This window comes from Embleya sp. NPDC055664 (assembly GCF_053618075.1).
The window spans coordinates 1-85,763 of sequence record NZ_JBSHGZ010000005.1; the positions used below are offsets into that span (position 1 = coordinate 1).

Sequence of the window (85,763 nt, forward strand, 5' to 3'; positions counted from 1 at the left end):
TTGCTACGCGTCCACTGTGTGGTTCCCGAACCGCAATCGGTTTCGGGGAACCCGTTTGATAATTGAATCACCGCATGTGATTTCTGGTTCACCGAGTAACCCTGTTTTGTGGGTTCGATGGTTTTCCGGTGGTCTTGGCGGAGAGGAAACGCCCGGTCTCATTCCGAACCCGGAAGCTAAGCTCTCCAGCGCCGATGGTACTGCACTCGAAGGGGTGTGGGAGAGTAGGACGCCGCCGGAATCTACGTGTGAAAGGCCCATCCCGAAAGGGATGGGCCTTTTGCGTTTTCCGGGGTGCGGTATGGTCTGCGCATGCCTGACAACGAGATGGATCCTGCAGCCAGTACTCAGATGTTCCGGGCTTTCGTCGCCGAGGACCGCCCCGCGGCTCCCGGCGAACCGGCCCGGCGCGGCACCCCGCCGGTGCTACTGATCGCCGGAGTCGTGATCGCGATCATCGTGGTCGCGGCGGTCGTGCTCATTGCCGTCACCTGACCCACCCATCGGTCGATATACCGACCGCCGTACCAACGGGCCGACATACCGCGGGCGGGACCCCATCCCTCCGGGCCCCGCCCGCGATATACATTCCGCGAATACTTCGGTATCCGGTATCCGGTATTCGCGGTTCGTCGCTCGATACCTCCGGTCAGGTCGACGGCCACAGCGCGACGACGCAGCCGTCCTCCTCGCGCAGCCGCAGGCCCTCGTCCACATCACGCAGGTAGTCGAACAGGGATGGCGGGGTCCGCCAATCCCCGGCCAGGCGCGGAGCGAGACCGGCGGTCGGCTGGCCGAGTGCCTCGGCGAAGCCGCCGGTCATCATCACCAGTACGTCGGTGGGCCGCCACGTGGTCCGGCAGATGCGGAGCTGGTCGTCGCCGGCCTGGTCGGGAATCGCCGCCGGCGCGGCCTCCAGCGAGGTGTCCCGGATGCCCAGCGGCGCGCGCCAGCCGCCCTGGGCCAGGCGGAGCACGGTGCTGTCGCCGAGTACGGCCATGTCGACCCGGTCGTCCTCCAGCGGATCGGCGGCGGTGACCAATATCGCCAGGCGGGTGGCGGGTTCGGAGCGGCCCAGCTCGTGCGCGCGGTCGGCGGTGCCGGTCAGGCGGGAGCGCAGGTCCTCCTCGACCTCCGTCTGAACACCGGCCCAGTCCCAGTTCTCGTGCCGTTCGCGCGCGACCATCCGCGCGACGGTGCGGTAGGCGCTGCGGACCGCGATCTGGGCGGCGAGTTCGGAGGCGTGCGCGTTGTCGACGCCGTCGCAGATGATGGCGATCGTCCAGCGGGCGCTCGGGTCCGGGCCGACCGCGAAGCAGTTCTGTCTGGGCAGGCCCTGTTGCTGGTGCAGTTCGCCCCGGACTCCGGCGGCGCGCACGTTCAACCGGCCCAGCCGGCCGCCGTCGACGACCATGCCGCCGCCGTCGGCGAGGGCGGGAGGTGGGAGCATGCGCAACATCCTTCGCGGGACCTCGTCGGCCGGGTTGTCCGCGGGCGCGGAGCGGTGGGGCGTGCGCTGGGCCGGGGGCGCCTTGAGGAACGTGGTGCCCGGCTCGCCGGCGTCGTCCGGGGCGGGTTCGCCGCCGACGTCGCGCCGTCGTTCCGTCGGATCGTCGCCGAACCCGGGGCTCGCGTCGATCGACGAGTAGCTGTCCGACTCCACGGCCGGTGCGGGCCGGTGCTTGGGGATCGGCGGGTAGTTCGGACGACGCTCGGCGGACGGGCTCGGGCCGGGGTCGAGCGGGTCGACCGGATCCATCGGATCGGCGGGCTCGATGTCGTCGTCGGCCTCCGGCCGCCACTGCTGCGGATCCTCGCGCCGTCCCGGGCGGGCGGCGCCGCGCGACGGCGGCAACACGCCCTGCGCGTCGCGGTGCAGCCGATCGGGCGGCATCGTGTCGCCGGGGATGCTGTCCGACATCGGCGTGCCCGGAGGCGGCGACGAGCCGAGCATCACGTCCTCCCAGTGCGAGGAGCCGGTGCGCCGCCGATTGCGGCCCGACGCGGGCGGCGCCGGATCGTAGTCGGCGTCGTACTCCTGGCCCTGGTCGCGTCCGTAGTCGTACACCCCGGCGTCGGCCTCGTACGGATCGCGGCGGCCGAAGCCGGGCCGGCGGTCGTACTGATCCGGTTCGTCCTCCTCGGCCGGCGCGCCGAACCCGAACCAGTTGGCCACCCGGCGGGCCCGCCCGGAGCGGCGCCCGCCCTGGTCCGGCGGCGCCGAGTCGGGAAAGCCCGGCGGTCCGGAGGGCGCCTCGACCTCGCGGTCGTACAGCGGATCCGGCCGATGGTCGTAGTCCGGGTCCGCCCGACGGTCGTAGTCGGGGTCGGGCCGACGATCCCAGTCGGGTTCGGGGCGTTCACGATCGCCCGGACCGGAGCGCCGGGGACCCTGGGCTCGCGGGACGGGCCGGCCCGGCGAACCATCGCCGGGGGTGTGGCGCTTGCTGGTACCGTCCGGCACGGCTTCCTCCTTCGCGTCGGGCCGGCCGGCGAGCCGGTCCCTTCGGGTCGCCGGTGAGTGGACGTCCTCCCACCCGTGCGACCGGTATCAACAGGTATAGCGTGCACGGCCCGTGCCCGTGGGCGCACGCGCGCGCGTTGGTCCCCACTTTGCCCCGGGTCCGCCCGATGACCGGGCGGATGGCGGCGTTCTACCCGGAATCCCGTCGCTCGGTACCTATTTGACGGCGTATCAGGGAAACTCCCGAACCGGGTGCCGGCGTTCCCCGTCGAGGGGGCGGATGTGGCGACTGGGCGCTTTCGCCGGCGTGTTCGGTGGGCTTCGTGTGGAAGTGGCCTGCGGATGCGGCGGATTCGGGCCGCGAAGGGACGGCGTCGGGTGGTCGGTCCGCCCGGTGATCGGCGGATCCGGGCAACCGGTTCGTACGGTGACCCATCGCACCATCCATCCATACGGCACCGTCTGGAGTCGGCGCCCGGTCGTCACTACAGTGTGTCCGTCGCTCGGCAGCGACGACCGGTTGTTTTCCCAGGTCGTTCCCGGGCGATCATGAACACTTCCTCCTCGGGAGCACAACCGCATGCGCATACGCACCACCCGCCTCGCGACCTTCGCCGTCACGGCGGCGCTCACGCTCGGCGGCACCGTCGCGGTCGCCTCGTCCCCGGCCTCGGCCGCCACAGGCAACGGCGACTCCGGCGTCTCGGCCCGCGCCGGTCTCGGCTCGGTCACCGGGGCCTCGGCCACGGTCGGCCCGGACGGCACGTACACGATCACCTGGACCGATCGTTGGCCCGGCCCGATGCGCGTGTACGCGTCCACCGACGCGGACCGCTTCACCCGGCTCGTCGGCACGACCAAGGGCACTTCGCTGACCGTGTCCGGCCTGGACCCGGCCAAGCGCTGGTACTTCGCCATCACTCCGGCCGGCCCGAACGGCGGCGTGGTCACCGCCCCGCGCTCGCTCGGCCTGCAGGGCGCGCCCAACGCCCGGGACCTGGGCGGCCACCGCGCGGACTCGGGCCGGACCGTCAAGTACGGCCAGGTCTTCCGCGCCGACGCGCTCGGCAAGCTCACCGACGCCGACGTGGCCCGCCTGGGCGGTCTGGGCCTGGACGTGTCCGCCGACTTCCGTACCGACATCGAGATCGCCGGCAACGGCGTCAACCGGCTTCCCGCCGGCACCCCGGTCGAGAACCTGCCGATCGCCGACGGCAACCTCACCGCCATCACCAACGCCGCGGTGGGCAGCCGGGATCCGATCCGGCAGAAGGAGCTGCTCGGCGACGGCAAGGCCGCCGCCGCGCTGGAGAACGTCTACCGGGGCTTCGTGGACGACCCGGCTCAGCGCGCGCAGTTCGCCACCGTGTTGCGCGACCTCGCGGATGGCAAGACGGTGATCTACAACTGCACGGCGGGCAAGGACCGCACCGGCTGGATGAGCGCGATCGTGCTCAAGGCGCTGGGCGTCGACGACGCTACCGTGCAGGCCGACTTCCTGGCCAGCAACGACAACCTGCGGGCACGCAACGAGGCCACGAAGGCGGGCCTGAAGGCCGCCGGGCTGATGCAGGACCCGAGCCTGATGGACCCGCTGCTCTACGTGCAGAAGTCGTACCTGGACACGGCGTTCGCCCAGGTGCAGAGCAAGTACGGCTCGTTCGACGCGTACCTGCGCAAGGGTTTGAACATCGACCCGATCACCGAACTGCGGCTCCGGGCCCGGCTGCTCGCCAACTGAGCCGCCGCCCGAACCCCGGCACGCCGGGCGCGGGTGGTCTCGGTCGTCCGCCCGGTGAGGCCCCTGATGATCCGTCAGGGGCCTCACCGGACAGCGGTCGAGGCCGCGCGCACCGCGGCCGGGCCGCGCTCGCTCAGGCGGACAGGTCGGCGCGCAGCCGCGCCAACGCGCGGGCGAGCAGGCGCGAGACGTGCATCTGGGAGATGCCGAGGCGCTCGCCGATCTGAGACTGCGTCATGTTGCCGAAGAAGCGCAGCATGATGATCTGCCGGTCGCGGGGGCTCATCCGGGCCAGCAGCGGCCGCAGCGCCTCGCGATACTCGACCCCGTCGAGCGCCTCGTCCTCTTGGCCGAGACGGGCGATCAGCGCGTTGTCGCGATCGTCGTCGAGGTCGTGCGCGTCCAGCGACGCGGGCGAGTAGGCGTTGGCCGCCTCCATGCCCTCGAGGATCTCCTCGACCGTCAGGTTCAGGTGCTTGGCGAGTTCGACCACGGTCGGTGCCCGGTCGTACTTGTGGTTGAACTGCTCGGTGGCCTCGGCGAGCGCGAGCCGCAACTCCTGGAGCCGGCGGGGCACCCGCACGCTCCACGAGGTGTCCCGGAAGAACCGCTTGATCTCGCCGATGATCGTCGGTACGGCGTAGGTCGGGAATTCGACGCCGCGATGCGGGTCGAAGCGGTCGATCGCCTTGATCAGCCCGATCGTGCCCACCTGGAGCACGTCCTCGTACTGGTCGGTGCGGCTGCGGAAGCGGTTCGCGGCGAAGCGCACCAGGGGCAGGTTCAGCTCGACCAGGGTGCTGCGCACGTAGGCGTGCTCGGCCGATCCCTCGACGACGTCGGTGAGGCGGAGCAGGAGGGTTCGGGACAGCGTGCGCGTGTCCTGGGGGGTGTCGGTGCCGGAACCCCGGAGCGCGCGGGCGCGGGGGATGCCGGTACGGGGAAGGCGCGCGGGCGCGGCGCGGTCGGCGGTCGAGCCGGCTGTGCCCTCGTGGGAAGCATCTCGCAGCAGCACTGGAGAGCCCACCTCCTCGTCGGTCCTGGAGCGGAACCTGTCCGCTGCCGGCCATGGTGGAACGGCAGCCCGTCGTTCGGTACCCCCTTACCGGCGCGGGTCACCGCCCCAAACCCCTTGCGACATCCCCGATTTGTCAGGTGATGCGGGTGTATCTAGCGGCATGTCGACAGTACGAAAGCCGCGAATCACCGCAAAGAAAATTCGAGGTTTTACCAGCCGTTTCGCATTACTCGTCGGTCTTTGACGATCAGTCGACATTCGGGCCGAACAGTTGATCGCATACCTTCAGGTAGACGGCGTCGGGTCGAGGGACGAACTCGACCTCCCTGAGCGGTTGATCCTGCCCCGCGGACTCCATCACGAACGTCCCGTGCCCGAGCAATCTGCCGCCCGGGCTGCGTCGGTAGCTCATGTCGGTCACCTGGGTCAGCGGCAGCATGTTGACCCGCCGCCCGATCAGCCCGGTGGCCAGGATGATGCGCTTGTCGGTGACGATGAAGTAGTCGTTGCGCCAGGTCAGTATGTGACCCGAGCACCACAGCAGCAGGCCCGTGCCGACCGGCCATACGCCGTACTTCACCATCAGGTTCGCGGACGTGAAATACCACAGCAGCAGCGCCAGGAAGGCGATCCCGAACACGGTGATCGCCAGCGGGCCGATGATGATCGCCCAGTGCCGGCGTACGGCTATCGCGCAGGTCTCGCTGGGCAGCAGGTAGCGGCGTATCGCGTGGGTCTCGGTGGTGGAGCGGTCGACCGGTGCCGGCTCCGGCCCCGACGCCGCGCTCGCCGCTCGGCGCACGACCTCAGCCCGTGAGCCTGCTGATCTGGTCCCCGCACCACTTGGCGGCGGAGGACATCGCCTGGAACCACTGCGCGACCAGGTCGGAGGCCTTTTCGGGCGTGGCGATGATCGTGTAGATGACAAAAACGATCAGGAGCAGCGTCAGGATCCGTTTGGTCTGCCCCGCCATATCCCCCGCCTCCCCTATGAGGTGTCGGGGAGAAACAATAGGGGAGAGGGAGCGGCCGCGGGGGGACCGGCCACTCCCTCTCCCCTGTGGGACCCCCGCCGGAGCAAAGGTGGGTCGTACCTTCGCAGCATCGGCAAACAGTCCCGCGGTGCCTGCGGGGCTCCTGCCCAGCCCCGGGCACATCTCCAGCATGCGCCGAGGCGTGGCCGTGCGCATCCGGCGTTCGGCCTGTCGGGGCAGGGCCTTGGTCCCGCGCGGGACACGGGCCGCGGGATCGGCCTCGAACGGCCGTACGCGGTGCGTGGGTCGGTTCGGGGTCTGCTCGGGTCGCGGCCCGGGTCAGCCCGCGGTGCCGTACAGCCGGTCGCCGGCGTCGCCGAGGCCCGGGACGATGTAGCCGTGCTCGTTGAGCCGCTCGTCGATCGAGGCGGTGACCACGGTGACGTTGGCCTCGGTGTCCGCGAACGCCTCCTGCATCACCTTGACCCCCTCGGGGGCGGCGAGCAGGCAGATCGCGGTCACATCCAGCGCGCCGCGCTCCAGGAGCAGCTTGGTGGCCGCGATCAGGGTGCCGCCGGTGGCGAGCATCGGGTCGAGCACGTACGCCTGCCGGCCGCCGAGGTCGTCGGGCATGCGGGTGGCGTAGGTCGACGGCTCGAGGGTGTCCTCGTTGCGGATCATGCCGAGGAAGCCGACCTCGGCCGTCGGCAGCAGGCGCACCATGCCGTCCAGCATGCCCAGACCGGCGCGCAGGATCGGCACCACCAGCGGCCGGGGGTAGGAGAGCTTGACGCCCGTGGTCTCGCTGACCGGGGTGCTGATCGCGACCGGGTCGACGCGCACCCCCCGGGTCGCCTCGTAGGCGAGCAGCGTGACGAGTTCGTCGGCGAGCCTCCGGAAGGTGGGCGAGTCGGTGCGCCGGTCGCGCAGCGTGGAGAGTTTGTGGGCCACCAGAGGATGGTCGACGACGTGAATCCGCATGGAGCGACAGTAGCCCGCCGGCCCCTCCCGCGACCCTGCGGGGTTGTCGGTTTCGGGGTGTGTTCGGTGGCATTCGTCGGCCGTGCGCGGGTCCGGCGGGCGGTCCGGGCCGGGCGGTTATGGGAATCCCGGGTAAATTGGAGTGATTGAACCGGTTTGTGAACGCACATCCGGCCCGGTCCGGCGGTGCGATGACTGAGCCGGCGTGTCCCGGGAACTACTGCCACGTCGGTTTCGGTGGATTTTCGAGTCCAGGGGCGTGGTGATGGAGAGTCGGGAACCTCGAACGACGGCGGCCGAGCGCCGCGAGGCGGAGGCCGCTCGCCGTCGCCGGCGCACCCTCTTCCTGCGCGAACTCGCCGAGGCGCGCGAGTTGCGGGCCCGCATCCAACCGCGGCGCGCACGCAATGAGCGGCTACGACAGATGATGCGGATGCGTACGTTCCGTTACTGAAAACGGTCCGCGTGCGATCGTCGCGGCGACCTTGTTCGTCAACGTGCGCCAATTCCCGTCGTGGTGGTCCGGTATCTGCCACGATGCGAGAGACAACGCCGAAGCGAACGATCTTGGAGAGTCCCGTGGCGTACTTCGCCGCAGTGCTCGTACGTACAGACGAGCAGTGGGAGGCCCGTGAAGCCGACCTCGACGATGTCGAGGACTCGGCGGGGATGACCGCCCTGGCACGGTCGGCGGCGGTGGACGACGAACCGGTACTGCTGTTCGTCGAACAGGAGGACACCTGGTTCGCGGTCGTCCGGGTGGACGGTGAGGAGGATCCGCGCATCTACGTCTCCGACGTGGCCGCGGTGTCCCGCAGCGCCTACGCGGACGCGTTGCTGACGGCCGATGTGCTCGACGGCCTGGAGGAGGACGACGAGGCCGTGCTGCCGACCGGTCCGGCCGGCGACGAGACCGTCCTGGTGGACCTGGGGGTGTCGGCCCAACTGCTGGCCGACCTCGCGGGCGAGGCGGGGCTGCCCGCGGACGCCATCGCGGTGATAGCGGAACGGCTGGGCTGCGCGGACGAGTTGGAGACGGTCCGCTGAGCACGATGCCCCCACCGGTGCCCGAGCCCCGATTCGATCCCGCGCTGCGGCGGTACGAGCCGGCCATGCGGCTGGCCCTGGCCGAGGCGGCGCTCGCGGTGGACACGGGAGACGTGCCGGTGGGGTGCGTGGTGCTCGGCCCGGACGGCGCGGTGCTCGGCCGCGGCCGCAACGAACGCGAGGCGCACGGCGACCCGACGGCGCACGCCGAGATCGTGGCGCTGCGCGAGGCCGCCAAGGCCGTCGGGGAGTGGCGCCTGTCCGGGTGCACGCTGGTGGTCACCCTGGAGCCGTGCACGATGTGTGCGGGCGCGATCGTCCTGGCCCGGGTCGACCGCGTGGTCTTTGGCGCCTGGGACCCCAAGGCCGGCGCCGCCGGCTCCCTGTGGGACGTACTCCGCGACCGCGGCCTCAACCACCGCCCGGAGGTCGTCGCCGGCGTCGCGGCGGCGGAGTGCACCACGATCCTGCGCGACTTCTTCACCCTCAACCGCACCGACGAATCCGGTTACGAACCACACCCCGGCATCCGGTAAGCTCTCTCTCGGTAGCGTGTCCGAGTGGCCTAAGGAGCACGCCTCGAAAGCGTGTGATGGTGCAAGCTATCCGTGGGTTCAAATCCCACCGCTACCGCTCTTGCAAGTCGAAGGCGCCATCCGGATTCCGGGTGGCGCCTTCGGCGTTCTCGGGGGTCTGGCGGGGGCTGCCGCCCCTTTGGAGTGGGGCGGCAGCGGGGCTTCGGGTCAGCAGCCGGGGGTGTGGCTGGGCGGGGGCGGGGGTGGCGGGGACAGGATGGCCGCGGCGGCCTCCGGGGTGGCCAGGTCGGTCCACGCGTCGCCGATGGCCAGGTCCACCGAGCCGTCGGTGCGCTGGTCCTCCTTGTCGGTGGAGCCCGCGACCTGGGCGGCGACCACCTTCGCGGGGGTGGCGCCGGGGAAGCCGTGGCGGATCTCGGCGGTGGCCGCGATCGGCGCGTTCAGCGGGTCGTTGGTGACCTTGCCGATGGTGAATCCGCGCGTCTTGAGCGCTTCGGCGACGGTCTTGGCCAGGCCGGTGCGCTTGGTGGCGTTGTAGACGTTCACCGTGATCGTCTTGGGCTCGGGCAGGGGCGCGGCCTGGGTGGGCGGCGGGGCCGAGGCGGTGGGCGAGGGGCAGGCCGCGGCGGTGCCGCCGTCGTCGGACGTGAAGTGGTACACACCCCAGCCGGCGGTCGCCAGGACCACCAGGCCGACCACGATCGCGATCACCACGGGCATGCGTCGCCTGCGCCGCGTCATCCGCGGATACAGCTTGCCAGTGATCTTGTACTGGCCTCCCATGCCGCGGGGAGTGAGCATGCTCATCGGTGTGCCCCCGTCCTCCTCCTGCACGGCATGGCCGTGGTCCCGGTCGCCATGGAGTCGAGGTTAGCGCCGACCTGGCACCTTGCGTATCCGGGCACGGCCGTACTCGTGACGACCACCTGATCGGGCCGCCGAGGTTGCGTGCTCAGCCGAGTTCGAGCACGCGCGCGTGCAGCACCTGGCGTTGTTGGAGGGCGGCTCGGACCGCGCGATGCAGGCCGTCCTCCAGATACAGGTCGCCCTGCCATTTCACGACGTGCGCGAAGAGGTCGCCGTAGAAGGTCGAGTCCTCGGCGAGCAGCGTGTCGAGGTCGAGTTGCCGCTTCGTCGTGATGAGTTGGTCCAGACGCACGGGCCGCGGGGCGATGTCGGCCCATTGCCGGGCACCCGACCTCCCGTGGTCCGGGTACGGTTTGCCGTCACCGATCCGCTTGAAGATCACAGGCTCAGCCTACCGGGATCGTGGTCCTCGAACCCCCACCCTGTGCCGAAGCGAGGGAGCGGCGTCGCGGATCGGGTCGGCTCGGATGGCCGATCCGCCGGGGCAATCGGGATATTTCTTGCGCTATCGGTGTATTCGCTTCCCGGATCCCGGGTGAGCGGAGGAGCGCATGACCGATCAGGACGACACCATCGCGACCATCACAGCCGGGTACGCCTTCACCGGACCCGCGGTGGAGTTGGGCGCCGCCGTCGTCGCGGGCATTGCGCACCCGGGGGCGCGGGTGCGTGTCCCGCTCGGGGTGCTCAACCGGCACGGGCTGGTCGCGGGCGCGACCGGCACCGGCAAGACCAAGACGCTGCAACTGATCGCGGAGCAACTGTCCGCGCAGGGCGTCCCGGTCTTCCTCGCCGACGTCAAAGGCGACCTCTCCGGCATCTTTGCGCCGGGGGAGCCCGGGGAGCGGGTCGCCGCGCGGGCGGCCGAGGTCGGGCAGGACTGGCAACCGGGCGGATGCCCGGCCGAGTTCTACGCGCTCGGCGGGATCGGAACCGGGGTGCCGATCCGGGCCACGATCACCGACTTCGGGCCGACGCTGCTCGCGAAGGTGCTGGATCTGAACGAGACGCAGGAGTCCTCGCTCGGGCTGATCTTCCACTTCGCCGATCAACGCGGCCTGGAACTGGTGGATCTGAAGGACCTGCGCGCGGTGATCCAGTTCCTGACGGACGATCAGGGCAAGGCGGAGCTCAAGCGGATCGGCGGTCTGTCCGCCGCCACCGCCGGGGTGATCCTGCGTGCGCTGATCACGTTGGAGAACAACGGCGGGGCGGCGTTCTTCGGCGAACCCGCCTTCGACACCGCCGACCTGCTGCGCATCACCTCCGACGGGCAGGGCGTGGTCTCGCTGCTCGAACTCGCGGCGGTACAGGACAAGCCGCAGTTGTTCTCCACCTTCCTGATGTGGCTGCTCGCCGACCTGTTCCACGATCTGCCCGAAGTCGGCGACCCGGATCGGCCGCGCCTGGTGTTCTTCTTCGACGAGGCGCATCTGCTGTTCACGGGTGCGTCGAAGGCGTTTTTGACCGCGATCACCCAGACCGTGCGGCTGATCCGGTCGAAGGGGGTCGGGATTTTCTTTGTCACGCAGACGCCGCGTGACGTGCCCGCCGATGTGCTTTCCCAGTTGGGCAATCGGGTCCAGCACGCGCTGCGCGCCTTCACCCCGGAGGACGCGAAGGCGCTCAAGGCCACCGTGTCCACCTTCCCGCGCTCGTCCTACGACCTGGACCAGGTGCTCACCCAGGCCGGCACCGGCGAGGCGGTGGTGACCGTGCTCGGCGAGAAGGGCGCGCCGACGCCGGTGGCCTGGACCCGGCTGCGGGCGCCGCGGTCGCTGATGGCGCCGATCCCGGAGGAGGCGATGCGGACGTTCGTGGCGAACTCGCCGCTGTTCCCCACGTACGGCACCGCCGTCGACCGCGAGTCGGCGTTCGAGAAGCTGACGGCGGCTCAGGCCCAGGCCCAGGCCCAGGCACCCGCGGAACCCGCGGAGACGCCCGCGCCCGACGAATCCGCGCGCGGGCGGGCTCGGGAGGAGAAGCCGAAGCCCGGGATGGTCGAGCAGATGATGGGCAACTCCGCGGTGAAGTCGATGTTGCGCTCGATGGGCACCCAGATCGGCCGGGAGATCACCCGCAGCCTGTTCGGCACCGCCCGCCGCAAACGCTGACGGGCGGGCCGACGAGGGGCCGGGTTCAGCGGCGCGGCATCTTCGCGAACGCCTCGATCCAGAAGCGCTGTTTGTCCACCGACTGGCCGACCAGATAGCTGGAGCGCAGCTTGGGCGGCAGGCCGGCGAGCAACTGCGCGACGGTGTCCATGTGTTCGCGCAGCTGGGACAACTCGGCGTTGGCCAGCACCTGGTGCACGATGTCGGTGTCGTCGGTGCCCTCGCCGGACTCCTCGTTGGCCGCGTCGAGTCGGCGCACCCATTCGTCGAGGTTGGCCGAGATGTCGCCGAGGCCGGTGGCCGGGTTCTCCGCGAACCTGGCTTCCAGGGCGTTCAGCGGCACGGGCGCGTATTCGCCGTCGCCGAGGTAGACCTTGGCCATCTCCAGCGGCAGCTCGCGCTGGTGCAGCTTGATCAGCCGCTCCAGGGTGCGCTTGGTGATCCAGTCGCGGCCCTCGTCGTCGATGTCGTTCTTCCACCACTCCAGCACCGTCTCGGCGACCGGGCCGTAGGTGGCGATCAGCCACTCGTTGGCCGGGATGTCCTCGGGACGAATGGTCAGCGACGCGGTGAAGCGGGTGGCCTGGGCGATGTTGTTGCGCGAGACGAGCATCTTGCGGCCGAGGTGGTACGGCGGGTTCTGCAGCGCTATCTGGGCGCGCAGGCCGGGGATCGGGCGGCCCGCGATGGACCACTCCTGGGTGACCTCCATCAGCTTGGCGAAGGTGGACTTGTCCTTGGGCCGGTTGTATTCGTCCCAGACGATCACCTTGGCGCCGGGATCGGTGAACTTGGCGGCCAGCAGGTTCTCCAGCGAACCGTCGGGGGTGGGCACGGGCGCGCACAGGTCCTCGACGTTGGTCACCGGCAGCGAGAAGTAGAGCGGGTCGTGGCCGAGTTCGGCGCGCACCACCTCGCGCACCACCTCGGTCTTGCCGCAGCCGGGCGGACCCTGGACCAGCACCGACCAGCGGCGGTGGATCGCCTCGCGGACGATCCGGCGCACCGCGTCGGGGGTCTGGTCGGGGTTGCGTACGCCCAGGCCGGAGGCGATCCGGTCGAGCACCTCGTCGGTGCGGTCCGGGCCGGGGGAGCCGTCCTTCTTGGTCTCGGTGAGCGCCAGCCGCTCGCCGTTGACCAACGGCAGCCCCCACACCAGCGGGAAGCCGGCCAGCGCGCAGTCGATCACGTGCTCCAGCGTGCGCGGGGACATCAGTTGACGCAGCGCCGGGGACAGGCTGGTCCACACCTGGAAAACCTGGGTCAGGTCGGTGCCGGCGAAGCGCTCGGCGAGCTTGTAGCGCCACGCGGTGTCGGTCGCGGTGATCTTGACCGTGACCATGCGGTCCAGGATGGCCAGGTCGGTACGCCGGGTCGCGGTCTCGGCCAACGACTCGTTGTCGGTGAGGAAGACGCCCACGCAGCCGAGTTCGCGCAGGTCGTGTTCGCCGAGCGTCCAGTTGCAGGCGATCTGCATGAGTTGGGACTGGATCGTCTCGCCCGCCTGCAACGCGTCGTCGATCAACAGCACGAAGCGTTTCCCGGGCCGAAGTTGACGCATGATCAGCTGACGCAGCACCAGTTCGCCGGTGCGCGCGTCCCGGACCGGCGCGTTGATCAGCAGGTCGTCGGGGGTCAGGTTGGCGGCCGGGACGAAGACCAGGACCGTGTCCTCGTGTCGGTCGGGGATGTGGCTGAAGAACGTGGCGGTCTTGCCGATGCCGTGTTCGCCGAAGATCTGCCCGGTCTGGCCGAGGTCGATCATCGCGTCGATGAACTCCTCGAGCTTGGACACGCCCTTCCAGCCCTTGGGGCGCTCGGGAAAGGTGGCGGTGACCTTCCACTTGGGCTCGGACGCGGGTCGGCCGGCGCGCGTGGTGTCAGCGGTGATCGTCATGGTTCCTTCCGGGGGCGGGCGCACGGCGTGCTGTCGCGGAGGGCTCTTCGGCCGGGGGCGTCGGTCGGCGCGGGCATCGGTCGGCGAGGTGTGTCGGCATCGGCGGCCCCGATCAGTGGTCGCCGGTGACGACGCGGTGACAGTCCATGGGCGGGTCGTGCCGCTCGGGCCAGTCGTCGCCGCCCTCGGTGATCAGCCAGATCCACTTGTCGGGGTCGGCGGGGGTGATCGGCGGCGCGTAGCCGTCGGTGAGCATCACCACCGCGTCCACCGATTCCTCGAACCGGCCCGATCCCTCGATCGCCAGCCGGCCCTCGACGTAGTCGGCGACGTTTTGAAAGTTCGTCCCGCCGCCGCCGAGCACCCGCTCGCCCGGCTTGAACGGCGTCACCGTGCCGTCGAAGCTGAGCCAGTGCGTCTCCACGCCCTCGGCCTTGCCGACCAGTTCGGTCAACCAGCCCACCACGTGGTCGGGCATCGAGCCCGAGGTGTCGTAGGCGATCACCACGACCTTGGTGCGCTCCAGGCCGCGTCGGGCGAGCATCGGGTCGTGGCCCAGCGCCGCGAGCAGCGCGCCGCGCTTTTTCGGATAGACCAGCCGCTCGCCCTCGCGCAGCTTGGAGGCCAGTACGTCGACCAGCCACTGCTGCCACCACTCGACCCGACGGGTGCGCTGGGTCTCGCCGCGCAGGAAGCCGGCCCCCAGATCGCCCCAGAGCTTGGAGGTGCGGTCGGTGGCGCCGTCGGTGCGGGAGAGCAGGTCGAGCAGCTCCCGCCGGGCCAGCCGCTCGCCCCGCCGCGCCGCAAGGAGCACGCTGCGCAACACCTCCGAGGCCACCCGGTCGACCGTCTCGCCGTCCATGCCGTCGTGGAGCCCGGTGCCCTCGCCCAGGATCACGTGCACGCACAGCGGGGGCGGGACCGGCGGGTGCTTCATGCGCTTGAGCTCGGCGTAGACCGTCGCGTCGGTGTCCACGAAGTCGTCGTAGGGCAGCGACTCCAGGCCCTGGTCCTGCAGGTCCTTGACGTAGGCGCGGTGGATCTCGCGCGGGTCGATGCCGGTCGGTTCGCCGATCTGCGCGCCGGTGTCCGGGTCGATCCGCCGCACGATCGGCAGCGACGTGCGGCCGAGGCGGGTCATCGCGACGTGGTTGATGGTCACCTCGGCGGCGAGCGTGAACACCGGGTCGGCGCGCAGGTCGGCCTCGGCGAACAGGTGCCGCTGGATCAGGTGTCGGGCCTCGTGGAAGAGCACGAACTTGACGCCGTCCAGACCCAGATCGCAGAAGAACCGGGGGTTGTAGAGCAGCAGGCAGGTGCCGTCGCCGGAGGCCATCACGGCGGCCGTGTCGATCGCGGTGGTCGGGATGTGGTGGTGGCACTTGGTGTACAACCACGAGGCGATGACCGACAGTTCCATGCCGAAGTCGAGCAGCGCCTCTTCCTTGAGCTTGCGGGCCCGCGCGATCACCTCGTCGTCGGCCGGTCGCCAGGCCTCCAGCGCCCGACGGTCGGTCAGGCTCACGATCGGTGCCTGCGGGGCACGTTCGCCGTACGCCACGTCCGTCACCTCCCCTCGGTGTCCCTCGATGATCCCAGTGCCGACCGACACCCGCTCGGGTGGTTCGGACACCGCCGTCGGTTCCACATTGTGGGCCGCACCGGGGGCGAGGGTCAGGGGGTTTTCCCGCGTTCGCGCCTCACCCGGCGGCGATGAACTCGCGGACCCTCGCGACGAACTCGTCCTGCTTCTCGAACATCACCACGTGTCCGGAGTCGATCTCGACGTACGAGCTGCCGGCGATCGCGTCGTGCAGGGCCCGGCTGTGCTCCACCGGGATGGTGGCGTCCTGCGCGCAGCCGACGACCAGCGTCCGGGTCCGGATCCGCGGCAGCAGCGGGCGGATGTCGAGGGCCACGTCGTAGTCCACGTGCCGCAGCGTGCCCGGGGTCGGTGTCATGTTCCGCGTCATCGCCTCGACCGCGTCGCGACCGATCGAGTTCAAAAAGCCCCGGCCGAAGCCGGTCATCGTCACGAACCGGGAGAACGACTCGGCGTCGGTGTCCCCGAGCCGCCGCCACAGCGCGAAGGTGTTGCGCAGGTATTCCTCGCCCTCGGTGTACGCCCACCCGGCGACCAGGATCAGCCGGTGCACCAGGTCCGGCCGCAGCGCGGCGACCGCGGCGACCACGGTCGCGCCCATCGAGAAGCCGAGCAGGTCCACGGGGCCGAGGTCGGCGTCCTCGATCACCGCGATCACCTGGTCGGTCAGGATCTCGACGGTCAGCTCGCCGCCGTCGTCGACGGTGGCGTCGGTCCCGGACAGGTCCGGGGCGATGACCACCCGGTCCCCGTCGAGGAGGGGGATGGTCGAGCCCCAGGTCACCGGCGCCCCCACGGACCCGGTCCCGTGCACGAGCAGCAGCGCGGGGCCGGCGCCGGAACCGGAGACGGCGTAGTGGACCTGGGCGTCGGCGACCTTGACGACGGGCATGGCGAACTCCTTCACGAAACGGGGGGTGTCGAACGACGAACGGCCGGTGTCGAACGACGTCGGGCATCGGCTCCGACACCCGTAACCCTGCCGCCGGGGCCTGCGGCCCGGGAGAGCATCGCCGACCCTGGGATCGGCGGTCCCAGTCTGGCGATGCGGCGATGCGCGACGATGGGCGCATGAAGATTGTTCGGGACCAGCTCGCCGACTTCCTGCGGCGCTCGCGAGAGCGGGTCTCGCCCCAGGAGGCGGGGCTGCCCGCCGGGCCTCGGCGGCGTACGCCCGGTCTGCGCCGGGAGGAGGTGGCGCAGCTCGCCGGGATGTCGGCCGACTACTACATCCGCCTGGAGCAGGCCCGCGGGCCGCAGCCGTCCACGCAGATGCTCGGCGCGCTGGCCCGGGCGTTGCGGTTGAGCGACGACGAGCGGGATCACCTGTACCTGCTGGCCGGGCATCGCCCGCCCGCGGCGCGGACCGCCGGCGACGAGGTGGCGCCGGCGCTGCTGCATCTGCTGGAGCAGCTGGACGCCACGCCGGCGCAGGTGCTCGACGACCTCGGTGACGTGTTGGCCCAGAACGCGATGGCGCAGGCCCTGCTCGGCGGGGTGTGTACGGTCTCGGAGCACGGCCGCAACGTGGTGTGGCGGTGGTTCGGCGACGCCCGGCAGCGGGCCGCGTATCCGGCCGAGGAGCACGAGTACTACAGCCGGCTGCACGTGGCCGACCTGCGGGCCGCCGCCGCGCACCGGCCGGACGACGCGGCGGTGACGCGGCTGGTGACCCGGTTGCGCGAGGCCAGCGACGAGTTCGCCGAGTTGTGGGATCGGCACGAGGTGGCGGTGCGCCGGCACAGCCGGATGCGGGTGTTGCACCCGGTGCTCGGTCTGGTGGAGGTGGACTGCCAGGTCCTGATCACCCCCGAGGACAACCGCCGGGTGGTGCTGTACACCCCGGCCCCGGGCGGTGACCTGGCCGATCGGCTGGCCCTGCTGCGCCGACCGGCGGGCGGCGACACCCTGGCGTTCGGCTGAGTCGGCGGCGGCCGGCCGTAGTGGGCCGGGCCGCCGCCGAAGGTCGGGTCAGCGGGCGAGCAGCGCGTTCAGGTCGCCGTACGGGATCGCGTCGGCGAGGCCGGTGTAGGTGCCGCTGTCGTACAGCTCCCGCGCCGCGCGGCGGACCACCGCGTAGGCGGCCTCGGCGACGGCGGAGCCCAGGCTGACCCGGGCCACGCCGAGCCGGCCGAGTTCGGCGACGTCGGGGGCGCCGGGGCCGACCAGGATGTTGAGCGGGGCGGTCAGGGACGCGGTGAGCGCGGCGATGGTGGGCGGGTCGACCACGCCGGGGACGAAGATGCCGTCGGCGCCGGCGGCGAGGTAGGCGCTCGCCCGGTCGAGCGTCTCGCGCAGGCGATCGGCGGGCTCGCCGGTGCCTCGGAGGTAGGTGTCCACCCGGGCGTTGAGATAGAGCGGGACGTCGGCGGCGTCGGCGGCGGCCCGTGCGGCGGCGATGCGCGCGGCCTGGTCGGCGATCGGGCGCAGCGGTGTCGGGCCGCCGTGCGAGGAGTCCTCCAGGTTGATGCCGACGGCGCCGGCGGCGAGCACGCCGCGCACGGTCTCGGCGACGCCGTCCGGGTCGACGCCGAAGCCGCTTTCGATGTCCGCGGTGACCGGTACCTCGACCGCGGCCACCACGCGGGCGATCAGTTCGAGGGCCCGGTCGCGGCCGAGGAGGTCGCCGTCGGCGGCGCCCAGGCCCCAGGCGACGCCCGCGCTGGTGGTGGCCACCGCACGGGCGCCGGCCTCGACGACCAGGCGGGCGCCGGCGGCGTCCCAGACGTTGGCCAGGGCGAGGGGCGCGGCACTCGTGTGCAGGGCGCGGAAGGTCAGGGCGGTGTCACGCGGGCTCGTCATGGCCCCACTCCATCAGCCCGACCGGGCCGCGGCCGGCGGTTTTCCGCCGGCATCCCCCTGGGCGGTGGGTTGCCTATCGGGCCACGCGGGCGCAGATGTCGTCGGTGCGGCCGTGCAGCATGGTCAGGGTCTTGGTGCGGTCGGCGGTGATGTCCAGGATGTACACGCCGTCGATGGTGTAGACGCCGCGCGGCACGTTGCCGCCGTTCGTGCGGAACGTGGTGAGTACGGGGCCGAGCGCCAGCCAGCGCTGGGAGCCGTCGAGGCGATATTCGACGACGGCGCTGCCACCGGCGTCGGCGTCGAAGTGGGCGCCGGTGTCGGTGTTGGTCACCCGCATGACCAGGGGGCCCTTGTACGCGACCCGTTTCGGGCTGCCGTCGGGGTGGGTTTCGAGGACACGTTGCACCACCTCGTCGAGGATCGCCTCCGCGTGTACGGGGAAGTCGCAGCGGGCACCGGCCGGGTAGTCGAACGGCGGCGTGGGCGGCGCGGGTTCCCAGGCGGAGGGGGCCTCGGTCATGGTCTCGGCTGCGGTCGGGGTGGGGTCGGCGGCCGACGCGGGTGCTGTTGCGGCGGCGCCGAGGAGGGCGGCAAGTACCGTCAGGGTGACGAAGGTTCGGCGCATGGGGTTCCTTTGCGAGGTGGGGTGGGGTGGCGGTCGGGCCGCCCGATGCGGGGGGCATCGCCCAGCCTCCGCCCGCGCGCTGACCGGATTCTCACCACGCGGGTCCGGTGGAGGTGGTCATGGAGTTTCGGTTGCTCGGTGCCTTCGAGGCGTGCCACGAGGGGCGGAGCGTGCTGGTGGGCACCCGACGTCAGGAACGGTGTCTGCTGGCCCTGCTGCTCCTCGAAGCCGGGCGCGTGGTCACCACGGAGCGGTTGATCGACCTGATGTGGCAGGGGAGTTCGCCTGCCTCGGCGCGCGGCACGGTGCACACCTACATCGGTCGGTTGCGGGCCCGGCTCGCGCCGTACGGGCTGCGGGTGCGGACCCGGCACGGTGGTTACACGGTGGACGCCGACGCGCATGCCGTGGATGTACGGGAGTTCCTGGAGCTGGTCGGGCGGTCGGGCGGCGCCGCGGATCCGGCGGAGCGGATGCGGTGTCAGGATCGGGCGCTGGCGTTGTGGCGGGGTCCGCTGCTCGCGGATGTGATCGACGATCGGCTGCGCGGTCGGCTGGCCGGGCGGCTGGACGAACTGCGTGTGTCCGCGCTGGAACAGCGTGCCGAGGCTCGGCTCGCGATGGGGTTGCACGATCGGGTCCTGGCCGATCTGGCGCCGGTGGCGGACGAGTTCCCGGCTCGGGAGCGGCTGGTGGCGGCCCGGATGACCGCGCTGAGTCGCGCCGGTCGGCGGGCCGAGGCGTTGGAGGCGTACCGGCGTACCCACAAGGTGCTGGTGAGCGAACTGGGCATCGAGCCGGGAGCGGCGCTGACCACGTTGCACGAGCGCATCCTGTGCGGTGACCCGATCCTGGATCGGCCCTCGGCGCCGGTGTACGCGGTGCGGGTCGGGGAGGAGTGGCTGCCCTGGAACACGAGCGGGCATCCGGCGCTGGAGTTCTGCAACACGTACGCGGGCTGGGGCGGCCCCGAGCGCCCCGGTGCGGACTGGTTGCGCGGCTACGCCACCCTCGCGGTGTGGACGGGGCATCTGGACCTGGCCGACGAGCGGCTGGTCGCGTGGCTGCGTCGGCGGGCCGAGGAGCGGCCCGACGAGGCCGCCGCCGCACTGGCGCGGGCGCGGGAGTTTCGGGCCGATCTGTACGCCTGCCTGACCGATTCGCAGGACGTGCGCGCGTTCAACGCGGTGGCCGAGACGGCTCGGGAGGCGGCCGGGGCGGCGGTGTTCCGGCGCGGCGAGGACGGGCTGGGGCGGTGGCGGTTGTCGCCGGCGGCGGGGTTGGCGCTGCCGGTGTACGCGGTGGCTCGCAGCGCGGCCGAACTCTTGGCGGATCCGCGCCGGTTCCTCGTCCGCAGGTGTCCGGACGAGGCGTGCGGCTGGCTGTTCCTGGATGCGAGTGGGCGGCGGCGCTGGTGCAGCCTGGCGATCTGCGGCAACCGCTGTCGGGGCGCGCAGTGATCGCCGGCGGCCTGAGCCCGGCAGGGCGTGCGTGTGCCGGCGGCGTTTCGGCTGGTGGGAGTGCGGTGTTGGAGTGCTTTGGTGTAGTGATTCGTGCGTGTGATCGGGTCGGGCGGTTCGCCCCTGAATTGCGCATCGCCGGGCGCGGCGGGACGCTGGACGGGTAAGCCCTGCGGCGTTCGGCGAGTCCTGCAGGCCCGGCGGCGCCGGGGGATCGGCGCATGATTGCTTCCCGAGGGCCGGTCGGCGCGCGACCGGGCGGGTTCGCGGTCCGCGTCCCGGCAGGGAGATGGTCATGGACGGCAAAACTCTCGAAGACATGCGCACCGCGCTGCGCGGGCCGGTGATCGGGCCGCACGACGCGGAGTACGACGCGGCGCGCAGGATCTACAACGCGATGATCGATCGGCGTCCGGCGGCCGTCGTGCGGTGCACGGACGCGGCGGACGTGATGGCCGCGGTGGACTTCATCCGCGACCACGACCTAGAACTCGCGGTGCGCGGCGGCGGCCACAGCGGTGGCGGGCTGTGTGTGGCCGACGACGCGGTGACCGTGGATCTGCGGCCGATGCGCTGGGTACGGGTCGATCCCACCGCCCGCACCGCCCGGGTCGGCGGCGGCACCCTGCTCGGCGATCTCGACCACGCCACGCACGCGTTCGGCCTGGGCACCCCCACCGGAATCATGTCGACGACGGGTGTCGGCGGGCTCACCCTGGGCGGCGGACACGGATATCTGACCCGCCGGTACGGGCTGACCGTGGACAACCTGGTGGCCGCGGACGTGGTGCTCGCCGACGGCGGCTTCGTGACCGCGAGTGAGAGCGAACACCCGGACCTGTTCTGGGCGTTGCGCGGAGGCGGGGGCAACTTCGGAGTCGTTACCTCGTTCCGCTTCCGGCTGCACGCGGTGAATATGGTGACCGGCGGCGTCACCGTGTGGCCGGCCGAGCGCACACGGGAAGTGCTGCGCTGGTACCGCGAGTTCCTGCCGCAGGCGCCCGAGGAACTGTACGGCTTCTTCGCGCTGCTGACGGTGCCGCCCGGGCCGCCGTTCCCCGAGGAGATCCACGGGCGCGCGATGTGCGGCGTGGTGTGGTGCTGGAGTGGCGATCCGGACGCGGCCGAGCGGGTACTCGCCGTGGTGCGCGAACCCGGCGCGCCGGCCTTCCACTTCGCCGCGCCGATGCCGTACCCGGCGTTCCAGTCGATGTTCGACGACCTGATCCCCGCCGGCCTCCAGTGGTACTGGCGCGGGGACTTCTTCGATCGCATCACGGACGACGCGATCGAGGTGCACGCCGCGTACGCGGAGAACCTGCCGACGGCGCTGTCCACGATGCACCTGTATCCGATCGACGGGGCCGCGCATCGGGTGGATCGCGACGACACCGCGTGGGACTACCGGGACGCGGTCTGGTCCGGGGTCATCGGCGGTGTCGATCCGGACCCGGCCAACGCGGGGACGATTCGGCAGTGGTGCGTGGACTACTGGCGGGACCTGCATCCGCACTCGATGGGTGGCGCGTACGTCAACTTCATCGGTGAGGGAGAGGGCCACGATCGGGTCGAGGCGACGTATCGCGGGCACTACGACCGGCTGGCCGAGATCAAGCGGAAGTACGACCCGGGGAACCTCTTCCACGCGAATCAGAACATCGTGCCCGCGCGATAGGGCCGGCCTTCGCGGGTTCGGGCCGACGGGGGGCGTCTGGGGGTGTGCCCTACCCCCGGGGCCCGGAATACCCGCTGGGCGCGGTCGTTTGCGGCGGCGAGGATGTGGTCATGACCCAGACGACCACATCATCCCCGGCGACGGCCGCGCCGCGTGAACTCGCACAGGACGCAGGGGCGTTTCGGCTCTTTCTGCGCCGACTCGGGTTTGTGCTGGGCGGGTTGCCGCTGGGTGTCGCCGCCTTCGTGGTCGGGCTCGGCGGATTCGCGATCGGCGTGGTGGGCTCGGTCCTGGTGTTCGGGATCCCGGTCCTGGTCGGGGTGTTGGCCGCGGCCGGGTGGTTCGCCTCGGTGGAGCGGCGGCGGGTGGAGGCGGTGACCGGTCGGGCTCTGCCGCCGCACGGCTACCGGGCGTCGATGGGGACGGGCTTCAAGGCGTGGCTGCGCGCGCTGCGCGACCCGCAGTCCTGGCGCGATCTGACGCACGCGGTGGTGTCCTTCCCGCTGCGGGTGGTGGGCTGTTGCCTCGCGCTGACCTGGACCGTGGGCGGGCTGGGGGAGGTGCTGTATGTGGCGTGGTCGTGGCCGATCCCGCGCGACGAGGGCAAGCAGGGTCTGCTCGACCTGATGTTCGGCGTCTCGTCGCGGGCCGCCGACATCGCGTTCAACACCGGGATCGGTGTGGTGGTGCTCGCCACGGCGGCGCCGATGATGCGGGCGCTGGTGGCGATCCAGGCCGGGCTGGCCCGGGTGTTGCTGACCAACGAGACGGCGGCGTTGCAGCTGCGTACCGAGCAGCTCGCCCAGGGTCGGCGCAGCGCGGTGGCGGCCGAGGCGAACACGCTGCGCCGGCTCGAACGGGACCTGCACGACGGGCCGCAGCAGCGGCTGGTGCGGCTCACCATGGACCTGGAGACGGTGGCCCGTCGGCTCGACGACGACCCCGAGCGGGCCCGGCCGCTGGTCGCCGACATGATCTCGCAGAGCCACGAGGCGTTGACCGAACTGCGGGCGTTGTCCCGGGGGATCGCGCCGCCGATCCTGGCCGACCGGGGCCTGGTGCCGGCGCTGACCGCGGCGGCGGCGCGGTGTCCGGTCCCGGTGACGCTGGCGGCCGAGTTGCCGGAGGGGCGGCGGTTCGCCCCGGCGGTGGAGAATACGGCGTACTTCGTGGTGACCGAGGCGCTGACGAACGTCGCCAAGCACGCCGGGGCCGAGCGGTGTCGGGTGCGGGTGTGGGTGAACGAGCAGGCGTTGTCGGTGGAGGTTCGCGACGACGGGCGCGGCGGGGCGCATCCCGGCAAGGGACACGGCCTGGCCGGGCTGGTCGACCGGTTGGCCGCGGTGGAGGGTCGGCTCGACGTGGTGAGCCCGGTCGGTGGGCCGACCACGCTGACCGCGGAGATTCCGTTGAGCGGGGTGGGAGAGCGTTGATGCGGGTGGTGCTGGCGGAGGATTCGCTGCTGCTGCGGGAGGGCCTGGTCCGCCTCCTCGAGGAGACCGGCGCGGAGGTGGTCGCGGCGGTCGGCGACGGCCCGTCCCTGGTGGAGGCGGTGACCGCGCATCGGCCGGACGTGGCGGTGGTCGACGTCCGGATGCCGCCGACCTTCACCGACGAGGGCCTGCGGGCGGCCCTGCGGATCCGTCGCGAGGTGCCGGGGACGGCGATCCTGGTGCTGTCCCAGTACGTCGAGGAGAGCTACGCCGGCGATTTGCTGGCCGACGGCGGCGGCGTCGGCTATCTGCTCAAGGACCGCGTCTCCCGCCTGGACGAACTCTCCGACGCGCTCACCCGCGTCGCGGCCGGCGGCACCGTCCTGGACTCGGAGGTCGTCTCCGCCCTGTTCACCCGCCGCCGCGACGACCCGCTGGCCGCCCTCACCCCCCGCGAACGCGAAGTCCTCGCCCTGATGGCCGAGGGCCGCCGCAACACCGCCATCGGCCGCACCCTGTCCCTCACCCAGGGCACCATCGAAAAACACATCTCCGCCATCTTCGACAAACTCGCCCTCCCCCCATCCGACGACGACCACCGCCGAGTCCTCGCAGTCCTCACCTGGCTCCGCACCAACCCCTGACCGGGATGGACGGGCCGCGCACAGCGCACGACTCGGGCGGCAATCACTCGGGTTGGGCGTACACGACGACCATCAAGTGACGCGCGGCGGCGTTTGTGAAGTGGGAATCAGTCATTCCGGTACCCGTGGGGTGGCAACGGGCAACCCTCGCGGAACCAGGCTTTTGCGCCGTGTCGCATGCCAGACTCTTCGTCGGAGCTGGGGACGCGCTCCGATCCCCTGATTTCCGATCTTCCGGTGCGCGACGGCCCAAAGGGTGGAGTTCTGCATGGGTACGCCTCTGAGTTTCGGTTCCGAGCTACGTCGTCTTCGGCACCGGGCGGGTCTCTCGCTCGGCGCCTTCGCTCAGCTGGCGAACTACGACAAGGGCTATCTCAGCAAGGTCGAACGCGGGGTTCGACGGCCGTCGTTCGACCTGGCACAACGGTGTGACGCGCTACTGGACGCCGGTGGTCGGCTGAGGCGCCTGGTCGAACCGCAGGGGCCGTCGGACGACTCGGACGACGAGCCCCGCCGGTTCGTGCAGAGGCGGGACCTGCTCGTTACGGGCACCGGGTCGTTGCTCGGCGTGATATTGACCCGGAACGATGGCGATCCTGCGCTGGCGAACCTGCCGATCGAGGCCTCCTTTCGGACGCAGTTCGACCAGATCCGGCAACTTGGCCAAGGTGCCGATCCGAAGGTGCTGCTTCCGCTGCTGGAGTCCCAGACGCGCATGCTGGTGCAGTCGGCGGCCCGAAGCGATGCTCGCGAACGAGCTCGGTTCCTGGTGCTGGCCGCCCGCTTCGCTGAATACGCCGGGTGGATGGCCCAGGAAAGTGGGGACGACCGCAATGCCATCGATCTGACGGCGCAGGCCGTCGAGATGGCCCAGGCGGGGGGAGACGCCGACCTTTCCTCATACGCGCTCGTTCGACGCGCGCTGATCGCGTTCTACAAGTCCGACGCGGAGCAGACGATCGGGCTCGCCGATCAAGCACAGGACAGCGCGCTGCCACCCCGGATCCGAGGTCTGGCGGCTCAGCGCGAGGCCCAAGGACATGCTCTTGCGGGGGACGAACGGGCCTGCCTGAAGAGTCTCGACCGAGCCCGCGACCTGCTCGGCTCCGCAGACGCCCAGACATCCGAAGCACCCGTGATCGGCAGCACGAATCTGGCTGATTCGGTAAGCATGGTGAATGGCTGGTGTCTGCACGATCTCGGACGACCGCGTGCCGCCGTCGAAGTTCTCGATCGCGAGTACCTTCGCATCGCGCCGCGAGCGCATCGCACCAGGATGAGGTACGGCATGCGCCGGGCACTGGCCCACGCTGCCGCAGGTGAGGTGGAGCATTCCTGCGAGATCGCCAAAGAACTGCTCGACGTCGCTTCGATCGTGCCTTCCGCCACAGTCAGGACCGATATACGGCGCCTTGCCAGGGAGTTGCAACGCTTCCAGGCCAATCGGACCGTTCGAGACCTGCAGCCCGCACTTGCGTTGGCGCTCGATCAGACGCGGTAGTGACCTGCGTCGGGGCCGGCACAGCCGGTTGATACAGGCCATTTCGTTTCGTTCGCACTCCGAGGTTCGGGCACGGTGCGCCCTTTTCGTTCGACTTCGGAATTTCGTTCCTTCTCGGAAAAGAGAGAGGCATGCCCGACATCTTCGTCAATTATAGAACCGGAGACGAGGAGGCCACTGCTGCGCTCGTGGATCACGAACTCTCGCGCCGCTTCGGCAGCGAACGGGTGTTCCGCGCCGGCAAATCGATCGAACCTGGCCGGCGCTTTCCCCAGGCGTTGATCACCGCGCTCCGACGCAGTAGCGTCCTGCTGGCCGTCATCGGGTCTGGGTGGATGGAGGCACGAGCCGCGCAGGGCGGACGTGCGCTGGACGATCCCGAGGATTGGACCCGTCGAGAAATCATCGAGGCGCTGGAGAGCGGATCCCTGGTGATCCCGGTGCTGGTCGGTAGGGCCGTCAGACTCGAGCGTGAGTTGCTTCCGCCGGCTCTCGCGGACCTGGCGGACCACCAATATCGAAGGCTGGATCATCGGAACATCGAGGTCGGTTTGGCGCAGCTTGGGAACAATCTCGCCGAACTTGTTCCGCAGTTGGCTGCGGCGGACCGCGATCGTTGCCGCGATGGCGAGGCTCGAGGCGATACCGACATGGCCGTCGAAAAGGAGTATTTCCGGGGCGTGCAGACCCGGGCACACGACGTTCGGCACACCCAGCGAGGTGGTATCGGAAATCTCGTGGGAGATCTGTCGGGCACCTTCATCAGCGAGCCCCAGGCGCCGGTGCATACCGGCACCGGAGACCAGTACAACGCCCCGCGATTCTCCGGGGACAATACGGGGCTGAATTATACCGCCGGTGATAGTTCGGGCACGATACGCCAGAGGTTCGACGGTCGGCACGGAGGCTCGGACAAAAGCCGATGACAACCGACGCCGGCGCCTGGATCCATGAGCCTCGTGGTTCCGTTCACAGCGGATCCGGCACCCAGATAAACTTCAATGTCGCCGGGGATGAGTGGTTCGAGCGAACGTTTCGGGTGCGCGCGGATCCACTCCAGGTCGCCCGCGAGCACAGGATACAGCTCAGCAGACGCTTCATTCCTCCACCGCACTACGGCCGGGCCAGGGACCGACTGGCGACTCCCGGGACAGTGATCCTGCTGGATGGGTCACCGGGGATCGGCAGACGTACCGCGGCGACCATGTTGCTGCACCAACTCGACGTTTCGGAGGAGGGTCGATTCGAAGAGTTGTCGGTGGAGCGGGACGAGGCCATTCTCGACGCCGGTCCTCAGGATCGGTTTCTCCTCGACCTGTCCGATACGGACGACGATGGGTTTCTCCGCTGCCGGCGAACCCTGGCGGCATACCGTGCGGCAATCGGAGTTTGCGGCGCGCGACTGGTCACGATCCTTCCGGCCGGGCGCGAGTATTTGCTCGAGCCCGAGTTCGCTCCGTTGGTCGTTCATTTGGGTCGTCCGCGTGGGACGGCGGTGCTCAGTCGCCATCTTCGCGTGGACGGCGTGGATTTCACGCCTGAGCAGTTGGCTGAAGCGGAGTTGGTTCGGTTGTCGGCGGCTTCGCCGATGCGGGAGATCGCACGTTTCGCCGGGTTGGTCCGAAGGGCTCGGGACAGCGGTCGGTACGGGGGCGACTTCGCTTCCTGGTGCGCCGAGGCGATGGCGGCGGTCACCGACCGCACGGGGGAGGCGGCGGCGCAGGTGAACGCGCATCGCAGCGTTCCGGAGCGAGCGTTATTGCTGGCCGCCGCCATGCTCAATGGTGCCACCGGAGATGCCGTTTTCCACGGTTCCCGACTGCTGCTGAGGAATCTCGATCACCGTGAGGACGAGACGCCTCGGTTGGCGCAGAAGGACTTCGGAGAAGAGTTGAAGTGCCTTCGGATCCAGCGTGACGACGAGGGCCGGGTGGGGTTCGAGCGCCTTGCCTACGACGGAGCGATCCGGACTCACTTCTGGGTCAACTTTCCCGACCTCCGGGAGGGAATGCGTGACTGGGTCGCTCAGTGCGTTGCGATGCCCGCTCTCACGGCGGACGATCGGGGAAGATTGGTTTCCCGCGTGGTCGAGCAGGTGTTGGGCGTCGATCGGCCGGACGACGTTCGGATCCTCGTCGAATCGTGGACGCGCCCGACGGCGTCGCGGCCGTTTCGTGTCGAGGCGGCGGCTGCGCTCGAGACCGGATTGGGCCACGAGCGCTACGGAGCGACGTTTCGTGAGCAGGCCTACACGTGGGCCATCAGTCCCGCCTTGCCGACGAACCTCGTGCACGTCTTGGCCCGTGTCTGCCATCAGGTGATCGCCCGGACTCATCCCAACCAGGCGCTGGTCAGATTGCACCACCTGGCGCTGCATCCGGGTCGGGAAGAGGCCGAGGCGGCGCGTGAGGCCCTGTTCGAACTGGCGGTGTCCAGCGGGCGGTTGTATCGGAGGTTGATCGATCGTCTGCTCCATAGGCAACGTGGTCGGCCCGAACTCAACCTGGCGCTGCTCGTGCGCTTGCTCGAACCGGATGTCCTGCCGTTTCGTAGGTTCTGGCCGGACCTGATCCGCGCGTGGCGCACGGTTATGGCGGAGCGGCCCCCACAGGAATGGGAGGCGACGGTTCGGCGCTGGCTCTCGACCGTTCGGCAGGACAGTGGTTGGGACCCGATGCTCGACGTCTTGACGAGCGCCGCCGCGGATCGACCCGACGCGCTCAACCGGTTGTACGTGATCGCCGGCTCATGGGCCCGAAATGATCCGCCGCCGTTGTCGGATGGCATCCGGAGCCGTGAAATGGTCGCCGACCGGCTCCGGCACAAGATCGACGTCGCACAGGGTTTCGACCCCATGGAAGACGGACCTGACGTATCGGACTCGGGAGAGGCCCAGTGAGTACCAGGAGCAAGAACCTTTTCATCATTCTCGTCTCCGGTCTGGTTCCCGCCGTCCTCGGTGCCATCCTCCGGTTGCCCCTGTGGGCGTGGGTTTCTGTCACGGTCGTCGTCGTCGGATGTGTGGCGTTGTTGCGGGCAGCCGCCAATTCCACGACCGGCCATCCTGCGGGTACGTCGCGGCACAACCCCCCTGCTGCGCCCACAGTGCCGCCCTACCAGCAGACACGCGTGGAGCGCGTGGCGCTTCCCAGCTGCGTGTCCGACTACGACTTCATGTTCTCCGCGACCGTGATGTGGCGGCCCGTTCGGGACGTCTCCGCCGACTCACACATCAGCCCGGCGAGCCTGGCCGTTTCGGCTCTGTTGGGACGGGCCCGCGCGATCGTCGGCCGGGAGCACCCCGAGCACTGCGATTTCGCCGGTCACCTGCTTCGGGGCGCCCTCGGTGAGGTGCAGCAGGATCCTTCCGGAGCAGTGATCGTGCTGGCGATCGATGTGACCTTGACGCTGGATGCGGCGGACGTGGCGAGGTTGCGGGACCTGTCCACGCTCCGCAAGTCGGAGGAGGCATGGGAGTACCAACGCCAGTACGAGCGGAACCAACAGGCATACCTTCGCGACGAGGTCCTCAAGAGCACGGGAAGTGCCGTGGTTTGGTGGCTGGCACGACACGAAGAGGAGGTCGAGAAAGCGGTCGCACTCATCGGGCCACTGGCCCGGATCTCCGCTGCCGCGAATGACGCGGAAGTGTCGGAGCTATACCGACACCTGGTTGCCGCATCCGTCGATGTGGGTGAGGCCGGCGGATCTCAAGGGCTCGGTGATTGGGTGGGCGGGAGGCCCGACGTGGACGCGGTAGACGGTTTTTCCGCCGACTCCGGCGCGTCCTCGTCCGAGGACACCGTGATCGGTCCTTTGGTAACCCTGCTGGCCGGCTTGGGGCTGTCCGGAGAATCCGACCAACGGACAGTGTTCGTGGATCGGATTGCCCGGTCGATGGAGGCCGCCGGAAGGTTTGCCGAAGCTGAGCGGATTCGCCGGAGGTTCGATATCCACAAGGGCGACGACGATGCTCGCCGCTCGTCCGCCGACGAAACCCCCTCCGGCCATCCGCACGCACCCACGGGCGATCCGGAATCGCCGAGGGCCCCGCGATCCGAGCGAACCTCCGACTCTGTCCGTGACAGGCCGACGGACGGTACCGAGGAGCCACCCTTCCCCGGCACGGGCCTTTGGCAGGCGAATCCGACCTCATCCGCACAGGAAGGATCTCCGGAGTACCGGAACGGTCGATACGACGAAACAACTCACTGAGGGGCTGGTCCGATTCCGTGTCGGGAGGTTCCGTTTCGGGTCCCGGTAGGGGTCGGGGTCGAGCGGTGGCGCGGCGGTGAATGGCCGGACGCGGGTGCCCCGATCGCATCGTGATCGGGGCACCCGTTCCTTCCGAATCCACTGTTGTCGTGAAGACTACGGAATGATGAACTATCGGGCGTAAAGCGGTTCCTGACACTTTCCAGCGCGTGATCGGGATGCGGGTGCTTGTGGGGTCTTGTCGGCTTCCCGTTGTCGGATCCGTCGCCGTTGCGGTGGCGGTCGACCCCTGGGTGCCGGGCCGGGTTCGAGATTCGGCCTCCGCGTTGTACTTCAAGCGCTCGACTATGGTGCACGCCCTGAGCCGAACCGTCCGTGACACGGCGTTCTTCGACCCTTCCGCCTATGCCAGCGAACCACCGCAACGGCGACGCCTCCTGGTTGCAATTCGAGGTGCCGGCCCGGTGGATCGGTTCTAGGCACGACCTGACGGGCTTCTTCGACGCCTGGGCACACGGCACGACGGCCCTTGCGGACAAGTACCTCTACCCGGGCACCCTCGGCCCCTTGAAGCCGAACCGGCCCTGAATCGAAGGGCCTTCGGACGAGCCGAGGTAGGCCAGGACGGCGAGGACGCGGCGGTTGGTGTCGTCGTCGGGCGGGAGGCCGAGCTTGGTGAGGATGTTGCGGACGTGCTTGCCGACGGCCGGTTCGGAGATCTCCAGGGCGCGCATGATCGCGGCGTTGGAGCGGCCTTCGGCGATCAACGCGAGGACTTGGCGTTCGCGCGGGGAGAGTGCGGCGACGGGTTCGGCGCGGCGGCGCAGGAGGCGGGTGACGACCTGGGGATCGACGGCGGTGCCGCCCGCGGCGACGCGGCGCAGGGTGGTGGCGAACTCCTCGACGTCGACGATGCGGTCCTTGAGGAGGTAGCCGATCGCGCGTCCGCCGCCACCGGCGAGCAGTTCGGCGGCGCCGTCGGGCTCGATGTACTGGCTGAGGACGACGATCGGCAGGGCCGGGAACGTGGCGCGCAGCGCGAGTGCGGCGCGCAGGCCCTCGTCGGCATACGCCGGGGGCATGCGGACGTCGGTCAGTACGAGATCGGGAACCCGCTCGTGGACGGCGGCGGTCAGCGCCGCGCCGTCCGCGACGGCGGTCACCTCGAAGCCGAGGCGCTCGAGCAGCCCGGTGAGGCTTGCCCGGAGCAGGACGGTGTCCTCGGCCAGGATCAGGCGCAGCGGGTTCACCGGTCGTCCTCCTGTGGATGGGGCGGGCACGGGATCGTCACCCGCACGAGGGTCGGCCCGCCCGGTGGGCTGGATACCCGGATCGTGCCGTCGACGACCGCGACCCGGTCGGCGAGCCCGGTCAGTCCCGTGCCGTCGGCGAGGCGGGCGCCGCCGCGTCCGTCGTCCTCGACGTCGACGGTCAGCCGGCCGTGCCGCACGCGGGCGGTGAGCCGGATGGTGTCGGCGGCGCTGTGCCGGAGCGCGTTGGCCAGCGCCTCGGCGGCGGCGAAGTACGCGGCGGTCTCGACCGCTTGCGGTGGACGGTGCGGCAGGTCGATGTCCGTGCCGACGGGCAGCGGGCAGAACTCGGCGAGTTCGTACAGGGCCGCGCCCAGCCCCCGGTCGGTCAGCACCTGGGGGTGGATGCCGCGGATCAGTTCGCGCAGGTCGGCCATCAGGGTCTTGGCCTGGTCGTGCGCCCTGGCGACGGCCTGCCCCGCAGGGGAGTCGGCGGGCAGGTCCATTCGGGCGAGGCCCAATTGCAGGGTAAGGCCGAGGAGTTGCTGCTGGGCGCCGTCGTGCAGGTCGCGTTCGATGCGGCGGCGCTCGGCGGCGAAGCCGTCCGCGAGTCGGGACCGGGAGCGGGTGACCTCGACGAGGCGGGTCGCGAGCGGGTCGGGGCGGGGCTCGACCAGGGTCCGGGACAGGGCGGCCTGCGCGCGGACGAGGGTGGTGAGAACCACGAGGCCCAGGACGCCCGCGGCGAGCCCGGCGGCGCAGTACGGAAGCGCGTCGGGGACGCTGCGCGCGTGGCCGATGCCGAGCGCCACCGGGCCGCCGCTGCTGCGCGCGACCACGAGCGGCGCGGCGAGCCATACCGGGCACAGGACCGCCCAGATCGCCGCGAGCAGCACCAGCCCGGGCCCGGCGACGGCGACCAGGTACCCGGCGGCGACCTCGCGCCAGGCGCGGGCCGTGGTGTACCTCGCGCGGAATCGAACGGCGCGGGGGCTCGGCTCGGGCTCGGCCGGCGCGGTGGGCGCGGATGCCAGTACGCGCAGCCGGCGGCGTTCCAGGGCGGCCAGCGGAGCCGCGGCCAGGGGCGCGAGACCGACGGTCAGGAGGATCCCGAACAGCAGGAGCGCGGCACGGCGGACGGCGTCCGCCCACGAGGGGACGTCGGCCGGCCGGGTGCACGCCATCGCCACCGGTGTCGCGAATGTGCCGAGGACGACCAGCGCGAGGAGGCCGATGGGCAGGCCGAGGGCGAGGTAGGCGAGCCCGCGTCGCATCCGCCGCAGCCGTCGCCGCAGGCCCGCGCCGGTCCTGCTGTCGGCAGGCGAGTGGTCGGCAGGCACGTGGTCGGCGGTCGCGCGGCTTGCGGACCGTCGAGTGCGGAGCAGGGCAGACGACGGCACGGCGGTCCTCTCGTGATCGTTGGCGGCGGTGCGCAAACCGTACCTACCGTGCCGTCGAGCCCGCCGCCCTCGTCCGGCCCCACGGTTGCGTGCCCGGCGGCCGGCGACGCGGCTCGCGCGGTTCGAAGAGCCCACTCCGATGGACCCCGGTCCTCACGTACGCGCCCCGGCGACTCGCACCGGCCGCTCCCGCGTCGCCTTCCGCGTGGTCACCACGGCGGCCACCACCGTCACGGCGAACGCCCCCGACACGGTGGTCGCCACCATGCCCCACGGCACCACCACGATCGCCGTCCCCGTCGCGGCCGCCGTGCTCCTGGCCGTGCCGGCCATCCCCGCCGCCGCGACGAGACCGCCGAGCAGGAGGCCGATCGTGGTCACGGCACAGGCTTCGACGAGCGCCATCCGTACCACCTGCCGGCGTTCGAGGCCGCCGAGCCGGACGACCGCGAACTCGGTGCGGCGTTCGGCCGTGGCGATGACCAGCGCGTTGACCACGCCGATCAGGGCGTAGACGCCCGCGAGTGCGAGCAGTACCGCGAAGATCTTGTCGTTGCCGTCCTGCTGCGCATCGGCTCTGCCCCGTGCCCATCGCGCCACGGTGGTCGACTCGCCGAGACCCGCCGCGCGGATCCGCTTCGCGACCTCGGCGACGGACACGCCCGGCGCAACCGTCAGCACGGACTCCGCCGGCGCGACGGCGACGAGATCGGCGGGCAGCGCCTCGCGCGGAATCAGGAACTCGTCGCCGATGTCCAGCGTTTCCGGCAGTACCGCGACCACCCGCAGGGTGCGCTCGTGCCCCGCGACGTCGACGCTCACCGTGTCTCCGACGCGCGGGGGACGGTAGCCCTCGGCGGGCACCGCGGAGCCGACGGCCACGGTGTCGCCGCGCAGGTCCGCCAGCGAGCCGGACGCGGGCGCGAGCGTACGGGCCCGTGCGTAGGCGGCCGGGTCGACGGCGATCACCCGCTCGTCGAACACGTGCGGCCGGGCGGCCCCGGCGCCGTCCCGGCGCACCTCGGCGGTCACCGGCACCGGTACGGTCAGCCGGGTCGACACGTCCGCGACGCCCGGGATGCCCGCCAGCCGCGCCGCCCGCGCGCCGTCCGCCGACGTGACGACGAGATCGCCGCGGGTGAGTCGTTCCTGCTCGACACCGATCGACCGCGCCAATACCCCCAACGCGCCCGACAATCCGAGGACCAGCGAGACGAGGGTGATCAGCGGCGCCGCGACGGCCGCGTTGCGACGCGCACCGTCGCGGATGTTCGCCTCGGCCAGCGCACCCAGCGCGCTGCGCCGCAAGATCAGCCCGAACACCCGTGCCACGAGCGGCACGACCAGCGGAGCGAGCGCCGACAGCGCCACCGCGCCGACGACCGCGAGCACCATCGCGATGGTGACCGCGCCGATCATGTCGGCGGCCTGCGCGCCGACGGCGAGCACGATCGACAGGGCGAGGCACGACAGGCCGACGCACCACCGGCCCGGCGTCATCACGCGGGCCGCCGCGCCGGTATCGTGCATGGCCTCCAAGGGGCGGATGCGCCCCGCGCGCCGAGCCGCGTTCCACGAGCCGAGCAGGGCGATGCCGGTCCCGGTGGCGCCCGCGACGAGCACGGCCTTCCAATCCCAGTACGTCGGTCGGAACCCGGCCGGCACGAAGCCGACGTGTTCAAGCAGTCGTGCCTGGACCCACGTGGCGATCAGCCCCAGCGGAGCACCGCACAGCGCACCGACGACACCCAGCAGCAGCGACTCGGCCGCGAGCAACCGCCGCACCTGGCCGCGGCCACCGCCCAACACGCGCAGCAGCGCGAGATCCCGACGGCGCTGGGCGACCGCGAACGCGCAGGTCGAGCCGACGACGAAGACCGCGAGGAACACCACGAGCGGGACCTGAAGCCCCATCAGCATCGCCGCGCCGACGAAGCCTTCGCGCATCTCCTTGCGTTCGGCGTGCGGCAGGTCGGACGGGATGACCGGATCGGACACCGACATCAACACCAGCAGCGAGGCCTGGACGAGCGCGACGCCCAGCGCGATGGCCACCAGCGCGCCCGCGAACAACTGCTTGCGGTCGCGCAGTGTGCTCCAGGAGAGCGTGAACATCGGCTCACACCTCCAGCGACACGAGGCGATCGGCGACGTGCCGCGCGGACGGCCGCTCGATGCGATCGACCACCCGCCCGTCCGCGAGGAACACCACGGTGTCGGCGGCCGCGGCGGCGACCGGATCGTGCGTGACCATGACGATCGTCTGTCCCGCGTCGTCGCACATGCCCCGCAACAGCCCCAACACGGTGCGGGCGGACGCCGAATCGAGCGCGCCGGTCGGCTCGTCCGCGAACAGCACCCGGGGCCGGGTGACCATCGCCCGCGCCAGCGCGACGCGCTGCTGTTGCCCACCCGACAATTCGCGGGGACGATGCCGTCCCCGGTCCGCAAGCCCGACGTCGGCGAGCGCGGACCGGATGTCCTCGCGCCGCACCCTGCGCCCCGCCAGCCGCAGCGGCAGCGCCACGTTCTGTTCGGCAGTCAGGGACGCGACCAGGTTGAAGTTCTGGAACACGAACCCGACCGTGCCGCGCCGCAGTCGGGTCAGGCGCCGGTCGTCCGCGTCCGTCATGTCCTCACCGAGGAGGGTGACGCGGCCCGAGTCGAGCGTGTCGAGTCCGGCGGCGCAGTGCAGCAGCGTCGACTTGCCCGATCCCGACGGCCCCATCACCGCGACCCAGGCGCCGGCCGCGAGCGACAGGTCCACACCGTCCAGCGCCCGCACCCGTGCGTCGCCGCTGCCGTACCCGCGCACCGCCTGCCGCATCTCCAGGACCGGTACATCGGGCCGCGCCGGACCGGGCCGTAGCGGCTCCGAATTCCTCGGCGCGTACTCCACTTTGCCACCTGTGCCGCCCACTTCGTCCTCCCGGCCCCCGCTCGCCGCCACGGTTCGGGCGGTATGCGAAGTCCATCAATATGGGCGGCCGAGGGCACTCCGGGAGGCAGGCGGATCCCGGGTATCCCCAGGCATACCCGGGGTATCGACGGTCCGCGTTGCCGATGCGTCGGCGCTCCCGCCGCCGTACTACCGGTGCGCGCCGTGCACGATCAGCGCCCAGGCCAGGCAGGCGAACGCCGCCGTGTGCAGGAACGCGCGGACGATGTTCCAGGTGACCCACTTGCCCTCGAAGTCCGCGCGGATCGCGGCCGATTGCCCGGTCCGGTCGGGATCACCGGCCTCCGCGAGTCGGTTGTTGAGGGGCACGTTGACGCCGGCGGTGACCACGAAGGCGACCAGGTACAGTGCGAGCGCCGCCAGCACCCAGGGCAACACGGGCCGACCCTGGTCGCGCCAGGCCTGGACGGCGGCCAGACCGAGGAGCGGGATCGTGCCCATGAACGGAAGCATGAAGACCGGGTTGAGGATGGCCTTGTTGATGCCCCGCATCGCCTCGACGAACGTGTGGTCGGACGACCGGCCGAGACCCGGCATGACCGAGTAGGAGAAGGCGGCGAACAGTCCGGCCATCAGCCCCGCGGTGACAAGGGCGGTGAGCAGCACACCGGTCTGCAGGTGTTCCATGGCGCGTCCTCCTGGTTGCGAGTCACCTCGACGACGCGGCCACGAGGGCGTCGCCGCAGGTCAACCATCTGATCTCGGGTGGATCGTCGGCAACGGCCGTTTCCGCAAGGCGCGTTAACCTGACGGTTAACGTCACGGCCGCGACCCGGGGAAGCACCGGTTGCGCCGTACCGTCCGCGCCACCACCCCTCAGGCCGTGGCGGTGACCGAAACGTCCCGGCGGACCGGCGTCACGGCGTCGGCACGGTTGAGCGGGACGAGGGCGACCCAGATCAGCGCGGCGCCGATCGGGAGGAGGTTCAGGTCGGCCATGATGGCCACGAAGCCCACCAGGACCAGCACCGGGGCAGCCGCCGAGGCGAGGCCGCGCCGGGGGCCGACGACCGCGTACTGCACGAACAGCGCGAGCAGGCCGAGCATGAAGAACACCGGGCCGACCTCGTGGAACGCCTGGGGGATCACCGCGGGGACATCGGCGTACCGGTCGGACAACGCGCTCTTCTCGGCCGCGTCGGCCGCCTTCAGCCCGACGACGATGTCGACGACGTCGACGCGGACGAACGCGGCCGGCCCGACGGCGGCCACGGTGGTGCACGCCGGCGGTGATCCGGCGGGCCGGGCCGCCGGCTCCGGCGTCGAGGATCCGGCGGCGCAGTCCCGCGATGACCACGCCGTACAGGAGCAGGGACCCGAGGAAGAGCAGGTGGCCGATGGTCCAGGCGGGGCCGGGACCGTGCTGCCCGTCGATGCAGTCGACGAGACGAACGACACCGTAGGCGCCCATGAGGGCCGGGGCGAGGTGGAAGGCAGTCCTGGTCATGAGCGGTTCTCCCGGGATTTGGAACGGGGTGTTTCCCCTGTCCTCAATCCTGTGGAGAACGACGGTCCCGGAGATCGCCGCGGCCGGTGATCTCCGGGTATGGCCGGCGCGGGGGTCGCCGTCGTGGCGCCCGGGGCGCTCCGCCGGCCTCCTGGCCTGGCGGGGAGCAGGTGCAAGCCTGGTTGGTGGACGGGTGTCGAAGACGGCCGAACTCAAGGGGTGTCGGGCGTCCGCAGCGGTTCGGGGCGGCGGCGACGACGTCGGATGAGCAGCGCCGCGGCAACCAGGAGCGCGCCGACCACGCCCAGCACGATGGGGAGGGTGGTACCGACGAGCACGATCAAGTCGTGGCCGTCACGGGCGTCGTTCGCGGCGGCTTTCACGGACCCGGGGGTCTGTTGGTAGAAGACGTCGGAGACCGGCAGCAGCGGGAGGAAGGCGCCGCCGCTCGGGGCGATGACTCCGGCCACGCGCTGCTGGGACCGCTGCGTGTCGATCACGATGCCGGTCTCGGGGGCGACCCAGAAGGTATCCGCACTCGCCAGCGTGTAGGCGAGTGGTACCGGATCGCTCAATGTGGGCAACAGCGCCGCCAATTGCTCCTTGGCGGCGGGCGGTACGGTCCCGAGCTGGGCGACCAGGGCCAGGGTGGCCTTGGGGACGGCCGGCGGCAGACCGGCGAGCACTTGGGCGTCGGTGATCCGAGTCGGCTGCAGACGCGCCTCGTACACGTAGGTGCCGAGTCCCGACTTGTTCTCCGTGCGTGTGTAGGTCAGCGGGGTCGTGCTCCTGGTTTCCGGCCGCCAGCCGGTGTACGTCCGCTTCTTCGCGCCGAGCGGCCAACTCACCGTCAGGCCCTGGGCCTCGACCACCGTCCAGTCCGCCGGGTGGCTGCCGGCCGGCTCGAGCGTTTTGCGGTTGACGGCGTATTTCCAGTCCGTCTTCTCGACCTGAACGCCTGCGGCGGTCGTCGTCCGGGCGTCGCCGGCCAGGGCCGTGTTGCCCGAGGTCGCCTCGACCTTCACGGTCCGTTCGATGGCCAGGGGGACGTCTCGTTTGACGGCTGTCGCAAGGCTGCCCTTCGCCACCTCCTGGGCGTCGAGCAGGGTTCTGAAACTGCCGATGTAGGACCGCTTGGCGTCGGTGTCGTCGGGCAGTCGAACCACATAATTCGGCGTGATGACGTACGCGAGCACGAATGCGCAGGCGATCAGGATCAGTCCCACCGCGACAGCGACACCGCGGAGCACCGTGTTCGTCCGCATGATGGGCTCTCCCACTGAACTGGTTCTCGATCATGCTCCTGACCGGGCCCGTGTGCCCCGGACGCCCCGCCGGCACGCCTGTGGCCTGCCATCCGGGTGACGCCGCCGACAGCGTCCCCCATCGGACCCTGCCGGCACATTCACAACCGACGCCCTCGAGCCCACGGTCCACGCCGGCCGGGCCGGCGCAGGTGCGGCGGTCGTTCGAGGAAGTCGATGCGGCTATGAAGCCCGCCGACTGGGGTAGTTCGGGGGCCGAGTGCCGAGTGGATCTGCCATTGGTCGCGCTGCTGGGGCGCCGGCGGATGGAGTCCTGGGCGGAGATCGCCGAGGCGTCCCGATCCGCCGGGTTGCTCATGAGGGATCGTCTCGTCGAGAGCGGACGGTGGGAGACGCTCCCTGCGGGCGAACAGGCCGCCGTCCATTGGGCGATGACCACCGGCCACGCGATCGCGATCCCGGTCCAGGCACCACCCGGACCGGGATCGGGACGCTGCTCGTCTGTCTCGACTCGCGGAAAACCGCATGTCACATCGCAGTTGATCAGGCTGACAACTCTCCTGCGCCCCCGAGGTTCTCGGGGCCTGCGCTCCACGACTCGGTGATGCTGCGGGCGGTCTGTGGCAGCTCTGGGAGGAAGGCGCGTACAGCGCCGCTGCCGGCGGGTGAAGACGGTCGCCGCGCCCAGCGGATCGAGTCCCCCATGCCTGTCTCGGACAGCCCCACGCCGGTGCACGTGAGCACGCGTCCGGTTCGGTCACGTCGCCTGGGCGAGCCGGACGGCGTCGGGGCCGGCCGGGAAACGCAGTCGGCCGGTCGTGTCGTGGGCGGCGCGCCAGACCGTCTCGGCGACGTCGCTCTCCTGGGTGAACAGATCCTGGCCGGTGAAGTCGGCCATGGCCTTCCTTGCGAACGGCGTGTAGGGCGGCGGGACCAGCTCGTCCAGCGGCCCGCCGTCCATGGCCTTCCCCGCGAAGTTCGTCGTCAGACAGGCGCCCGGCTGGACCGTCTTGGCCCGTACGCCGAAGGGTGCGAGTTCGAGCGCGAGGGACGAAGTGAACCCCTCGACGGCCGCCTTGCTCGCCTTGTAGACGGCCGAGAGGGGCATGTCGCCCAGCACCACGCTGGAGGTCACGTTGACCACCACGCCGGATCCGCGCTCGCGGAACTGGGGCAGCACCGCCTGCGTTGTGGCCATCACGCCGAACGTATTGGTCTCGAAGACCTCCCGCACACGGGCCATCGGGGTGCCCTCGAACACGCTGATCGAGGGGACGCCGGCGTTGTTGACCAGGGCGTCGATCGGCCCGGCGGCCTCGAGCGCGGCGGTGATCGTCTCGGGCTTGGTCACGTCCAGTTCGACGATGCGCAGCCGGTCCGACTCGGGCAGGACATCCGGACGCCGGCTGCGCATCGTCGCGATGACGTTCCACCCCTGCGCGTGGAAGTGGAGGGCGGTCGCGCGGCCGTAGCCGGACGAGGTCCCGGTGATCAGAACGGTGTTCATGTCGTGCCCCTTGCGATGCGGTGGGATCCGCGAACCGGAATGTTCATTCCTGCTCGGCGGGGGTTTCAGTGATCCCATTGAATCGCTCTGAACTGGGAAAACAGTAGAACTATCCTCGCCCTTCCTTGCACGATTCTCCCATTCTGTCCGACCGCACTTAGGGCATGACGCTTGCCGGGCTGCGGGCGGCGTCCCGCAGGCGGACCGCGTCCCGGCCCGGGGGCGCGCCGAACCGGCGGCGGTACTCGCGGCTGAACTGCGACGGGTTGTCGTAGCCGACGCGCCGGCCGACCCCGGCGACGTCGCCCGGGTGGGTGGCCAGCAGCAGTCGTGCCTCCTGGAGCCGGATCTGCTTCTGGAACTGGATGGGGCTCATCGCGGTCACCGCCTGGAAGTTGCGGTAGAACGCGGAGGCGCTCATGCCGGACAAGCGGGCCACGTCTTCGACCCGGAAGGGCTCGGCGTAATGCTCACGGATCCAGCGTGCGGCGCGTGAGACATGACTGAGGCCACTGTCGGCGATGCCCAGTTGGCGCACCGTCGCACCCTGCTCGCCGGTGATCACGCGCCACAGGATCTCGCGTTTGATCAGCGGGGCCAGTACGGCGCGGTCGCGGGGTTCGTCGAGCAGGCGCAGCAGCCGGACCACCGCGTCCAGGAGGGCGGACGGGGCATTGCTGACGGCGATCCCCGACGGCGGGCCTCCGCCGGTGCGGGGCATGTCTCCGGGGCCGGCCTGCAGCAGGAGCTCGGCAACGGCGGACGGTTCGAGGACGAGCCCGAAACCCAGCGCCGGGCGGCCGGGGTCGGCCTGGGTGAACTGTCCGGTGACGGGCAGGTCGACGGAGGCGACCAGGTACTGCCCCGGCCCGTATTCGTAGACCCGGTCGCCCAGCGCGAGCCGTTTGGCGCCCTGGGCGATGACCGCCAGGACCGTGCCGGACATGGAGGGCGCGGGCGGGTCGGGCCGGTCGACCTTCGAGATCAGGACCCCGTCGACGGCGGTGGTCCAGTCGGGGCGGGCGTGCCGGGCCAGCAGGTCGCGGAACTCATCGAGGGACATGCGCCCATTTCAGCAGCAATGCGTGAGAGCACTCCCAGGTTCGCGAGGATCGTGCAAGAGCGGGAGAGAATCATTCTAACGTTTCCGCAGGTCAGAGGCATTGAATGGAACCAGCCCACTCCACCGAAACGAAGAAGGCTCCCCATGATTGCCAACTACGGATTCAATGCCACTCTGACCGCCGCTCCCGGCATGGGCGACCGGCTGGTCGATCTGCTGTCGACGGGCCTGGACGACGGCAGCCCCGGCGCGAGCGAGCACTGCGTCGTCTACCTGGTCTCGCGGTCCGCCTCCGACCCCGACGTCGTCCACGTCACCGAGGGATGGACCACCGAGGAGGACCACCACCGGACGTTCGCCGGCGAGGCCGCCCAGGCGATCGTGGCGCGGATCGGCGAACTGCTGGCCAAGGAACCGGAGAACACCGACTACGTCCCGGTCTGCGGCAAGGCCGCCTTCTAGGTCCCGGCAAGGCCGCCTTCCAGGCCCCGGGAAGGCCGCCCCGGTGCCTGCCGAGGCGGCCCCGCTCCACCCGAGATCCCGCCCGAACGCCCCCGCACCACCCCGCGAAAGGCCGACGACCATGACCACAGCGCGCCCCGCTCTGGACCCCGAACTGCGCGACCTCCTCTCCGACATGCCGCTGATGCCCGAGCTCACCATGGAATTGCTCGCACAACTGCGGCAGTACCCCTCGACGCCGGTCGAGTCCCTGCTCGCCGACCGACGGGTCGACCGGCGCGAGGTCACCGTGCCCGCCAAGGACGGCACTCCGATACCCCTGTCGGTCTTCACCCCCGGGAGCGCCGACCGCACCACCGCCGCGCCCTGCGTCTACTGGATCCACGGCGGCGGAATGGTGATGGGTGACCGCTTCTCGCAGATCGACATCCCGCTGGAGTGGCTCGACGAGTTCGGCGCGGTCGTGGTGTCCGTGGACTATCGGCTGGCGCCCGAGGCCACCGGCACCGTCCCCGTCGACGACTGCTACCGGGGACTGCTCTGGGTGGCCGAACACGCCGAGGAACTGGGCGTCGATCCCGCCCGGATCATCGTCGCGGGAGCCAGCGCGGGCGGCGGCCTGGCGGCCGGCGTCACCCTGCTGGCCCGCGACCTCGGCACTCCGGCGATCGCCGCGCAGATACTGACCTGCCCCATGCTCGACCACCGCAACACCAGCACCTCCAGCCACCAGTACTCCGGCGGGCCCGGCGTCTGGACTCGCGAGATGAACGACTTCGGCTGGCGCTGCGTTCTCGGCGACCTCGCCGATGACGACGTGCCCGCGTACGTCTCACCCTCGCTGGCCGCCGATCTTTCGAACCTGCCGACCACCTACATCGACACCGGCTCCGCCGAAGTGTTCCGCGACGAGGACACCGACTACGCCACCCGGATCTGGGCGGCCGGCGGACAGGCCGAACTCCACGTCTGGGCAGGCGGTTTCCACGGCTTCGACGCCCTGTACCCGCAGGCGCACATCTCGGCCACGGCCCGCCGCACCCGCACCGACTGGCTCGCCCGGCTCCTGCACACCGCCTGACGCCGCAACCCGCGATGCCGCCGAAGCGCCCGGCGCCGGCTCGGCGCGCGAAGGCCGGGGACGGGAGCGAGGGGCTGACGCGCTGCAACCGAGGCCAGAACCGAGACCGACAACGACGTCGCCCCCGGTCGCAGGGCGACCGGGGGCAACGTTTTGCCTGTTGAGGCTGGTCAGCCGGCGGGGTAGCCCTGGGCCAGGGCGGACTTGCGGAAGGCGGGGAGCTTGTCGAGGGGGACGGCGAGGTGGCGTTCACCGAGGCGGGTGCAGTGGGCGCGGGTGGGGCGGTCGGTGGCGAGGAGAGCCGCGACGGCGGGGTCCGCGCACTCGATGAGGTGCACCGGCCCAGTGTCACGGACCTGGCCGGCGCGGCGGGCGGCGTCGTCCAGATACCGGCGGAGTTCGGCGAGATCGCGGCCCGTGTCGGCGGCGGCGAACAGCGAGGCTGAGGTCAGGGCCCACACGGCTCGGCGCGGCTTGACGGCGGTGAGGACGTTCGCCGCGAGCCGGCCCTTGATCGCTTCGACCCGGGAGAACTCGTCGATCACGCCGCGGCTGAGCCAGCGCCGCCACAGCAGGGCGAGCGTGTCGTGTGCCGGTTTGGTCAGCGCCGCCCTGCCGCGTGCGGTCAGTGCGAGTTTCCGGAGGTGAGTTCGGCGAGTCCGCCGGCTTGGAGCAGCAGCGGCCAGGCGAAGGACGCGATCGGCTCCTCGGCGTAGAAGTCGCCGCCGAGTGCTTCCGCGACCGCCTTGACCGTCGCCGCGAACGGGCGGAGCGTCTTCTCACTGCAGCGCAGTCGGCCTGCCGCGCACAGCTGGAGCACCGCCTTCAGGTTGGCCTGCGCCTCGTCTCGGTCGTGCGTACCCGCCGCTCGTCGTGGTTGCTGGTCACAGAGACCTCGTCCCCACGAGGTAGTCGTAATCGCCCGCGCCGCATGTGCGCTCCAGCGTGCGTACGATCTTTTGGGCGTCGTCGCGTGGGCCGTTGATGTAGAACGGCTTCCCCTGGCGGCCGAAGCCGATTCTCGGGGCGGCCGGGCCAGGCTCGCCGAGGTGTACGGAGACCTGCGCGAAGTCCGGCGCGGGCTCGAAGCCGAGGGCGCGGGCGTAGGCCACACCACCGTGCACGATGCTCTGCGCCTGATCCAGGCTGATCCGCAGCGGAGGCCGGCCGAACGCCCGGTAGTAGTCGCGTACGTAGGCGTCCAGCGATCCCCCGCCCATCACCTGTGGGCCGCCGGCGTCCTTGACGCCGAGGCAGTAGACGTCGACCAGGAACCCGCAGACGGTGACCCGGCTGGCCCGCTCCCGGCGGGCGATCAGGACCTGGGCGAAACCGGCGGCCTCGGGATCCCCGGCGCCCTCGGCGTCGGCGCGCGCCCAGTCGGGGGCCTCGGACAGCTCCAGGTCCGTGGTCCAGCCGGCGTTCACCCAGCAGCCCACCACCGGGCGCTTGGCCGGCTCGGCCGTGGTCTGCTGTTCGTGGGCCACCTGGCGCACCAGCGAGCTCGCCCGGGCCGGTTTCAGCCCGAGGGCCCGCGCGATTTGCTTCGGTCCGCTGCCCTTCTCCCGCAGCGACCGAACCTGGTACAGCAGTTGAGCATCATCGTCGTGCACGGGGCCATTGTTCCGCAGCGCCGGGGCGTCAGACGCCGGGATCGGCTGTTCCCGTTGTCCCCGGACGGGGGACGTGCGTGGGCATGCGGGCCCGATCCGGGCGTTTCCCGGCCGCCCGTCCGTGCCGGGGAAGGCGTTCCCGTACGGGTGAGACGGCCACCCACAGTCCCGCCGCTCCGTAAAGTCGGGGCGAGGCGGCACGGCCGTGGGAACAGGGAGGGCGCAGCGATGGCCAAGAGTGCGAGGGAGCGACTGGGGGTGCTGCTGGGCGGGTCGAAGGCGGCGGAGTTCAGCGCCCGGCTCGAAGCATCGGCCGACGGTGTCGGCCTTGAGGTGGCCGGTGTCGGACCGGTGCGCCTGCCGCTGCGTGCGCCGCAGGTGAAGAAGCTCATCGCGGTGGCGCGTCCGGCGCTGTTCGGCCGGGGGGAGGACACCCTGAGCGACAGCAGTGTGCGCGACACGTGGCAGATCCCGCCGGACCAGGTCACGCTGGGCGGCCCGGCCTGGCCGACGCTGCTCGACGGCGCGCTGGAGTACTTCCGGGGCGAACTCGGGCTGCCTGCCCGGAGCAGGCTGAGGGCCGAGCCGCACGCGCTTCTCGTATACGGCAAGGGGCAGTTCTTCCTCCCCCACCAGGACTCGGAGAAGGACGACGCCATGGTGGGCACGCTGGTGCTGTCGCTGCCCTCGGCACATACCGGCGGCGAGCTGGTCATCGGGCACGCCGGGCAGAACCGGACCTACCGTGCGTCGAAGACGGAGCTGAGCCTGGTGGCCTTCTACGCCGACTGCCCACACGAGGTGACACGGGTCAGGAGCGGCTACCGGGTGACCCTCACGTTCAACCTGCTGGCCGAGCTAGGGGCCCCGGAGCAGGAGTCCGGCTTGCTCGACGACATTGCGCACTGCCTGGAGCAGCACTTCAACGCCCCGGCCAGACCGCGCTATGGCGGCCGGGACCTCGATCCGCCCCGTCGGCTTGTCTACCTGCTCGATCACGAGTACACCCAACGGGGTCTCGGCTGGGACCGGCTTAAGGGCGCCGACGCGGAGCGTGCCGCGCTGCTGCGCGCCGCGGCGGCCCAGGCGGAGTGCCAGGCCGTACTCGCCCTCGCCGAGGTGAAGGAGACCTGGGACGCCAATCCCGCCGGGTACGACCCCTGGGACGACTACGGCTACGACGACGAAGAGGAGGACGAAGACGGAGAGGGAGAGGACGCAGCCGCGGTCGAGGCCGCTGGTGCCGACGAGGACTACGAGCTCGGCGAGCTTCTCGACGACGAGATCACCCTCGGCTGGTGGACCGGTCCGGACGGCGCTGGCGGCGAGCAGATTTCGCTGCACGTCCGCGACTACGAGAGCTGCGCCAGTACCCCGAGCGCGGACCTGAAGCCCTATGACTCCCAGTACGAGGGCTACATGGGCAACTACGGCAACACGCTGGACCGCTGGTATCGGCGGGCCGCGGTCGTGGTGTGGCCACGAGAGCGGGCCTTCGCGGCGCGCGGCGAGGCCGGATCGCGGTGGGCACTCGAGGAACTGCAGGCCCGTATCACCACGGGTGACCGGGAGAGCGCACGCGCCGCGGCCGAGTCCCTCGCACCGTTCTGGAAGGGTAGTGGCGTACAGCCCGGGCAGCTGGGGAGCGCGCTACGGGTGGCCGAGGGCCTTCAGACGTCCGGGACCGCCGCGATGCTCCTTGAGCCGTTCCGGATCGACGCGCTCACTCCGGAACACACGGACGACCTGGCCGCGGTGGCGAAGCGGTACGGCGTCCCCTGGCTGGGCCAGGTCACCGCGGGCTGGTTCGGTGGCGCGCACAGCCACTTCGAGGAACACCGGTACGGCTGGACCGAGCGGCTTCCCCAGCTGTGCGCGGCGCTGTGCTCCGCCGGGAGTCCGGCGGTGGCCCGGCTGCTGTCGACCGGGGCCTGGACCCAGCTGGACGGTGAGCTGCGGCTGTGGACCGAAACCGGGCCGGCCGAGATCCGCCGCGCGCGGTTGGAGCGGCTGAGCCTGCCCCTGCTGCGCATCCTGGAAGCGACCGAGGCTCAGCTGCGCGGTCGGATCATGGCGGCGTTGCGTTCCTGCCCGGACACGGTCCTCGAGTGCCTGCTGCCGATGCTGAGCCACGCGGCGCGGGAACAGACGGAGGGCGAGCCCCGGGCAGCGGGGCCGGCGGCGGTGGCACGGGAGTGCGGGGACCGGCTCGGCGCGCTCGTGCGACGGGTGCCACGCGCCGCAGACGACTGGTCGGTGGCGTGGACCGGGTGCGGCTGCGATCTGTGCGGCACCCTGGGTGCCTTTCTCGGCTCCCGTTCGCGGCGGACGCTGGAGTGGCCGCTGGCGAAGGACGGGCGGCGGCACGTGCACAGCAGGATAGACGCGGCCGAGTTGCCCGTGGACCATCGGACCAGGCGGCAGGGACGCCCATACACGCTGGTGCTGACGAAGACCGAGGAGCTGTTCTCGCGCGAGCGGGCGACCCGTCGTCAGGCCGGAGCCGACCTGGCCTGGTTGGCCTCGACATGGAACCTTTCCGGCGAGGCCGGAGTCGACACGAGGCCGTGACACGAAGCGCCGGGCGCGGGAGTGGCGCCGGTGAAGGCCGTCAAGGCGTCCGGCGAGGCGAACTCCTCCCAGCCGCCGCCGACCGCGAGAAACCCCGCGCCCAGAACGGCGCCGATGCCGGGGACGCTCTGGACTGTCAGCGAGTTCGTGTGCGCGAGCCCGGCCTTCGACGAGTCTGTCCACTCGGGGATCTACTCGTTGAGGGCCATCACTTTCCTGGCCGGGGTCGGTGACCACTGCGTTGTCCACACCGCTGAGGACCGTCAGCTGAGCGTGTGGGTCCTGGCCGTCGGCAACCGCCGCGACATCCACCGCCAGGTTCCGCAGGACTTCCGCCGTGCAGGTCGGTGCCGACTGCCCGCGGGGGTGACGGGCGGGCGCCTGCTTGTCCGTCGAGTTGTCCTTAATATCGCCTGTAAATGCAACCAGAACTGCAACCAGCGCACACCGAAGAGCCGAGCCGCATTCGCGGCTCGGCTCTTCGTTTCGCCTGTTCAGGCGGCTGCGGAGGATACGAGATTCGAACTCGTGAGGGGGTGAACCCAACACGCTTTCCAAGCGTGCGCCCTAGGCCACTAGGCGAATCCTCCGTGCGGAAGCTTACAGGAGGTCCGTGGATGCTCGCGCACCCCTATTCGAGTGGGGGTGGGATGCAGTGAACCCCCCGTGCACCCGGCAGAGCCTCCCTATCCTTGCTGCCTTCCGGCCCTGGGGAGGTTCAGGAGGGATACCGCCGCACGGGGGGTCCGGCGCCTACAGTACCCGACTCGGGGTGGGGTTCGGGTACGGGCGGGGGCGGTGGGGGTGGTCGGGCGTTCCGCGTCTGTCGTTCGGCCCGGCTATCGTCGGGGGCGTGTCGCTCGCCCTCTACCGTCGCTATCGCCCCGAGACCTACGCAGAGGTCATCGGGCAGGAGCACGTGACGGAACCCCTGATGCAGGCCCTGCGCAACAATCGCGTCAATCACGCCTACCTCTTCAGCGGGCCGCGGGGGTGTGGCAAGACCACCAGTGCGCGCATTCTCGCCCGGTGTCTCAACTGTGAGCAGGGGCCTACCCCGACGCCCTGTGGCGAGTGCCAGTCGTGTCGGGATCTGGGGCTCGGTGGGCCCGGCAGCATCGACGTGATCGAGATCGACGCGGCGTCGCACGGTGGTGTGGACGATGCGCGCGACCTGCGCGAGAAGGCGCACTTCTCGCCGGTGAGTTCGCGCTACAAGATCTACATCATCGACGAGGCGCACATGGTCACGTCGGCGGGCTTCAACGCGCTGCTCAAGGTGGTCGAGGAGCCGCCGGAGCACCTGAAGTTCATTTTCGCCACCACCGAGCCGGAGAAGGTCATCGGGACCATTCGGTCCAGGACGCACCACTATCCGTTCCGGTTGGTGCCGCCCGGCGTGCTGCGCGATCACCTGGCGTCGGTGTGCGAGGCCGAGGGGATCAGGGTCGAGCCGACCGTGCTGCCGCTGGTCGTGCGGGCGGGGGCCGGGTCGGTCCGGGACTCGATGTCGGTGATGGACCAGTTGCTCGCGGGGGCCGCCGACGACGGGGTCACCTATGCGATGGCCACCTCCCTGCTCGGATTCACCGACCGGTCGTTGCTGGACGACGTGGTCGAGGCGTTCGTCGCGCAGGACGGCGGGGCCGCGTTCGAGTTGGTCGACCGGGTGATCGAGGGGGGCTACGACCCGCGTCGGTTCGTGGCCGACCTGCTGGAGCGGCTGCGCGACCTGGTGATCCTGGCCGCGGTGCCCGACGCGGCCGACAAGGGCCTGATCGACGTGCCGGCCGATCAGTTGGCGCGGATGGTCCGGCACGCCGCCGAGTTCGGCCGGGCCGGGCTCACCCGGGCCGCCGACATCGTCAATACCGGCCTCACCGAGATGCGCGGCGCCACCGCGCCGCGGCTGCAGTTGGAGCTGATCTGCGCCCGCGTCCTGCTGCCCGCCGTGGACTCCGGTGAGCAGGGCCTGCAGACGCGCCTGGAACGCCTTGAGCGCCGCGTCTCCGTCGGCGGCCTCCCCGCCGCGCCGGCCGCGCCCGCCGGTCCGGAGCCCGCCCGCACCGACGCGCCCACGCCCGCCGCCCGACAGCAGGCCGCCGCCCCGGCCCCGCCCCAGGCCCCGCCGCCGCCCGTACAACAGCCGCAGCCGCAGCAGCAGCCCCAACAACCTCAGCCCCAGCAGCCCCAACAGCCCGGCGCCTGGCCCCAGGCCCGCGCCGCCGGCTCCGGCCTGCCCCCCGCCCAGGGTCGCCCGCCCGCTCCCCAGCAGCCCCAAGCCCACCAGCCCCCGCCCCAGGCGCCCCCCGCTCCCGCCTCCGCCGGCGACCTGACCCGCGTCCACGAGATGTGGCCGCAGATCCTCGACGCCGTCCGAGCCCGCAACCGGGTCGCCTGGATGATGCTTCAGACCGTCACCGTCGCCGGCTTCGACGGCACCACGCTCACCCTCGCGTTCGAGCAGGCCGGCACCCGCGAGGGCTTCCGCAGCAGCGGGCGCGACGAGATCGTGCGCCAGGCCGTCCTGGACGCGTTCGGCCTCGACTGGCGGATCGACTGCGTCGTCGCCGGCGAGGGCACCGCCGCCCCCACCCACCGCGCGGCCCCCGCACCGACCCCGGCCCCGATGCCCCCGGCCGACCGGCAGCCCACCGCCCCGGCCGCCCCCGCGCCCGGCGCCTGGCCCGGCACCCCGCCGCCGGCGCCCGCGAGCGCCCCCGCCCCGCCGCAGGCCCCGACCCAGACCGCGACCCAGCCCCGCCCCGCCACCACCCCACCGCCGCAGCCGCCCGCCCGCCCGCAACCCCAGCAACCCCAGCAGGCCCCACCCCCGCCGCCCCCCGAGCCGGACTTCGACATCCCCGAGGACTTCGGCCGCTACGACGACGAGGACCTCGCCGACGACGGCGGCCAGTCCACCCACGAACTGCTCGCCCGCGAGCTGGGCGCGACCATCATCGACGAGTCGCCGACCAGCTGAGCCGGCGAACCGTGCCGTCGCCGCGCGTCCGCCCCGCGCGGAGCCGTAGGCTCGACCGCAGGACGGGCACGCTGAAGCGGTCCGCCCGAGGCGGTGCGAGGCCGCGTGCGAGCGACGAAGGGTGTCCAGGTGTTTCCCGGTGGTGGCCAGCCCGACATGCAGCAGCTGCTGCAGCAGGCGCAGAAGATGCAGCAGGACCTGATGGCGGCGCAGGACGAACTCGCCCGCACACAGGTGACCGGGAGCGCCGGTGGCGGCCTGGTGACCGCGACCGTATCCGGCGCCGGCGAGCTGCTGGCTCTGGAGATCTCGCCGTCCGCGGTGGATCCTGAGGACACGGAGACCCTCGGCGACCTGATCGTCGCCGCGGTGCGCGACGCGAACCGTGCCGCCCTGGAGATGCAGTCCCAGCTGATGGGCCCGCTCGCCCAGGGCATGGGTGCCGGCGGCCCGCTGGGCCTGCCCGGCATGTGAGCCGGATCCGCCCGACCGAAAGCCGAACCCACCGACAAGAACCCACCCACAACGAACCCACCGACAACGAACCCACCGACAACGAACCCACCGACAACGAACCCACCCACAACCAGAGCAAGCAGGGAGACGGTAGGTGTACGAAGGCGTCGTACAGGACCTCATCGACGAGCTGGGCCGACTGCCCGGTGTAGGGCCGAAGAGCGCGCAACGCATCGCCTTCCACCTCCTGGCGGCCGACCCGGCCGACGTCCGGCGCCTCGTGCACGCGCTCACCGAGGTCAAGGACAAGGTGCGGTTCTGCGTCACATGCGGCAACGTGGCGGAGTCGGAGCAGTGCCGAATCTGCCGCGATCCGCGACGCGACGTTGCGGTGATCTGCGTGGTCGAGGAGTCCAAGGATGTCGTGGCGATCGAGAAGACCCGCGAGTTCCGGGGCCGCTACCACGTGCTCGGCGGCGCGATCAGCCCGATCGAGGGTGTGGGCCCCGACGACCTGCGGATCCGTGAGCTGATGACCCGGCTCGCGGACGGCACGGTGACCGAGTTGATCCTGGCCACCGACCCGAACCTGGAAGGAGAGGCGACCGCGACGTATCTGGCTCGCCTGTGCAAGCCGATGGGTCTGCGGGTGACCCGGTTGGCCAGCGGGCTGCCGGTGGGGGGCGACCTGGAGTACGCCGACGAGGTCACGCTCGGGCGTGCCTTCGAGGGGAGACGACTGCTCGATGTCTGACGACCTGAACGAATTCACCAGTGAGATCGCCGACCAGATCGACAGCTTCGTCCTGGCCGTCGCAGAGGTGGCCAAGGGCGAGGAGCCGGAGCAGGCGGTGTCGATGCTGCTCCTGGAGGTCTCGCAGCTGATGCTCGCGGGCGGCCGGCTCGGCGCGATCGCCGACGTGGTGCCCGACGACCGATTCGAACCCGACTCGGGCCCGGATCCCGACGTCGACGCGCTGCGCTCGGCGCTGTCCCGGCTGCTGGAGCCGATCGACGTCTACTACGAGGTCTTCGACCCGTACGTGCCCAAGTCCAAGCCGGTCGCCGCGCGGCTGTCCGACGATGTCGCCGACGTGGTCGCCGACCTCGCGCACGGGCTCGCCCATCACCGGGCCGGGCGCAACCGCGAGGCGCTGTGGTGGTGGCAGTTCTCGTACCTGTCCAACTGGGGTGCCACCGCGAGCGCCGTACTGCGCGCGCTGCAGTCGGTGGTCTCGCACGCACGGCTGGACGATCCGATCATGGAGAGTCTGGACCCGGCCGGAGAGGCGCTGGCCGACGAATTGGTCGACGAACTCGCCGAACAACTCGACGAGGCCGTGGTCCTCGGCGGCCCGCACATCTGAACACGCGCAGAGCCGCAACACTCGGCCGCACACGCCCGCGCGCGGGGGGAGTCCCACCCCGGGCCCGGCGTACGGCGGCCGCCGCCGCTTCCGGCGTCCCGACATGGGCGTTCGGTTCCGACTGCCCGCTTAGTGATACGTACGTCTCACAATGTGAATAAAGCTTTGACCACTGTGCGGCCTAGTTAGACTGTGCCGACCGCACAGATATCAAGCGAGGAGCGCACGTGGGCCTTGTCGTGCAGAAGTACGGCGGCTCCTCCGTCGCCGATGCCGAGGGCATCAAGCGCGTGGCCAAGCGAATCGTCGACACCAAGAAGCAGGGCCACGAAGTGGTCGTGGTGGTGTCCGCGATGGGCGACACGACGGACGAGCTGATCGATCTGGCGCAGCAGGTGAGCCCCATCCCTTCCGGGCGCGAGCTCGACATGCTGCTCACCGCGGGTGAGCGGATGTCGATGGCGCTGCTGGCGATGGCGATCAAAAACCTGGGCGTCGACGCACGGTCGTTCACCGGCAGCCAAGCCGGTGTGATCACCGACGCGGTCCACAACAAAGCGCGCATCATCGATGTGACGCCGGGTCGGATCCGCTCCGCGCTCGACGAGGGCGCGATCGCGATCGTGGCCGGATTCCAGGGCGTGTCCCAGGACACCAAGGACATCACCACGCTCGGCCGCGGCGGCTCGGACACCACCGCCGTCGCGCTGGCCGCCGCGCTCGACGCCGAGGTCTGCGAGATCTACACGGACGTGGACGGCATCTTCACTGCCGACCCCCGCGTGGTGAAGAAGGCCCGGAAGATCTCCCGGATCAGCTACCAGGAGATGCTGGAGCTGGCCGCGAGCGGATCCAAGGTGCTGCACCTGCGGTGTGTGGAATACGCCCGCCGCTACGACATGCCCGTGCACGTGCGGTCGTCCTTCTCGGGACTCGTCGGCACTTGGGTGACGGATGAACCCGAAGGGGACGACATGGAGCACGCGATCATCTCCGGGGTCGCCCACGACACCAGCGAAGCGAAGATCACGGTGGTCGGGGTCCCGGACAAGCCGGGCGAGGCGGCCAAGATCTTCCGCCTGGTGGCGGACAACGAGATCAACATCGACATGATCGTGCAGAACGTCTCCGCGGCCTCCACCGGCCGCACCGACATCTCCTTCACGCTGCCGATGTCGGACGGCCAGAACGCGATGACCGCGCTGACCAAGGCCCAGGCCGAGATCGGCTTCGAGTCGCTGCGCTACGACGACCAGATCGGCAAGATCTCGCTGGTCGGCGCCGGCATGCGCTCGCACCCGGGCGTGACCGCCAAGTTCTTCGAATCGCTCACCGGCGCGGGGGTGAACATCGAGCTGATCTCGACCTCCGAGATCCGGATCTCGGTGGTCTGCCGTGCCGACGGCGTTCCGGCCGCCGTGCAGGCCGTGCACACCGCGTTCGGCCTGGACGACCAGTCCGGCGAAGCCGTCGTCTACGGAGGTACAGGCCGATGACCCGCAAGGACAAGCCCACCCTGGCCGTCGTCGGCGCCACCGGCGCGGTCGGCACGGTGATGCTCGAACTGCTCTCCACCCGCCAGGACGTGTGGGGCGAGATCCGCCTGATCGCGTCGGCGCGCAGCGCGGGCAAGAAGCTCGTCGTGCGCGGCGAGGAGGTCGAGGTGATCGCGCTGAGCGAGGAGTGCTTCGACGGCGTCGACGTCGCGATGTTCGACGTGCCCGACGAGGTCTCCGCGCACTGGGCGCCGATCGCCGCGAGCAAGGGCGCGGTCGCGGTGGACAACTCCGGCGCGTTCCGGATGGACCCCGAGGTCCCGCTCGTGGTGCCCGAGGTCAACGCCGCCGCGGCGCGCGTACGGCCGCGCGGCATCATCTCCAACCCGAACTGCACGACGCTGACCATGGTCGTCGCACTCGGCGCGCTGCATGCCGAACTGGGCCTCAAGGAGCTGGTGGTCGCCTCGTACCAGGCCGCCTCCGGCGCCGGTCAGCCCGGTGTCGACGCGCTGCGCGAGCAGATCGGCAAGGTCGCGGACAGCCGTACGCTGGGCACCCAGCCCGGCGATGTGCGCCGTGCGGTGGGCGACTTCGGCCCGTTCCCGGCGCCGCTCGCGCTCAACGTGGTGCCGTGGGCCGGCTCGCTCAAGGACGACGGCTGGTCGTCCGAGGAGCTGAAGGTCCGCAACGAGTCCCGCAAGATCCTGGGTCTGCCCGACCTGAAGGTGCACACGACCTGCGTGCGCGTCCCGGTGATCACCACGCACTCCCTCGCGGTGCACGCCGTGTTCGAGAACGAGGTGTCGGTGGCCCGGGCGCACGAGATCCTGGACGGCGCCCCGGGCGTCGTGCTGTGCGACGACCCGGAGAACGGCGAGTTCCCGACGCCGGCCGACGTGGTCGGTACCGACCCGACCTGGGTCGGCCGGGTGCGTCGTTCGATCGACGACCCGTTCGCGCTGGACATGTTCATGTGCGGGGACAACCTGCGCAAGGGCGCGGCGCTGAACACCGCCCAGATTGCAGAGGTCGTCGCCGCCGAGCTGACCGAGCGCGACTAGGGCCCCTCCGCGAACCGACGCGGCAGCCGGCGCTCCCCGGGCGGGGACGCCGGCTGCCGTGCGTGCGGGCTGCGGGTCGCGACCGCCACCGCAACCGCGCCACGAGCCTCTCCGCCACGAACCTCTCCGTAGCGGACGTTTCCGTCACGAACCTTTCCGCAACGGACCGTCCCGTCGCGGACCTTCCTCGCCCCGAGTAGCTGACTGCATGTCATCCGGCCCACTACGGTGGGCGGACGTGTGGCTGAAGCCGACGACCGTCCCCGGATCGCAGGCGCATACAACCTTCCCGGGGGGTCGGGTGTCCAACAGTCGTGGCAGAAATGGTCGTGAGGGCGGAACCGGTGCTGCGCCCGGTTCGCATGCCCGTGGTCGGCGCGCTGGAACCGGGCGTTTCGGGAGCTTCCGTGTCCTCTGACGCGGGCGTCTCCATCGACGTCCTCACCGAGACCTACCGCGCGCACTATGGTTCGTTGTTGCGCTTGGCTTCCCTGTTGCTCGACGACACCGATTCGTGTGAGGACGTGGTGCAGGAGTCGTTCGTCCGGGTGCACACCGCCCGGCACCGGTTGCGCGAGGCCGACAAGACGCTGGCCTACCTGCGGCAGACCGTGGTGAACCTGTCCCGGTCGACGCTGCGGCGGCGGATCATGGGAATGCGGCTACTCTCCAAGCCGGAACCGAACTCGACCAGTACCGAGGACGGTTCGCGCCACGTGGCGGAACGCGACGTGCTGGTACGGGCGTTGCGCGAATTGCAACGGCGGCAGCGGGAAGTGATCGTGCTGCGCTATTACGCTGATCTGACAGAGGCTCAGGTGGCCGATCTGCTCGGGCTGTCGGTCGGCTCGGTGAAGGCGTACGCCTCACGCGGACTGGAAGCCCTCCGGGCCCGGATGGAGACGCCGTGAAGAACGACCCGGGGACCCTCGGTCCCGACCCCGACGACCTCGCGGCAGAGGTACGCCGACGGCTGCACCAGGCCGTGTCCGACGTGCAGCCCGCGCCGGACGCCCTCGACCGGCTGCGCGCCGCCGTGCCCGCCCGCCGCAGACAGCGTCGGATGGCCACGCTCGGCGCCGCCGGGCTGGCCGCGGCGATCCTGGTCGGCACGCCCGTCCTGCGCACCGCGGTGACCGACGGCGACGACTCCAGGTCGAATGTCGGCGGCGTCCGCCCGTCCTCGTCGTCGGTCAACGCGACCGAGCCGCTGCCGGGGCCGAGCGAGGGGGTCAGCGCGGGCCTGCCGGGCGCCGGGCAGACCCATCCCGCCTCCCGGGGCAGCAGTCCCACCAGCGGGTCCGGCTCCTCGATCGCGCCCACCAGCGGGCAGAGCGCGGGCACCGGCACGGGGCAGAGCACGCCACCGTCGTCGAGCGCGTCGCCGAGCGAGTCGGTGCCGCCGGTCAAGCCGCCGCCCGCGTGTCGGACCGTCGACATGACCGGGGAGGAGGCGCGCCTTGGCCCGGTCCGCGCCGACGGGCTGGCGTACGGCGTGCTCCAGGTGCGCAGCAACGCGGCCAAGGACTGCGTGGTGACCGGCCCCGGCGTGGTCGTCGTGGTCTCCCCACCCGGCAATCCGATAGTGCAGGTGACGGTGGTCCAGGCGCCGAGCCCCGACGCCGCGACCGCGCTGCCGGTGCCGTCCTCGTCCGCCCAGGGCATCACGCTGCGACCGGGGCAGGCGTACGAGTTCCAGTTCGCGTGGAAGCCGCAACCCCCGGGCGCGGACGGCACGTGTGCCGCCGACGCGCCCAAGGCGCCGGTGCCCGCGCTCGGGTACGCGCTCGCCGCCAACGACTTCAACGTGGCCAAGGTGACACTCACGCCGACGTGTGGCGGCACCGTGTACCGCACCGACATCTACCGGACCGGGGAGTACGCGCGCGTGGGGTGAGACCCGGGATCGGCCCCCGTCGGCGGACGGTTACCGTTGGGGGGTGTACCGGTTCCTGCTCCAGCCGCGCTGGCTGGTCTTCCACGTGATCGTGCTCGTCGCGGTCCCGGTGTGCGCGGCGCTGGGATTGTGGCAGTTCCACCGCTACGGCGAACACAAGCGGAGCGGGGACGGCGGCGAGAAGGTGTCGGTGGCGCCCGCGGTGCCGCTCGCCGAACTGCTGCCGCCGGGCGCCAGGGTCGAGGGCGGTGCGCGCGGCCGCGCGGTCACGGTGACCGGGAGCTATGACCCGGCGCACCAACTGGTCGTGCCGGGGCGGCGCCACGACGGGCGCACCGGGTCGTACGTGGTCACCCCGCTGCTTGTGGCCGGCGCGCCCGCGGTGGTGGTCAACCGGGGCTGGGTCGAGGGCGCGAGTGTGCCCGCGCCGCCGGCAGGCACGGTCACCGTCACCGGTCGACTGGAGTGGTCGGAGGCCGAGCACACCTCCGACGTGGATCGGGCCACCGACCTGAAGCCGGGCCAGGTGTCCATGATCAGCACGCCCGAGCTGGTCAACGTGCTGCCCTATCCGCTCACCGACGGCTTCGTCGCGCTGACCGCGCAGACCCCGGCCGCCGACTCGGCCGCGCTGGTGCCGATGCCGCCGGCCAAGGCGTCCGGGGGCGGCGGCATCTCGGGGCGGGCGTGGCAGAACCTCGGATACACCGCGCAGTGGTTCGTGTTCGCCGGTGCCGCGGTGTTCGTGTGGTGGCGCGTGGTGCGCCGGGAGGCGGACGAGCGCGCGGAGGAGCAGGAGGCGAAGCTGCTCGCGGAGCTGGGCATCGAGGCGTGAGCGCCGTCGAGACCCGAGCGCCCGGGTGGGCCGGGTCTCGACCGGCCGGCCGGGCCGGGGCTTGAGCGACCGGCCGGGTCGGGTCTCGACCGGCCGGCGCGGGCCGAGGTGATCGGCCCGCGCTCGCGGCGACCTACGCGGGGTTGCGCACCGGCAGGCCGATGACCCCGTCGACGAAGGCGAACTCCTGGCGCATCTGCCGGATTCGCTCCTCGACGACCAGCGAGCCGTGGCCCGCGTCGTAGCGGTAGACCTCGTGCGGCTTGCCCAGCTGTGCCAGCCGCTCGACGTAGTTCTCGATCTGCTTGATCGGGCAGCGCGGGTCGTTCTCGCCGGCGCTGATGTACACCGGCACCCGGACCTGCTCGACATAGGTCAGCGGCGAGGAGGCGGCCCAGCGCTCCGGGACCTCCTCGGGCGAGCCGCCGAGCAGCGTACGGTCCATCGCCTTCAGCACGTCCATCTCGTCGTGGTAGGCGGTGACGTAGTCCGCCACCGGCACCGCGGCCAGGCCCAGGGCCCACGCCTCGGGCTGCACGCCCAAGCCGAGCAGGGTCAGGTAGCCACCCCACGAGCCGCCGGAGAGCACGATGCGCTCCGGGTCGGCCAGGCCCGACTCGACCGCCCACGCACGGACCGCGCCGATGTCCTCCAACTCGATCAGGCCGATCCGCACCCGCAGCGCGTCGGTCCATTCCTTGCCGTAGCCGGTCGAGCCCCGGTAGTTGACCCGGACCACCGCGAAGCCGTGGTCCACCCAGGCCGCGACGTCGGCGGCGAAGTGGTCGCCGTCGTGCGCGGTGGGCCCGCCGTGGATGTTGAACACGGTCGGGAACGGGCCCTCGCCCACCGGCTTGGACACCAGCGCGTGCACCCGGCCGCCGGGGCCCTCGACCCACGCGTCGGTGACCGGGACCGACCCGGGCGGGCGTTCGCCGGGCGGGGTGAGCAGCACGCCGCCCGCGGTCGAGCGCAGTTCGGCGGGGGTCGAGCCGCTGGACCAGTGGTATTCGACGCTGCCGTCGGGTCGCGCGCCGGAGCCGCCGATGGTGCCGGGCGGGGTGTCGATCCGGGCGAGTTCGCCGCTCTGGAGGTCGTAGCGGTACAACTCGGAACGCCCGTGCTGCTCGTGGTCGACCAGCAGCGCGCGGCCGTCGGGATACCAGTCGGCGGACAGGTCGCCGGGCAGCCCGAGGTCGAGTTCGGTCTCGGTGCCGGTCAGCGGCTCCCACAGCAGCACCTCGTCCCGGCCGCGCCGCTGGTGCACGACCAGCAGGCGCTGGTCGCCGGCGACGGGGGAGAAGCCCATCGAGGACAGGTCGGAGTCCGGTCGGCCCCCTTCGGGACCGTCGTGCAGGTCGGCCACCGGCGTGCCGTCCAGGCGCAGTACGCGCAGCGACGAGCGCATCGCGTCGCCGTGCTCGTTGTGGGCGATGACCAGGTGCGTGCCATCCTCGGACAGCCCCGACAACCAGGCCGACTCGGCGTGCCGGTACACGGTCACCGGCTCGGCGCCGGGGCGTACGACGTGGATCGAGGAGCCCTCGTCGTCGCTCATCCGGCCGACCACCACGGTGCCGTCCATGGCGAGGCCGAGCCCGCCCGGGTAGGACGGCGCCAGTCCGGGCACGGCCGGCTCGTCCGCACCGCCGTCGAACGGCTGGCGCATCCAGATCCCGAACTCGTCGCCGTCGGTGTCCGCGAACCACCAGATCCAGCGCCCGTCGGGGCTGATCCGGGCCGACGCGGTGCCGTTGGGCCGGTCGGTCACCCGGCGCTGCTCGCCGGTGACGCGATCCCACGCGTACACCTCGAACGTGCCGGAGGCGTTGGAGACGAAGACGGACTTCGCGGGCGCGTGGTCGGCCCAGCGCGGCAGGCTGATCCGAGCCGCCCGGTAGCGACGTTCCCAGGCGGGGATGGTCGGCGCGGGCTCGGCGATCGACGGTGTGGTCTCGACGGTATCGGCGGCGGTGTTCTCGGGAGCGGGCATATCGCAATTCAACTACGACCGGCCCCGGTTGTGTTCCGTCACCGTACGAAGCGCCCCGTCACCCTCCGGAGTGGCCCGAGCCGCCCCGCCCCGCGCGACACCGCTTCGCCCCGAGCAGCCGCGCATACGCAGGCCGCGCCGCGAAGTCGGCAAACCCCCAGATCGCGGGCCGTCCCACCTCTCGACACAAATGCAACACCCGCCCGTGCCCCAGAAACACCCCGACATGCGCGCCATAACCCGGCGCCCGATCCGGTCGCGGCCCACCATCGAACAACAACAGATCCAGGGGCGCGAACTCGACGACCCGCCGAGTCACCTCCTCCTCGGCCCACAACTCCGAAGACCGCAACGGCGGCACGTAAAGCCCGTAATGACCAAGAAACGCATACGCATACAACTGACAGTTGGCCCCACCGCCCAAATCCCCCGCCGCAACCGCCTCGGGATGACGGGCATACACGTAGGCAACATCCCGAAACCGAACCGGCAGATCACCCACCGACGAACAACCGTCGAGAGCAGCAGCATCGGACACACCCAAGATCCAACCCCACCCACCCCACGACGTCCACCCCATTCGCCCCCCGGGACGAGCCCCACCACCCGCGAAGTCCCATCACCGCAGCGGGTGCAAGCAAGACGCATCAGGGGCCGTATCGAATCTCTCCGATACGGCCCCTGACGGTGGTCGCGTGTGCCCCAGACGCCCGTGACGGCACTCACGCCGGTGCGGTCTCATCGGTTCCTCCGCCCGCCGTCGCTCCTCTGGGTGCCGGTCCGCGTGCTACGCCACCCCGCCACCCCCTTGTCCGGTCCGCCGGCTCCGGAAACGCCGCAAGCGGGCCGGGGGTTCCCCGACCCGCTTCCTCTTGGGCGCCTTCTGTCCTCCCCACCCCGCTTTTGCAGCGGGTGCGGTTCAGGCTGGTTGCCGCAGCGCCTGGGCTTTACTCAAGTTCGTCAAACATCTCGGCCTCGTAGGCCCGTTGCGCTGTCGGACAGACCGGCTTCCGAAGCCGACCGCGTAGGAGATAGGCCGACTGCGGGGCCGGCCGGGAGGTGGGGCGGGGCCGCTGGGGGCGCCGGGGCGGCACCGTTGCCTTGGCCCGCCGGCTCTGTGTGGGGCGGCTGATGCTGTGCTGGACGGGCTTCTGCTGCCTGGGTTTCATTGATTCTCCCTGTTTGGGTGTTCTATTGCTCAACGTCCGGATTCGCCATTGTTGGGCGCGTTCGGGGCTCGCAGGTCGCCGTATTCAGGCGCACGTGCCAGGGGATCCCGGTGATCTGCCGGAGCGCTCGGAGTGAGGTGATCGCAGCGTGGCAGATCGGCCGAGGAATTGCCAAGCTGCAAGCGTTAGTCGAACGTTAATGGGCGCTCGACGTTCCGTGGCATGCTTTCCAGTGCCGGCCGATGCAGCCGCTAGCGGCGCACTGTCGCGGGAATTGGAGGTTAACGATCATGGAATTTCGAGTATTGGGGCCGGTGGTTGCCCTGCGGGCGGGGCTGCCGGTCAGGATGAAGTCAGCGAAAGCTCTCGAACTCCTCGCCGTTCTGCTGCTGTCGCCCGGTCACCGTGCCTCTCATGCCAGTGTCACGCGCTACCTGTGGCCCGGTGAGGATTCGAACGCCAATCGAATTCGCCAGTGCTTTCATCAATTGCGGCAATCTGTGCCAGGTATCGACCGGCAGAACGAGCGAGGTTTTTGCCAAATCCCTGCCGATTCGCAGAGCATCGACTACGTCCGTTTCCAGGAATTACGGCGCGCTGCGGATGCCGTGGACAGCGCGTCGGCTCGGCTCAAGGCACTTCGGTCCGCGCTCGGCGAGTGGCGGGGAACGCCCCTGGAGGACTTGCCCGGCGAAGGCTTCGAACAGAAGCGGGCCGAACTAACTGCCGAACTGTTGGAGGTCACGGCCGCTTGCGTCTTCGCAGAGCTGGAGTGTGGGGAGGCCCGTGCCGCGCTCGATCGGGCCGGGTCGGCGCTGGCCCGCTGGCCGGAGAGCGAGACCCTGCTCGAGCTCAACGTACGTGCCTTGCGCGCCCTCGGCAGGCAGGACCAGGTCGAGCCGCTGCTCGCTCGCTGGGAGCGCCGGTTCGGCCGGCCCACCGTCCATCTGCTGCTCGTCGGTGAGGCGGAGGGAAAAGGAAGCGGAGCAATGCCCGGCGCCCCACTCGCGCCGGCCCGTTTGAGGCCCCGGCAGCTTCCCTCCCAGCCCGTCGACCTCGTGGGCCGTCAATCGCAGCTCGACCTCCTCACGGAAACTCTCTTGGGGCGAACAGCCGGCCGGAGTCGGGTTGCCGCGCTCACTGGTATGCCGGGTGTCGGGAAGTCTTTCCTCGCCGTGCGGGCAGCGGTCCGGGTCGAACCGAGCTTCCCGGGCGGGATCCTCTACGCCGACCTCGGCGGATTTTCGCCAGGGGAGCCGGAGCAACATGGTCCTGTCCTGGCCAGATTCCTGAACGATCTCGGAGTGCGCCCCGCGACTCCGACGCTGGACGGCATGGTCTCCGCCTACCGGACCGCACTCGCGGACCGCACGGTACTGCTGATCCTGGACAACGCGCGCGACGAGGAGCATGTCCGCCTGCTGCTCCCCGGACCAGGAGCCAGCGCGGCGATCGTCACCAGTCGCCGCCAGTTGCACGGGCTGGCGATCAGGGAGGGAGCCGAGCTCGTGGACCTTGCTCCGCTGGGTCGGCAGGACGCCACCGAGCTGCTGCGGACACGGCTGGGGGAGGACCGGATGCGCACAGCCGTCCCGTTCATCGGTGACCTGGTCGAGCACTGCGCCGGCATGCCCCTGGCCCTGGGAATCATGGCTGCGCGGATTGCGCAGCGCCCGCCCCAGGCACTCGCGGGTATGGTCCGTGAACTGCGGCAGGAGAGCACCAGGCTGCGTTCCCTCGATCTGGGCTCGGAAAACCTGAGTGTCCGCCTGTCGTTGGAGACGTCCCACAAGCTGCTGCCGGCGCCGGCAGCAGGGCTCCTCTGGCAACTGGCAGTTCACCCGGGGCCGACGGTCAGCTGGGCGGCGCTGCGGGCGCTTGAACCGGACAACGCCGTCGGAGTCAACGACGCGATCGACGACCTGATGCGGATGAGCCTGGTGACCGAGCCGATTTTCGAACGCTACTCCCTGCACGACTTGGTCCGCGTCTACGCCGGCGAACTGGCGGACCGGCAGGACGAAACCGAGCGGGCCCGGCTCGTGGAGCGGATGCTGTTTTTCCTGCTGCACAACGCCTGGGCCTGCGACCGCAAGCTGGATCCGGGCCGCCGGCTACCGATCGGCGAACCGCTGGGCATGGACGTCGTTGCTCCGTCCCATGCGGCGGATGCAATGTCCTGGTTCGAGGCCGAGTACTCCACCCTGGCGGCCGCGGTCAGGTTGGCCGAGGAGCGCGGACTCGACCGCTACACGTGGTTACTGCCAATGACTTTAGTGACCTTTCAGTGGCGCTCCGGCCGCAACTTGGACGCGCTCAAGTACCTGACCAGCGCACTCGCAGCAGCCAGGCGGGAGGGCGGCCCGCCAGACGTGGCGATGGTCCACCGGATGCTCGCCGGTACCCACCGGGGCCTTGGTGATCTTGCGCAGGCGACGCGAGAACTGCGATGCGCGGTACGGGTGAGCGAGGACAACGGTGACATCCCGGGTAGCGCCTTGGGCCGTCACATCCTTGGTGTCCTGCTGCGCGAGAGCGGCGCACCGGGCGAAGCGCTGGAGCACTTCACCGCCGCCCTGTCCGCCTTCGAGCAACTCGACGACCTGCTCGGTCGAGGAGCCGCGTTGAACGGGATCGGAAGTGCTCGCTACGACCTGGCCGAGTACGACGAGGGCCTTGAGTATTGCCTGCAGTCGCTGACCCTGCTGGACACCACGGACGATCTGAACGGTAGGGCGCATGCGCTGTTCAGCCTGGGCCGGATCCGAGTGGTACTGGGAGAGCACGAGGCCGCCATCGCTGACTTCGAGCGTGCCCGGGACCTGTACCGGTCGCTGACCTACGGAAGCCGGGAGGCCAAGGCGCTGGTCTGGCTCGGGGACGCGCTTCGCGGCGCCGCCCGGCCCCGGGAAGCCGAGGAGGTGATCAAGCGAGCTCGAGCCTTGCTGGGAGACATGGGTGAGAGCGACCTCGACGCGGCCGTCGAGCGGTTGAGATACGTGCCGTGACGACGATCCAGTGGTGTGCCTCCCATGAGCGGGTCACGGCACCGCCAGTCCGAGACGGTATGGGGCCGTGGGATCGGGGCGAGTCGCTTTCGGGGAGGCGGGCGAGCCGGCTGCGGGCAGCATCGGCTGCAGGAGCCGCAGCACTTCCGCGACTCCGTTGGGTCGCTCTCGCGGGTCGACGGACACCATGGCGAGCCCCAGGCTACGGAGCGTTTCGGGCATCTCGGCCCGAAAATCCTTCGGGAAGGCCGAGGCCCTGTCGTCGAGCGGGCGCTCCAAGCCGCTGTATGGCAGCCGGGCGGCAACCATCTCGAACAGCAGCACGCCGAGGGCGAAGACGTCGGCTTGTGGAGTGAGCGCCACGGTCCGGTCGTACTGCTCCGGCGCGGCATAGCCGGGACTACCACCGGGATAGGCGTTGAGTTCCCCGGCCATGACGGAGATGCCGACGTCCAACAGTCGGACCCGGCCGTCAGGTTGAAGCATCGTGTTGTTCGGCGTGACGTCGCGGTGGACATATTCCTTGGCATGGAGCCCACCGAGAATCTCGCAAAGCTGCCCGATGGCCGATAGCGCCGCTGCTGCCGGGACAGGCTGGTGCGCGCTGATCCACGAAGCAACGGTGACACCATCGATCAATTCCATGACCAGGAATCGACGGTTGCTTATGCCGAAGGATCCCTTGTCGAAGACGCGAGGAATTCCCGGAACATCCAGCACGACACCGAGGCGATCGTACTCCTGTTCGATGAGTCTGCCGTCGTCTACATAGGTTTCAGGTGATTCGAAGGTCTGGGCGCGCTGGAATTTGATCGCCACGTCCCGCTTGAATCCTTCGTCCCATGCGACGAAAATTTCGCCCTCGGCGCCTTCGCCGATCTTTCGTTTCACTAGGTAACGGTTATTGACGAGCGTACCGGGAAGCAACGCAATCGCTCCGTGTGGAAAAGAAATGCCCGGCCGGTTCAACCAAGTACCCCGGGAGGTAGAGAAGTGAGGTCATTATGACAGAGAGTTGGCCACCCGAAGGTCTCGTCGGGGATTCCTCCGTCGTCACCGTGCGGCTTTCCATGTTTGGCCCGAAGAAGTATCGGTGCCCGGCATCCGATGCACTCAAGGCGCGTGGACTGCGGCTTCGCACGCGGGCGGTTTGGAAGCCCGAGCCACTGGAGTCCTTCCCTCACGGCCCGTTCATGGCTGCGGCTGACAAGATGGAACGGACGGTGGATGAGCCGCTGCCGAGCCCACCGCGCAAGGGGCGGCGTCCGCTACACGATGGCCTGCGGCAGTGGACCGAGCATGCGTTGCGGATGTATCAGGAGGCGTTCAAGGCCGACCGGGATCTTCGCCTCGCCCGCGAGCCCTGGGTCTATCGGCACTACCGCCCTACGGATAGCGGCCGCGGCGCCGTGGAGTACCGGATCATCGCCTGGGGCCGCTGCTTCGAGACGGACGATGGTCGGCTGCGCGAGCTGCGCCTGCCAGTCAACCGCCTCCGTGCGCGCAGCGCGGCGGAACGCGCGGTGGCTGCCCTGGTCGCGGCGGAGGGGAATCCGGATCCCCGGCTCGAACGGGTAAGGGTCGTTCAATTCGCCCTCTCCGACGGACGTACGGCACCGGTCTTCGACGGCACTCGGGACGAGGCGCTGGCGGCCTACCGGGCCGATGGGGTGCCCGCCGTTCGCACACTGCTCGACAGCCGGGAGTATCGGCCTGGTGCCGCCTGTGTCTCGTGTTCGGTTGCGCCGGTCTGCCCAGCGCTTCCGAGGGAAGCGGGGTTGCTTGGGATATCCGACCGGAGCCGGCCGCGCCGTAGCTGGTCCTCGACCACCGGCCGAAGGCACCAGAGCTGCCCGGCCCGCGGCTACTTGCGCGAGCTGCGGCTTCCGACTGACGACACTGTGGAACGGGGCGCCGCCGCCGAACGTGGGCGGGCGGTCCACGCGTTCCTCGCCGAGCGACACGCGCGGCAGCCGCGCACGCCCTGCACCTCTGACATCCCAGCAGAATGGGTACCTGAGGGCTACCAACTCCCTGTTGAGGAACGAGAGCTCGGTGCCGAGCTGCTGCGCCACCACGCGGAAGTATGCCCGCTACACATGGTCGGACAGCAGTCGGAGATCCGGATCGAGCCCCGGCTGGTGTTCGACGACTCTGCGGCCGACCTGCTGGTCGTGGCGGAGCCTGACCTGTTGTACCGGGACGCGGGCTCATGGGTCTGGCGGGAGACCAAAACCTCCCGCAGCAATCGCCCTCGCCGCGACGTGTTGGCGGCCTACCCCCAACTGGCCCTGGCCATCAGGATAATCGGCAAGGGCGCGCTCCCCGGCCCGCCGGGCAGGGGAAGGGTCGAGTTGGAGCTGCTGCGTCCCGGCGGCGTGGACCTGCGAATCCTCGATCCGTTCGCACCCGCGACCGGGGCCGCCGCCGAGGCGGCGCTGCGCGAGCAGGTATCGGGCTGGCACGCGGAAAGGCTCTTCGTGGCTGTCCCCGGCGCTGAGTGCGCTACTTGCGAAGTGGCGCGGTGGTGCTCGGTGCGACAGACGGCGGGACCGGGGGCGGGCCGGTGACCGAGGACGTGTCGACGGACATCGACCTACTGGTTGCGGTGGCCCGCAGCGTGATCGAACTGAACTCCGTGGCCCGGTCGTCGACGTTCCGGCTGCCCTACCCGCCGATCGTTCAACTTACCCTGGACCGCTTGGTGCTCGCGGGCCTGACCAGGGGCCTGCCGGTGCCCTCCGGAATACCAGAGCTGATGTCTTGGTGTCGAGAGCGAGAGCTGGATGGTTGGCCGCTGGCACTGCCGAGTGGTTTCCTGACCGCAGATGCCCGTCTGATCAACCCTGCAGCGGGCGAGCCGACCAGGACTTGCGCTGAGCTGGCCTCTTTCGGCCCGCAGGGCGGGCCGGAGCAGGAGGCCGAAACCCTACTGGCCGGACTTGCCAACACATGCGGCACCGTGGAGCGGTTCGCGGTGTGCCGCGACTTCCTCATCCGGCGGCCAGTCATCCTTCGCTTCGATCCGGTGGAAGTGCTGCAGCCGGCCGTGGCTCAGACCTGGAGGCTGGTCAAGGAACTCTACGGTCCCGTACCCGACCGCTTCACGATCGACGGGTTGCTGCACTGCTGCACCGGTTGTGGGCTGCTCGCGAAGTCTGCGACAACGGAAGGTCGATGGTGTGAGGGCGGGTGCCTGGCAGTGGGTCGCAAGCTTGAAGTGTCCCAGCAGCCCGGGCTGGCCCTTGCCCTGCCGTTAGCGTTGCGATTCTTTCTGGCACTTCCAGGCCGTACCGAGCTGACCGTTCGCTCCCAGCTCGCGGAGAGGGCCCGGCTGCGCCCTCTTGGCCTGGGGGTCCACTTCTTCTCCAGCCATGACGGGATGCCGCGTGCCTTTCAGGTCCACGATCGAGAGCAACCGCTGCCGGCCGCCCTACGGGCGGCGGAGGTCGCCGCCCTGCTCGGTGAGCCGTTGGACGTCGTGGTCCCGGACGGGGTGGCGGCGCGCCCTGGGTATCGACAGGACTTCGATTGTGCGGTGCCAACCGGCACCCGGGTGCGTCTGTTGTCCGCGAGCGAGTTCACCGCGCCGGAGCCGACCGGTCGAACAAGGAGGGCCCATGCGTAGCACCACCCAGTCCTTGGTCGAGGTGGTCGACCGTTTGTCGGACGCGGCCCCGCAACTGAAGGCCGCTCGGCTTGTCTCCATGTGTGAAATCGAGGTTGGGCTCCTCCTTCAAGAGACATTTGCCACCGGCGCGCCGGCAGCAGATGCCTGGACGTTGTTCAGCGGGTACCCGTTCGCGCGGGTCTCGGGAGCCGTCGACGCAGCCGGAGAACGGACCCTCCGTACGGCCCGGCATACCCTCTGGACCTGGGGCCGTCGTCTGGCCTGGACCGAGGCACTTCAGGAGTATCAGCGGATCGACCGCCGGCTCCGCGGCTATGAGGTCGCCGACCCGGATCGTCCAGCCGCTCGCCGGTCCTCGCTGTCAGTAGCACCGGATCGTTGGGAGACCTACGAGCGGCTGCTGCGCGAGGCACCGGCTTTCGCCGGACGACCCATGGCGTTTGCCAAAGCGGGACGGCACGCCTTCCCGATCGGCCGGCACCTGACTACCGTCCGGCTGCCCGAGCATGCCCTGCCGCCGCCGATCGCCCACGACCTTGCGGCGCCGCCAGTGAACGGGGGGAAGCCGTTGCACTTCCGATGGGACGACCTGCTGGAGACTGCGGCCTTCATGGACTCGGTGGAGCCAGTGAACTGGGTCGGACGGTTACGTGCGATCCATCTTTTCGACGGCCAAGGCGGGGAGTTCCGGCGCGCGGACGGTTTCGAGGTGGCGCGGCTCCAGCATCTGTTGGGCATCGTCGGCGCCGGTAAAAGCACCCTGCGGGACGTGCTGGCCGTGCACTTGGCCAGGCGGGGCCTCCGGGCAACCATCGTCATCGGAGACGTCGCCGAACAGCTCAAGCTGGTCCGGCTGTACAACACGTATGTGCCTGGGTCGGCCGCCCCGGTGCTCGGTGCATCGGGCCGTCAGCAGCACGCCGAGCGGCTGCACCGGCGGTTGATCGGACGTGGCGGGCGTAACCTACTCACCCACGACGACCCTGGGTTTGTGTACCTGAGCACGTCCTGCGCCCTGAACGCACTACGATACGCGGAGGGGCAGTTTGCCGACGACCCGCTGGGATACGGCGAAGCGCCCTGCAACAGATTGCAACCGCCCAGCCGCCGCCGGGATTTCGCGGACGAGTCGTGGTCACGGCACCGGGTGTCTTGCCCCTTCTGGTCCGGCTGCCCTCGTCACCACAGCGCCCGCGAGCTGGTCGACGCGGCCATTTGGATCGCCACGCCTGCCAGCTTGGTCGATTCTGCGGTGCCGCATCCACAGAATCACGAGCGCATTCGCTACCTCGAACTGGCCTGCAGGCGTAGCGACCTGGTAATCGTCGACGAGGCGGACCGAGTCCAGATGCAGCTCGACCGAATGTTCGCGCCGGCCATTCCGCTGATCGGCGGCGGCCCCGATATCCGGTCCTTCCTTGACGACGTCAACCAGCACCGCATTCGTGAGCTGGCCGGCGCCGGCCGGATCCAGTTGTCCGACCGTGACGTGGAGAACTGGTCGGCCGCCGTCAACACCACGCAGACCGCGGCCGACCGCCTGGTTGCCATGTTGGTTCGGGACGTCGACCTGCGCAACTGGGTCAGGACCGGGTACTTCAGTGCCTGGACGCTCCAACTCCGCCTGCTGGAGGAGCGGTACCCACTTCCGGAGGATCGCGACGACACACCGGTCGGGGGGGTGGGACCCGACGCCGAACATCCGCACCGAGCGCCTCGACGGCGGCTCACCGAGATCCTGGACACCTTTCGGGAGAACCCGTTCGGCGACCGACGGCGACCCCTCGATGACGGTGCGGAGCTCACAGGTCTGCTCGGCGAACTCCTGCACACCAACTACCGTGAGCGCACTCGGGAGCGGCTGGAGGAGGTGCTCCGCGACCTGTTCGACCTCGACCTTCTGCTGGAACCCACTGACGAGGGCCGTGAACGGTACCGAGAACTGCGTGGGCCTGCCGCAGGCGAACTCGCATCGACACTTGGGTCGGGCGGGACAGGCCGCAGGGCCTTCGGGCGCAGGAGTAGAAAGCGCCCGCCGGAGAGCCCCGACCGGTGGCTGACCCTGTTGATGGCCCGCTTCGAGTTCACCTTGCTGCTCAGTGCACTCGAGCCCAAGCTCGCCTTGATCAACGCCATGTGGCCGCGTGTCGCTGCGGCGCTCCACCTGGGCTTCAACGAGATGTACCGCAGGCCGCTCGACTACGGCCCGATGGTGCCCGAAGCACCGATGGGCAATTTGATCGGCTTCCAGTTCGTGATGGAAGGTCCGGACCTCGGCGGAGTGCGCACTGGAGAACTACGTTTCTTCCGGTGCAGCGGGGTCGGTCGGGAACTGCTCCGGGTGATGCCCGACCTGCCCACGGTGGACGGCCGCCCTGGTACCAACGTCCTGCTGATGTCGGGCAGCAGTTGGGCTGGAAGCTCCAGCCGATATCACATCTCGGTGCCGATCGGCGTGATCATCGAGCCTGCCCCGGAGGAGCTCGACCGGATCGCTGAGCAGAGCGAGTTCCGCTACGAGTTCGTCCGTGACGGGTGCGCGTGCCGCGCGGGGTGCGAGTGCCATGAGCCCAACGAGGCACAGCGACTTTCCGGCGAGCCACTCGACCAGCGAGCGGACATTCTGCGCCGGATGGCCATCGCCCTCGGTAAGGAGGACGCCGGAATCAGCCGTCTGCGCGAGGAGTTGACGCTCCTTCCGGAGAGCCGCCGCCACATCCTGCTGCTCGTCGGCAGTTATGAGGAGGCCAAGGTCGTGGCGGACACCCTGCATACCCTCAACAAGCGCTGGAAGGGCAGGGTTCGTCGGCTGGTGTCCGACGACGACCCCGACGCCGGAATCTGGTCGGACGACGACGAGCACCACGCGCCCGTGCTGCGCCGCGGCGATGTGGAAACGCTCGCCAACACCAGCGCCGACATCCTGGTGGCGCCCCTGCTGGCGGTGGAACGCGGTCACAACATCCTCGACCTCGACCGCAACCACGCCGCGATCGGGTCGATCTACTTCCTTGCCCGGCCCAATCCGCGACCTGACGACCTTGGTCTCGCCGTGCACGCAATCAACGACTGGATCGTCCGGGCCATCGACGGGGGCGAGTTTGCCGACTGGGTCCGGGCTGAGCCCACTCTGGGCCTCGGCGCCCGCAAGGTCAGGGATTTGGCTCGCTCGCAGTGGTATCGGGTGCTCGCCAGGAGCATGGCATGGAGCCGGCTGGGCGACGACCGAGAGCAGGTCACCTGGGACCTGCTCGTGCTGATTTGGCAGGTGATCGGCCGCTCCGTGCGGGGTGCGGTGCCCACCCGAGTCGCCTTCGTCGACGCCGCATTCTCGCCCCACCTGGCCGCCGGTCAGACAACCAACCAGCCGGACACCCCGAAGACCAGCCTGCTGCACAGCATCCATGCCGTGTTGGAGCCCTACTTCACCCCGGACGCCCCCGTACCTGCTGCCGACCGCTACATCGTTCAGGCGCTCTACCGGCCGATGTGGACAGCCCTCGACCGATGCCTTGCCCAGTCTTCCGACAAAAGGAACACCACGTGTACCGCCTGATCAGCACCACCGCCTACGAACCGGATCCGCAGGCCGGGCCCTGGACCGAGCAATACCGGGCGATCAGCTTCCCCGAGGAATGGCGGACCGAGTTCATGGACCTCTATCGGCGACAGTGGCGCCGGGAGCAACCGGTGGGCCTGCCGATCAGAAAGCTCAACGACCTGCTGCGAGCCACCGCCCCGGGTCTGGTGGCCACCGGCCGGGGAGCCGGAAGCACTGCCGAGGTGCCCTGGTTCTACGCGTCCGAGGAGATGCCCGCCGAACTGGTTACGCCGCTGCTGGCCTCCTGGGTGCTAACCCTGCCGCCGGGCGCCGACCCCGACGTCGAGCGTGCGGCCGACCACCGGGTGGCTCTGGACCGAGCACTGGCGCTCATCGATCAGCATGCCCCGCGATGGCAACATGAGGCCGTGGACCTTACGTCCGCGGAATTGTCCCCCGGCGGCACAGCCCAACCCGACCGCAGGCTCTACCACCTGCTGCCAGAGTGGATCGGTGCCAGGCTCGCCGCCCGCCCGCTCCACCTGAACGGCGTCGACCTCTCCTTCCGGCTGGTAACCCGTGACCAAGGGGTCGAGTTGGTCAGCTGGCCGCCGCAGAGCTACACCCGGGGAAAGCGCGTCTGGTACTACTCAGGGCTGGTGACCGTCACCGTGCAGACGGTTCCGTTCGCCGCGCGCTTTCGGGTGCACGTCTCGTACGGAATCCGCCGCTGGGCCACCGGCTCGCCCGTTTGGCTGCCAGAGGGCCGCGGCGCGACCGTCCTGCTCGATGCGCCGCTGCCGTGGCCTGGCGCCGACGGTCCGCGCTGGCGGCTCACCGCCAACTCCCTGGTCTTCGACCGCCGCCTTGGCATGCTTGCCTGGAGCCGGAAGAGCCTGGTCGACCTGCTGCCAGAACTGGACGTGCTGCGCGCCTACCCGAAGCCGGCTGAGTTGGTTGCAGACCCGGTCGACTGGATCGAAGGCCGGGACGGGGTCGCCGCAGGCATTTTGCACAGCACCACGATGGGCCGGCACGGTGTCGGAACCGGACTCATGCCGCTAGAGCGGTCGATGCTCGATCGCTGGGTCGAGGAGGGACTTCGACCCGTGCTGCGCCGGGTGCCCGACCTCGGACGCGCGCACCGGAAGTCCAAGCCCGCCCTACTGCCCGCCGCGCAGACGAAGGACCCGGAGGAGCTGAAGACGCGCTCCCGGTACCGCGTGCAAGCCCGGCGCGACGCAGTGCGCGCGACACTCGACGGGCAGCCGCTGCTGGTGGACTTGCTCTGGCAGACGGAGGAGACCCGGGACGAGTTGGTTGCGGCACTTCGTGAGTGGCTGGAGCTCCCTGTCGGATCGGGCGGAGCGGATGGCGACCAGGAGTGGCACGACGGTGATCTGCATGTCGTGCTCCGCTCCCGGCCACTCCGTGCCCTGGGCGCACCACTGGAGATCGCCCGGGAATCCGGCCGATCACGAGCCCAGGCGCTGGCGGAGGCCGTCCGGGCGCGCGCCGCATTGACGGTCGCCCAGCTCGGTCCCCGAAGCGGCCCGGTGGGGCTTGCGATCATCGAGACGCTGGGTCCGGAGCGATTCTCGGCGCAGGACTCCGATCCCAAGTCCGCGCTGCGCCACGGTTGCGCGTCGGCCCGCCGGGTCAGCCAGTTCATCGTCGTACCGGAGGACGCCGAAGGGCCTCTGGCTCAGCGCGCCCGGTCCGCGTTGGCCGACGGGATGCGCCAGCTCGGTGCCGTTGTCCCCCCGGACCAGCGGCTGGACGAGGAACTGGCGGACGACCTCCAGTATCTCGCGGTTTGGCACGTGCGGCGGCAGGCCAACGGGCCGACTCGGCAGGCCGGACGGCACCTGGTTGCCCTCCGGATCCGCCCACGAGATCCGGTGCACCCTGTACGTGGCTGGGACGACGCCCGCAAGGAGTGGGTGCCTTACGCCCGGCTGCTGCTCACCCTCGCTGCCGATGGTGCTGCGACGAGAACCCGATTCGGTCGCGCCGCCTCGACCACCGAGGAGCGGCGCGACGAGGTCGAGCGCCAGATCAGAGCATTGCTGTACCAGGTGCGCGACCGGCCGACCCTGCTCCTTGTGAACAGCGGCAACCTGCGTGAGGTGTGGCCCGGACTGAATAACGGGCAGCTGGTCAAGGACATGCTCACGTTCGATGGGGAGCCGCCTGCCCGGCTCGCGCTTCACGGGGAGGACCTGCGTGTGGTGCTGCTCCGCGACGCCAACAGCCGTGGCGAGACGCCCCAGTGGTACGCACCAGGTGAGACTGAGGTGGAAACGCCGGGGTTCTCCGCAGGTCTCTGGGCAGCGCGGGAAGCGGATGCCGATAATCGGGTGTTCGTCAGCACGGTGGGCAAGCCGCCGACTGCGGGCACGGTGCGCCGCGACCTCCGCAAGCTGGTTCCGGACAAGAACTGGCCGCATGGTCCCGCAGCGACGGCCTGGAATCCCCAAGCCTTGGAACTCACCGTTTTGGGCTGCCTGTCCGAGGCAGCCCTGGCGGCTGCCGGACGCACCGGCATGAGGTCGGACCGGCCCGCAGTGGTCGCTGCTGCTGCCCACCAGTTGCGCTTCCACGACGATTACCACCCGCTCTCCCGGCCGCTCCCGTTGCACCTGGCGAATCTGGCTGAGGAGTACGTCCTGCCGCTCGCCCCGGCACCGGCTCCGTTGGCCGAGCAGAACCGCGTGTAGCAGCCTGCGGGCAATGCCGGCTGCTCCGCGACTTGTCCAAGCCGTGGAGCAGCACTCGGTCGTTTCCACCAGGCGTCTGTGAAAAGTCCGAGTTCTACACCGGCGAGAAGGTTCCTGATCATCAGGAGCCCCAACGTGCCCCCAGTTTGTCGGGGGCGGATGCGCGAAGCGCTCAAGGAGGTTGGTGAGACGCTCGGTGGCAGTTGCGTCAGGCCAGTCATCGGGTCACCAAGGGTGGGCCACCCGACCCAGCGCTTGATCAAGGTTGCTCACAGCCGGAGTGAGTGCTGTACCTCGCGCCGGCAACGCGTCAGGGGCCGTATCGGATCTCTCCGATACGGCCCCTGACGGTGGTCGGGGTGGCGGGATTTGAACCCACGGCCTCTTCGTCCCGAACGAAGCGCGCTACCAAGCTGCGCCACACCCCGATGTTGCGCGTTCAGCTTAGCGGGTCGGGGGGCTGAGGCGAAATCCGGTTTAGCGCGGGGGCGCGGAGGGGGTGCCGGCGGTGGACTGACGGGGGGTCAGGGTGAGGAGGGTGGCCTCCGGGGGGCAGGCGAAGCGGAAGCGGGCGTAGCGGGAGGTGCCGCAGCCGGCGGAGACGTGGAGGTAGGCCTCGCGGTCGGCGGACAGGTGCTTCGAGAGGCCCTTGGCGCGTTTGCGGTCGAGGTCGCAGTTGGTGGTCAGGGCGCCGTAGAAGGGGACGCAGACCTGGCCGCCGTGGGTGTGGCCGGCGATCACCAGCGGGTAGCCCTCCGCGGTGAAGGCGTCGAGGGCGCGCAGGTACGGCGCGTGCACCACGGCCAGCGAGATGTCGGCGCTCCGGTCGGGGCCGCCGGCCACCTGCTCGTAGCGGTCCCGGTCGATGTGTGGGTCGTCCAGGCCGACCAGCTCGATGTCCAGGCCGTCCACCTTGAGCCGGCCGCGCGCGTTGTTGAGGTTTGCCCAGCCCGCCGCGTCGAAGCCGTCGCGCAGGTCGGTCCACGGGTTCTCCCGGCCGAGCCGCCGGGTGCCGTCGTCGCGACGCAGGTAGCCCGTGGGGTCCTTGGGGCGCGGGCCGAAGTAGTCGTTGGACCCGAACACGTACGCCCCGGGCCGACCGAGCAGCGGGCCCAGCGCGTCCAGCGTCTCCGGCACCGCCTCCGGGTCGGACAGGTTGTCGCCGGTGTTCAGCACCATGTCGGGGTGCAGCGCGTCGAGCCGGCGCAGCCACTCCTGCTTGCGGCGCTGACCGGACACCATGTGGATGTCGGACACCTGCAGGATCCGAACCGGCCGGGCGCCGCGCGGCAATACCGGCACCTCGACCCGGCGCAGACGGAACGAACGGGCCTCGTAGGCCGCCGCGTAGGTGAGGCAGGCGGCCCCGGTGGCGGCTACGGCTAGGGGAAAGGCTGAACGCGGTCGCATCCCTCCATGCTGGCAGAGCCGGCCGATGCTCGGCAGTCTCGGCGGCGCACCCGACGTCGCGGGACGGCGGCCGGGCCCGGGTGAGAGTGGTCGGGACGCACTCCGAGCGCGGTAATTCGGTACGGCCACACCGGTCACGGCTGCGACACTTGACCCCATGAGCACCCTCAAGAGCCGTTTGCAGAGCGACCTGACCGCGGCCATCCGGTCCCGTGACGAACTGGTCTCCTCGACGCTGCGCCTCACCCTGACCGCGATCACCAACGAGGAGGTCGCGGGCAAGATCGCCCGCGAGCTGTCCGACGACGAGGTGCTGAAGGTCATCGTGCGCGAGGCCAAGAAGCGTCGCGAGGCCGCCGAGGCCTTCGCGAACGGCGGCCGGACCGAGTCCGCCGCCCGCGAGCGCGCCGAGGGCGAGGTCCTGGCGGCCTACCTGCCGGCGCAGTTGTCGGACGACGACCTCCGCGCGATCGTCGCCGACGCCATCGCGCAGAGCGGCGCCGCCGGCCCGCAGGCGATGGGTCAGGTCATGAAGGTGGTCCGCCCCAAGATCGGCGACCGCGCCGAGGGCGGCCGGATCGCCGCCGAGATCAAGAGCCAGCTGGCCGGCTGACCACACAGAGCCGACCGCACAGGCCCGACCACACCGGGCGGAGCGCACCGGCCCGACCACACAGAGCCGGTCCCGCGCCCGACTCCGGGCACGCCCGCCCGACCTCCGCTCCACACGCCGATGGTGGTGCCCCCGAACACATCGGGAGCACCACCATCGACATTTCCACGAGCGATCACGAGCGATCACGAGCGACTACGGGCGATCGCGAGCGCCTCCCGCGATCACCCCCACTCAAAACCCCCCGAAGTCCCCACCCCCGATATCCCCCGTGCTCGGCGGCCGAGTGTGCCCCGGCGGTCGCGGCGTCTCCGGAGGCTTGGTGGCACCGCCCCCACCCGTGGTCGGCGTGGTCGGCGGCGTCACCGGCGGAGTCCACGGCGGCCACGGCGGCCGAGTGCTCCCGCCCCCCGGCGGTCGGTTCTGGTCGCGCGGGTTGGGCTTGCCGTCGTCCGGCTTCTTGTTGGGATCGGGCTTCGGCGGGATCGCGCCCGGGGGCGGGGCGGCGAAGTCCGGCGCGTCCACACCCTTGAGCGCACCCGACATTGCGCTCTTCCAGATCGGTCCGGGGACCTGTCCGCCGTAGACCTTCTCATACGTGGTCCCGGCGATCTTGATGTCGACCATCTCGACATCGTTCTTGGCGCCACCGATCCACACCGCGGTGGACAGGTTCGGCGTGTAGCCGACGAACCAGGCCGCCTTGCGCTCGTTGGTGGTGCCGGTCTTGCCCGCGTTGTCGCGGTCCTTGAGGCCGGCCTGGGTGCCGGTGCCGTCCTCGACCACACCCTTGAGCAGGGTGTTGATGGTGTCCGCGGTGGACTGCTTCATCACCTGCTTGCAGCCCGCCTGGGGGACGGACAACTTGGTGCCGTCGAGCTTGGCCACCTCGGTGACCGCGATCGGCGTGCAGTACACCCCGCGGCTGGCGAACGTCGCGTATGCCGCCGCCATGTTCATCGGCGCGATGGTGTTGGCGCCGAGCGTCATGCTGGGCACCTGCTTCAGTGCCTCGCCGTTGCCCTGGTGCACACCCATCTGATCGGCCAGCGTCGCGATCGGACACAGCCCCACGTCCTTGGACAGCAGGACGAAGTAGGTGTTGATCGACTTCTCCAGCGCGGTCTGCATGTTCCAGGTGCCGGTTTCGCTGCGGCTCTCGTTCTGCGGCTGGTACTTGGGGTCGCGAGTCGATTCGCCGCAGGTGCGGAACTTCTCCTTCCGCATGTCGATGTCGTAGCCGGTGGAGTATTCCTGGTCGACCTTCATCCCGTTCTCCAGCGCCGCCGCGGCGGTGATGGGCTTGAACGTGGACCCGGTCTGGAAGCCGTACGTCGAGCCGCCCATGTTGTGGTCGACCGAGTAGTTGAGCGTGGTCTCGTAGTCGCCGAACCCGTACGGCCGACTCTGCGCCATCGCCTTGATCTTCCCGGTGCCCGGTTCGACCATGACGACCGCGTCGGCGACCGGGTCCTTTTGCAGTACGCCCTTGGTTGCGGCGGTGTAGGCCGCCTTCTGGGCCTTTCGGTCCAACGTGGTGGTGATCTTCAGGCCGCCCTCGCGCCACATCTTGTCGCGTTCGTCCTTGTTCGCGCCGAACGCCGGGTCGTTCTTGACCACCCGTTCGACGTAGTCGCAGAAGAACGCGGCACCGTCGATCTGGTCGGCGGTGATGCAGCCGTTGGGCAGCGGCTGGGTCTTCAGGTTGAGTTCGGTCGCCTTGGCGGTGTCGGCCTCGGCCTGGGTGATGACCTTCACCTCGGCCATGCGCTGCAACACGACGTTGCGCCGATCCCGCGCGGCGTTCGGATAGCCGATCGGGTCGTACGCCGACGGCGCCTGCACCACGCCGGCCAGGGTGGCCGCCTCGGGCAGGGTCAGATCGGCGGCGTGCTTGCTGAAGTAGCGCTGCGACGCGGCCTCGACGCCGTACGCCTGGCGGCCGAAGAAGGTGATGTTGAGATACCGGGTGAGGATCTCGTCCTTCGACAGCCGTTGCTCCAGGCCGATCGCGTACTTCAACTCCTTGATCTTGCGGGAGACCTCCTGGGCCTGGGCCTTGGCCACCTTGGCCGGGTCGTTGCCGGCCTCCTCCACGAAGATGTTCTTCACGTACTGCTGGGTGAGACTGGATCCGCCCTGCTTGGATCCGGTGCCACCCGACTGCTGGTTGCGCAACAGGGCACGCAGGGTGCCCTTGAGGTCGATCGGACCGTGCTCGTAGTAGCGCGAGTCCTCGATCGCCACGATCGCCTGACGCATGATCGGCGCGATCTGGTCGAAGTTCCTCAGGATGCGATAGCGGTCGTAGACCATCGCGAGCTGGTTGCCCTCGGAGTCGAGGATGTACGACGGCTGCGAGAGGAACGGTTGATCCAGATCGCCGGGTAGGTCGTCGAAGTTTTCCGACGCCGCCTTCGCGGACAGGCCGAGGCCGCCCACGAACGGCAGCGCGACTCCCGCGACCAGGGCGCCGGCGAGGATGCTCGCACCCACGAACGCGGCGAACCGTCCCACGAAGCCCAGCGGGGATCGTGGACGGTACGAACCGCGTTTCGGGCGGGCCGAGCCGGAGGAAGTTCGGGCCATGGGCGACAGCCTACGTGCCGAAACACCCTACGCGGCGAAGGCACTTCGCCTAAGCTGGCGGAGCAGCCGGGGGATTCGTGTCATCACGCATTTCACTCTTTGGAGTGAAAGTGGCCGGATGTCGGGTCCTGCTGCCGTCTCACGTGCCTCCGACGTGCCCTCTTCTGAGTGAAGCCCGGACCCAAAGCGCAAGAGCATTCACCCGGACGGGTGGGTCCATATTTGCGCATAGTCCTTCCGGGCCATCGATGACTGCCCGCGCAGGGGCTGTTGCGCGTGCCCAGGGTTTCGTACCGTCCTGCTTGGCATCGGGAATTCCCGGCGCCGCCGTTGGGGGAGCCTCGAAAATCGGGAGAGGACGGCACCAGCATGAGCTGGGTTACCGACTGGAGCACGCAGGCCGCCTGCCGGAGTACCGATCCGGATGAGCTGTTCGTGCAGGGGGCGGCGCAGAACCGCGCCAAGGCAGTGTGCACCGGATGCCCGGTCCGCACCGAGTGCCTGGCCGACGCGCTGGACAACCGGGTGGAGTTCGGCGTCTGGGGCGGCATGACCGAGCGGGAGCGGCGCGCGCTGCTGCGCCGCCGGCCGATGATCACCTCGTGGCGTCGGCTCCTCGAGACCGCGCGCGAGGAGTACGAGCGCGACATTCACGGAGACGAGGAGTTCCGGGTCGCCGGCTGAACACGTGTCGGCACACGTGGCGCAACACGTGTGGACGACCCGAGGTCGACACCTTCGAACACCGCCGCATCCGCAACGCCATCGCGCGCGCACGTCACCGCCCGCCGGGGCCGGGAGTCAGGCCCGGGTCCCGGCGGGGTGGTGACGAGACGTCGGGCGGTGGGTCACCGCGGTCCGGATCATCCGGGCCCACGGGTCGGCCCGGCCGCGAGGTCAGCCGGAGCCCAGGCTCTCGCCGATGACACGCAGACCCGCCAGGTCGTGCACGTCTCCGGGCAGTGCCGGGACCTCGGTCACCCGTACCTCGGGGTGGATCGACGTGAAGCGGGTCCGCATGCGCTCCTCGCGGTCGATCACCCGCAGCCGCTCGGCGTGCAGCGTGAGCAGCCCCGCGACCAGCCGCAGATCGGCGGGCTGCGGCGCGTCGCCGGCCGATTCCCCGGCACCGGGGTCGTCGAGGTCGTCGGCCCGCTCGGTCAGCGACTCGGCCGCCGCCAGGCTCCGCTCCGCGGACAGCCGCCCCGCGCTCGTGGCGTGCACCCGGTTGAGTACCAGGCCGGCCAGCGGCATGCGCTCGGTGCCGAGCCGGTCGACGAAGTACGCGGCCTCGCGCAGCGCGTCCTTCTCCGGCGCGGCGACCACCAGGAACGAGGTGCCCCGGGCCTGGAGCAGCTTGTAGGTCGCGTCGGCCCGCTTGCGGAAGCCGCCGAAGGTGGTGTCGAGCGCGGCCACGAAGGTCTGGATGTCGGTCAGCAGGTGGGTGCCGACCACCTTGCTCAGCGCGCCGGTCATCATGCCCATGCCCGCCGACAGGAACTTGAGCGCGCCGCGTCCGCCGACCTTGGCGGGGGCGGACAGTATCCGGATCAGCCGGCCGTCCAGGAACGAGCCGAGACGCTGGGGGGCGTCCAGGAAGTCGAGGGCGGAGCGACTCGGCGGGGTGTCCACCACGATCAGGTCCCACTCGCCGGTCGCGTGCAACTGGCCCAGCTTCTCCATCGCCATGTATTCCTGCGTGCCGGCGAAGCTGGAGGACAACGACTGGTAGAAGGGGTTGTCGAGGATCTGCTGCGCGCGCTCGGGGTCGGCGTGTTGTTCGACGATCTCGTCGAACGTGCGCTTCATGTCGAGCATCATCGCGTGCAGGCTGCCGCCCTTGGTCTCGTCGACGTCGAGGACCCGGCGGGGCGTGTTGTCCAACTCGGTCAGCCCCATCGACTGGGCCAGTCGGCGTGCCGGGTCGATGGTCAGCACCACCACGTCGCGACCACGCTCGGCCGCGCGCAGCCCGAGCGCCGCGGCCGTGGTGGTCTTGCCCACGCCGCCGGAGCCGCAACACACCAGGATGCGGGTGCCCGGGTCGTCGAGCAGCGCGTCGATCTCCAGCCTGTTCATGCCATCCCCTGCTCGCGCAGCGCTTCGGCAAGGCGGTACAAACCGCCCAGATCCATCCCGTCGGCCAGCAGCGGCAGTTCGTAGACCGGCAGATCCAGGCCGCGGACCAGGGCCCGGCCGGTGCTCTCCAACTCGATCCGACTCGCGTGCTCGTCGGCCTCGCCGAGCAGCGAGGCGACCAGCGGCCGGGTGGGCTTGATCCCGCCCGCGAGCAGCCCGGCCTCGAGCAGCTCGGGCGTCAGCCGCCGGCCGGTGTCGCTCTCGTCCTCGGCCTGGAGCGGCGGGCGGGCCATGTTGATCACCACACCGCCGGTGGGCAGGCCCGACGCGCGCAGTTCGGCGACACCGTCCACGGTCTCCTGGACCGGCATCTCCTCGAGCAGGGTGACCAGGTGCACCGCGGTCTGCGCCGAGCGGATCACCCCCATCACCGCCTCGGCCTGGGTGTGGATCGGGCCGAACCGGGCCAGCCCGGCCACCTCGGTGTTGACGTTGAGGAACCGCGCGATGCGCCCGGTCGGCGGCGCGTCCATCACCACCGCGTCGTAGGCGAACGCCCCCTGCACCCGCCGCCGGGCCGACTCGCACGCCTTCCCGGTCAGCAGCACGTCGCGCAGACCCGGCGCGATGGTGGTGGCGAAGTCGATCGCGCCCAGCTTCTTCAGGCCCTTACCGGCCCGGCCCAGGTGGTAGAACATGTCGAGGTATTCGAGCAACGCCTCCTCCGGGTCGATCGCGAGCGCGTACACCTCGCCACCACCCGGGGCGACCGCGATCCTGCGGTCCTCGTAGGGCAGATGCGGACAGTCGAAGAGCTGCGCGATGCCCTGCCGACCCTCGACCTCGACCAGCAGCGTGCGCCGCCCGCCGGTGGCCAGCGCCAGGGCGAGGGCTGCGGCCACGGTGGTCTTGCCGGTGCCGCCCTTGCCGCTGACCACGTGCAGGCGCACGCCCTCCCAATCGGCGTCGCCGTCGGTCGTGCGTGCGCCCGCCGGCCACGTGGTCACGGCAGCCGCCCGGCGGAACGGGGCGGCGCGCTCGGCTCGGGGCGGCGGCATGCCCGGATCCCTGCCCTCGAAGGCTTGCGCCATTCGGCCGCACGCGTGCAACCACCGGACCCGTGTGACCTCGCACCCAAACTCACGAGTCGAGCCTAACCACCCGCCCCCCGCCCGGTCGGAGGTGATCCCCCCGGGGTGACTCGCGTCACGTCACCGTCGACCGAACGGCGTAGCGCGCTTCCTTGTACGCCCCCGTCTCCAGGATGTCCCCGAGCACCCGCGCGGCCTCGACCACGTCGGCGTGTCCGATGTAGAGCGGGTTGAAGCCGAAGCGCAGCACGTCCGGCGGTCGCACGTCGCCGATCACCCCCCGGTCGATCAGCGCCGCCATCACCGCGTGCGCCTCGGAGTGGCGCACCGCGACCTGGCTGCCGCGCCGCGCGTGCTCGGTCGGGGTCAGCGTCTCCAGGCCCAGGTCGTGCACACACGCGATGAACAGGTCGGTCAGTGCCAGGCCCTTGGCCCGCACCTCGGCCATGGACACCCCGTCGTAGGCGTCGAGGGCGGCCTCCAGGGCGAGCATGGACAGCAGCGGGGGCGTGCCGATCCGGGCCCGTTCGATGCCGGGCGCCGGGGCGTAGCCGGCCTCCATGCCGAACGGGTTCGCGTGCCCGTGCCAGCCGGTCAGCGCCGGCTCGAACGCGGCGATGTGCCGCTCGGCGACGTAGACGAACGCCGGCGCGCCGGGCCCGCCGGACAGGTACTTGTAGCCGCAGCCCACCGCGAGGTCCACCTCGTGTGCGTCCAGGTCGATGGGGAACGCGCCCGCGGAGTGGCACAGGTCCCACAGGGCCAACGCGCCGGCGGTGTGCGCGGCGGCGGTCAGGCCGGGCAGGTCGCGCAGCTCGCCGCTGCGGTAGTCGACGTGGTTGTACGCGATCACCGCGATCGTGTCGCCGTCCGCGCGCAACACCTCGGCCGCCTCGCCGACCGGCACTCGGCGCACCTCGGCACCGAGCAGGCCGGCGATCGAGTCGGCCAGGTAGAGGTCGGTCGGGAAACTGTCCGGGTCGGCCAGCACCACGGTGCGCCCCGGGCGCAGCCGCAGCGCTCCCGCGATCGCGTTGAAGATCTGTACCGACGTCGAGTCGCCGCAGACCACCCGGCCGGGCGCGGCGCCGATCAGCGCGCCGATCCGGTCGCCGATCCGCGCGGGCGCGCCCCACCAGTCGTTGGCGTTCCAGGAACGGATCAAGTCCGTGCCCCACTGCCGGTGCACCGCGTCCCGCAGCGCCTCGGGCACGCCGGCGGGCAGCGCGCCGAGCGAGTTGCCGTCGAGGTAGATCACACCCTCCGGCAGCAGGAACCGCTCGCGCACGTGCGCCAGCGGATCGGCGGCGTCGAGCGCGGCCGCGGTGGTGCTCCGCCCGGCCGCGAGGCCGGCGGTCGAGCGTTGGTCCGACGAATCGTCGGCGACCGTGTTCAACGAGGAATCCGACATGCTCCACCAGTCTTTCGATGAATCAGGACTTCGATGGTTCGACCAAGGTGCGCATGGTCCACAACTCGGGAAAAACGCGCACGCGAACGGTCTGTTCCAACCAAGAAGCACCGGCCGAACCGCCCGTTCCCGGTCGGTTCCCCAGCGCTCGCAGTGTGGCGGCCAGGTGTCGCTCGCGCCAGCGGGTCCAGCGCTCGGAGATGTCGGTCAACACCTCGCCGAGAGCGACCAGATCGCGCACCCCGTCGGTGTAGGCGCCCGCCCACGCGCGTTCGACGTCCTCCGTCGGCTCGTAGGGCCGGCTCGGGTCGGGCCGCCCGCTCGCGGCCTTGCACAGGCCCCGCCGGGCGAGCAGGTCGAGTGCGTGGTCGTACAGGCTCGGCGCCCGCAACGCCCGATCCAGCTCCGCGTGCACGTCCGGGGCGCCCACGTAGCCCCGCAGCACTCCCGCGCGCTTGATCCCGAGCAGGAACTCCAGGTGCCGGTACAGGTACGACTGGAAGCCGGATGCCTCGCCCAGCTCCTCGCGGAACGCGCCGAACTCGCCGGGGGTGAGCGTGGCGAGCAGGTCCCACGTGGACACCAGCACGTCCAACTCGCGCACGCTGCGCCGCAGCGTGTCGGTCGCGCCCGCCACGTCGTCGGCGTCGAGCCGCTCGCCCGCGATCGTCCACTCGTGTCGGAGCAGCGCGAACAACAACTCCATCACCTGGGACGCGATCAGGAACGACATCTCGGCGGGCACGTCGGTGCGGGTGCGCTGGAGGGACAGCAGGGTGTCGAGCCGCACATAGTCCGCGTAGGGGACCGCGCCGGGCTCACACGCATCCGGCGGGTGGACGCCGTGCGCCGATTCGCTTCGGGGCGTAGGTGCGCCGACCGCCATACGTCCACCTCTCGCGCCGGGCCCGCCGGGGGCCGGTCGGGGAGTGCCCACATGCAATCGTGCGACGGCTCGGTTGGGAATGGGCGTCGAACCTCGGAACGGCCGATTCGGTTTACGCTCGCAACGTGTCGGACGACATACCCTCACGATCGTGAACGGAGGGCGAACATGGACGCGATCGACCGCAGACTGCTCGCCGAACTGCAACGCGACGCCCGGACCTCGCTCAACGAACTGTCCCGGCGGATCAACCTCTCCGCGCCGGCGGTGGCCACCCGGGTGCGCCGGCTCGAACACAGCGGCGTGATCACCGGCTACCACGCGCACGTGGACCCGGCCGCGGCCGGCCGCGGCGTGGTCGCCCTGGTCCGGATGAACTGCTACGGCCCGGGCTGTCTGCTGCGCCGCGACGCGGACACGGTGCGCGAATGGCCCGAGGTGCTCCAGGTGCACCGGGTCACCGGCGACGCGTGTTGCCTGCTGATGGTCGCGGTCGCCACCATGGTCGACTTCCAGGTGCTCATCGACCGGCTCGCCGAGCACGGCAAACCCTCCAGCACGATGGTGTTGTCCTCGCCGGTGGCGTGGCGCCCCGTCGAACCGCCGGACGTGTCGGTCTAAAGTCTGGACCCATGACGAAGTGGGAATACGTGACCGTCCCCCTGCTGGTGCACGCGACCAAGCAGATTCTGGACAACTGGGGCGACGACGGCTGGGAACTCGTCCAGGTGGTGCCGGGTCCGAACCCGGAGAGCCTGGTGGCCTACATGAAGCGGGCGAAGCAGGTGGCGGCGTGAGCGAGGTACACCCCGAACAGCGCATCACCGACCTGGGCCTGACGCTGCCCGGCGTGGTGCCTCCGGTCGCGGCCTACGTGCCCGCGGTCCGCACCGGCAATTACATCCACACCTCCGGCCAGCTGCCGATGATCGAGGGCAAGCTGCCCGCGACCGGCAAGGTCGGCGCCGAGGTCACCGCCGAGGAGGCGAAGGACCTCGCGCGGCAGTGCGCGCTCAACGCGCTCGCGGCGGTCAAGGCCGAACTCGGCGACCTCGCGCTGGTGCGCCGGGTGGTCAAGGTGGTCGGCTTCGTGGCCAGCGCCCCCGACTTCACCGGGCAGCCCGGCGTGATCAACGGCGCCAGCGAACTGCTCGGCGAGGTCTTCGGCGAGGCCGGCCGGCATGCGCGCAGCGCGGTCGGCGTGGCGGTGCTGCCGCTCGACGCCCCGGTCGAGGTGGAGATCCTCGTCGAGGTGGTCTGACCCGAACGGCGCGCGTCCGTTCGGGTACGCGCGGAGCGGACCCGCACCCGAAAGGGGCGGGTCCGCTCGGTTTCGGGGGGTCAGGGATGGAACTTGACTCGGTCAGGCGTACGATCCGGCGCATGGCCGAAACGGGGAGTACGCAAGCCGGGAACGCCCAGCCGGGCATGCCCGCGTCCTGGACCGAACGGGCCCGCGCGATCATCGCCGGCGAGGCCGAACCGGTGCCCCCGCGGCGCGCGGCGACCGTGGTGCTGCTGCGCGACCGTCCCCGAGGGGCCGAGGCGTACCTGCTGCGCCGGCACACCACGATGAAGTTCGCGGCCGGGATGTACGCCTTCCCCGGCGGCGGGGTCGACCCCCGCGACGCGGACCACTCGCCCGCCTGGGCCGGACCCGAACCCGCCGAGTGGGCCGAACGGCTGGGCACCACGGTCGCCGAGGCCCGCGCGATCGTGTGCGCGGCAGTGCGGGAGACCTTCGAGGAATCCGGCGTGCTGCTCGCCGGGCCCGACCCGACCACCGTCGTCTCGGACACCACCGGTGCCGACTGGGAGGCCGACCGCGCCGCGCTGGTGGCCCGCGAGCGCACCTTCACCGAGTTCCTGGCCGGCCGCGACCTGGTGCTGCGCTCCGACCTGCTCGGCGCGTGGGCGCGCTGGATCACCCCGGAATTCGAGGACCGGCGCTACGACACGTGGTTCTTCGTCGCCGCGCTGCCCGCCGGCCAACGCACCCGCGACGTCTCGGGCGAGGCGGACCGGGTCACCTGGGCCCGCCCCGCCGACGCGCTGGCCCAACACCGCGCGCAGGAGATGGCGATGTTGCCCCCCACCATCGACATGCTGCGCCACCTGGCCGAACTCGCCGACCCCGCCGCCGCGCTGGCCGCCGCCGCGGACCGCGAGATCAGCCCGATCATGGCGCAGGGCCGCTTCGACGGAGACCGCCTCGTGCTCGAATGGCCCGGCATCGCGGACCCGTTCGGTTTGCGCTGACCCCGCGTCGGCGCCCCGGGGGCCGATACGCAACGATCCACCGTTCGGTCCCGGGCACCCGAGGTACAGGATGGCGACCATGAACGCACAGCCCCTGCCCGGCAACCCTCGCGCGAGCATCGGCGGACCCGCGAGCGCGCGGGTGACCTGTCTGCTCGCGCCCAACCCGAGCGTGATGTCGCTCGACGGCACCAACACCTGGATCGTGGCCGAGCCCGGCGCGGACACCGCCGTGGTGATCGATCCGGGCCCCGACGACGAGGGCCATCTGCGCGCGATCGTCGCCGCGGTCGAGGCCGAGGGCCGCCGGGTGGGCCGGATCCTGCTCACCCACGGCCACCCCGACCACTCGGCGGGCGTGGCGGGCCTGAAGGCGCTCACCAACGCGGTGGTGCACGCGGTCGACCCGCAGTGGCGCTACGGCGGCGAGGGCCTGACCGACGGGCAGGTGATCGACGACGGCGGACTCGATCTGCGCGTGCTGGCCACACCCGGCCATTCGGGTGACTCGGTGTGCTTCGTGGTGGCCGCGGACCGGTTCGTGATCACCGGCGACACCGTGCTCGGCCGCGGCACCACGGTGGTCGCGCATCCCGACGGCCGCCTGGGCGACTACCTGGACTCGCTGCGCCGGCTGCGCGCGCTGGCCGGATCCGGCGAGATCACCGCCGTGCTGCCCGCGCACGGCCCGATCCTGGACGACGCGGCCGGCGTGCTCGACTTCTACTTGGCACACCGTGCGGCCCGGCTGGCCCAGGTGGAGGCCGCGGTCGCCGCGGGCGACACCACCGCCGAGGAGGTCGTCCGGCGGGTCTACGCCGACGTGGACCGGGACGTGTGGTGGGCCGCAGAGCTGTCGGTCCGCGCCCAGCTGGAGTATCTGGCCGAGCGCGCCGACGCCTGAGCGCACCGCCGCCCGAACACGACCGTGGGGCCCCCCCCCGCGGGGCCCCCGGGCGGTGTGTTGGAATAGGTAGGCCGAGCGGGGCGGCAACCCCCCGGCGGGCCAAAAGGCCCCCGCCCCCCCCCCCAGCCCCCGCCCAACCC

At 70.5% G+C, this 85,763-nt stretch carries 74 protein-coding genes, 3 tRNA genes, 1 rRNA gene and 1 other RNA gene; 42 read left to right on the forward strand and 37 right to left on the reverse strand.

Features of this window, described 5'->3' with window-relative positions:
• The first annotated feature begins 124 nt into the window (after positions 1-124).
• A 5S ribosomal RNA gene (rrf, locus tag ACWGR4_RS10205) occupies positions 125-241 on the forward strand.
• Positions 242-312: 71 nt separating this feature from the next.
• Positions 313-495, forward strand: coding sequence for a hypothetical protein (locus ACWGR4_RS10210; protein WP_379998717.1), 183 nt, complete (start codon positions 313-315; stop codon positions 493-495).
• A gap of 154 nt (positions 496-649) precedes the next feature.
• Here ACWGR4_RS10210 and ACWGR4_RS10215 read toward each other — a convergent pair whose 3' ends face one another.
• The gene (locus tag ACWGR4_RS10215) at positions 650-2,464 is read right to left on the reverse strand and encodes a protein phosphatase 2C domain-containing protein (RefSeq protein WP_395800361.1); all 1,815 of its coding nucleotides are present in this window, start codon (positions 2,462-2,464) and stop codon (positions 650-652) included.
• 580 nt (positions 2,465-3,044) lie between these two features.
• Between ACWGR4_RS10215 and ACWGR4_RS10220 the strand changes: the two genes are divergently transcribed.
• A complete protein-coding gene (locus tag ACWGR4_RS10220) occupies positions 3,045-4,205 on the forward strand; it encodes a tyrosine-protein phosphatase (RefSeq protein WP_452132896.1) in 1,161 nt (386 codons plus the stop codon).
• 133 nt (positions 4,206-4,338) lie between these two features.
• Here ACWGR4_RS10220 and ACWGR4_RS10225 read toward each other — a convergent pair whose 3' ends face one another.
• From ACWGR4_RS10225 to upp, 4 genes are all read right to left on the reverse strand, one after another.
• Positions 4,339-5,220: a SigB/SigF/SigG family RNA polymerase sigma factor gene (locus tag ACWGR4_RS10225; RefSeq protein ID WP_078976446.1), complete on the reverse strand. Its 882-nt coding sequence runs from the start codon at positions 5,218-5,220 to the stop codon at positions 4,339-4,341.
• A gap of 250 nt (positions 5,221-5,470) precedes the next feature.
• Complete coding sequence (locus tag ACWGR4_RS10230) at positions 5,471-6,025, reverse strand: PH domain-containing protein (protein ID WP_379998724.1); 555 nt, start codon at positions 6,023-6,025, stop codon at positions 5,471-5,473.
• Positions 6,026-6,029: 4 nt separating this feature from the next.
• Positions 6,030-6,197 (reverse strand): hypothetical protein, encoded by a 168-nt coding sequence (locus ACWGR4_RS10235; RefSeq protein ID WP_170222223.1) that lies wholly within the window; start codon positions 6,195-6,197, stop codon positions 6,030-6,032.
• A gap of 339 nt (positions 6,198-6,536) precedes the next feature.
• A complete protein-coding gene (upp, locus tag ACWGR4_RS10240; RefSeq protein ID WP_379998726.1) occupies positions 6,537-7,178 on the reverse strand; it encodes a uracil phosphoribosyltransferase in 642 nt (213 codons plus the stop codon).
• 265 nt (positions 7,179-7,443) lie between these two features.
• On the opposite strand from upp, the gene ACWGR4_RS10245 reads away from it, so the two are divergent.
• From ACWGR4_RS10245 to ACWGR4_RS10260, 4 genes are all read left to right on the forward strand, one after another.
• Positions 7,444-7,632, forward strand: coding sequence for a hypothetical protein (locus tag ACWGR4_RS10245; RefSeq protein ID WP_078979378.1), 189 nt, complete (start codon positions 7,444-7,446; stop codon positions 7,630-7,632).
• Between the two features lie 113 nt (positions 7,633-7,745).
• Positions 7,746-8,225 carry a tRNA adenosine deaminase-associated protein gene (locus ACWGR4_RS10250; RefSeq protein WP_395800355.1) on the forward strand — a complete coding sequence of 160 codons (480 nt, stop codon included), beginning with the start codon at positions 7,746-7,748 and terminating at the stop codon, positions 8,223-8,225.
• Positions 8,226-8,230: 5 nt separating this feature from the next.
• Positions 8,231-8,761, forward strand: a complete 531-nt coding sequence (tadA, locus tag ACWGR4_RS10255; RefSeq protein WP_439675755.1) for a tRNA adenosine(34) deaminase TadA — start codon at positions 8,231-8,233, stop codon at positions 8,759-8,761.
• A gap of 10 nt (positions 8,762-8,771) precedes the next feature.
• Positions 8,772-8,858, forward strand: a tRNA-Ser gene (locus ACWGR4_RS10260).
• Positions 8,859-8,968: 110 nt separating this feature from the next.
• Here the strand turns inward: ACWGR4_RS10260 and ACWGR4_RS10265 are convergent.
• Together ACWGR4_RS10265 and ACWGR4_RS10270 are read right to left on the reverse strand one after the other, a co-directional pair.
• Positions 8,969-9,568, reverse strand: a complete 600-nt coding sequence (locus ACWGR4_RS10265; RefSeq protein ID WP_452132897.1) for a LytR C-terminal domain-containing protein — start codon at positions 9,566-9,568, stop codon at positions 8,969-8,971.
• 145 nt (positions 9,569-9,713) lie between these two features.
• A complete protein-coding gene (locus ACWGR4_RS10270; protein ID WP_020556786.1) occupies positions 9,714-10,010 on the reverse strand; it encodes a type II toxin-antitoxin system VapB family antitoxin in 297 nt (98 codons plus the stop codon).
• 169 nt (positions 10,011-10,179) lie between these two features.
• On the opposite strand from ACWGR4_RS10270, the gene ACWGR4_RS10275 reads away from it, so the two are divergent.
• The gene (locus ACWGR4_RS10275) at positions 10,180-11,742 is read left to right on the forward strand and encodes a helicase HerA-like domain-containing protein (protein WP_452132898.1); all 1,563 of its coding nucleotides are present in this window, start codon (positions 10,180-10,182) and stop codon (positions 11,740-11,742) included.
• A gap of 25 nt (positions 11,743-11,767) precedes the next feature.
• Here ACWGR4_RS10275 and ACWGR4_RS10280 read toward each other — a convergent pair whose 3' ends face one another.
• The 3 genes from ACWGR4_RS10280 to ACWGR4_RS10290 form a co-directional block, all read right to left on the reverse strand.
• A complete protein-coding gene (locus ACWGR4_RS10280) occupies positions 11,768-13,639 on the reverse strand; it encodes an AAA family ATPase (protein ID WP_452132899.1) in 1,872 nt (623 codons plus the stop codon).
• Between the two features lie 112 nt (positions 13,640-13,751).
• Positions 13,752-15,167 (reverse strand): DUF2201 family putative metallopeptidase, encoded by a 1,416-nt coding sequence (locus ACWGR4_RS10285; protein WP_379999975.1) that lies wholly within the window; start codon positions 15,165-15,167, stop codon positions 13,752-13,754.
• A gap of 172 nt (positions 15,168-15,339) precedes the next feature.
• The gene (locus tag ACWGR4_RS10290) at positions 15,340-16,134 is read right to left on the reverse strand and encodes an alpha/beta fold hydrolase (RefSeq protein ID WP_452132900.1); all 795 of its coding nucleotides are present in this window, start codon (positions 16,132-16,134) and stop codon (positions 15,340-15,342) included.
• A 179-nt stretch (positions 16,135-16,313) separates the two neighbouring features.
• Here ACWGR4_RS10290 and ACWGR4_RS10295 point away from each other — a divergent pair, with 179 nt between their 5' ends.
• Positions 16,314-17,165, forward strand: coding sequence for a helix-turn-helix transcriptional regulator (locus ACWGR4_RS10295; RefSeq protein WP_452132901.1), 852 nt, complete (start codon positions 16,314-16,316; stop codon positions 17,163-17,165).
• 48 nt (positions 17,166-17,213) lie between these two features.
• Here ACWGR4_RS10295 and ACWGR4_RS10300 read toward each other — a convergent pair whose 3' ends face one another.
• On the reverse strand, positions 17,214-18,044 hold the full coding sequence (locus ACWGR4_RS10300) for an isocitrate lyase/PEP mutase family protein (protein ID WP_452132690.1): 831 nt from the start codon (positions 18,042-18,044) through the stop codon (positions 17,214-17,216).
• Positions 18,045-18,117: 73 nt separating this feature from the next.
• On the reverse strand, positions 18,118-18,672 hold the full coding sequence (locus tag ACWGR4_RS10305) for a hypothetical protein (protein ID WP_452132691.1): 555 nt from the start codon (positions 18,670-18,672) through the stop codon (positions 18,118-18,120).
• A gap of 119 nt (positions 18,673-18,791) precedes the next feature.
• Between ACWGR4_RS10305 and ACWGR4_RS10310 the strand changes: the two genes are divergently transcribed.
• From ACWGR4_RS10310 to ACWGR4_RS10350, 9 genes are all read left to right on the forward strand, one after another.
• Positions 18,792-20,132 carry a BTAD domain-containing putative transcriptional regulator gene (locus ACWGR4_RS10310; RefSeq protein ID WP_452132692.1) on the forward strand — a complete coding sequence of 447 codons (1,341 nt, stop codon included), beginning with the start codon at positions 18,792-18,794 and terminating at the stop codon, positions 20,130-20,132.
• A 295-nt stretch (positions 20,133-20,427) separates the two neighbouring features.
• Positions 20,428-21,807 (forward strand): FAD-binding oxidoreductase, encoded by a 1,380-nt coding sequence (locus tag ACWGR4_RS10315; RefSeq protein WP_452132693.1) that lies wholly within the window; start codon positions 20,428-20,430, stop codon positions 21,805-21,807.
• 110 nt (positions 21,808-21,917) lie between these two features.
• Positions 21,918-23,240 (forward strand): sensor histidine kinase, encoded by a 1,323-nt coding sequence (locus ACWGR4_RS10320; protein ID WP_452132694.1) that lies wholly within the window; start codon positions 21,918-21,920, stop codon positions 23,238-23,240.
• Complete coding sequence (locus tag ACWGR4_RS10325; RefSeq protein ID WP_379998751.1) at positions 23,240-23,884, forward strand: response regulator transcription factor; 645 nt, start codon at positions 23,240-23,242, stop codon at positions 23,882-23,884. The genes ACWGR4_RS10320 and ACWGR4_RS10325 overlap by 1 nt, the downstream gene beginning before the upstream one ends.
• Before the next feature lie 268 nt (positions 23,885-24,152).
• Entirely contained in the window at positions 24,153-25,385 is a 1,233-nt protein-coding gene (locus tag ACWGR4_RS10330) for a helix-turn-helix domain-containing protein (RefSeq protein WP_452132695.1), read from the forward strand.
• 131 nt (positions 25,386-25,516) lie between these two features.
• A complete protein-coding gene (locus ACWGR4_RS10335; RefSeq protein ID WP_452132696.1) occupies positions 25,517-26,311 on the forward strand; it encodes a toll/interleukin-1 receptor domain-containing protein in 795 nt (264 codons plus the stop codon).
• Between the two features lie 278 nt (positions 26,312-26,589).
• A complete protein-coding gene (locus tag ACWGR4_RS10340; RefSeq protein WP_452132697.1) occupies positions 26,590-28,284 on the forward strand; it encodes a hypothetical protein in 1,695 nt (564 codons plus the stop codon).
• Entirely contained in the window at positions 28,281-29,600 is a 1,320-nt protein-coding gene (locus tag ACWGR4_RS10345) for a hypothetical protein (RefSeq protein WP_452132698.1), read from the forward strand. The genes ACWGR4_RS10340 and ACWGR4_RS10345 overlap by 4 nt, the downstream gene beginning before the upstream one ends.
• A 405-nt stretch (positions 29,601-30,005) precedes the next feature.
• Entirely contained in the window at positions 30,006-30,188 is a 183-nt protein-coding gene (locus ACWGR4_RS10350; protein ID WP_452132699.1) for a hypothetical protein, read from the forward strand.
• Here ACWGR4_RS10350 and ACWGR4_RS10355 read toward each other — a convergent pair.
• The 9 genes from ACWGR4_RS10355 to ACWGR4_RS10395 all read right to left on the reverse strand — a co-directional run bounded on the left by ACWGR4_RS10355 (position 30,146) and on the right by ACWGR4_RS10395 (position 40,491).
• The gene (locus tag ACWGR4_RS10355; protein WP_452132709.1) at positions 30,146-30,832 is read right to left on the reverse strand and encodes a response regulator transcription factor; all 687 of its coding nucleotides are present in this window, start codon (positions 30,830-30,832) and stop codon (positions 30,146-30,148) included. The two genes, ACWGR4_RS10350 and ACWGR4_RS10355, sit on opposite strands and share 43 nt — an antisense overlap.
• A 14-nt stretch (positions 30,833-30,846) precedes the next feature.
• The gene (locus tag ACWGR4_RS10360; protein WP_452132700.1) at positions 30,847-32,190 is read right to left on the reverse strand and encodes a sensor histidine kinase; all 1,344 of its coding nucleotides are present in this window, start codon (positions 32,188-32,190) and stop codon (positions 30,847-30,849) included.
• 213 nt (positions 32,191-32,403) lie between these two features.
• Positions 32,404-34,365 carry an FtsX-like permease family protein gene (locus ACWGR4_RS10365; protein ID WP_452132701.1) on the reverse strand — a complete coding sequence of 654 codons (1,962 nt, stop codon included), beginning with the start codon at positions 34,363-34,365 and terminating at the stop codon, positions 32,404-32,406.
• A 4-nt stretch (positions 34,366-34,369) separates the two neighbouring features.
• Positions 34,370-35,077 carry an ABC transporter ATP-binding protein gene (locus tag ACWGR4_RS10370; RefSeq protein WP_379999979.1) on the reverse strand — a complete coding sequence of 236 codons (708 nt, stop codon included), beginning with the start codon at positions 35,075-35,077 and terminating at the stop codon, positions 34,370-34,372.
• Positions 35,078-35,338: 261 nt separating this feature from the next.
• Complete coding sequence (locus ACWGR4_RS10375) at positions 35,339-35,836, reverse strand: anthrone oxygenase family protein (RefSeq protein ID WP_452132702.1); 498 nt, start codon at positions 35,834-35,836, stop codon at positions 35,339-35,341.
• A 189-nt stretch (positions 35,837-36,025) separates the two neighbouring features.
• Positions 36,026-36,421: a hypothetical protein gene (locus tag ACWGR4_RS10380; protein WP_452132703.1), complete on the reverse strand. Its 396-nt coding sequence runs from the start codon at positions 36,419-36,421 to the stop codon at positions 36,026-36,028.
• Positions 36,422-36,868: 447 nt separating this feature from the next.
• Positions 36,869-37,921, reverse strand: a complete 1,053-nt coding sequence (locus ACWGR4_RS10385) for a porin PorA family protein (RefSeq protein ID WP_452132704.1) — start codon at positions 37,919-37,921, stop codon at positions 36,869-36,871.
• Positions 37,922-38,678: 757 nt separating this feature from the next.
• A complete protein-coding gene (locus ACWGR4_RS10390; protein WP_452132705.1) occupies positions 38,679-39,428 on the reverse strand; it encodes an SDR family oxidoreductase in 750 nt (249 codons plus the stop codon).
• Between the two features lie 157 nt (positions 39,429-39,585).
• Positions 39,586-40,491, reverse strand: a complete 906-nt coding sequence (locus tag ACWGR4_RS10395; RefSeq protein WP_452132706.1) for an AraC family transcriptional regulator — start codon at positions 40,489-40,491, stop codon at positions 39,586-39,588.
• A gap of 144 nt (positions 40,492-40,635) precedes the next feature.
• Here ACWGR4_RS10395 and ACWGR4_RS10400 point away from each other — a divergent pair, with 144 nt between their 5' ends.
• Both ACWGR4_RS10400 and ACWGR4_RS10405 read left to right on the forward strand, forming a co-directional pair.
• On the forward strand, positions 40,636-40,953 hold the full coding sequence (locus tag ACWGR4_RS10400; RefSeq protein WP_452132707.1) for a putative quinol monooxygenase: 318 nt from the start codon (positions 40,636-40,638) through the stop codon (positions 40,951-40,953).
• Positions 40,954-41,074: 121 nt separating this feature from the next.
• A complete protein-coding gene (locus ACWGR4_RS10405) occupies positions 41,075-42,034 on the forward strand; it encodes an alpha/beta hydrolase (protein ID WP_452132708.1) in 960 nt (319 codons plus the stop codon).
• 170 nt (positions 42,035-42,204) lie between these two features.
• Here the strand turns inward: ACWGR4_RS10405 and ACWGR4_RS10410 are convergent, their stop codons facing one another.
• From ACWGR4_RS10410 to ACWGR4_RS10420, 3 genes are all read right to left on the reverse strand, one after another.
• Positions 42,205-42,579: a hypothetical protein gene (locus ACWGR4_RS10410; RefSeq protein ID WP_452134068.1), complete on the reverse strand. Its 375-nt coding sequence runs from the start codon at positions 42,577-42,579 to the stop codon at positions 42,205-42,207.
• Between the two features lie 80 nt (positions 42,580-42,659).
• Positions 42,660-42,854, reverse strand: coding sequence for a hypothetical protein (locus ACWGR4_RS10415; protein ID WP_452134067.1), 195 nt, complete (start codon positions 42,852-42,854; stop codon positions 42,660-42,662).
• Between the two features lie 64 nt (positions 42,855-42,918).
• Positions 42,919-43,647, reverse strand: coding sequence for a hypothetical protein (locus tag ACWGR4_RS10420; protein ID WP_452134066.1), 729 nt, complete (start codon positions 43,645-43,647; stop codon positions 42,919-42,921).
• A gap of 228 nt (positions 43,648-43,875) precedes the next feature.
• Between ACWGR4_RS10420 and ACWGR4_RS10425 the strand changes: the two genes are divergently transcribed.
• Positions 43,876-46,218 carry a 2OG-Fe(II) oxygenase gene (locus tag ACWGR4_RS10425; RefSeq protein WP_452134065.1) on the forward strand — a complete coding sequence of 781 codons (2,343 nt, stop codon included), beginning with the start codon at positions 43,876-43,878 and terminating at the stop codon, positions 46,216-46,218.
• Here ACWGR4_RS10425 and ACWGR4_RS10430 read toward each other — a convergent pair.
• The 3 genes from ACWGR4_RS10430 to ffs form a co-directional block, all read right to left on the reverse strand.
• Positions 46,140-46,409, reverse strand: a complete 270-nt coding sequence (locus tag ACWGR4_RS10430) for a transposase (protein WP_452134201.1) — start codon at positions 46,407-46,409, stop codon at positions 46,140-46,142. The genes ACWGR4_RS10425 and ACWGR4_RS10430 overlap by 79 nt on opposite strands.
• 314 nt (positions 46,410-46,723) lie before the next feature.
• Positions 46,724-46,808, reverse strand: a tRNA-Ser gene (locus ACWGR4_RS10435).
• Positions 46,809-46,869: 61 nt separating this feature from the next.
• Positions 46,870-46,969, reverse strand: an RNA gene (gene ffs / locus ACWGR4_RS10440) — signal recognition particle sRNA small type.
• A 102-nt stretch (positions 46,970-47,071) separates the two neighbouring features.
• Between ffs and ACWGR4_RS10445 the strand changes: the two genes are divergently transcribed.
• The 9 genes from ACWGR4_RS10445 (at position 47,072) to ACWGR4_RS10485 (ending at position 56,316) form a co-directional block, all read left to right on the forward strand.
• Complete coding sequence (locus tag ACWGR4_RS10445) at positions 47,072-49,201, forward strand: DNA polymerase III subunit gamma and tau (RefSeq protein WP_452134198.1); 2,130 nt, start codon at positions 47,072-47,074, stop codon at positions 49,199-49,201.
• Positions 49,202-49,330: 129 nt separating this feature from the next.
• The gene (locus ACWGR4_RS10450; RefSeq protein ID WP_078976477.1) at positions 49,331-49,675 is read left to right on the forward strand and encodes a YbaB/EbfC family nucleoid-associated protein; all 345 of its coding nucleotides are present in this window, start codon (positions 49,331-49,333) and stop codon (positions 49,673-49,675) included.
• Between the two features lie 136 nt (positions 49,676-49,811).
• A complete protein-coding gene (gene recR / locus ACWGR4_RS10455; protein WP_379998800.1) occupies positions 49,812-50,411 on the forward strand; it encodes a recombination mediator RecR in 600 nt (199 codons plus the stop codon).
• A complete protein-coding gene (locus ACWGR4_RS10460) occupies positions 50,404-51,024 on the forward strand; it encodes a DUF5063 domain-containing protein (protein WP_379998802.1) in 621 nt (206 codons plus the stop codon). Before recR ends, ACWGR4_RS10460 begins: the two co-directional genes overlap by 8 nt.
• A gap of 227 nt (positions 51,025-51,251) precedes the next feature.
• Positions 51,252-52,520 carry an aspartate kinase gene (locus ACWGR4_RS10465; protein WP_126639165.1) on the forward strand — a complete coding sequence of 423 codons (1,269 nt, stop codon included), beginning with the start codon at positions 51,252-51,254 and terminating at the stop codon, positions 52,518-52,520.
• A complete protein-coding gene (locus ACWGR4_RS10470; RefSeq protein WP_126639166.1) occupies positions 52,517-53,584 on the forward strand; it encodes an aspartate-semialdehyde dehydrogenase in 1,068 nt (355 codons plus the stop codon). The genes ACWGR4_RS10465 and ACWGR4_RS10470 overlap by 4 nt, the downstream gene beginning before the upstream one ends.
• Positions 53,585-53,907: 323 nt before the next feature.
• Positions 53,908-54,495 (forward strand): SigE family RNA polymerase sigma factor, encoded by a 588-nt coding sequence (locus tag ACWGR4_RS10475; RefSeq protein WP_379998804.1) that lies wholly within the window; start codon positions 53,908-53,910, stop codon positions 54,493-54,495.
• A complete protein-coding gene (locus ACWGR4_RS10480) occupies positions 54,492-55,481 on the forward strand; it encodes a hypothetical protein (protein WP_452131547.1) in 990 nt (329 codons plus the stop codon). The genes ACWGR4_RS10475 and ACWGR4_RS10480 overlap by 4 nt, the downstream gene beginning before the upstream one ends.
• A gap of 43 nt (positions 55,482-55,524) precedes the next feature.
• Positions 55,525-56,316 (forward strand): SURF1 family protein, encoded by a 792-nt coding sequence (locus ACWGR4_RS10485; RefSeq protein WP_395798473.1) that lies wholly within the window; start codon positions 55,525-55,527, stop codon positions 56,314-56,316.
• A 133-nt stretch (positions 56,317-56,449) separates the two neighbouring features.
• Here ACWGR4_RS10485 and ACWGR4_RS10490 read toward each other — a convergent pair whose 3' ends face one another.
• Together ACWGR4_RS10490 and ACWGR4_RS10495 are read right to left on the reverse strand one after the other, a co-directional pair.
• The gene (locus ACWGR4_RS10490; RefSeq protein ID WP_395798471.1) at positions 56,450-58,309 is read right to left on the reverse strand and encodes a S9 family peptidase; all 1,860 of its coding nucleotides are present in this window, start codon (positions 58,307-58,309) and stop codon (positions 56,450-56,452) included.
• Positions 58,310-58,367: 58 nt separating this feature from the next.
• Entirely contained in the window at positions 58,368-58,847 is a 480-nt protein-coding gene (locus ACWGR4_RS10495) for a cell wall hydrolase (RefSeq protein WP_452131546.1), read from the reverse strand.
• A 921-nt stretch (positions 58,848-59,768) separates the two neighbouring features.
• Between ACWGR4_RS10495 and ACWGR4_RS10500 the strand changes: the two genes are divergently transcribed.
• A complete protein-coding gene (locus ACWGR4_RS10500; protein WP_395798467.1) occupies positions 59,769-62,486 on the forward strand; it encodes an ATP-binding protein in 2,718 nt (905 codons plus the stop codon).
• Between the two features lie 33 nt (positions 62,487-62,519).
• On the opposite strand, the gene ACWGR4_RS10505 is transcribed toward ACWGR4_RS10500, so the two are convergent.
• Complete coding sequence (locus ACWGR4_RS10505) at positions 62,520-63,377, reverse strand: serine/threonine-protein kinase (RefSeq protein ID WP_395798465.1); 858 nt, start codon at positions 63,375-63,377, stop codon at positions 62,520-62,522.
• Positions 63,378-63,679: 302 nt separating this feature from the next.
• Between ACWGR4_RS10505 and ACWGR4_RS10510 the strand changes: the two genes are divergently transcribed.
• From ACWGR4_RS10510 to ACWGR4_RS10525, 4 genes are read left to right on the forward strand one after another with little or no spacing between them, the layout of a single operon-like run.
• Positions 63,680-65,056: a PD-(D/E)XK nuclease family protein gene (locus ACWGR4_RS10510; RefSeq protein WP_452131545.1), complete on the forward strand. Its 1,377-nt coding sequence runs from the start codon at positions 63,680-63,682 to the stop codon at positions 65,054-65,056.
• A complete protein-coding gene (locus ACWGR4_RS10515) occupies positions 65,053-66,114 on the forward strand; it encodes a pPIWI_RE_Y domain-containing protein (protein ID WP_452131544.1) in 1,062 nt (353 codons plus the stop codon). The genes ACWGR4_RS10510 and ACWGR4_RS10515 overlap by 4 nt, the downstream gene beginning before the upstream one ends.
• On the forward strand, positions 66,107-69,673 hold the full coding sequence (locus ACWGR4_RS10520; RefSeq protein ID WP_452131543.1) for a pPIWI_RE_Z domain-containing protein: 3,567 nt from the start codon (positions 66,107-66,109) through the stop codon (positions 69,671-69,673). Before ACWGR4_RS10515 ends, ACWGR4_RS10520 begins: the two co-directional genes overlap by 8 nt.
• Positions 69,661-72,378, forward strand: a complete 2,718-nt coding sequence (locus ACWGR4_RS10525; RefSeq protein ID WP_395798457.1) for a pPIWI_RE module domain-containing protein — start codon at positions 69,661-69,663, stop codon at positions 72,376-72,378. The genes ACWGR4_RS10520 and ACWGR4_RS10525 overlap by 13 nt, the downstream gene beginning before the upstream one ends.
• Positions 72,379-72,729: 351 nt before the next feature.
• Here ACWGR4_RS10525 and ACWGR4_RS10530 read toward each other — a convergent pair.
• Both ACWGR4_RS10530 and ACWGR4_RS10535 read right to left on the reverse strand, forming a co-directional pair.
• A tRNA-Pro gene (locus ACWGR4_RS10530) sits at positions 72,730-72,806 on the reverse strand.
• 49 nt (positions 72,807-72,855) lie between these two features.
• Positions 72,856-73,788 (reverse strand): metallophosphoesterase, encoded by a 933-nt coding sequence (locus ACWGR4_RS10535; protein ID WP_379998868.1) that lies wholly within the window; start codon positions 73,786-73,788, stop codon positions 72,856-72,858.
• 157 nt (positions 73,789-73,945) lie between these two features.
• On the opposite strand from ACWGR4_RS10535, the gene ACWGR4_RS10540 reads away from it, so the two are divergent.
• Positions 73,946-74,401 (forward strand): GatB/YqeY domain-containing protein, encoded by a 456-nt coding sequence (locus ACWGR4_RS10540; RefSeq protein ID WP_395798453.1) that lies wholly within the window; start codon positions 73,946-73,948, stop codon positions 74,399-74,401.
• 234 nt (positions 74,402-74,635) lie between these two features.
• Here ACWGR4_RS10540 and ACWGR4_RS10545 read toward each other — a convergent pair whose 3' ends face one another.
• On the reverse strand, positions 74,636-76,990 hold the full coding sequence (locus tag ACWGR4_RS10545; protein WP_452131542.1) for a transglycosylase domain-containing protein: 2,355 nt from the start codon (positions 76,988-76,990) through the stop codon (positions 74,636-74,638).
• 369 nt (positions 76,991-77,359) lie between these two features.
• On the opposite strand from ACWGR4_RS10545, the gene ACWGR4_RS10550 reads away from it, so the two are divergent.
• Positions 77,360-77,674, forward strand: a complete 315-nt coding sequence (locus ACWGR4_RS10550; RefSeq protein WP_020554910.1) for a WhiB family transcriptional regulator — start codon at positions 77,360-77,362, stop codon at positions 77,672-77,674.
• A 213-nt stretch (positions 77,675-77,887) separates the two neighbouring features.
• Here ACWGR4_RS10550 and ACWGR4_RS10555 read toward each other — a convergent pair whose 3' ends face one another.
• The 4 genes from ACWGR4_RS10555 to ACWGR4_RS10570 form a co-directional block, all read right to left on the reverse strand.
• Positions 77,888-79,069, reverse strand: coding sequence for an ArsA family ATPase (locus ACWGR4_RS10555; protein ID WP_452131541.1), 1,182 nt, complete (start codon positions 79,067-79,069; stop codon positions 77,888-77,890).
• Positions 79,066-80,127, reverse strand: a complete 1,062-nt coding sequence (locus ACWGR4_RS10560; protein WP_452131540.1) for an ArsA-related P-loop ATPase — start codon at positions 80,125-80,127, stop codon at positions 79,066-79,068. Before ACWGR4_RS10560 ends, ACWGR4_RS10555 begins: the two co-directional genes overlap by 4 nt.
• 148 nt (positions 80,128-80,275) lie before the next feature.
• A complete protein-coding gene (kynU, locus tag ACWGR4_RS10565; RefSeq protein WP_452131539.1) occupies positions 80,276-81,571 on the reverse strand; it encodes a kynureninase in 1,296 nt (431 codons plus the stop codon).
• Between the two features lie 22 nt (positions 81,572-81,593).
• On the reverse strand, positions 81,594-82,457 hold the full coding sequence (locus ACWGR4_RS10570; protein WP_452131538.1) for a tryptophan 2,3-dioxygenase: 864 nt from the start codon (positions 82,455-82,457) through the stop codon (positions 81,594-81,596).
• A gap of 168 nt (positions 82,458-82,625) precedes the next feature.
• On the opposite strand from ACWGR4_RS10570, the gene ACWGR4_RS10575 reads away from it, so the two are divergent.
• From ACWGR4_RS10575 to ACWGR4_RS10595, 5 genes are all read left to right on the forward strand, one after another.
• A complete protein-coding gene (locus tag ACWGR4_RS10575; RefSeq protein ID WP_379998882.1) occupies positions 82,626-83,078 on the forward strand; it encodes an Lrp/AsnC family transcriptional regulator in 453 nt (150 codons plus the stop codon).
• An 11-nt stretch (positions 83,079-83,089) separates the two neighbouring features.
• Complete coding sequence (locus ACWGR4_RS10580; protein ID WP_170222226.1) at positions 83,090-83,254, forward strand: DUF4177 domain-containing protein; 165 nt, start codon at positions 83,090-83,092, stop codon at positions 83,252-83,254.
• Positions 83,251-83,718: a RidA family protein gene (locus ACWGR4_RS10585; protein WP_395798440.1), complete on the forward strand. Its 468-nt coding sequence runs from the start codon at positions 83,251-83,253 to the stop codon at positions 83,716-83,718. The genes ACWGR4_RS10580 and ACWGR4_RS10585 overlap by 4 nt, the downstream gene beginning before the upstream one ends.
• Before the next feature lie 122 nt (positions 83,719-83,840).
• Positions 83,841-84,716, forward strand: coding sequence for an NUDIX hydrolase (locus ACWGR4_RS10590; RefSeq protein WP_379998886.1), 876 nt, complete (start codon positions 83,841-83,843; stop codon positions 84,714-84,716).
• Between the two features lie 79 nt (positions 84,717-84,795).
• Positions 84,796-85,620 (forward strand): MBL fold metallo-hydrolase, encoded by an 825-nt coding sequence (locus tag ACWGR4_RS10595; RefSeq protein ID WP_452131537.1) that lies wholly within the window; start codon positions 84,796-84,798, stop codon positions 85,618-85,620.
• Positions 85,621-85,763 lie beyond the last annotated feature (143 nt).

Excerpts from the sequence above, each read along its gene's own strand:
- ACWGR4_RS10210 (WP_379998717.1), top strand. The coding sequence starts at position 313 with ATGCCTGACAACGAGATGGATCCTGCAGCCAGTACTCAGATGTTCCGG.
- ACWGR4_RS10220 (WP_452132896.1), top strand. The coding sequence starts at position 3,045 with ATGCGCATACGCACCACCCGCCTCGCGACCTTCGCCGTCACGGCGGCG.
- ACWGR4_RS10235 (WP_170222223.1), bottom strand. The coding sequence starts at position 6,197 with ATGGCGGGGCAGACCAAACGGATCCTGACGCTGCTCCTGATCGTTTTT.
- upp (WP_379998726.1), bottom strand. The coding sequence starts at position 7,178 with ATGCGGATTCACGTCGTCGACCATCCTCTGGTGGCCCACAAACTCTCC.
- ACWGR4_RS10245 (WP_078979378.1), top strand. The coding sequence starts at position 7,444 with ATGGAGAGTCGGGAACCTCGAACGACGGCGGCCGAGCGCCGCGAGGCG.
- tadA (WP_439675755.1), top strand. The coding sequence starts at position 8,231 with ATGCCCCCACCGGTGCCCGAGCCCCGATTCGATCCCGCGCTGCGGCGG.
- ACWGR4_RS10265 (WP_452132897.1), bottom strand. The coding sequence starts at position 9,568 with ATGAGCATGCTCACTCCCCGCGGCATGGGAGGCCAGTACAAGATCACT.
- ACWGR4_RS10275 (WP_452132898.1), top strand. The coding sequence starts at position 10,180 with ATGACCGATCAGGACGACACCATCGCGACCATCACAGCCGGGTACGCC.
- ACWGR4_RS10280 (WP_452132899.1), bottom strand. The coding sequence starts at position 13,639 with ATGACGATCACCGCTGACACCACGCGCGCCGGCCGACCCGCGTCCGAG.
- ACWGR4_RS10290 (WP_452132900.1), bottom strand. The coding sequence starts at position 16,134 with ATGCCCGTCGTCAAGGTCGCCGACGCCCAGGTCCACTACGCCGTCTCC.
- ACWGR4_RS10295 (WP_452132901.1), top strand. The coding sequence starts at position 16,314 with ATGAAGATTGTTCGGGACCAGCTCGCCGACTTCCTGCGGCGCTCGCGA.
- ACWGR4_RS10300 (WP_452132690.1), bottom strand. The coding sequence starts at position 18,044 with ATGACGAGCCCGCGTGACACCGCCCTGACCTTCCGCGCCCTGCACACG.
- ACWGR4_RS10305 (WP_452132691.1), bottom strand. The coding sequence starts at position 18,672 with ATGCGCCGAACCTTCGTCACCCTGACGGTACTTGCCGCCCTCCTCGGC.
- ACWGR4_RS10310 (WP_452132692.1), top strand. The coding sequence starts at position 18,792 with ATGGAGTTTCGGTTGCTCGGTGCCTTCGAGGCGTGCCACGAGGGGCGG.
- ACWGR4_RS10315 (WP_452132693.1), top strand. The coding sequence starts at position 20,428 with ATGGACGGCAAAACTCTCGAAGACATGCGCACCGCGCTGCGCGGGCCG.
- ACWGR4_RS10320 (WP_452132694.1), top strand. The coding sequence starts at position 21,918 with ATGACCCAGACGACCACATCATCCCCGGCGACGGCCGCGCCGCGTGAA.
- ACWGR4_RS10325 (WP_379998751.1), top strand. The coding sequence starts at position 23,240 with ATGCGGGTGGTGCTGGCGGAGGATTCGCTGCTGCTGCGGGAGGGCCTG.
- ACWGR4_RS10330 (WP_452132695.1), top strand. The coding sequence starts at position 24,153 with ATGGGTACGCCTCTGAGTTTCGGTTCCGAGCTACGTCGTCTTCGGCAC.
- ACWGR4_RS10335 (WP_452132696.1), top strand. The coding sequence starts at position 25,517 with ATGCCCGACATCTTCGTCAATTATAGAACCGGAGACGAGGAGGCCACT.
- ACWGR4_RS10340 (WP_452132697.1), top strand. The coding sequence starts at position 26,590 with ATGTTGCTGCACCAACTCGACGTTTCGGAGGAGGGTCGATTCGAAGAG.
- ACWGR4_RS10350 (WP_452132699.1), top strand. The coding sequence starts at position 30,006 with ATGCCAGCGAACCACCGCAACGGCGACGCCTCCTGGTTGCAATTCGAG.
- ACWGR4_RS10365 (WP_452132701.1), bottom strand. The coding sequence starts at position 34,365 with ATGTTCACGCTCTCCTGGAGCACACTGCGCGACCGCAAGCAGTTGTTC.
- ACWGR4_RS10370 (WP_379999979.1), bottom strand. The coding sequence starts at position 35,077 with ATGCGGCAGGCGGTGCGCGGGTACGGCAGCGGCGACGCACGGGTGCGG.
- ACWGR4_RS10375 (WP_452132702.1), bottom strand. The coding sequence starts at position 35,836 with ATGGAACACCTGCAGACCGGTGTGCTGCTCACCGCCCTTGTCACCGCG.
- ACWGR4_RS10385 (WP_452132704.1), bottom strand. The coding sequence starts at position 37,921 with ATGCGGACGAACACGGTGCTCCGCGGTGTCGCTGTCGCGGTGGGACTG.
- ACWGR4_RS10390 (WP_452132705.1), bottom strand. The coding sequence starts at position 39,428 with ATGAACACCGTTCTGATCACCGGGACCTCGTCCGGCTACGGCCGCGCG.
- ACWGR4_RS10395 (WP_452132706.1), bottom strand. The coding sequence starts at position 40,491 with ATGTCCCTCGATGAGTTCCGCGACCTGCTGGCCCGGCACGCCCGCCCC.
- ACWGR4_RS10400 (WP_452132707.1), top strand. The coding sequence starts at position 40,636 with ATGATTGCCAACTACGGATTCAATGCCACTCTGACCGCCGCTCCCGGC.
- ACWGR4_RS10405 (WP_452132708.1), top strand. The coding sequence starts at position 41,075 with ATGACCACAGCGCGCCCCGCTCTGGACCCCGAACTGCGCGACCTCCTC.
- ACWGR4_RS10425 (WP_452134065.1), top strand. The coding sequence starts at position 43,876 with ATGGCCAAGAGTGCGAGGGAGCGACTGGGGGTGCTGCTGGGCGGGTCG.
- ACWGR4_RS10460 (WP_379998802.1), top strand. The coding sequence starts at position 50,404 with ATGTCTGACGACCTGAACGAATTCACCAGTGAGATCGCCGACCAGATC.
- ACWGR4_RS10470 (WP_126639166.1), top strand. The coding sequence starts at position 52,517 with ATGACCCGCAAGGACAAGCCCACCCTGGCCGTCGTCGGCGCCACCGGC.
- ACWGR4_RS10475 (WP_379998804.1), top strand. The coding sequence starts at position 53,908 with ATGGTCGTGAGGGCGGAACCGGTGCTGCGCCCGGTTCGCATGCCCGTG.
- ACWGR4_RS10490 (WP_395798471.1), bottom strand. The coding sequence starts at position 58,309 with ATGCCCGCTCCCGAGAACACCGCCGCCGATACCGTCGAGACCACACCG.
- ACWGR4_RS10500 (WP_395798467.1), top strand. The coding sequence starts at position 59,769 with ATGGAATTTCGAGTATTGGGGCCGGTGGTTGCCCTGCGGGCGGGGCTG.
- ACWGR4_RS10510 (WP_452131545.1), top strand. The coding sequence starts at position 63,680 with ATGGCTGCGGCTGACAAGATGGAACGGACGGTGGATGAGCCGCTGCCG.
- ACWGR4_RS10520 (WP_452131543.1), top strand. The coding sequence starts at position 66,107 with ATGCGTAGCACCACCCAGTCCTTGGTCGAGGTGGTCGACCGTTTGTCG.
- ACWGR4_RS10535 (WP_379998868.1), bottom strand. The coding sequence starts at position 73,788 with ATGCGACCGCGTTCAGCCTTTCCCCTAGCCGTAGCCGCCACCGGGGCC.
- ACWGR4_RS10540 (WP_395798453.1), top strand. The coding sequence starts at position 73,946 with ATGAGCACCCTCAAGAGCCGTTTGCAGAGCGACCTGACCGCGGCCATC.
- ACWGR4_RS10545 (WP_452131542.1), bottom strand. The coding sequence starts at position 76,990 with ATGGCCCGAACTTCCTCCGGCTCGGCCCGCCCGAAACGCGGTTCGTAC.
- ACWGR4_RS10550 (WP_020554910.1), top strand. The coding sequence starts at position 77,360 with ATGAGCTGGGTTACCGACTGGAGCACGCAGGCCGCCTGCCGGAGTACC.
- ACWGR4_RS10555 (WP_452131541.1), bottom strand. The coding sequence starts at position 79,069 with ATGAACAGGCTGGAGATCGACGCGCTGCTCGACGACCCGGGCACCCGC.
- ACWGR4_RS10560 (WP_452131540.1), bottom strand. The coding sequence starts at position 80,127 with ATGCCGCCGCCCCGAGCCGAGCGCGCCGCCCCGTTCCGCCGGGCGGCT.
- kynU (WP_452131539.1), bottom strand. The coding sequence starts at position 81,571 with ATGTCGGATTCCTCGTTGAACACGGTCGCCGACGATTCGTCGGACCAA.
- ACWGR4_RS10570 (WP_452131538.1), bottom strand. The coding sequence starts at position 82,457 with ATGGCGGTCGGCGCACCTACGCCCCGAAGCGAATCGGCGCACGGCGTC.
- ACWGR4_RS10575 (WP_379998882.1), top strand. The coding sequence starts at position 82,626 with ATGGACGCGATCGACCGCAGACTGCTCGCCGAACTGCAACGCGACGCC.
- ACWGR4_RS10580 (WP_170222226.1), top strand. The coding sequence starts at position 83,090 with ATGACGAAGTGGGAATACGTGACCGTCCCCCTGCTGGTGCACGCGACC.
- ACWGR4_RS10590 (WP_379998886.1), top strand. The coding sequence starts at position 83,841 with ATGGCCGAAACGGGGAGTACGCAAGCCGGGAACGCCCAGCCGGGCATG.
- ACWGR4_RS10595 (WP_452131537.1), top strand. The coding sequence starts at position 84,796 with ATGAACGCACAGCCCCTGCCCGGCAACCCTCGCGCGAGCATCGGCGGA.